This is a genomic window from Pseudomonas sp. SMV71 (assembly GCF_052042015.1).
Lineage (GTDB): Bacteria > Pseudomonadota > Gammaproteobacteria > Pseudomonadales > Pseudomonadaceae > Aquipseudomonas.
In genome coordinates, this window is record NZ_JBKGGU010000005.1 from 55,854 (window position 1) to 171,196 (window position 115,343).

Below are 115,343 nucleotides of genomic sequence, written 5' to 3' on the forward strand. Positions count from 1 at the left end.
TGGTCAACCATCGCGCCCTGGGTTTTGCCGCCAACGCGATGCTGGTGCTGGATGTGCCGGATGCGCTGGTGGACGAGGTCGGTCGACGCCTCGGCCAGGCTCCGGGAATCAGCCTTTGCTACCAGCGCCCACGGCGCTTACCCCAGTGGCAGTACAACCTGTTCTGCATGATCCATGGTCGCCAACGTGACCGCGTGGAAGCGCAAGTCCAGGCGCTGCTGGCACAGCATCTGCTGGACGACCTGCCCCACCAGCTACTGTTCAGCACTCACCTGTTCAAGCAATGCGGCGGACGCTTCGCCCCACCCGCGGGAGCCCGCGCCGATGGATGATCTGGACCGCCGCCTGATCAACCGCCTGCAACTGGGCCTGCCGCTGGTGCGTCAGCCGTGGCAGGTATTGGCCGCTGAACTCGGTTGCAGCAGCAGCGAAATGCTCGACCGCCTGCACGAGTTGCTCGTCGACGGCGTGCTCACCCGTTTCGGCCCGATGTTCGACCTCGACCGCCTGGGCGGCGCGTTCACCCTGGCCGCACTGGCAGTGCCCGAAGCGCGCTTCGAGACCGTCGCCGAGCTACTTGGGGATCTGCCCGAAGTGGCCCACAACTATCGCCGCGAGCACACCTGGAACATGTGGTTCGTGCTCGCCTGCGCCAGCGAACAGGCGATCAGCGAAACGTTGTTGCGCATCGAGCGACTGACCGGCCTGGTGCCGCTGAACCTGCCCAAAGAGGAGACCTACCATGTCGGCTTGTACTTCCCGGTCTGACCCGGCGCTGGAGCATCCATCCCTGACCCTGCGCCTGGTGGAGCTGACCCAGGCCGGCCTGCCCCTGCTGGAAGATCCCTGGGCCTGGCTGGCGGAACAACTGGGCTTGAGCGTGGAGTCGACCCTGGACCTGCTCAAGCGCTTGCAGGCCGAAGGCGCGATCCGCCGCATCGCCGCCGTGCCCAACCACTATCGCCTCGGCTACCGGCACAACGGCATGACCGTGTGGGACGTGGCCGACACAGAGATGCCGCGCCTCGGCGCCCTGCTCGGTGCGCAGCCCTTCGTCAGCCATTGCTACCGACGTCCACGCCGGCCCGGTTGGCGTTACAACCTGTTCGCCATGGTCCATGGTCGCAGCCGCGAAGAAATCGACAGTTACCGCGACCACCTGCGCTACCTGCTGGGCGACGCCTGCGTCGCCGACGACATGCTGGTGAGCAGTCGGATCCTGAAGAAAACCGGCCTGCGCCTGGCCACCGTGGGAGCGACGCTTGCTCGCGAAACAGGCGCCTCGGTTTCTGATGGACCGCATCAGCTTCATCGCGGGCAAGCCTTGCTCCTGCCACATGGGGATAAGCCGCGCTGAACCCACACGTCGATCGAAATCGAAGGAGCGTTTCATGTTAAGGATCAGCCATTACCTGCGCGCCCTGGCCGGTCAATGCCCGGCACCGCGCAGCGCACCGCCGGGCAGTAACCGCCCGCCCGTGGTGATCTGGAACCTGCTGCGGCGCTGCAACCTGACCTGCAAGCACTGCTACGCGACCTCGGCTGACAGTCAGTTTCGCGACGAACTGGACACCGACGCCGCGCTGCAAGTCATCGACGACCTGCATGACGCCGGTGTGCGCGTGCTGATCCTGTCCGGCGGCGAACCGTTGCTGCGCGCTGACGTGTTCGAGCTCAGCGCCTATGCCCGTGACAAAGGATTTTTCCTGGCCCTGTCCACCAACGGCACGCTGATCGACGAAGGCAACATCGAGCAGATCGCCGCCGCGCGCTTCGATTACGTGGGCATCAGCATCGATGGCCTGGAAGCGACCCACGATGCGTTCCGCCAGCTCAAGGGCAGTTTCGCCCGCTCCATGGCGGCGATCCGGCTGTGCCGCGAGCATGGAATCCGGGTCGGCTTGCGCACCACCCTCACCCAGCACAATCAAGCCCAGCTCCCACGCTTGCTGGAGCTGATGGATGAATACGACGTGCAGAAGTTCTACCTGTCGCACCTCAACTACAGCGGCCGAGGCAAGCGCAGTCGCAAGCTCGACGCTCGGCAACAGATGAGCCGCGAGGCCATGACCTTGATCTTCGAACGGGCCTGGCGCGATATCGAGCAGGGCCGCGACAGCGATTTCGTCAGTGGCAATAACGACGCCGATGCCATCTTGCTGCTGCAATGGGTCGCGGCCCGCCAACCCGTCCATTACGACGCCCTGGAACAGATGCTCCGGGCCTGGGGCGGCAACGCTTCGGGCAGCGGCATCGCCAACATCGACAACACCGGCGAGGTTCATCCCGATACCTACTGGTGGCAGCACTCGGTGGGCAACGTGCGCCGCACGCCGTTCAAGACCCTCTGGTGCGACCGTCCCGACGCCCTGCTTTTGCAACTGCGCGAACACCCACGCGCGGTCGGGGGCCGCTGCGGTCAATGCCGCTGGCTGGAGATCTGTAACGGCAACACCCGCACCCGCGCCTGGGCCGACGGCGACCTGTGGGGCCAAGACCCCGGCTGCCATCTGAGCGATGAGGAAATCGGCCTGGATTCGATCCCCAGCATTGCACTGCCCTGAACCGATACACCGTCGGCGAACCTGATACCGAACCAAGGAAGTCCCATGCCAGCCCCCTTCGTCTTACCCGCAGCCCTGCAATCGCCCTTCAGACCGGGGGAAGTCGCCCTGGTCGGCGCCGGCCCCGGTGATCCGGGCCTGCTGACCTTGCGTGCCTGGAGCTTGTTGTCGCAGGCCGACGCGGTGGTCTACGACCGTTTGATCAGCCCGCAACTGCTGGGCCTGATCCCGTTGTCCTGCGCCCGGCACTACGTAGGCAAGGCCGCCGGCTGTCACAGCCTGCCCCAGCCGCAGATCAACGAACTGCTGGCCGAATTGGCGGGCCAGGGTCAACGGGTGGTGCGGCTCAAGGGTGGCGACCCGTTCATTTTCGGCCGAGGTGCCGAAGAACTGGAATACCTGCTGGCGCGCGGCATCGATTGCCAGGTGGTGCCGGGGATTACTGCCGCAGCCGGTTGCAGCACCTACGCCGGCATTCCCCTGACGCATCGCGACCTGGTCAACTCCTGTCGCTTCATTACCGGTCACCTGCAACGCGATGGTGAGTTGAACCTGCCCTGGCAAAGCCTGGCAGATGACAGCCAGACCCTGGTGTTCTACATGGGCCTGTCGAACCTGGGCACCATCGCCACGCGGCTGATGCAAGCCGGCCTGGCACCAGACACCCCGGCCGCCCTGATCAGCAACGGCACGCGCCCGGACCAGCAGGTACTGCGTGGCACGCTCCAAGAGCTGCCGACGATGGCCCTGGCGTGCGCCGAAGGCCTGCCCACCTTGACGGTGATCGGCAAGGTGGTGGATTTATTCGCCCGGCAACCGCTGCAACATCCGGCGCGTCTTCTCCCTGCCCCGCAATCGAGCCTGCCGAAGGTGGCACTGTGAGGGGCTGGTGGCTGGTGCCGTTGCTGTGGCTCGGCAGTGCCCACGGCGTTGCCGCGCCCCCGGCGGACCAGGCGTTGGCCGAGCGCAACTACCAGCAACACTGCCAGCAGTGTCACGGGGTCAACCGCATCGGCGGCACCGGCCCCGCCCTGTTGCCCCAGAGCCTGAGCCGGATCAAACCCGACGAGATCCGTCAGGTGATTGAGCATGGGCGTCCAGCCAGTCAGATGGCGGCGTTCGGCGAGTTGCTCGATGCCGCGCAGATCGATGGCTTGACGCAATATCTCCAGCGTCCACCCGCCGTCGAACCCAGCTGGAGCGAGGATGACATTCGCCACAGCCATCGCGTGCTGGCGGATCTCGCCAGCCTGCCGGACAAACCCCAGCACCACGCCGACCCGCTGAACCTGTTCGTGGTGGTGGAAGCTGGCGATCATCACATCGATATCGTCGACGGCGACCGTTTCGAAGTGCTGGCGCGTTTCGCCTCGCACTTTGCCGTGCACGGCGGGCCGAAGTTTTCGCCGGATGGGCGCTTCGTCTACGTCGCCTCCCGGGACGGCTGGATAAGCCTGTATGACCTGCACAATCTCAAGCTGATCGCCGAAATACGGGCCGGGCTCAACACGCGCAACCTGGCAGTGAGCAAGGACGGACGCTGGGTACTGGTGGGTAACTACCTGCCCGGTAGCCTGACGGTGCTCGATGGGCGGGATCTGTCACTGGTCAAGACCATCGCCACCCTGGGTCGTGACGGCCAGGCCTCGCGGGTCAGCGCGGTCTATACCGCACCGCCGCGCAACAGTTTCATCGTCGCATTGAAGGACGTGAAAGAAGTCTGGGAATTGCCGACCGGCCCGAACCCGGACTTCGTGCCGAGGCGTATCGAGGCCGAGGACTATCTGGATGACTTTTCCTTTTCGCCCGATTACCGGCAACTGCTCGCCACCTCGCGCAAGGCCCAGGGTGGCCAGGTGATCGACCTCGACAATGGCCGAGTGGTAACCGACATCGCGTTGCCGGGCATGCCTCACCTGGGCTCGGGTACCTACTGGAAGCGCGACGGGCACTGGATATTCGCCACGCCGAATATCAGCAAGGGGCTGATCTCGGTCATTGATTTCGATAGCTGGAAAGTCATCAGGCAGATCCCGACCCTGGGGCCGGGGTTCTTCCTGCGCAGCCACGTCAACTCGCGCTACGCCTGGACCGATGTGTTCTTCGGCCCGGACAACGATGCGATTCACCTGATCGACAAGCAGACCCTGGAAATCGCCCACACCCTGCGCCCGATGCCCGGAAAAACCGCCGCCCATGTCGAATTCACCCGCGACGGTCGTTATCTGCTGCTGAGCATCTGGGCCACCGACGGTGCGCTGATCGTCTACGACAGCGACACCCTCCAGGAGATCAAGCGCTTGCCGATGAACAAGCCTTCGGGCAAGTACAACGTGGGGAACAAGATCGAGTTTGCCGAGGGGACTTCGCACTAACCGGCCGCTCTGGGGGGCCTGCTGCGCAGGCCAGCGGGAGCAAGCTCCCTCGCCACGGGTGTACTGCTGAGGGAGGCAGTACTTCGGGGCTAACGCTGACCACTGTGGGAGCGGGCTTGCTCGCGAATGCGGTAGATCAGTCTGCACAGATATTGGATGCAATGGCCCTTTCGCGAGCAAGCCCACTCCCACACGTTACGGATGCAACGAGGCTCTTGTGGCGAGGGAGCTTGCTCCCGCTGGGCTGCGCAGCAGCCCCCAAAACCAGGCGACCCGGTCGATCACCAGGTCAACACCGCCCCCACCGCAAAGGTATCGGTGTCTTCGTTCTGCGCACTGCTATCGTGGCCGTTGATTTCGAACTGGTTGTACTCCGCCACGAGCTTGAGGTTGTCGTTGATGTCATGGAACAGCGCAATGCCGCGGGTTTCGTAATCGGCGCCGCTGCCCACCACGCCGTTGCCGTCGTCGTCGGTCTTGCCGTAGGACAGCGCCAGGCGGTTCTTGCCCAGTTTGTAGGAACCCTGCAACAGGTAGCCCTTGCTGTCGACGTTGCGCAAAGTGGCCTCACCGGCATTGTTGGTGAAGAACGGATTGATGCCCTTGGCCTGGAAGCCCGAGCCTGTCAGCGACAAGCCGCCCATCTTGGCCTGTACACCGTAGCCCAGGCCTTTGGAGGTGACCGACTCGACCGTCGAGTCGGTGTTGTCCGAGGTCTGGTAGCTGCCGTTGAGCCAGCTGTAGATCTTCGCCCCGCCCAGGTCGAACTGGTAGGTGATCTCGCTCTCGGTGCGCGGATTCTCCTGGTAGGCCTTGCCGGTAGCGCTGTTATCGTTGGTGTCCACCGGGTCCATGATCCCCACCGCGACCCGTAGGCCATCCATCACCGGGGTGCGGTAGGTGATCTGCGAGGTCGGGAACGGGTACGGATAACCGCTGCCGATGTTGCCGAACGAAACCCCGCCACCGTCCACCAGGCCCAGGGAGTCACTGACCTGACCATAGCCGGCGAGCAGTTCGTCCAAAAGGATGTTGGAACGGGCGAACAGGCCGAAGTCCTTGCCGACCAGTACCTCGCCCCATTCCGGATTGGCAACGGTGCCGTAGAACTGCCGCACATCGATGGCGGTGTCGGTGCCGTTGGTCTCGCTGTCATTGATGGTGACCCAGAACGAGGCACGGGCACCGAGCTTGAGGTCGTCAACCTGCTTGCCCATGTTGAAACCCAGGTAATTGGGCAGGAACCCCATCTTGACCCGCGCCTGCCGCCGGTCGTACTGCTCCCCGGCCCGGTCCACGTCGCTGTTGACGTAGAAGGCGTTGACGTAGCCGTCGGTGGAAAAGGTGGTCTGGTCTTTGTCGTACAACATGATCTCCGCCTGGGCCCAAGGCGCCAGGCCGAGGGACGAAAGACTGGCGATGACCGCAGGCAACAGACGGTGGCGGGTATTTTTATTGTTGTGCATGGCGCGCTCCGCGACGTGGGACAGGATGTCGGAAGCGATTATCGAAAGGCGACGGGCAGCGCCATACGCTGCCTTTGAGGCAATTGGCGAGTGCTTTGGTGGCGCGGGTGTGGCGCGGCAGTTTGGGTGTAAGACTGCGGAATTCGCAGAAGCAATACTTCGGGCCCAACCCTATCCACAATCTGGGAAGTCCGGAGATGTGGGAGCGAGCCTGCTCGCGATTGCGGTGTGTCAGCTCATATCGATATGACTGTTCCACCGCAATCGCGAGCAGGCTCGCTCCCACAGGACTGATGTCCACCCGATAATCCGTGGCGAGGGAGCTTGCTCCCGCTATTGCGGTGTGTCAGCACATATCGATATGACTGTTCCACCGCAATCGCGAGCAAGCTCGCTCCCACAGGACTGATGTCCACCCGATAATCCGTGGCGAGGGAGCTTGCTCCCGCTATTGCGGTGTATCAGCACATATCAATATGACTGTTTCACCGCAATCGCGAGCAAGCTCGCTCCCACAGGACTGATGTCCACCCGATAATCCGTGGCGAGGGAGCTTGCTCCCGCTGGCCTGCGCAGCAGGCCCCGTCAACCCGGACTCAGAACCGCGGCTTGACGGTTTTCCACTCCGGTCGGTAACGCTGCATCTGCCGCACGTCATCGCGCTGGCGGATGCCGCAGCTGAGAAACTGGTCATGCAGCTTGCCCAGCTGATCGCGATCCAGCTCCAACCCGAGGCCCGGCGCCCGGGTGATCTTCACACAGCCCTCGACAATCGGCAGCTTGCCACCCTTGATCACTTCTTCATCCGGCTCCTGCCAGGGGTAGTGAGTGTCGCAGGCGTAATCCAGGTTCGGCACCGCCGCCGCCACGTGGGCCATGGCCATGAGGCTGATGCCCAGGTGCGAGTTCGAATGCATCGACACCCCCAGGCCGAACGTGCCGCACATTTTCGCCAGGGCCTGAGTGTCCCGAAGCCCGCCCCAGTAGTGGTGATCGGCCAAGACAATCTGCACACTGTCCAGCGCCACGCTACGACGGAACTCATCGAAATCGGTGACCACCATGTTGGTCGCCAACGGCAGGCCGGTGCGTTTGTGCAACTCGGCCATGCCTTCCAACCCCGGCGTCGGGTCTTCGTAATATTGCAGGTCATCGCCGAGCAACTCGGCCATGCGGATCGAGGTTTCCAGCGACCAGTTGGCATTCGGGTCGATGCGCAGCGGGTAGCCTGGGAATGCTTGTTTCAAGGCCTTGATGCAGGCGACTTCATGCTCGGGTTCAAGCGCACCGGCCTTGAGCTTGATGCTCTTGAAGCCGTAGTCGCGGATCATTCGCCGGGCCTGGGCAACGATCTGCTGTTCACTGAGCGCCTCGCCCCAGTTGTCCGCCGGGTACGGCGAATCGATGTGCTCTGCATATTTGAAAAACAGGTAGGCACTGAACGGAATCTCGTCACGAATCGCACCGCCCAGCAGGTCCACCAACGGCACGTTCAAGTAGTGGGCCTGAAGATCCAGGCACGCCACTTCAAATGCCGAATAGGCATTGCTCACCGCCTTGCTGGCATGGGAACCGGGCGCCAGTTCGGCCCCGGCGACACTGGCCGGGCGCTGTGCCGCGACCGTGGCCTGGACGATAGCGCGCAGTTGGTTGAGGTTGAACGGATCCAGGCCGATCAACCGTTCCTGAAGCTGCTGCTGGATCGCCAGGGCCGGCGCATCGCCATAGCTCTCCCCCAGGCCGATATAACCGTTGTCGCTCTCGATCTCGATGATCGAGCGCAGCGCGTACGGCTCATGAATGCCGCTGGCGTTGAGCAACGGTGGATCGCGAAAGGCGATGGGTGTGACAGTGACGCGTTTGATCTTCATACAGCGGCTCCCGATGGGCCAGGGTTCAAGGCTTGGGGTTTATCCTGTGGCTCGGCCTGGGCCACGGTGTCGGGCCGGCCGGACAGCGAATCCGGGGTGTCGCGCTTGGGTGTGGTGCGGGCGAAAAAGATCACCACGGCGGCGACCAGCGAGGTGAGGGCCAACCCATACAAGCCACCCTCGATGGATCCGGTGGTCTGCTCCAGGAAACCGAACGTCGTCGGCGCGACGAAGCCGCCAAGGTTGCCGATGGAGTTGATCAGCGCGATCACCGCCGCCGCGATCCGGGCATCCAGGTACGCCTGGGGAATCGGCCAGAACAACGCCGAGGCCGCCTTGAAGCCGATCGCCGCAAAACAGATCGCCACGAAGGCAAAGACCGGCCCGCCGGTGGTGGAGATGAACATGCCGAGCGCGGCAATGATCAGCGTCAGCGCGACCCAGGCCTGCTGGAACTTCCACTTGCCGGCCAACGCCGCGAAGCCATACATCGCCACGATGGAAATGATCCACGGAATGGAATTGAGCAAGCCGACCTGGAAGTCTCCCAGGTTGCCCATTTTCTTGATCATGCTCGGCAGCCAGAACGTGGCACCGTAGATGGTCAAGGCGATGGAAAAGTAGATGAAGCAGAACAGCACGATCTGTCGGTCGGCCAGTAACTTGAACACCGAGGGCTTGATCACCTGGGCGGCCTCCCGCGCCCGTTGTTCCTCGGCAATTGCGGCGATCAGGACGCTCTTCTCTTCGGTACTCAGCCATTTGGCCTGGCTGGGATGCGATTGCAGCCAGAACCAGACAAACCCACAGAGCACGATGGAGGCGAAGCCTTCGATCAGGAACATCCACTGCCAGCCGTGCAGCCCGGCCCCGCTGATGTGCAGCAAGGCGCCGGACACCGGACCGGAAATCACCGAGGCGATGGCCGAGCCACTCAGGAAGATCGCCATCGCCTTGCCGCGCTCGTTGGCCGGCAACCATTGGGTGAAGTAGTAGATGATCCCGGGAAAGAACCCCGCCTCCGCCGCGCCTAGGATAAAACGCAGCACATAAAAACTGGTTTCGCCGCGCACGAAGGCCATCGCCATCGCCGCCGCGCCCCAGGTGAACATGATCCGCGTCAGCCAGGCGCGGGCGCCATAGCGTTGCAACAGCATGTTGGACGGTACTTCGAACAGCGCGTAGCCGACGAAGAACAGCCCGGCGCCGAGCCCATAGGCCGCGGCGCCGATGCCCAGGTCGGTTTCCAGGTGGCTGCGCACGAAGCCGATGTTGACCCGGTCGATGTAGTTGACGATGAACATCACCACTACCAGTGGCAGTACATGACGTTTCACCTTGGCCGCCGCCAGTGCCAGGGTGCTGGCCTGCGTGGAGTCCGGTACGTTGTTCAAGGGTGCCTCCCGATCATTGTTTTTGTGGGGAACGGGACGATGATGGACGCGGTGGATTGTTCCCGTCTAATCTAACTTGGCACTTGATTGATACCTGGAATGAATCAATGTTTGAACTGGCCCAACTGCGCTGCTTTACCACGGTGGCGACCGAACTCAACTTCCGGCGCGCCGCCGAACGATTGAACATGACCCAGCCACCGCTGAGCCGACAGATCCAATTGCTGGAACATCACCTGGGCGTCGAACTGTTCACCCGCAGCACCCGCAGCGTCGCACTCACCGCCGCCGGCCGGGCGTTTTTCATCGAGGCGCAGAACCTGCTGCAACAGGCGCAACAAGCCGCCGTGGCCGCCCGGCGCTTCGCCCAGGGCGATATCGGCTCGGTCACCATCAGTTTTGTCGGCAGCGCGGTGTATGAATTCTTGCCCAAGGTGATTGCCGAGGCGCGGCTGAAGCAGCCGCAGGTCAAGATCGTCCTGGCGGAAATGAACACCTACCAGCAGCACGAAGCCTTGCGGGCCCGGCGTATCGACCTGGGGATCGTGCGCTCACCGCTGTTGGAAACCGGCTACGCCACCGAGTGCCTGGTGCGCGAGCCTTTCGTGCTGGCGGTCCCGGCCGGACATCCGCTGGCGACTGCCGACACGGTGAGCGTCCAGGACCTGGATGCCCAGCCGTTCCTGATGTATTCGCACTCTGCCTACCCACCCTTCAACGAACTGCTCACCGGCACGCTCCGCTCGGCCCGGGTCGCGCCGCAATACGTGCAGTGGCTGGGGTCCTCGCTGACGATCCTGGCGCTGGTCAACGCCGGCATGGGCTTGGCGTTGGTGCCCCGGTGCGCCACCAGCGTGGTGTTCAAGCAAGTGGTATTCCGCGAGATCGACCTGGGCGAAGGGGTCCAGAGCGAATTGCACCTGGTGTGGCGCGAGGACAACGATAACCCGGCGTTTACCATGTTGCTGGAGGGAATTCGGGGGGCGGTTCGGGAGGGACTGTGAGCCGACGCGGCCCCGTGGCGAGGGAGCTTGCTCCCGCTGGGCTGCGAAGTGGCCCCCAGAGTTTTCCTGACACACCGGGTCGCCTGGGCGTTGTTGGGGCTGCTATGCAGCCCAGCGGGAGCAAGCTCCCTCGCCACAGAGGCACCCTGCGTTTCTCCAATTGGGTTGCTTAGCAGGATTTAATTGGAGCATCAGATATTCCCGTTGTCCTCTTCTGGTTGTACGATGACCGACGAGCATGCAGCGCTCGCCCTTCTCCGATACCAACAAAAACAAGGATCCCCATGAAGAAGACTACACTCGCCATCAGCTTCCTGTGCCTGTTCAGCGGCTACGCAGCAGCGGCCGCTCCATCCGCCGAGCAAGAGGTGGCCCAGGCCGTCGATCATCTGACCCAGGCCATGCTGCACAAGGACATCCCCCAGCTCCAGGCTCTTGCCGCCGAGAACCTGACCTACGGGCACTCCAGCGGCAATATCCAGGACAAGAAGGCCTTCATCGCCGACATCGAGACCGGTAGGAGCGCGTTCAAGACCCTGGAGATGCAGAACCAGAAGATCACCTTGTCCGGGGACACAGCCCTAGTGCGCAATCATTTCTCGGCGCAGGCGCTTAAAGGCACAGAGGTGGTGCCGACGGAAATCGAGAACTTCCAGATCTGGCAGAAGCAGAAGGATGGGAAATGGTTGTTGATTGGGCGTCAGGCGTTTCGGTTCTAATATTAATACGGTTGTAGGAAACGCTTTGAAGAAAGTATGTAGGTCTATTACAGGTCTATATCGCGATTCAGGGTCACATCAGAGAGAGGCCAAGCTTGATTATAAGGTCATGACTTGGCCTACTCCGGCGGATAATGCGAACAATCAGGCAACATGAAGTCAATCCCAGATCTTCACTGAGCCGAGGGACGAAGCATAGCCAAACAGAATATCTAGCAATCCACTGCTGTCAAAAAACTATAAAAAACTGTCGACTCTTACAGTGCCCACCACGATGCAAACTGAAAACAATAGACTCTTCTATCCTTGGAGAGCGCGGTCATGAGCATCACTGCAGACACTTTTAAAAATCATAAATCCGGAGACAAAATATTAATTTATGTCAATGGCTCTAAGATCGAGGGCTACTTCGAATCGGTTTCTGAAGGGCGGATAAACTATGAGGATATGAACTTCAGGAAAAAATCACATGCTCTCTCGGAGCTTTCCGACCCTCCACCTGCATCCTCCTCTCCGTATCACCCTCTCAACCAATAAAAGCCTATCAAGAGCATACGAGCCTGACCGCGAGACCAGGCTCAACTACCTCAGAGATTTTTTTCATCTGGCCTCTTCCGTCAATCCCCGGCCCACTGTTCACGGTGCTGCAACAGGAAATCCACAAATGCCCGCACCCGTTGCGGCACATAGCGGCCGTGTGGATACAGCAATGTAAAAGGCCGTGAACGTCCGCCGAATGGCTGCAAGACTTCAACCAACCGACCGTCTGCCAGTTCCTGTTCGACGATGAATCGATAGGTCTGGAACAACCCTGCCCCATGCTTGGCCAGCGTCACCCCGCCCAGTACATCGTCCGAACAGCTGTAGTTGCCCTGGGCGAAAACCTCCCGTTCCTTGCCATCTACATTGAACAGCCAGGAAATCCGCCGCCCGCTGCTGGGCAATTCGAACTGGATGCATTCATGATCGCCGAGGTCTTCAACGGTCTGCGGCGTACCGGCTTTGCGCAGGTAATCCGCAGATGCGACCACGACCAGTCTGGCGTCCTCCAGCAGGCGGGCGATCATCGAAGAGTCCGGCTGTGCCCGCACACGAATCGCCAGGTCGTAGCCTTCTGCGACGAAATCGATGTTTCGGTTGCTCAAGTGGATATCCACGCTTACCTGCGGGTACAGCGCACGAAACGCCGGCAGCAATGGCAGGATCCGGTGATGACCGTAGGTGGTGGGCAAGCTGATGCGCAGTTGCCCCGACGGCACCGATTGCGCGCCCATCATTTCCTGTTGCGCCTCGACCAGTTGCGTCAGCGCCTGGCGGCACTGTTCGAAATAGGTCTTGCCGGCGTCCGTCAGGCGGATGCTGCGGGTGGTTCGCACAAACAACCGCGAGCCCAGGCGCTCTTCCAGGCGGAAGATCGAACGGCTCACTGCCGCCGGTGTGACACCCGCCACCTGCGCCGCTGCGGTGAAGCTGCCCGCCTCTGCTGCCAGGCAGAACAGTTCTATGCTGCCCAATTGCAAATCTTCGAAGTGCCGCTTCATGATTCGTTACACCGCGTATCAACTGAATATGCCCACCGCCTGTTTATCAGTCGGCGGCGTATAAATACAGTGGCCTTCGGTTGCGCAGGAATCTTCCTGCGCTCATCTCTCATCAGCAGGAGTGCAACATGCCATTCGTCAACGTGCGGATTACCCGCGACGGCGTCACCCGCGAACAGAAAGCCCAGGTAATCTCGGAGATCACCGAGACCCTCCAGCGCGTGCTGGGCAAGGATCCGCACCTGACCCATATCGTGATCGAGGAAGTCGATACCGATAACTGGGGCTATGCGGGAATGACGACCACGGAATATCGAAGTCTTCCCAAAGAGTGAGGGTGTTGCTTTCCAGGCCCGGTCCAGATGACCGGGCTTTTTTCTGCCTGGCGCAAGCCCTCTGTGGGAGCGACCCTGCTCGCGATAGCGGCACATCAGTCAATACAGCTTCGGCTGGCCCACCGTTATCGCGAGCAAGCTCGCTCCCACAGTTAAACAGCGTGTGGCTCATCGATTAATTACACCACGTATCAACTCAAGTACCAGAAGCTCCATTTATCAAATCCAGGCGCAGCAATAACCTGATCCCAACCAGCGCCTCTCCCGGCGCCGCGGTTCAACCAATGTGATCAGGAGTCGAATCATGAGCAAGAAAACCGTCATCATCACCGGCGCTTCCAGTGGCATCGGCCTGGGTCTGGTCAAGGCGTTCCTGGACCGGGGCTACAACGTGGTGGGCAACGCACGTTCCCAGTCCGGGCTGGACCAGACCGCGGCACAACTCGGTCATCCGGCCGGTTTCATCGGGGTGGCCGGCGATATTGCCGCACCGGCGACTTCCACCGCGCTCATCGGCAAAGCCATCGAGGCGTTCGGCTCGGTCGACGGGCTGGTGAACAATGCCGGGTTCTTCCTGCCCAAACCCTTCGTCGAATACAGCCCGCAGGACCTCGAGTCGTTGCTGGACACCAACCTCAAGGGGCTCGTCTATGCCAGCCAGGCGGCGGCCGCGCACATGATCAGTCGTCGTGAGGGTTTCATCATCAACATCTCCGCCTCGGTAGCATTGCAGCCGAACATCCAGGTGCCGGCAGCGCTGCCGGTGTTGATCAAGGGCGGCGTCAACCAGATGACCCGCGCTTTGGCCCTTGAACTGTCGCCGCATAACATCAAAGTCAACGCCGTGGCACCGGGCATCATTGATACGCCGATGCATGACCCAGCCCACCGCGAATTTCTCAACAACCTGGCCCCGGCCGGCCGCGTCGGCACCATCGCCGAAATCGCCGAGGCCGTGCTGTACCTCGCCGGCGCAGACTTCACCACCGGCGCGATCCTGCCGGTGGACGGCGGGATGAGCACCGGTAAGTGGTAGAAAAAGCTCTGGGAACGAGCCTGCTCGCGATGGGGTCCGGCCAGTCAGCCTCTTATTGACTGACCCGGCGCCATCGCGAGCAAGCTCGCTCCCACAGGATTGTGTTGCTTCAGAGGGTGTAGGAGATCCCGGCCTGTACGGTCCGTGGTGCGCCTGGGTAGGCGTAGACGTTGCCGAACGCGCCTTCTTCGTAGTCGGCATCGAACAGGTTTTTCAGGTCCAGGTTCAGGCGGATCCGCTCGTTGACCTTGTAGTAGCCGAGCAGGTCGACGACGGTGTAGCTGTCCATGGAGAACGCGTTCGCTGCTGTCTGGCCGGCGCGTTCGCCAACGTATTTGGCGCCCACGCCAAGCCCCAGGCCCTTGAGGCCGCCATCCTGGAATTCATAGACATTGAGCAGACTGAAGCTGTGCTCGGGGACGTTGAGCAGACGGGTGCCGGACGGGATGTTGGCGTCCTTGGTCACCTCGGCGTCGACATAGGCATAGCCGCCGATCATCCGCCATTCCGGCGTCAGGTTGCCCGCGACGTTCAAGTCGAAGCCACGGCTGCGCACTTCGCCAGCGGCCACGCTGAAGGTCGAGTCCACCGGGTCGGTGGTCAGTACGTTGCGTTTTTCGATCTGGTACACCGCGGCATCCACGCTCAGCTGACGGTCCAGCGCTTCCCACTTGACGCCCACCTCGTAGGACTTGCCCTCCTCCGGCTTGAACCCACCGCCTTGGCGACTCGCACCGTTGTTGGGCTTGAACGAGCGTGCGGTGTTGGCGTAGACCGCCACGGTATCGGTCAGGTCGTACAGCACACCCAGCCGAGGCGTGACGGCATGGTCGGTGACTTCCCAGTTGCGGCTACCGGGCGGGTTCTGCGGGACGAAACTCTCGTACTCATGCTCGAACCGCTCGAAGCGCGCACCCGCCAGCAATTTCAGGCGCTCGGTGAGTGCCACCTGGTCCTGGATGAACACGCCGAAGGTCTTGAGGTTTTCCTGATCGTCGGTCGGCGTGCGGGTCAACGCCGGGCGCGGCTGGCCGTACACCGGGTCGAAGATGTCGATCGGGTAGGCACCGGCGCCTGCGGCAGAGCGCCGGATGATGGACTGGTAGTCGTAGTCTTCATACTCGACGCCGGTCAGCAGCGTGTGTTCGAAGCCGCCCGTGGAAAAATGCCCGGTGAGGTTGAGCTGGTAGTCGCGGTCGGTCCATTCCAGTTTGCGGTAGTTGAAGTTGCGGCCCAGGGTCCGGCCATCGGCGCCGATGCCGTTGCCTTCGACGGCATTGCCCTGCAACGTGCCGTCGAGCCACTGGGTGCCGCCGGCCAGGGTCCAGTCGTCGTTGAGCATGTGCTCGAACCGCACCTGCAGCATGGTGTTGTCGTTGTGCAGCTTGCCAGCGTCTTTCTCGCCGAAGAATGTGTCGCGCGAGGCGGTCCCGCGCTGGCCGGCGTAATGGGTCAGGCCACGGTCCAGCGGCGCATTGTTGCGCATGAAATCGCCTTCGAAGGTCAGTCGCGTGGTGTCGTTGACCTGCCAGCTGACCACCGGTGCGATGCCGTAACGCTCAGTCTCGACATGGTCGCGGAAGGTATCGCCGCCCTCGCCCACCACGTTCAGCCGGTAAGCCAGGTTGCCTTGTTCATCCAGCGGGCCCGACGCATCCAGCGTGCCACGGCGCATACCCTGGTCGCTGAGCTGGCTGCCCAGGGTCACCATGCGCTCGGCCAAGGGTTGCTTGGACACCACATTGAATGTACCGCCCGGGTCGCCGCGGCCATACAGCATGGTTGCCGGGCCCCGCAGCACTTCCAGGCGCTCGATGGTGTTGGCGTCCGGCATGTTCGGGTAACCCCGGTTGATCGGGAAGCCGTTGCGATAGAACTCGCCGGTGGTGAACCCGCGCACGGTGAAGGTCGTCAGGCCCTGGCCGCCGAAGTTGTTTGCCCGGCCCACCCCACCGGCGTAGTCCAGGGCGTCCTGCAAGCGCGTGGCGCCGAGGTCTTCGACGACGTCGCGGGAGACCACGGAGATCGATTGCGGGGTCTCATGGATCGCGGTGTCCGTCCGGGTGGCGCTGGCAGAACGGGTCGCGTGATAACCCTTGACCGGGCCCTGTGCGTTTTCGTAGTCGGCGCTGCCAACAATGTCGGTGGCCTGCAGTTCGAGGGTCGCCGGGTGGGCGACGATAGGCTCGTCTGCCCAGGTGGAGATGGAATAAGCCTGAAGCACACACAGTGAAACGAGAATCCGACGCATCGACACACAATCCCGATCAAAAATGCCGCCATCGCTGGCAGCAGACAAAAATGTGTCGCGAAAGATACAGCAACTCATTCTTGTTTGATATGGATTCCCATTAACACAACGTAATGGATTCCTCCTCAATGCGCTGGAAGAACGTCTGCGCCCGCACATCCTGGGTGTAGGCTACGTTCAGCCGCAGCCAGTCGCAGGCCTCCCCCTCTGGCAGGAACGCCGACCCCTGTGAGAGCTGGATGTGCAGGTCGCGGGCGATCTGTTGCACCCGTTGCGAATCCAGCCATCGGGGCCTGGCCCATATGAACAGGCCGCCCACGGGCTCGGCAAACACTTCCCAGTACCTCGGATCAAGCTGACGCAGCGTGCTCGCCATCTGCTTGTTCACGCGTTGGCGCAGGCGCTGGAGCAGTTTGCGATAAGCACCGTTCGCCAGCAGCGTCGCCACCACATTTTCCGCGAGCAACGAGCAACCGATGCCGGTCACCATCTTCACTTCGGCCAACCGGTTGATGATCTCGGGCCGGGCAACCACATAGCCGATGCGCAGCGAACTGGACAGGGTCTTGGAAAAACTCGCCAGGTAGATCACCCGGTCCAAGGCATCCAGCGACGCCAGGCGGGCTGTCGGGCCGTTCTGGAAATCGGCGTAGATGTCGTCCTCGATAATGCGAAAGTCATGGGCGGTGGCCAGCTGCAGCAGACGATACGCCACGCTGGGCGCCAGGCTGGTGCCGGTGGGGTTCTGGTACATGCTGTTGATGAAGAAATACGCAGGCTTGTGTCGGCCCAGCAGCTGCTCCAGGTGGGCGATGTCCGGGCCTTGCGCAGTCCTTGGCACCGCCAGGGTCCTGACCCCGTGCAACTTCAGCAGATTGAACAGGTTGTAGTAACCGGGGCTTTCCACCAGCACCAGGTCACCGGGTTTGAGCAGCGTGCGCACCAGCAAATCCAGCCCGTGACTGGCGCCCTGGGTGGTGAGGATTTGTCCCGGGTCGACGTGAATGTCGATCAGGCCCAGGCGTTTCTGGATGTGCAGGCGCAACGGGGCTGAGCCCAACGGTGTGCTGTAGTTGAACAGCGCCTGGCTGTCGCTGCGCACGACCTGGCGGATCGCCTGGCCCAGGTCGGCATCGTCGCGCCACGCATCGGACAGCCAGCCACACCCCAGCTTGAGCTGCGTCGAGGCGCTGTCGAACAGTCGCCACGCCGGGTTATCCGCCTGGCTTTCAGGCTCTGTCAGCGCGCACGTCTGCCGGGCGACGAAGAAGCCCGCGCCGTGCCGGGATTCCAGCACGCCACTGGCAACCAGATGATCGTAAGCCTTGATCACGCTCGACAGGCTCAGATTGTTTTCCCGCGCCAACTGGCGGATCGAGGGCATCCGCGCACCGGGGCGAATGCCATGGGTGGTGATCCACTCCGAGAGTTGATTCACCAGTTGGTGGATCAGGGGTTCAGCCACGTTACGCTCAATCTTCAGATCCACGACAGGCTCGCAAGTGTTCTCGAATTTCGAGCGAACAGTTAAGCATAAAAGGCCCGGTTCTGTTCCTTGTTTGCAAGACGCCCGCCAGAGATAGTCCGGGCACTTCACTTGACTCAAGGAACACCTTTGGACACCCAGCAAAAACACTCGTGGGGACTGGCTTTCGGCCTGTGCCTGATCACCCTGGCGGTCAACCTGCAAGCGCCGCTCTACACCACCTACGCGCAATTGTCCGGCTACGGTGCCGGAGCCACGGCGGTGGCGTTTTCCGGGTATGTGCTCGGTGTGCTGCCAGTACTGCTGGCCTTCGGCGGGCTGGCTGATCGGGTCGGACGCAAGCCGCTGATCCTGGTGGCGCTCGCACTCTCGATGCTGGCGACCGTCGTTACGCTGCTCTGGCCCGGCCTGGAAGCACTGGGCCTGGCGCGGCTGATGATGGGCGTCGGGACCGGGCTGGCCTCGGCGACCTCGACCGCGTACATGACGGAACTCATGGCCAGCGGCGACACGCGCTCGCCGGCCAACCGGGTAACCGCCAGTACATCCTTGGGATTTGGCCTCGGCGCGGCGTTGACCAGCCTGTTCCTGTCCGTTCATCACAGCGTTACGCCCGGCAGTTTCTGGCTGCAACTGGTGCTGGCGGCCACGGCGATGATCGTGGTCTGGCGGTTGCCGGATCCTGCCATGAAAATCCGCCATGCGCCGCTGTTGCGCTTGCCGCTGTTTCCGACAGGCAGCCTGCCCTACAGTTTTTCCATGCTGCTGGCCTGGGCCACTTCGGGGCTGGTGATCGCCATCCTGCCGTCGGTGCTGGCGACGCACGGTTTGCAGGGTTGGTCCGGCCTGTCGACCTTCACCGTGATCAGTTGCGGATTGCTGTTCCAGCCGTGGGTACGTCGCCTGCATCCGGCTCGGGCCACCGTCCTGGGGTTGCTGGTCCTGCCGCTGAGCTACGCGCTACTGGCCTGGGGCGCCAGCGTCGGCTCACTGGCCGCCGTACTGCTCGGTGCCCTGGGAGCCAGCAGCGCCTGTTACGGCTTTCTTTACCTGGGCGGGTTATCGGCGATCACCGCCATGGCCGGCACGGAAAAGGCCCGGGTCAGCGCCGGATTCTTCCTGTTCGCGTATGTCGGGTTCAGTATTCCGGTAGTGGTGACCGGCGTGTTGGCGGACCGTTTCGGCGCCGATGTGGCGCTGGTCCTGTTCGGTCTGGCGTTGGCGGTTGGGGCGTGCATCACCGGGTTGCGCATCGTTCGCACGCAAGCCTATGGGGCTCAGCTTTCCCAAGGCTGAACGAAAATCCCGTCAGAGTACGGTGTCCACCCGTGGCGAGGGAGCTTGCTCCCGCTCGATTGCACAGCAATCGCAAAAATCTCCGGTCTGCTGCGCAGCCCAGCGGGAGCAAGCTCCCTCGCCACAGCAAAGCGTGCCAGCGGCAGACTTGGAGGGCTCGACCCGGCCGTCGCAAAGTCGTATACCATATCCCCACCTCAACCGAACGACCCCGCCGCCGTGACTTTATCCAAGTTCAACCTACCTGACCTAGGCAACACTCCGTCCACTTCGGAAATCATCACCCGCCACCTGCGCGACGCGATCGTCGCCGGGCATTTTGCCGAGGATGAGCCGATTCGCCAGGACGACATTGCCCGTCAGTTCAACGTCAGCAAGATTCCCGTGCGCGAAGCCCTCAAGCGGCTGGAGGCCGAGGGCCTGGTGATGTTCCAGCGCAATCGGGGGGCCATGGTCACGCGGATCTCCGAAGCGGAGCTGGCGCAGATGTTCGAAGTGCGGATGCTGCTGGAAGACAAAGTGCTGCGCCTGGCAATCCCCAACATGACCGAAGCGACCTTCACCCGCGCCGAAAGCATCTGCCGGGAATTCATCGGTGAGGACGACGTGGGACGCTGGGCCGAGCTCAACTGGCAACTGCATGCGTGCCTGTACGAACCGGCGCAGCGGCCGTTCATGGTCAGCCTGATTCGCTCGGTCCACGACAAACTGGAGCGCTACCTGCGCATGCAGATGAGCCTGTCGGCGGGCAAGGAACGCGCCGATCACGAACACCGGGAAATCGTCGACGCCTGCCGCGCCGGGGATGTGGAGCGGGCGGTGAAACTGCTGGACGAACACATCGCCGGCGTCTGCCAGACACTGTTCGAGTTCTTGCCGGCCAGCCATTGAAAGCCACCGGTTTGCTCCCACAGTTTGTTTTGAGGCGGACACTGGTCCCGAGTACAAGCGTCACCCCTTGTGGGAGCGAGCCTGCTCGCGATAGCGGTGGGTCAGGCGACATCTGCGCTGAATGTTAAGCCCCCATCGCGAGCAGGCTCGCTCCCACAAGGGATCTTTGTTAATTCGAATCCTCATCTATGCCGATTTCGTCATCCGCGCCGGGTAAAACCATCAAGCCGCCGCCCCCTGATGCGCGCCACGCTTGCCCTCATCTCCCCTGAACGGAAGCGCCCCACATGAAACGCATCACCGTGATCGATTCCCACACCGGCGGTGAACCGACCCGCCTGGTCATCGACGGTTTTCCGGACCTGGGCCGAGGCAGCATGGCCGAGCGCAAGCGCCGGTTGGCCGAGGAGCACGATGCCTGGCGCACCGCCTGTGTCCTGGAGCCTCGGGGCAGCGATGTGCTGGTGGGCGCGCTGCTGTGTGAGCCGGTGGACCCGAGTGCCTGTGCCGGGGTGATCTTTTTCAACAACAGCGGCTACCTGGGCATGTGCGGCCACGGCACCATCGGCCTGGTGGCGTCGCTGGCCCATCTGGGCAGGATCGGCCCTGGGGTGCACAGCATCGAGACGCCGGTAGGCACCGTTCAGGCCACCTTGCATGAGGATCATTCGGTCAGCGTGCGCAACGTGCCGGCCTACCGTTACCGCCAGGCCCTGAGCCTGGAAGTGCCCGGCATCGGCCCGGTGGTGGGCGACGTGGCCTGGGGCGGCAACTGGTTCTTCCTGATTGCCGAACACCGCCAGCGCGTGGCCGGCGACAATCTCGATGCGTTGACCGCCTACACCTACGCCGTCCAGCAGGCCTTGGAAGAGCAAGGCTTTCGCGGCGAGGATGGCGGGCTGATCGACCACATCGAACTGTTCGCCGACGACCCGCAGGCCGACAGCCGCAACTTCGTGCTCTGCCCCGGCAAGGCTTATGACCGCTCCCCTTGCGGCACCGGCACCAGTGCCAAACTGGCCTGCCTGGCGGCCGACGGGAAACTGCGACCCGGACAGATCTGGCGCCAGGCCAGCGTGATCGGCAGCGAATTCGAAGGCTCTTACGAACAAGCCGGCGAACGCATCATTCCGACCATTCGCGGCCGTGCCTTCATCAGCGCCGAAGCCTCACTGATCATCGAAGCGGACGACCCGTTCGCCTGGGGCATTCGTTCGTGAGCGAGGGGCCTGTCGCCGACATCATCGTCATCGGCGCCGGAATCATCGGCGCCGCCTGCGCCCGGACATTGGCCCGACGCGGCTTGAAGGTGCTGGTGCTTGACGCCGGTTGGCACGGCGCCACAGCCGCCGGTATGGGCCACTTGCTGGTGCTCGATGACAACCCGGCGGAACTGGCCCTCAGTCAATACTCCCTGCAACGCTGGCGTGAACTGGCCCCGGCCCTGCCCGACGGCTGCGCCTGGCGCAACAACGGCACCTTGTGGCTGGCGGCCAACGCCGAGGAAATGGCGGTGGCCGATAGTAAATATCTGAACCTGCTGGCCCATGGCGAAGACTGCGAACTGATCGGTCGTGCTGCGCTGCATCAACGCCAACCCGGCTTGCGCCCTGATCTGGAGGGTGGATTGCTGATCAAGGGCGACGGCATCCTCTATGCTCCGGCGGCCGCTCGTTGGATGCTGGACACGGCCAACATTCTCCAGCAACGGGCCCAGGTGACAGAAGTCGATGGCCGTCGCGTACGCCTGGACGACGGGCGATGGTTGAGCGCCGAAGCGGTGGTCCTCGCCAATGGCATCCAGGCTACCGAGCTCTGCCCCGAACTGCCCATCGAACCGAAAAAGGGCCACCTGCTGATCACCGACCGTTACCCCGCCACGGTCACTCACACCCTGGTGGAACTGGGCTATGTCACCAGCGCCCACAACGCCAGCGGCCCGTCGGTGGCATGCAATATCCAGCCACGCCCGACCGGACAATTATTCATCGGCGCCTCGCGGCAGTTCGGCACCGTCGATCCGCAAGTGGACAGCTGGATGCTGGCGAAGATGCTCAGGCGCGCGGTCGATTATTTGCCGGGACTGGCAGCGCTCAATGGCATTCGCGCCTGGACCGGTTTCCGCGCCGCCAGCCCCGATGGCCTGCCGCTGGTGGGACAGCATCCGCAGCGCGAAGGCCTGTGGCTGGCGGTGGGTCACGAAGGGCTGGGCGTCACGACGGCCCCGGCGACCGCCGACCTGCTGGCCGCGCAGCTGTTCAACGAAACCGCGCCGCTGGCCCCGGAACCCTACCTGCCTCAACGCTTCCTCGGGGAACCGGCCCATGCCTGAAGCCCGACACCGTCCCCTGTGGCGAGGGAGCTTGCTCCCGCTCGATTGCGCAGCAATCGCCACATTCCGCTGGCCCCGGCACCCTACCTGCCTCAACGCTTCCTCGGGGAACCGGCCCATGCCTGAAGCCCGACACCGTCCCCTGTGGCGAGGGAGCTTGCTCCCGCTCGATTGCGCAGCAATCGCCACAATCTCGGGTCTGCTGCGCAGCCCAGCGGGAGCAAGCTCCCTTGCCACGGGAGGTGAGTTTCCCCCTGACATCCGTTTAACCAAGGACGGGACCTATGCCTGACTTATTCCTCGACGGCCGCCCGCTGCAAGTAGCCGACGGCACCAGCGTCGCCGCAGCCCTGGCGCTGGGCTCCGACGGCTCCAGTCGCACCTCGGTCAGCGGCCAGCGCCGTGCGCCCTTGTGCGGCATGGGCATCTGCCAGGAATGTCGGGTAACCATCGACGGCCGTCGGCGCCTGGCGTGCCAGACCCTGTGCCGTGACGGCATGCATGTGCAGACCCGACCATGAACGAAACCACTGAACTGCTGATCATCGGCGCCGGCCCCGCCGGCATGGCCGCCGCCCTGGCCGCTGCAAGCAGCGGTGCACGCATCGTGCTGCTGGATGACAACCCGATGCCCGGCGGCCAGATCTGGCGCGACGGTCCCCAGGCCGAGTTGCCCGGCCAGGCGCGACGCCTGCGCGCACGGTTACAGGCGTGCAGCAACGTCCGTTGCTACGCCGGCGCTCGGGTCATCGCCCAAGCCGCCGACAAAATCCTGCTGATCGAGGATGCCGAGCGCGGTTGGCTGATCACTTACGAACGCCTGATCCTCTGCACCGGCGCCCGCGAATTGCTGCTGCCCTTCCCCGGCTGGACCTTGCCCGGCGTGACCGGGGCCGGTGGCTTGCAGGCGTTGATCAAGGGTGGCTTGCCGGTGCGTGGCGAACGATTGGTGATCGCCGGCAGCGGCCCGTTGCTGTTAGCCAGCGCCGCCACCGCGAAACACCAAGGCGCCCAGGTACTGCGAATCGCCGAGCAAGCCAGGCGCGCCGCCGTGGCCGGATTCGCCGCGCAACTGCCGCGCTGGCCAGGCAAACTTTTTCAATCGTTCGGTTTGTACGACGCCGGGTATCGCACCGATACCCATGTACTGGAGGCGCTGGGGCGCGAGCGGCTCGAAGGCGTGCGCCTGTCGCAGCGAGGCCGGACGATTGAACTGGCCTGCGACCGACTGGCCTGCGGATTCGGCCTGGTCGCCAACACCCAGCTCGGCCAGGCCCTGGGCTGCGCCTTGCAAGGCCACGGCCTCGCGGTCGATACCTGGCAAGCCACCACCCGCGCAGACCATTACGCCGCGGGCGAATGCACCGGTTTCGGTGGCAGCGAACTGTCTCTGGTAGAAGGCGCCATCGCCGGCCATGCCGCAGTCGGTAACACCACGGCTGCACAACGCCTGTGGCCGCGTCGGGCACGCTGGCAGGGTTTCGCCCAAGCCTTGAACAAAGCCTTCGCCCTTGATCCACGCCTCAAGACCCTGGCGCGTGACGACACGCTGGTGTGCCGCTGCGAGGACGTGCCCTACGCCGAATTGTCCAGCCATGAACACTGGCGTGAAGCCAAACTCGCCAGCCGCTGCGGCATGGGCGCCTGCCAAGGCCGAGTCTGCGGCGCGGCGCTGCAGCACTTGTTCGGCTGGCCCCCACCAACACCGCGCCCACCCTTCAACCCGGCGCGGATCGAAACCTTGCTGGACCTGGACCAAACCCCATCCCCCTAAACCTGCACAGCTGCACCTAAGTACAGCCTGGAGAACCAGAACCGCCGTCAAGCCGCCTCGCTTTTGCTTTTGCTTTTGCTTCGCTTTGCTTTGCTTTGCTTTGCTTTGCTTCGCTTTTGATCTTAGACGCCCCATCAACCACAAGGGCCGAACGCAGGCATTGCGCAGTGGGCATCCCGGCATGGATGCCGGGATAGCCGCGCAGGGCCATGGATGGCCCATCGCGGCGGGCCCACGGAGCAATGCCGGAGTGAGGGAACACCGAGCCTCGGCGAGGTGCCCAGTGGTGGGGCAAAAGCGTTTTGCTTACTTTTGCGCTTCTCAAAAGTAAGCCGCCGTAAGGGCGGAACCACCAGCAGCCGTTACCGCAGCAACGGATATGTAATCGACCGCAACAACGAACACCCACTCAATCACCAAACCAACGAACCAAGTGAACCCAAACAACTTTCCCCCTATGATCCCAACGTCCCCCTCCAGAACCGAGCCCCCATGTACCCCTCGCTCACCACCCTGCCCCCCTGCGATCTGGACACCCTGCTAAGCAGCCTGCAACCCATCGCACCACTGCTCGACACCCTGGCCGACGTCGTATTCTTCATCAAGGACAGCCAGGCTCGCTACGCCTTCGTCAACCAGACCCTGGCCCGGCGCTGTGGCTTCAAGCACAGCGCCGACCTGCTGGGCCTGACCGCCGAACAAGTCTTCCCCGAACGCTTCGGCCCGCTCTACACCGAACAGGACCGCCGCGTTCTATCCAGCGGCCGCGAACTGGCCGACCAGCTCGAACTGCACCTGTACTACGGCAACCAACCGGTGTGGTGCCTGACCCACAAACTGGCGCTGCACGACCCCGAAGGCCAGACCGTCGGCCTGGCCGGGATCTCCCGCGACCTGCAACTGCCGCAATCGAGCCATCCGGCCTTCCAGAAACTGGCAGCGGTCGACGCTCACATCAAACAGCACTTCGCCCAGCCCATCAGCCTCGCCGAACTGACCGCCATCGCCGGGTTGTCGGTGGCGCAGCTGGAGCGGCACTGCAAGCGGATCTTTCAGCTCACACCGCGGCAGATGATTCACAAGGCGCGCCTGGAAGAGGCGTCACGGTTGCTGCTGGACAAGGATCTGCCGATCACCGAAATCGCCCTGCGCTGCGGTTACACCGACCACAGCGCTTTCAGCCGTCAATTTCGTGCCCTGACCAGCCTGTCGCCCAGCCAATATCGTGAAAACCGACGCTGAGCGTGTTCCCTGATGGGGCGACGGCTCTCGGATTGCTCCCATCTGTAACACTCCACACACCTCGCGCGTCGCCCAACTGATCCCTCTTCTTTCATGACAAGCCTCTGAATCAAGGCTGCGAGGCGATTCGGTGGGTTTCCGTCAAACAGGCACGCCGCTTGCTTATCTAATATCGTATACGAAATCCTCAATACGATATCTCACCGCATTTATTCGACAGCGAGGCATTTATGAAGAACCCAGTACTGGTCGTAGCCCTCAGCGTTGTCCTCACCCCGCTTTTCATTGCCCCGGCCCAGGCCGACAAACTCGACGACATCATCGGCTCCGGCAAGCTGCGTTGCGCCGTGACCCTGGACTTCCCGCCCATGGGCTTTCGTGACGAAAGCAACAAGCCGGCAGGCTTCGATGTCGATTACTGCCATGATCTGGCGAAAGTCCTCGGCGTAGACGCCGAAATAGTGGAAACACCGTTCCCTGACCGGATCCCGGCGCTGATCTCCGGTCGCGCCGATGTGATCGTCGCGTCCACTTCGGACACCCTGGAGCGGGCCAAGACCGTCGGCCTGACCGTGCCCTACTTCGCCTTCCAGATGGTAGTGCTGACCCGCGACAACACCGGCATCAACAGTTACGCCGATCTCAAGGGCAAGGCCTTGGGCAATACCAGCGGCACCTATGAAGCCATCGCCCTGGAAAAAGACCAGAAGAGCTGGGGCAGCGGCAGTTTCCGCGCCTACCAGTCGCAGAACGACACGCTGCTGGCCGTCGCCCAGGGACACATCGACGCGACAGTGGTGACCAACACCGTCGCCGCCGCCACGATCAAATCCGGCAAATACAAGAACCTGAAAATCGCCGGCGACGCGCCCTACGTCATCGATTATGTGTCCCTCGGCGCCAAGCGCAGCGAGTACGGCCTGATCAACTACCTCAACCTGTTCGTCAACCAGCAAGTGCGCACCGGCCGTTACAAGGAGTTGTTCGTCAAATGGGTCGGCACCGAGATTCCGCCGACCAACCTGACCGTGCCCCAGGTCTACTACTGAGGATCGCGGCATGCCGAGCAAGCCTGTCCGCGTCAGCGGTCGCAGCCTGGTGGAGGGTGCCGCCGAGGGCGCCCTGCTGTTCGCCGATGTGGGCCTGAGTTTCTGGGGCGGCGTCGATCCGGTCAGTGGCGAAGTCATCGACCGGCACCATCCGCTGAGCGGCGAACGCCTGGCCGGGCGGGTGCTGGCGATTCCCAGCGGACGCGGTTCGTGCACCGGCAGCAGCGTGCTGATGGAGCTGATCAGCAACGGCCACGCGCCGGCCGCCCTGGTGCTGGCCGAAGCCGATGAGATCCTGACGCTGGGGGTGCTGGTGGCCCAGGTGATTTTCCAGCGTTCACTGCCGGTGTTGTGCGTGGGCCACGCAGCGTTCGGCAAACTGCGCGGCCAGGGCTTTGTGCGCCTGGAGGGCGAGCGCCTGACATTGTCCGGGCGGCGTCCCAGTGACCATTGGCAAGCCGCCGATGTGCCGTTGCAGACGCCCTCACCCTCAACCCTTTGCTTATCCGAACAGGACCGGGCGCTGCTCGACGGCGCCCATGGCAAGGCCGCCCAGGTGGCGATGCAGATCGTGCTGCGCATGGCCGATATCCAGGGCGCCACGCAATTGTTGGACGTGACCCAGGCCCATATCGACGGCTGCATCTACACCGGTCCGGCCAGCCTGCGCTTCGCCGAACAACTGGTGCAATGGGGCGCGAAGGTGCGCGTGCCGACCACCCTCAATGCCATCTCCGTGGACCAGCGGCGCTGGCGGAAGCTGGGCGTCGATCCGGCCCTGGGCGAACCGGCCAGCGCCCTGGGCGATGCCTACATGGCGATGGGTGCGCAGCTGAGTTTCACCTGCGCGCCGTATTTGCTGGACAGCGCGCCCAAGGCCGGCGAGCAGATCGTCTGGGCCGAATCCAACGCAGTGGTTTACGCCAACAGCGTGCTCGGTGCACGCACGCAGAAGTACCCGGACTTCCTCGACATCTGCATTGCCCTGTGCGGACGCGCCCCCCTGACCGGCTGCCACCTCGACGAACAGCGCAAGGCCGAGCTGATCATCGAAATGCCGACGCTGGGGCGCGTGGACGACAGTTTCTACCCGCTGCTGGGCTACCACATCGGTAGCCTGACGGGCCGGCGCATCCCACTGATCCGCGGCCTGGAACACGCCGCCCCGACCCTGGATGACCTGAAAGCCTTCGGCGCCGCCTTCGCCACCACCAGCGCCGCGCCGTTGTTCCACATCGCCGGGGTCACACCGGAAGCCCTCGCTCCGGCCAGCGTAATGGACGCGGGCACCCCGCTGACAGCGCAAACGGTCGACGTCGCAGGCCTACTTGCCAGCTGGCGCGAGCTCAACAGCGCCCGGGACAAGCGAGTGGACGTGGTCTCCCTGGGCAACCCGCATTTTTCCGTCAGTGAGTTTGCCAACCTGGCGACGCTGTGCGCAGGCCGGACCAAGCATCCGGACGTGGTGCTGGCGATCACCTGCGGTCGCGCTGTGCTGGAACAGGCGCGCCAGGCCGGCCACCTGAGTGCCATCGAAACGTTCGGTGCGATCCTGGTGACCGACACCTGCTGGTGCATGGTGGGTGAACCGGTGATCCCGCCCCAAGCCACGACGCTGATGACCAATTCCGGCAAATACGCCCATTACGCGCCGGGCCTGGTCGGGCGCGGCGTGCACTTCGCCAGCCTGGCCGACTGCGTCGAGGCCGCGTGCACCGCCCAGGCCAGCGGCCAGCCGCCGGCCTGGCTCCAACCGAGGACGCCCGCCCATGTTTGACTACAGTTTCCAGTGGCGCCCAGCCCTGCGCGCCCTGCCGGACATGCTCGCCGGCGCCTGGGTGACGTTCGAGACGGCCGCGCTGTCGATGATCTTCGGCGTGCTGATCGCCCTGGTATTGACGGTGATGCGCCAGGCGCGCAACCCGTTGCTGCGCGGCGTGGGCAATGGCTGGGTGTCGATCGCCCGCAACACGCCTTCGCTGTTCCAGATCTACATCCTCTACTTCGGCCTCGGTTCCCTCGGTCTGCACGTCAGTTCATGGCTCGCGTTGCTGGCGGGGATAACCTTCAACAACGCCGGTTACCTGGCGGAAAACTTTCGCGGCGGCCTCAAGGCCGTGCCCGGCACGCAGATGCGCGCCGCCCGCTCCCTGGGCATGAGCGCGTTCCAGGCGTACCGGATGATCATCGTCCCGCAGTTGTTGCGCATCGTCTTCTACCCGCTGACCAACCAGATGGTCTGGGCGGTGCTGATGACGTCATTGGGGGTGGTGGTCGGCCTGAACAACGACCTCACCGGCGTCACCCAGGAATACAACGTCAAGACCTTCCGCACTTTCGAATACTTCGCCCTCGCGGCGGCGCTGTACTACCTGATCGCCAAGCTGATCGTCGGGCTGGCCCGACTGTTGTCCTGGCGGCTCTTTCGTTACTGAAAGCATCGTTATTGAGGGCGCGTCATGTTTGCCACAAGCCTCACCGTCAACGACCTGCTGTTCCTGCTCGAAGGGGCCTGGGTCACGCTGCAACTGACCGCGTGGTCGATCCTGCTGGGGACCCTGGCCGGGTTGCTGTTCGGCCTGGTGCGGGCGCTGCTGCCACGGGCCAGCCTGCCGCTGGCCTGGGTACTGGACGTGTTTCGCAGCGTGCCGCTGCTGATCCAGTTCGTGCTGTTCAATTCCTTGAAGAGCATCGCCGGTCTGAACATCAGCGCCTTCGCCGTCGGTTGCATCGTGCTGGGGGTTTATGCCGCCGCGTACTTCACCGAAATCGTCCGCGGCGGTGTGCTCGCGGTGCCGTTGAGTACCCGACGGGCCAGCCGTTCCCTAGGCCTGAGCTACCTGCAGGACCTGCGTTTCATCGTCCTGCCGATTGCCACGCGGGTGGCCTTTCCCGGCTGGCTGAACCTGGTGCTGGGGGTGATGAAAGACACGGCGCTGGTGATGTGGATCGGCATCGTCGAGTTGCTGCGCGCTTCGCAAACCATCGTGACCCGCATCCAGGAACCGCTCCTGGTGCTGTGCATCGCGGGCCTCATCTACTACGTCATGAGCCTGGTGGTCGCCCGCCTCGGCGCACGCCTGGAAACAAGGTGGCAGGAAAATGATTGAGATCGAAAACGTGCATAAATCCTTCGGCGACCTGGAAGTGGTCAAGGGCGTGAGCCTGACCGTGGACAAAGGCGAAGTGGTGTCGATCATCGGCGGCTCCGGCTCCGGCAAATCGACGCTGCTGATGTGCATCAACGGCCTGGAGCCGATCCAGCAAGGCAGTATTCGGGTGGACGGTGTCGAGGTCCACGACCGGGCCACCGACCTCAACCATTTGCGGCAGAAAATCGGCATCGTCTTCCAGCAGTGGAATGCCTTCCCGCACCTGACCGTGCTGGAAAACGTGATGCTGGCGCCCCGCAAGGTGCTGGGCAAAAGCAAGCAGGACGCCGAAGCCCTCGCGGTGCGCCAGCTCGAACACGTCGGCCTTGGGGACAAGCTCAAGGCCTTTCCCAGCAAGCTTTCCGGCGGCCAGCAGCAGCGCATGGCGATTGCCCGGGCGCTGGCGATGTCGCCGGACTACATGCTGTTCGACGAAGCCACCTCGGCCCTCGACCCGCAGTTGGTGGGCGAAGTACTGGACACCATGCGCATGCTCGCCGAAGACGGCATGACCATGGTGCTGGTGACCCACGAAATCCGCTTCGCCCGCGACGTGTCCGACCGCGTGGCGTTCTTCTGCAATGGCCGGGTGCATGAGATCGGACCGCCGGACCAGGTGATTGGCAATCCAGTGCAGCCGGAGACGGCGGCGTTTCTCAGGTCGGTGAAATAACTGATGGCCCTATCGCGAGCAGGCTCGCTCCCACAGGGGACGGTGCCGCACGCAAATCCCATGTGGGAGCGAGCCTGCTCGCGATGAGGCCCGAACAGACAACCCAAGGACCCACCCCATGCGCTCATCCAAGATCATCCACATCATCAGCTGCCACGCCGAAGGCGAAGTCGGCGATGTGATCGTCGGCGGCATCGCCCCTCCCCCTGGCGCCACCGTGTGGGAACAATCGCGCTGGATCGCCCGCGACCAGACCCTGCGCAACTTCGTACTCAACGAACCCCGTGGCGGGGTGTTCCGTCACGTCAACCTGCTGGTGCCGGCCAAGGACCCGCGGGCGCAGATGGCCTGGATCATCATGGAGCCGGCCGACACGCCGCCGATGTCCGGTTCCAACTCGCTGTGCGTGGCGACCGTGCTGCTGGACAGCGGCATCCTGCCGATGACCGAACCCCAGACCCGCCTGGTGCTGGAGGCGCCGGGCGGACTGATCGAAGCCGTGGCCGACTGCCGCGACGGCAAGGTGCAACGGGTGGAGATCAAGAACGTGCCGTCCTTCGCCGACCGCCTCGACGCCTGGGTCGAAGTCGAAGGTCTGGGCTCGTTGCAGGTGGACACGGCCTACGGCGGTGACAGTTTTGTCATCGCCGACGCCCAGCGCCTGGGGTTTTCCATCTGTCCCGACGAAGCCGCCGACCTGGTGGCCGTCGGGCTCAGAATCACCCGGGCAGCCAATGAACAGCTGGGCTTCGTCCATCCGCTGAACCCCGACTGGTCGCACATTTCGTTCTGCCAGATTGCCGCGCCCATCGTCCAGGAGAACGGCATCGCCACCGGCGCCAACGCCGTGGTGATACAGCCCGGCAAGATCGACCGCTCCCCCACCGGCACCGGTTGCTCGGCGCGCATGGCCGTGTTGCAGGCCAAGGGGCGGATGCAGGTGGGCGACCGCTTCATCGGGCGCTCGATCATCGGCTCCGAATTTCATTGCCGCATCGACTCGCTGACCGACCTGGCCGGACGCCCGGCGATCTATCCGTGCATTGCCGGACGAGCCTGGATCACCGGCACCCATCAATTGCTGCTGGACCCAGCCGATCCCTGGCCGCAGGGCTACCGGCTCTCGGATACCTGGCCCGGCGCATGACGCTTGAAATCACACAGCCCCCGTGGCGAGGGAGCTTGCTCCCGCTGGGTCGCGAAGCGGCCCCCAACCGGGTATGTCAGGCGAATCCATGGGGGGCTGCTGCGCAGCCCAGCGGGAGCAAGCTCCCTCGCCACAGGGTGCTGCAATTTTTCATAAACATTTTCGTATACGAAATAACATCCACCGGAGACAACCATGAGCAAACGCATCAACTGGAGCGGCGTATTCCCCGCCGTCACCACCCAATTCAACGATGACTTTTCCATCAACCTGGAAAAAACCCACCAGGTGATTTCCAACGTGATCCGTGACGGTGTATCGGGCCTGGTGGTCTGCGGTTCGGTGGGGGAAAACACTTCCCTGAGCGCCGAAGAGAAAATCGCCGTGACCGAAGTCGCGGTGGACGCTTCCCGTGGCCGGGTGCCGGTGATCTGCGGGGTGGCCGAATTCACCAGCGTGCAAGCGGCCAAGGTTGCCAACGCTGTGCGCAAGGTCGGCGTCGATGGAGTGATGCTGATGCCGGCGCTGGTATACGGCTCCAAGCCGTTCGAAACCGCTGAGCACTTCCGCTACGTGGCCCGGCATGCCGACGTGCCGCTGATGGTTTACAACAACCCGCCGATCTACAAGAACGACGTGACCCCGGACATCCTGATTTCCCTGGCCGATTGCGACAACGTGGTGTGTTTCAAGGATTCGTCCGGCGACACCCGACGCTTCATCGACGTGCGCAATGAAGTGGATGATCGCTTCGTGCTGTTCGCCGGGCTTGACGACGTGGTGCTGGAGAGCCTTGCCGTCGGCGCCGAAGGCTGGGTGTCGGGCATGTCCAACGTGTTCCCCAAAGAAGGCGAGACCATCTTCCGCCTGGCCCGCGCCGGGCGCTTTGCCGAAGCGATGCCGATCTACGAATGGCTGATGCCGATCCTGCACCTGGACGCCCGCGCCGACCTGGTGCAATGCATCAAACTGTGCGAAGCCATCGCCGGCCGCGGCAGCGCCCTCACCCGCCCACCGCGCCTGGCCTTGCCGGAGGCGGATCGGGTGTATGTGGAGCAGATCATGGCCAAGGCGATGGCGAACCGGCCGGCGTTGCCGGATGTGGGGCTTTAGGCGTTACCCGAAGTCATTGGCTGACACGGCCCCCTGTGGGAGCGAGCCTGCTCGCGATAGTGATCTATCAGTCGACTCTGCGGTGGCTGACACACCGCCATCGCGAGCAGGCTCGCTCCCACAAGGGAATCTGTCCTGGCTGCGATTGCTCGGCACACCCCGGCCAATGTGGGAGCGAGCCTGCTCGCGATAGCGGTCCACCCGGGACCGGCTATGCTGAGTGCACCGGCTCGCTTTCACACATTTGCAACACAGGCTCCCCATGAACTATTTCCTGGCGCAGGCCCTGAACAACCAATGGGCCAATCATAGGCTGCTCAACGCCTGCGCGCAGTTGAGCGAGGCCCAATACCTGGCCCCTCGCACAGGCTTCTTCCCTTCGATCCAGGGTACGCTCTGCCACATCCTCGAAGTGGACCGCTATTACCTGACTGCCCTGGAAGGCGATCGTGAAGGCCAGGACCAGGATTTTTCCCAGGCCCTGGCCTTTGCCTCGCTCATGCAGCACCAGACCCGAACCGATCGGCGCCTGGTGACGTTCTGTCAATCGCTACGGGAGCAAGACCTCGCCCGGAAGGTGGACCTGGTACGGGTCGACGGCGTAGTACAGGAACGTATCGACCGGCTCCTGCTGCACTTGTTCGAACACCAGATTCATCACCGCGGCCAGGTCCATGGCATGCTCAGCGGCACGGATGTCCCGCCACCCCAGCTCGACGAGTTTTTCCTCGACTGTGATCGGCGGTTTCGTGAGAAAGAAGAACAGGCATTACAGCTCAGCGCCCCGTACGTCTGGCGCGGTTTTCTATTGGATTGAAGCGATAGCGCTTGGAAAAAATGCGATGACCGCTACCGGTCATCGCCAATCGCCCACGTCGGGCGCCCTCAGATTCGTGCGGGGGACACGATGATTTTCACGTTGTGTTCCTTGTTATTGACCAGTTCCTCGAACCCCTGCCCGACGATTTCCTCCAGCTGGATACGCCCGGTCACCAGCGGCGAGATATCCAGGCGCCCGTCGGCGATGAAGGCGATCACGTCGGCGAATTCGCCGTTGTAGGCCAGCGCGCCGAGTACCTGCTTCTCGGTGGATACCAGCTCGAAGAAGTTGAACTGGCTGGCCTCCTCGAAAATACCCACCAGCACGCACTTGCCAGCCTTGCGGATCAGGTCGATGGCCAGTTTGGCGGTGTGTTTGTTGCCGATGCACTCGAAGCTGACATCGGCTCCCAGGCCGCCGGTCAGGCGCCGTACTTCGGCCAGCGCGTCGCAGTCGTTCGGATCGATCACATGGCTGGCGCCGACTTCCAGGGCCTTGGCCTTGCGCGCGCCGGACATTTCCAGCGCGATCACCTGGGCCGCGCCGGCGGCCTTGGCGCACATGATGGTGCACAGGCCAATCGTACCGGCGCCGACCACCACCACGTTCTGGCCCAGCAGGCTGCCGGCCTTTTTCACCGCGTGCATGCCCACCGCCAACGGTTCGATCAGCGCACCGGCCTCCGCCGGGAAACCGGCCGGCAACTTGTAGAGCAGGTTGGCCGGGACGTTGACCAGTTCGGCAAACGCGCCGTTGTTCATCAACCCGGTGAACGCCAGGTTTTCGCAGATGTTGTACAAGCCATGGGTGCAGTAGTAACAGGTGCCGCAGTGTTGGCAAGCGTCGGCCGCCACCGGCTCGCCGACACTGAACCCCTCGACACCGGCGCCCAGCTCGACGATTTCGCCGCAGAACTCATGACCGAGGATGCACTGGCCCTTGATCCCGGTCAGCGGGTGCGGTGCGTCTACCGGAATGAACACCGGCCCGGCCACGTATTCATGCAGGTCGGAGCCGCAGATGCCGCACCACTGCACGCGGATCTGCACCCAACCGGCGGGCGGCGTAACGGGCAGCGGTACGTCTTCGACGCGGATGTCGTTGCGGCCGTGCCAGACAGCGGCCCGCATGCTGCGGGTGGGCTTGATTGAAACGTTCATGACGTTGCCTCCAAATTTATGTAGGGGCGCCGAGCCTGCTCGCCGCCCACTCGATCAGTGCTGTTGGATGAATTCAAGGATCAGCCGGTTGACCTGCTCGGCCGCTTCCATCTGGACCATGTGCCCCTGGCCGGGAAGCACCTCGACCCGCGCCGCCAACCCATCGCTGTGGGCCGCCGGAATGATCGCGTCGTCGCTGCCCCAGATCACCAAGGCCGGAGCCTGGCCGGCCTGCACCACCTCGCGCAGGTCAGTCTGCTGGCGACCGTCGGCAAACAACGTCGCCGCCAACTGCTGGAGCGCCGCGTCCACGCCTTCCAGGCGCTTGTACTTGAGCATGTCGTCAAGCATCTGCCGGGTGACTAGCTCGGCGTTGGAGAACAGTTGCACCAGTTGCGGCTTGAGGGCATTACGGCTGGCGGCTTCGACGAAGCCTTGCAGATAACCGCCGTTGATCTCGGAGCCCAGGCCGGCACTGCCGATCAGCGTCAGGGAGCGCACCCGCTCGGGCGCCAGCCGTGCAGCATTCAATGAAACGGCGCCGCCCATGGAATGCCCGACCCAATGCGCGCCGTTGATATCCAGATGGTCGAGCAGGCCCAGCACCACCGTACTCAACTCATCCAGGTCACCGCGCTGCAAGGTCTTGCCGGATTCGCCGTGCCCCGGCAAGTCCAAGGCAACGACCCGCCGCCCGGCCGCCAGCGCCTCGTGGTTGAACAGCCAGTTATTCAGGTCGCCACCAAACCCATGCACCAGCACCAACGGTGTGCCGCCTTCGCCGCGCTCGAAGTAGCGAATCACCCGGCCGTCCAGCTCGATTTTCTGTGGTTTGGGGCCGCTGTCTTCGTCGGCGCTATCGCCGGGCACGAAGCAGGACTGGAACTGCTCGATCACCGCATCGATCTCGGCGTCGCTGGCCTCGCCTTCCACGACGATCCCAAGCAAGGCACCGACCGCCAGGGTTTCGTCCTGACGGGCGATCTGCCGGCGCAACACCCCGGAGAACGGCGCTTCGACACTGCTGGAGATCTTGTCGGTCTCCACGTCCATCACTTCGTCGCCCTTGGCAATGGCCTGGCCTTCTTCCTTGAGCCAGGCATCGACCCGGCCTTCGGTCATCGACAGGCCCCACTTGGGCATGGTCAGGGTATGAATCTGGCTCATCAGCGCTTGCTCCACTCAATCACGTCGAGCACGGCTTGTTCGATCTTCGCCGCGTCAGGGATGTACAGGTCTTCCAGAGAGTCGGAGAACGGCACCGGGGTATGGGGCGCGGTGACCATTTCAATCGGCGCCTTGAGTGCGCCAAAAGCTTTTTGCGCCACCAGCGCCGAAACGTCGGTGGCCATGGAGCAGCGCGGGTTGGCTTCGTCGATCACCACCAGGCGCCCGGTCTTTTCCACGCTTTCGAGGATGCTGTCCTCGTCCATCGGGCTGGTGGTGCGCAGGTCGATCACTTCACAATCGATGCCGCGCCCGGCCAGGCTGCGCGCCGCCTCCAGCGCGATATTGACCAGCCGCCCGTACGACACGAGGGTCACGTCCTTGCCGTCGCGCAGGAAGTTGGCCTCGCCGAAGGGGATGGTATAGAGCTCCTCAGGCACCTCGCCCTGCATGCTGTAGAGCAACTTGTGCTCGCAGAAAATCACCGGGTCGTTATCGCGGATCGCCTGGATCAGCAGGCCCTTGGCGTCGTAAGGCGAGGATGGACAAACCACCTTGAGCCCGGGAATGTGCGTCCACAGCGACGTGAGCATCTGGGAGTGCTGAGCCGCTGCCCGCAGGCCGGCGCCGACCATGGTGCGGATCACCAGCGGCGTGACGGCCTTGCCGCCGAACATGTAGCGAAACTTCGCCGCCTGGTTGAGGATCTGGTCCAGGCAGCAACCGGCGAAGTCGACGAACATCAGTTCGCACACCGGGCGCACGCCACAGGTCGCCGCACCGACTGCGGCACCGACGTAGCCGATTTCCGACAACGGCGTATCCAATACGCGCCCTGGAAACTGATCGTAAAGCCCCTTGGTGACGCCGAGCACACCGCCCCAGGCGTCGTTTTCGCCGGGCGCACCGGCTCCGCCCGCCACGTCTTCGCCCATGATGAACACGCTGGAGTCGCGGCGCATTTCCTGGGCCAAGGCCTCGTTGATTGCCTGCTGGTAGCTGATTTTTCTCGCCATGATGAAGTTCTCTTTTCTTGTTTTAGGAGGGCGTTCAGGGATAGGAGACGTAGACGTCGGTCAGCAGGTCCGCCGCCGTGGGCTTGGGGTCGGCCTTGGCCTTGTACACCGCGTTTTCGATCAGCAGCTCCACCTCCTTGTCGATCTGGTCCAGCTGCTCGACCGAGAGCAGTCCGGCCCGGGTGGTGCGCTCGCGGAACTGCATCAGGCAGTCCTGGTGTTCGCGGAAATGCTTGACCTCATCCGGTGCCCGGTAGGTCTGGGCGTCGCCCTCGAAGTGGCCGTAGTAACGAGTCAGCTTGACCTCGATCAGCGACGGCCCCTCCCCCGCCCGAGCGCGCTCGACCGCCGCCCCGGCGGCTTCGTGGACGGCGAAGAAATCGAAACCGTCCACCGTGACGCCCGGCATGCCGAACCCGGCGGCGCGGTCGGCGATGTGGTCGCAGGCCACCGACCAGTTGGACGCGGTGGCTTCGGCATAACCATTGTTCTCGGCGACGAAAAGGCATGGCAGGTTCCACACCGAGGCCATGTTCATCGCTTCGAACACCGCACCCTCGTTGGAGCCGCCGTCGCCGAAGAACACCACCGCGACGCTGTCGGTGCCCTTGAGCCGGGCCGCCAACGCGGCGCCTACCACCAGGGGCGCACCGGCCCCGACGATGCCGTTGGCACCGAGCATGCCTTTCTCAAGATCAGCGATGTGCATCGAACCGCCCTTGCCCTGGCAGACGCCGGTTTTCTTGCCGTAGATCTCGGCCATCATTCCGTAGACGTCCACGCCCTTGGCGATACAGTGCCCGTGGCCACGGTGGTTGGAGGCGATGCAATCGTCATCCCCCAGGTGGGCCATGACGCCAGCGGCTGAGGCTTCTTCACCGGCATACAAGTGGACGAAGCCGGGAATCTCGCCGGTGGCGAACTCCACGTGCAGGCGCTCTTCGAAGGCGCGGATGGTGCGCATCACCTGATAGGCGTGCAGCAGTTGATCGTGGGTCAGGGTTGTCGACATTTTTTATTCTCCAGGGGTGTCTTGAAGATTGAGAGGGTGTTGCGGGTGTTCACGGCCGATGGCCAGCAAACGCTGTTGCGCGGCGTAGGCCAGCACGGCGTTGACATCGATGCTCAGCGGGCCGCCGGCATCGAGGGTGACCGTGGGGCGGTCATGGACGTTGAATTCGATTTCCCGCTCGCCATCCAGCGCCAACGTGCCGCAAGGCAGCGACAGGTCATGGGCGACACCCGGCTCAAGGGGGCCGGCGGCGAGCACGCCACAGCCTTGCAACAGGCCGGGGGCCAGCGGGACCAGCAGCGCTTCGGGGGATTGCGGGTCCAGGCGCATCCAGGCCCCGCCCGGTGCCTGGCGCGGCACCGGGAACCACAGGCCGCACAGCGCCGACAAGCCAATGGATTGCGGCTCGGCGAAGGTCACGAACACCTCGGCCAGGTCCCGTGCCCGGCTGATCGCCCGGGCGCCGACGAAGCGCAGCGGTGAGACGGCAACGTCCACCAGGGCCACTTCGCGCATGCCGCGGGCGGCATCGCAAATCAGCAGCCGCTTGTTGCGCCGCAAACCGATCTGCGCCGGGATCCGACCACTGGCATACAAGCCGCCGGCCAACCCGGCGCTGGTGGCCTCGCGCAGTTCCGGGAAGGCGTTATTGGTGCCGGTGGACAGCGTCAGCAACGGGATGTCGCCGACTTCAGCGGCCACCGCTTTGTGGGTGCCATCACCGCCGAGCACCGCGATCAGCGCCACCTCGCGCTCGGCCATCAAGCGTGCGGCGCTGCGGGTGTCTTCCACGGTCTGGCGCAGGGTCAGGTCAAGAAACTCCAAAGTCGGCCAGTGGCTGCTGCGGGCCTGACGGCTGTGGCTGTTCTTCAGCACGGCGGCGGCCATGCCGATCATGTCGGTGGGCAACAAAACGTGTTCGATGCCGGTGGCACCGAAGGCCGCCAGCAAGCGCTGGATCACCGAGACCTTGTCAGTGCTGGAAAACAGCCCGGCATGGGCGGTCAGGCGTCGAACGTCACGCCCCGACGCGGGATTGGCGATGATGCCCACGGTCAGTGGTCGGCGGCTCATGGCAGCACCGTGGATAACGGGGGAAACCCCGGGTGAGCATTCATAAGGACCTCGTTTTTATTATTGGATGGCCCGTCGGGCGGGTTGAGGGGGATAGAGCAAGGGCAGTGCCAGAAGCTTCTGGAACCGCTGTAAGACCCAGGCCAGAGCGCTCGCAACGAAACGGAGGTGAGAGCAGAACTCGTCCCAGTGAGACGCGGCATGTCAGCCTGCACGAGCATCCGGCGAGACGCTGAGACGTGGCGTCTCACGATGGCTTGCCACCGCGCCAGACTTGTCTGCACCCGGCGGACGGCGCTTAATGAGCGCACAACGACAAGAAGCTGAACCGGAGGCCCCTATGCTTTCCGCCCACTCCCGAGCCCATGTGGATTGCGTCAGTCGCGTGGTGAAAAACGCCGACCAGTTGCCACAGCTACCGGTGCCGGACCTGATCCTCGATTCCTGGCGCCGCTCCATGGAGCAGCACCACCTCGATCCGGGCTCGTTGCAGGGCCCGCGGATCCTGTCCGAGGACGTGCTCAAGCAATGCCGCGAGCGCTCCGAGCTGTTCCTCAATATCGCCAGCGAAGAAGTCGCCCGCCTTCATGGTCGGGTGCGCGATGCCGATTACTGCGTGCTGCTGACCGATGCCCAGGGCCAGACCATCGACTATCGGGTGGAAAGCGCCATTCGCAATGACTGCCGCAAGGCCGGACTGTACCTGGGCACTTGCTGGTCGGAGGGTGAAGAAGGCACCTGCGGGGTGGCGGCCGTGCTGACGGCCAAGGCGCCGGTAACGGTGCACAAGCGCGACCATTTCCGTGCGGCGTTCATCGGCCTGACCTGCTCTGCCGCGCCGGTCTTCGACCCACAAGGGCAATTGCTCGGAGTCCTGGACGTGTCGGCGGTGCGCTCGCCGGATGAACGCCGTTCGCAGCATCTGATCCGCCAGATGGTGGTGCAGAGCGCCCGGGAGATCGAACAGGCGTTCTTCATGAGCAGTGCCCAGGGCTACTGGGTGCTGCGCGCTCATCGCAATGCCGGCTACGTCGACAGCCAGCCGGACTTCCTGCTGGCCTGGGATGACGACGGCTGCCTGCAAGCGTTGAACCCGGCCGCCCGGCAGTTCCTGTTGCGGCACTACGGCCAGTTGCCGCAACACATCAGCCATGTGTTCGACCAGCAACTGCTGCACCGGGCCCGGGACGAGCGCCTTTATCCCCTCGATCACGCCCTGCACGGCCGCTTGAGCGCGCCGCGCCAGCGAGCCACCCCGCGCCCTCGGGCGGCCATGGCCCCGGCGGAGCTGGACCCGCGTCTGGCCGACAGCCTGCGCCTGGCGGTGCGGGTCAAGGACCGCAACCTGCCGGTGCTGATCCAGGGCGAAACCGGCGCCGGCAAGGAAGTCTTTGCCCGTCAGTTGCACCAGGCCAGCCAGCGCCGTGACCGCCCCTTCGTCGCGCTGAACTGCGCGGCCATCCCGGAGAGCCTGATCGAGAGCGAGTTGTTCGGCTATGTCGCCGGGGCGTTCACCGGGGCTTCGGCCAAGGGCATGCAAGGCTTGTTGCAGCAGGCCGATGGCGGGACGCTGTTCCTGGATGAAATCGGTGATATGCCGCTGGCCTTGCAGACCCGGCTGTTGCGGGTGCTGGCCGAGGGCGAGGTCGCGCCGCTGGGGGCTTCACGGCGCAAGGCGGTGGACATCCAGGTGATCTGCGCCACCCACCGCGACCTGGAGACCCTGGTGGCCGCCGGCGAGTTTCGCGAGGACTTGTACTTCCGCCTGGGCGGTGCGCGCTTTCAACTGCCCCCGCTGCGTGAGCGCACGGACCGATTGGCGTTGATCAATCGCATTCTGGCAGAAGAGTCGGCGCTGTGCGGCGCCGCGATACAACTGAGCGGCGCGGCCCTGGAATGCCTGCTCGGTTATTCCTGGCCGGGCAATGTGCGGCAACTGCGTCATGTGTTGCGCTACGCCTGCGCAGTGTGCGAAGCCAGCGTGATCCAGCTCAGCCACCTGCCCGAGTCGCTGCACAGTGCTGACGCAGCCGCTCAGTCGCCCGAACCGAGCGCCAGCCCGGAGCGCCAGGCACTGCTCGATGCCCTGGTGCGCCATCGCTGGAAGCCCACCGCCACGGCCCGGGCCCTGGGCATCTCCCGGGCGACCCTGTACCGACGGGTGCACCAGCATGGAATTCAGATGCCGGGCCGAAGCCCGGCTTGAAACCACGCTCTAGCGTTGCGCCAGCTCATGGCGCACGCACTGTTCGTAGTAGGTCTGCTTGACCGCCGCCGGCTTGAGGCGCGAGGCGCTGTTGTAGGTCTGCTCGGTGATGCCCAGGGCCGTCATGCGCATCCAGGGCCGGGGGAACTTGCGCACTTGTAGCTTCTTCCGGGCGCCGTAAAGGCTGATCCCGCCCAGCTTCGACGCCTGGGCACCCGCCGCGATGTCCGAACCCCAGCGGCAGATGGATTGCTGGTTCTGCGTCAGCGCCTTGGCCTGGGCCTCAAGCGCCACGCTGGTCAACAGAACTGTCGCCACGACCCACATAGAAACACGCATAGGTTTATCGCCCAACTTTCTGAAATAAAACAAGTTTGACGAGGTTCACAAAAGCAAGGGGCCAGCACGTTCCAGAAACAAACTGTGGCGAGGGAGCTTGCTCCCGCTGGGCTGCGCAGCAGCCCCATGGATTCACCTGACACACCCCATTGAGGGCCGCTTCGCGGCCCAGCGGGAGCAAGCTCCCTCGCCACAGGGTTATGGGTTTGCCTTTGCCTCCTGCAACAACTGCTGGATCACCTGCTCCTGCTCACCATAGCGACCTTCGCCAAAGTGGCTGTAGCGCACCTGCCCCTTGGCATCGATGAAGTAATGGGCCGGCCAGTACTGGTTGTCGAAGGCGCACCAGATTGCGTATTGGTTGTCGATGGCCACCGGGTAGTGAATATCCAGCTTGCGCACCTGTTCGCGGACGTTGTCGATGATCTTCTCGAAGCCGTATTCCGGGGTGTGGACGCCGATCACCACCAGCCCGTCCTTCTCGTATTTCTTCGCCCAATCGTTCACATAGGGCAGCGTGTGCTGGCAGTTGATGCAGTCATAGGTCCAGAAATCCACCAGCACCACCTTGCCCCGCAGTGACTCACTGCTCAGCGGCGGCGAGTTCAGCCACTGCACCGCGCCGTCCAGCGAGGGCATGGTGCCCTTGGATTCGAGGGTCGGCATCGAAGCCGCGCTGGCCTTGCTGACCACGTAGTCGATGGCTTTCGGTACTTTCTCCAGCAGGCTTTTTTCCAGGGTCGCCGAGCCTTGGGACGAGGTACTTGCCAGCAGACGATCATCGGCGCCCGTGCCGATGGCCACGGCGGCCAGCAGTACGACGGCGCCGCTGCCACGGCGCAACCAGGTAGTGACCGGCAGCGAGAGCTTCAGACGCCCGACCAGACCGCGTCCGGCAAAGATCAGCGTGCCCAGGGACAAGGCGCTGCCCAGCCCGTAGGCCAGCAACAACAGGCTAGTGCCGGCGTTGGCGCCTTGCAGCATGGCACCGGTCAGGATCACCCCGAGGATCGGCCCGGCGCACGGCGCCCAGAGCAGCCCGGTGGCCACGCCGATCAGCAGCGAGCCCAGCGGCCCGGCCATCTTCCCTGCGCCGGCATCGATACGGTTGCCCAGGCTGACCAGCGGCCGCGCCAGCCAGATCCCGACCTGACTGAACATCAGCGACAGGGCAAACAACACCATCACCACCAGCGCGACTTGCCGGCCGACACTGCTGGCACGCAACACCCACTCGCTGCTCACCACCGCCAGGCTCGAGACCAGGGCAAAGGTCAGCACCATGCCGACCAGAGTCAGCAACACCGACCGGCGCGAGCGGTCGGCGCGGGCGAACAGGAACGGTACAACCGGGAGAATACAGGGGCTGAGGATCGTCAGGATCCCGCCGAGGAAAGCGATGAGAAGCATGGCAACACCTCAATGATTGATGGATTCGTGAACCCGCGAAGGCTTGCGTGGCGAGGGAGCTTGCTCCCGCTGGGCTGCTTAGCAGCCCCAACAGCAGTCAACCAGGCATACCGAGGCGGCTGGCTTTGGGGTCGCTGCGCAACCCAGCGGGAGCAAGCTCCCTCGCCACGGCCCTGACACCTTGGTCTCAGTTACCTTCATTGCAATTGTCGGCAAACTTGCGGTAGTCCAGCTTCTGCTGGTGGCCTGCCGAGTCCAGGTAGGTCATGTGGGCGTTGACCACGCCGCAGGCCGGCTCCGGGTCTTCGGAAAGCGACAGCACCTTCTGGATATCCAGGTGGGTGCCGTAGCGGTAGGTTTGCGCCTGGACGTTGCTCTCGGCCCGGGCCGACAGGGTGCAGATGTTCAGCGCGGCGAAAAGGCAAGCGGCGTAGATGGCTTTGGTGTTCATGGCGGAGTCCTCGTTCAATGGATGGTTTTCTGCCGAGGTCTGCCGTGGCGCCTCGATGGAAGCCATTGAACGTCCTTGAGGTATCGCGCCTGTATCGAGCCCGCTGGCTTTTTGCATCGCTGTGTATCCGCTACGCCCCAGATACACTGCAATACAAACCGTCGCGAGCCGGGCCGGACGGGGCCTGTAGACTGACCACAACGAAACGCCAAGAGGGCTGGACACCATGGATCATGTCGATCACGTGCTGATAGTGGATGACGATCGCGAGATCAGAGAACTGGTGGGCAACTACCTGAAGAAGAACGGCCTGCGCACCACCGTTGTCGCCGATGGCCGGCAGATGCGTGCGTTCCTGGAAACCACTCCGGTGGACCTGATCGTGCTGGACATCATGATGCCGGGGGACGACGGCCTGGTACTCTGCCGGGAACTGCGCGCCGGCAAGCACAAGGCCACCCCGGTGCTGATGCTCACCGCTCGCAACGACGAGACCGACCGCATCATCGGCCTGGAAATGGGCGCCGACGATTACCTGGTCAAGCCGTTCGCCGCCCGGGAACTGCTGGCGCGTATCAACGCGGTACTGCGCCGCACGCGCATGCTGCCGCCCAACCTGGTGGTTACCGAAAGCGGACGCCTGCTGGCGTTCGGCCGCTGGCGCCTGGACACCACCGCCCGCCACCTGCTGGACACCGACGGCACCATGGTTGCCCTGAGCGGCGCCGAGTACCGTTTGCTGCGAGTGTTCCTCGACCATCCGCAGCGAGTGCTCAACCGCGACCAACTGCTCAACCTGACCCAAGGCCGCGATGCTGACCTGTTCGATCGTTCCATCGACCTGCTGGTCAGTCGCTTGCGCCAGCGCCTGCTGGACGATGCGCGGGAGCCGGCCTACATCAAGACCGTGCGCAGCGAAGGCTATGTGTTCTCACTGCCGGTGGAAATCCTCGAGGCTTCGGTATGAACCTTTCACTGCGCTGGCCGCGCACGCTCGCGTCGAGGCTGTCGCTGATCTTCCTGATCGGCCTGATCCTGGCCCAGGGTCTGTCCTTTGGGGCCCAGTATTACGAGCGCTACCAGACGGCAAAGACCACCATGCTCGGCAACCTGGAGACCGATGTCGCCACCTCCGTCGCGATCCTCGACCGCTTGCCCGCCGCCGAGCGCCAGGCCTGGCTGCCGAAACTGACCCGGCGCAACTACGGTTATCTGCTCGATGCAGGCCAGCCCGGCCAACCGATGCTCCCGGACGATGCGCCGGTGTCAGTGAGTTCGATCCAGGAGGCCCTCGGCCAGGCCTACGCCCTGACATTCACCGATATTCCCGGGCCGCAGAAACATTATCAGGCGCACTTGCGCCTGGCGGACGGCAACCCCCTGACCATCGACGTCCGTCCGGCGATGATGCCCCTCTCCCCCTGGTTGCCAGTGGTATTGCTGGGCCAGTTGGCGCTGTTGATCGGCTGCACCTGGCTGGCCGTCCGCATCGCCGTCAGTCCTCTGACCCGATTGGCCCAGGCGGTGGAAACCCTCGACCCGAACGCCCACAGCGTACGCCTGGAGGAACAGGGCCCGACCGAAGTGGTGCACGCCGCCAAGGCTTTCAACGCCATGCAGGACCGCATCGCCGCCTACCTCAAGGAGCGCATGCAGCTGCTGGCGGCGATTTCCCACGACCTGCAGACGCCCATCACACGCATGAAACTGCGCGCCGAATTCATGGACGAAGGTCTGGAGAAGGACAAGCTGTTCAGCGATCTGGGCGAAATGGAGCACCTGGTGCGTGAAGGCGTGGCTTATGCCCGCAGTATCCATGGTGCCACCGAGGCCAGCTGCCGTCTGAACCTGGATGCCTTTCTCGACAGCCTGGTATTCGACTATCAGGACACCGGCAAGGACGTGCAGTTGAGCGGGAAAAACGCGGCGGTCATCGACACCCGCCCCCATGCCTTGCGGCGGGTGCTGGTCAATCTGGTGGATAACGCTCTGAAGTTCGCCGGCGCGGCGCAGATCCAGGTGCAACTCGCCGACAACGGCCAACTGAGCATCCAGGTGCTGGACCGTGGCCCGGGCATCAACGACCAGGAACTGGCCGAAGTGTTAAAGCCGTTTTACCGGGTGGAAAGCTCCCGCAACCGCGAAACCGGCGGCACCGGGCTGGGCCTGGCAATCGCCCAGCAACTGGCACTTGCCATGGGCGCCTCCCTGACCCTGAGCAACCGCGAAGGCGGCGGACTGTGTGCCGAACTGCGCCTGAACCGCGAAGCTCCTCACGCCCACTGAACACCCTCTTTTGTGGGAGCGAGCCTGCTCGCGATGGCGATCTATCTACCGGCACAGATGCTGACTGGCCGGGCGCCATCGCGAGCAGGCTCGCTCCCACAGGGGAATGGCGCTGTACTTTCCTTCTGCAGACCACACAACACACTGCGGGAACTGTTGGTGGCTTTTGTATAAGTATGTGTCTGCCGGTACCCGGCTTACACAAGCTTGCGATAAGGCCCCGTTGAAGACACACCCTGCCTACACCCGCTTGAAAGACTCCCTGGTGTTCCCGGCGCAGAACGCCGGTTCCCAAGGAGATTCAACATGTACCCCACCGTCACCAATACCGTCAAAGCACTACACACCCCGCTCGATCACGCCGGTCCATGGCTCGCGCCCCTGGGCCTGCGGCTGTTCCTGGCCTGGGAGTTTTTCGAGTCCGGGCTGGAGAAATGGAACGGCAGCAACTGGTTCGCCGAGATCCAGTCGGCCTTCCCCTTCCCGTTCAATCATCTGCCGGCCAGTTGGAACTGGGAGCTGTCGATGTGGGCAGAGCTGGTCTGCGCCATTGCTCTGTTGATCGGCCTGGGAACGCGATTGTCGGCTCTGGTACTGGTCATCGTCACCGTGGTCGCCACCGCAGCGGTGCACTGGCCGGCAGACTGGTCGACCTTGAGCGAACTGGCGCAAGGGTATGCGATCAGCAATAAAGGCCATGGCAACTTCAAACTGCCACTGATCTACCTGGTGGCGCTGTTGCCGCTGCTGTTGCAGGGGGCTGGGAAATTGAGTGTGGATGCGCTGATAAAGAAAGGCCTGCACCGCCAATAACACGGCCAGACACAACCCCTGAGAAAAACACAACCCCCTGTGGGAGCGAGCCTGCTCGCGATAGCGGTGGGTCAGCAATATTATGATTGACTGACACTCCGCTATCGCGAGCAAGCTCGCTCCCACAGGTTGGGCGTTTCAGTTGGAGGATTGGGTGGAGATGCCAACCACCCCTTCTCCGTGCATCTTGCGCACCAGCGCCATCGCATCCTCCATGAATCCGAACGAGCTGACCCCGGCCTCCCGCGCCAACACCACCAGTTGCTCGCGCCCATCCAGCTCGGGAAACGCTTCGATGCGCTGCAACAACCGCCAGGCCAACGGGCTCAGTTCGGAAAAACGTACCTGGAACTGCGCGGTTCGCCGCACCAGTAGCAACGTTGGTTCGGACGGCGGCGTCGCCGGTTGATAGTGCGGCGCCAGCCGATGCACCGGCCATTGATAAGCCAGCGGCCAGGCCAGGGGCGAGAGGCGCAAGGGCTGGTCGAGCAACGACGCTTCGTCACCGGCAGGCAGCGATTCGGCGTCCGATTGCAGCAGCGCCATCTCAACCCACTCATAGTGCGCCAGCTCCGCCATGAACGGCGGCCAGTCCGGTGCCTGTACCGTGGCGAGATACCCGACGAATTCCTGGGAAATTTCACCGAACCTGGGCGTGGTACAGCGATGATCGCGCAGGAAGCCGCGCACGCAAGCGCGCCATTGGTCCTGCCCGAGCTGGCTGATCAATACCGGGAAAGTGCCGCTGAGCAGCGAGCGCATGTTCTCGAAGATCAGCTCGCGATACACCGCCGCTCGCGCCGGGTCCATATCGGCCGGGGCCGGGCAATGCTCAGGGTCACGCAAATAGCGGGTCAACGCCTGTTGCTGCTGATGCAGCGTCCGCGACGGCTCAACCATGGGCCACCGCCCGCCGCGGCTCGGCCTGCTGTTGTAACTGGCGGATGGTCTGCAGTTCGGCCACCAGGGCGGCATAGGGCGGGAAGTTGAAATCCCGTTCGAGCAAGGTCGGCTGGACGCCGAAACGCTCATAGGCGTGTGCGAGCAACGACCAGACCACCGGTTTGACCGGAGCGCCATGACTGTCGATTTTCAACGTCTCAGACTCGTCGTAGTGCCCGGCCACGTGCATCGCCACTACCCGGCCAGGCTCCAGGCCGTCGAGGAAGGCCTGGGGATCGAAGCCATGATTGATCGCGTTGACGTAAACGTTGTTGACGTCCAACAACAGGTCGCAATCGGCTTCGCGCAGGACCGCGCGGGTGAATTCCAGCTCGCTCATGTCCTGGCGAGGCGCCGCGTAGTAGGAAACGTTCTCCACCGCCAGGCGCCGGCCCAACACGTCCTGAGCCTGGCGAATACGGGCCGCCACGTGGTGCACCGCCTCTTCGGTAAAGGGCAACGGCAGCAGGTCGTACAGATGCCCCTCGTCACCGCAGTAACTCAAGTGTTCGCTGTACAACGGAACGTCAAAGCGCTCCAGAAAGCCGCGCACCTGCTTCAGGAATCCCTGGTCCAGCGGCGCCGGCCCGCCCAGGGACAGTGACAGGCCGTGGCACGACAACGGGTAGCGTTCGGCCAGGGAGCGCAAAGCGGCGCCGTGGGGGCCGCCGATCCCGATCCAGTTTTCCGGAGCGACCTCCAGGAAATCGAAGTCCCCGACCGGCGCCTGGCGCAGCTCGTCGAGCAAGGCCCGGCGCAGCCCAAGCCCGGCGGATGAAGGGAAAAGGGTATTTGACATGGCACATCTCCTTGAAATGGCGATGTGGGGAGCCCTGCTCCGGCTTCCAAATACGCATCAAACCCCGTGGCGAGGGAGCTTGCTCCCGCTTGAGTGCGCAGCACTCACAACAATGGGACTGCCTCACAGCCCAGCGGGAACGAGCTCCCTCGCCACAGGGTTTGCTTAACGGCGTACATTCAGGCCGGTATAGATGATCATCTCCCCACGGGAGGAATCAGGACTCGATAGCCGCCCCGCACTTACCCTCGCCACACTTGCCTTCAGCGGTTTTCGCCTGGGCGGACAGGTACTGCTTGGCTTCCGGCAGCGAGATACCGCCGTCGTGGTTGGCGTCGATCTTGTCGAATTCAGCCGCACGCTCCGGTGCGGCGGCGATGAACTCATCGCGCGACACCTTGCCGTCGTGGTTGGTATCGGTCTTGGCGAACTTGTCTTCGCCGCACTTGCCTTCGGCGGGCTTCTTCACGGTGTCCGCCGCGGCCAGGGTGTAACCCTGCGCCAGGTCGTTCATGGTCAGGGCCGACGCGCTGGCGGACAGTCCGAGGCCACCGACCAGGGCCAGGCCAAGTGCAAGAGAAGAGGTGCGAGAGAAGTTGAGCATGGAGTATTCCTCGATTGATCAATTGCGCCAGTCACCCACATCGCAGGGTCGATGTCGGCTGGCTGGCGTAGTTAATCGTCGGTGTGTATCCGCGCTGTGTCGCAGGCACCGGCCTTCGTCAAGCAGGTGTATCCACGGCGCCCCGGTACACACTGCGATACAAGCCCGGCACCGCTGCGTGAAAAAATCGAAACCTTGAGCGGCGTGCGTCGGTCAAGTCCTTAAGCACGTCAACCGCGCAGGCCGCTCGACGCGGCGGCGCCGTCAAACGAGGGACAGACATGAGCATGACCGTCGGTGATTTTCTGGTGGAGCGCCTTTATGAATGGGGGGTGCGCCGCATCTATGGCTATCCGGGCGATGGCATCAACGGCGTGTTCGGCGCCTTGAACCGGGCCAATGGCAAGATCCGCTTCATTCAGGCCCGGCACGAGGAAATGGCCGCTTTCATGGCCAGCGCCCACGCCAAATTCACAGGTGAACTGGGCGTGTGCATCGCCACCTCGGGGCCTGGCGCGTCTCACTTGGTGACCGGGCTGTACGATGCGCGGCTGGACCACATGCCGGTGCTGGCGATCTGTGGCCAGCAGGCCCGCACCGCCCTGGGCGGCCATTACCAACAGGAACTGGACCTGGTCAGCCTGCTCAAGGACGTGGCCGGGGCATTTGTGCAGCAGGCCAGCGCGCCCTCCCAGGTGCGTCATCTGCTGGACCGTGCGGTGCGCACGGCGGTGGGCGAGCGCCGGGTCACGGCGCTGATCCTGCCCAACGATCTCCAGGAGTTGGCCTACACCGAGCCGCCGCGCCAGCACGGCACGGTGCATTCCGGCGTCGGCTATCGCAAACCCAAGGTGGTGCCCTACGAAGAAGACCTGCGCAAGGCCGCCGAGGTGTTGAACGCCGGCAAGAAAGTCGCGATCCTGGTCGGCGCCGGCGCGCTGCATGCCACTGACGAAGTGATCGCCATCGCCGACAAGCTCGGGGCCGGCGTGGCCAAGGCCCTGCTCGGCAAAGCCGCCGTGCCGGACGATCTGCCCTGGGTCACCGGCTCCATCGGCTTGCTGGGCACCGAACCCAGCGACAAGCTGATGGCCGGCTGCGACACGCTGCTAATGATCGGTTCCGGTTTCCCCTACGCCGAGTTCCTGCCCCCCGAAGGTCAGGCCCGTGGGGTGCAGATCGACATCCAGCCGGACATGCTCAGCCTGCGCTACCCCATGGAAGTCAGCCTGCACGGCGACAGCGTCGACACCCTGCGCGCCCTGCTGCCGCTGATCGAAGAAAAACCCGACCGCGCCTGGCGCAAGAAAATCGAGCAGTGGCGCGAGCGCTGGGACAAGACCCTGGAAAAACGCGCCCTGGTGTCGGCCAAGCCGATCAATCCGCAAAGGGTCACGTTCGAACTGTCGCCCCGCCTGCCCGATCGCGCCATCATCACCTGCGACTCCGGTTCCTGCGCCAACTGGTACGCCCGGGATATCCAGATCCGGCGCGGCATGATGTGCTCGTTGTCCGGTGGCCTGGCGTCCATGGGCGCCGCCGTGCCCTATGCCATTGCCGCCAAGTTCTGCCATCCGGACCGTCCGGTGGTCGCCCTGGTGGGCGATGGCGCCATGCAGATGAATAGCATGGCCGAGTTGATCACCGTCGCCAAATACTGGCGCACCTGGGCCAATGGCAGCTGGATCTGCGCGGTGTTCAACAACCGCGACCTGAATCAGGTGACCTGGGAACAACGGGTCATGGAGGGCGACCCGAAATTTTCCGCTTCCCAGGACATTCCCGACGTGCCTTACCACCTGTTCGCCGAGTCCATCGGCCTGAAGGGCATCCTGGTGCTGCACGAAGACGATGTCGCCGGCGCCTGGGAGCAAGCGCTGGCAGCGGATCGTCCGGTGCTGATCGAATTTCGCACAGACCCCGACGTACCGCCCCTGCCACCGCACATCAAGCTGGAACAGGCGAAAAAATTCGCCTCGACCCTGCTCCAGGGCGACCCGAACGAGCGCGGCATCGTGGTGGAAACCGCCAAGCAGGTGCTCAGCAGCCTCCTGCCTGGCCAGCGCAAAGACAAGGACTGAAGCTGCAAACCCACCCCGTGGCGAGGGAGCTTGCTCGCGCTGGCCTGCAAAGCAGGCCCCCTTCTTGAGAAAGCTTCTTGAGAAAGCTTCGCACTCAAGCCAGGACAAGCCCCCTGCCACAGAATGATTTCGCCATCATGACTAAGTTAATCACCCCACCCGCCGATACAGGACATGTGCGGGTGAAATCGCTTTTTGCTGATGACTTATTTTTATGACTGACGATGCGGGCAACGATCCAACCGAGCTGCCTCCGGGCTCGCCAAGCCGAAGCTTCACCCGTCGGACCTTCCCGGCCATCATGTTGCTGCTGTTCGTCATGTCCGCACTGGCGATTGCCGTACTGCTCAACATCACCGAAGTCCAGGACCGCCGCGCCCGCGAGCAGAGCCTGTTCTTTGCCCAACGGGCGATCGACGGTATCCGTACCGGCATCGGTCGGGACCTGAGCGACTACTCCAAGTGGAGCGACGCCTACCGGCACCTGCACATCAAGATGGACAAAGACTGGGCCTACGATCAGGAAAACGTCGGCAGCAGCGTGTTTTCGCTCTACGGCTACCAGGCAGTGTTTGTCATTTCCCCCACCGGCAAAACCGTCTATTCGGTCATCGACGGCGAGATGAGCGAAGTCGCTGCCCAGACCTGGCTGGCGGGTGATCTGCGGGCGCTGATGAAGAAGGCCCGCGCCCCGGAAAACCGCGACGAAGTGATTGTCGAGATGGCTCATCACAACGGCGCACCGGCATTCGTTGCCACCGCTGCCATCACCACCGGTACTGACAATAGCGTGCCCGAGATTCCCGGTCCGCCGAGTCTGTTGCTGTTCGTGAAAGTGCTCGATACCCCATCGCTGCAAAACCTGGCCCGCGACTTCGCCCTGCCCGATGCCCATATCGCCTGGTCCCCGGGCCCACCCGATACTGCCCAGGTGCTGCTGGACAATCTGACCCGGGAGGCGCTGACCTGGCGTCCGGCGACACCCGGCAATGACCTGCGCAAAGTCCTCTTGCCGTTGCTGGCCGTCGCTTTGCTGGTGCTGGCAGTCCTGGCTCTGGCCGTGTTGCGCCATGCGCTGGTCATGCTCCGCGCTCAGGAGCGTCAGTACGCCAGCCTGCTGGCGCACCGCAAGGCGTTGGAGCGCAGCGAAGAACGCTTCCGGGATATCGCCGAAGTATCGTCTGACTGGTTATGGGAGGTCGATTCGAACGGGACGCTGACTTATCTGTCGGAACGTTTCGAGCAGGTCACCGGTTTCAATCCTGCCGATTGGCTGGGCAAGCCCCTGCACCGGTTGCTACATCCCCATGGCGGTTCGATCTCGATTGCCCAGTGGCTGCTCGGCGGAGCCAACAGCGCGTCCTCGACCCCACTGCTCTGCGAATACACGGCGCGCAACCAACGCATCCGCACTTGCAAGCTTTCGGTGCGGGCCATCGAGGCCGGCACCCTGGGCTTTCGCGGCACCGCCACCGATATCACCGAGGAGCTTCGGGCGCTGGCGCAGATCAAGCACCTTTCCCTGCACGACCCGCTGACCGGGCTGGCGAACCGCAATCGCTTGTTCGATTGCCTGAGCGAACACCTCGATCCGGCCAATGGCGTGCCGTTGGCGGTGCTGAACCTGGACATGGACCGCTTCAAGCCGGTCAACGACTCCCTTGGGCATGCCGTGGGGGACAAGGTGCTCAAGGAGGTGGCGCATATCCTTCAGCAGAATGTACGCAGCACCGACCTGGTGGCGCGCCTGGGCGGTGATGAGTTCGTCATCGTCATGCCCAACCCTGGCAAGGCACAGGATCTGGACCAGCTGTGCCAGCGCTTGATCGATTGCATGCAGCGGCCCATGCACCTGGGCGACAACACCTTGTACCTGGGCGTGAGCATCGGGGTGGCCTGGGCGCAGCCCGGTGACGAGCGCGCCGATGAACTGCTGCGCCATGCCGACATCGCCTTGTATGCGGCCAAGGCAGCTGGTCGCAACACCTGGCGGGTGTACGTCGAGGCCATGGGCAACGTCGCGCGCGACCGTCGGCGCTACGAACAGCAACTGCGCGATGCGATGCACCGGGACCAACTGGAACTGCGCTACCTGCCTCGTTTCGACATGAACGCCGAACAATTGCACGGCTTCGAAGCGCAGACGTTCTGGCACCACCCTGAAAAAGGCGAGCTGGGCGGGGCCGACTTCATCCCGATCGCCGAAGCGTCCGGGCAGTTGCAAGACCTGGGCACGTGGATGCTGATCAACGTGTGCGAAGAGGCGGCAACCTGGCCGGACACGGTGAATGTCTCCCTGGCGGTTTCCCCGAAGTGGTTCAGCAGCAGCTTTCTGCTCGAACAAGTGCAAACAGCCCTGGATGCGAGCAGCCTGGATCCGCACCGCCTGACACTGGAAGTGGCCGAGGGGATTCTGCTGACCGATCACAAGACCGTCGCCAATACCCTGCACGCCCTGAAAAAACTGGGCGTGCGGATCAACATCGACAAGTTCGGTACCAACATCGCATCCTTGCGTGAAGTCTTGAACCAGCCGTTCGACGGTATCCGCTTCGATCGCAACATCCTCGCGCAACTGGGCCTGGAGCAAGACCAGGAAGGCGTGCTGGCGATGATCCGGTTGAGTCGTAGCGTAGGGCTGACGGTCACCGCCGAAGGCATCGAGAACGCCCGCCAATACGGCCAGCTGCGCAGCGTCGCCTGCGACCATGTGCAAGGCCCCTACTTCGGCTCGGCCCTGGCCCGCTCGGAAATGGCCTCGTTCTTTACCACTCCGCGGTGGTTGTAAGGCACACTCGAAGTATTCACAAACCGATAGACCGCCATCGCGAGCAGGCTCGCTCCTACAGGGAATTGGGGTTGGATTCGGGTTCCGTGACCGCCAGGAAATCCCATTTGAGAACGGGCTTGCTCGCGAACGCGCTCTGGCAGCCCACATCTTTGGCGGCTGAACCATCGCCTTCGCGGGCAAGCCTGCTTCCACGGAATCTTCGGCATGCCTGCAAATCCTGCGTACCCCACAGATCCACTGTGGGAGCGAGCCTGCTCGCGATGGCGCCGGCACAGTCACCACCGCACGCATCCCCTGCCTCACAAACTCAACCGCCCCCGCTCCTCCTCGGTCAACCGCTGTCGGGTCTGCTCATCCAAGGGCCCGGCACCGAGCACCTGCACGGGGCTGGCGGGGTCATAGGTTCTCGGCGCTTCGCGGCTGGCGCCGTCCCGGGACGGAGCCAGTTGTTCGGTGCCGAAGCTCACCACCTGCACGGTGAACACCGACGCCTGGTTCTGCCGCGCCGCCGACTGCTGTTGGCGCGCCACATCCTCAGCCGCCTGGGTCGCCGAAGAGGCCGCCGAACTGGCGGAGGTAATCGCCCCGGTGTTGACCGTGGCCGCCAGCGGCACGCCGGTGGATTTGCCCTGGGTCTGGATGTTCGCCGCATTCACGACGGTCAATGCCGCGATGTTCACATTACCCGAGACCCGGATCCCCGCCTCGCCCGCATCGATGGTGCCCAGCGGCGCGATCAGGTCGATGTCGCCGGGCGCCACCTCGGCAATCGGATTGAGGGTGGCGATACCGGCACCGGTGCTTGGCACCGACGGCGACAGGCTCACATTGCCCCAGGTGTCGTACAGTCGTTTTGGCGGCGTGTAGACCACCGTGGTCTTCGAACCGCGCCCGGCGTTGATGTCGCCCTGGGCCGACCAGCCGAGGATCGAACCGCCAAAGGTGGTCATGATCCGGCTCTGCCCCAGCAGGATGCTGTTGTGTGCGTACAGTTGGATATTACCCTCGCCCTGGGTGATGACCCCCGCGGTGGATGGCGGTGCATTACCCTCGATGCCGAAGGTCTGGCCACCGCCCGGGGTAAGCATCTGGATGCTGCCGCCGAAATCGGTGTGCACGCCTGCCCCACCGAACATCGTGATGTCGCCCTTGTACGTGATCGCATTGCCCGCCACATCTTTGTCCGGGAACAACAGCGCGATGGCCTCCCGACCGCGCAGATAGCTTCCCTGGCGCACACCACCGGCTTCGTTGTACTCACGCCCACCGGCCTTGAGCTCGGCAAAGTACACCTCGCGGGCAAACACCCGCTGCTGTTCGGCCGGCAGCGCCGCGAAATAGGCACGGGCCTGCTCGCTGTCGCCGCTGAAGCCGAAGCGCCGCTGCAGCCAGTCCACCAGTTGCGCTTCATAAGTCTTGGCGACCTTACCGTCCTGGCTCGCCAGGGGCACGCCGGCCAGTGCCTGGTTCGCCGGGTCCAGGTACGCCTTGATAAAGCGCTGGTAATCCGCGCCGTCGAGACCCGCGCCGGCTTGCAGCACCAGACTCGCGCCAGGGCGCGAATCGCCCGGCACCACGGCGCCGAGGCTGGTGATGCTGACCTTGTCGTCCATCAGGATGTTGCGCCCGGCAGTGATCTCCAGCAGGCCGGGACCGGCGACGTTGAAGTTGCTGTAGAGGATGTCGCGCCCGGCCGAGACGATGGAGATATCGGTGGGGTTGTTGTGGATGAAGAGGTTGCCGGCGACGGTGTAGTTCCCCGCTTCATTGTTGTCATCACTGCGCGATCCGGCCAGCGGTACCCCGCTGCTGACGATGTCTCGTCCAGCCATCATCCGGACAGTTCCGGCGCCTTCGTATGCAATTCGCCCAGGCCATCTGGCCGTGGAAGCGGATGTCATGGATCGACCGGTGGTCACCGCCAGCAAGTCGCCTTCAAGCGCATAGAAGCGAACAGGATCGGCATTGAGGGCCCATTCGTTGGAAGCGCTGCTGGTGTCGAAGGCAAACAGCGGCAGCATGTTCGAACTAAGGCGCACGGGATTGCCATCAGCCGAGAGATTGCTGACCTTGATACTGATGCCGCTATCGACGGAAGCGGCATACGCTGGCCGCAATGGCGTCGCCAAAGCGGTCGACGCGGCGCCGGAACGACTGACCGACATGTCGCCGCCATAAATGGAATCGCCGGCCATGAATTGCAACTCGCTGTTGATGCCGGGAGCGAGCAGCAGGGCTGGACGATTATCGCCGCTGTAGCCTGCGTCATAGACGGCCGAAGATTTTCCGTAATAGAGGCTGCCACTGGCCGCCACCGCTCTGAGAATCGATGGGTAGACCACCGCCAGGTCCGTTGCGGTACTGGAGGTGAAAGGCGTCAGGTTACCTCCGGACGACCACAAGTCGATCGCAGTATTAGCCGTCCATAGCGTGAACCAGCTCAGTCCGGATCCGTTACTGTCGGCGTCCTTGAAGCGAGAGGCGCTCATCATCGGCGCCCGTCCCGGGTCGGCGACGTCCATCACGACAAGGTCGCCCGAGGTTGTCAGATCGAAAGTGGCATCGCCCGGCATGAGGGTCAGGCCACCGGTAGCAAATCCTCGCGTGGACTTGAAGGAGTCGTAGGCTCGCGTTTCTCCGGGGGACTGCGCCGAGGCAGCGTTACCGTATTGAAGGTCGATACGGCCGATGGCGCCACTATCGATCTGTGCGTGGCCGCGCAGGTTGGTGACCGCACCGTTGAGATGCCCGGCCACGAACGGGCTCCCGGGATTCAAGGCACCGCCTACATGCAGATTGAGATCACCACCGCCGGTCAGCTGCAGACTGCCATCGGAGCCTACGCGACCCGTGCTGCCCACCGCGAGCACTAAACCCTGGCTACGGCTGCTGCTGCCGAACTGAAGAAGACTACCCGTCAGTTGATCGATTACCCCGGCATCGCCGGCGACCTGAACATTCAGGTCGCCGCCGCCCAGCGTACCGAAACCGGTAAATCCAACCATCAGATCGGCCTTGCTGGGATCCTGGGCAGCGGTGTAGCTACCAAAATTGATCCACCAGGCGGACGGCTGTGCCCCGCTACCCGTAGCGACAGAACCGTTGCCTTGACGCCACAACCAGTTACCGACATTGACCGTGTCGTAGCCGGTGTCGAGTAGATTGGGCCGCCCATAACTGCTGCTGGAAACATCCATGGCATTGCCGACCAGGTTACCACCGACCTTCAAGGTCAAGTTGCCACCCGCATCGGGGTACCAAGCGCGATAGACACTGTTGACGCCGCCGTCCACGAATTGCTCATTTTCGCCTGTTGCGTCATTGAGCACTGTATTTCCTGCCCCCAACGCCTTGGGCTGGTTGTACGGGTCGCCAGCGTAGGTTGCGTTGGCCGAGCTGCCGGCGGTGTAGACCCCATAAAGGGAATCCATTTTCAAATCACCGGCCGACAGCAACTCAAGGTCCGCCGTGCCAGTACGAATGACACTCCAGCGTTGGCTGCCCGGCTTATATCCGGGGGGACCACCCTCTTCACAACGAGACGGGTCGTCGATACACAGATTAGGATCGCCGAACCCAACGAAGTCCACGGGCTGCCCTACCATGCTGGTATCACCAAAAAACTCCAGCGATCCGGCTTCGGTCCAGACCATACTCGGCACACCAAATACGCCGTAATGACTGTCAGCCAGGTGAAGATCGCCACTGGCCGATGCCGGCTGCACGACCCGACTGTCCGCCGCCTGCGTATCGGCGCCGGCCACCAACCGTAGGGACCAGGACTGCGAGCCCTCGGCCAGCATTGGCGCAATGGCCCAGTTGCTGCCCGCCACTTCCGGACGCAGTTGCACCGACTCGACACCCGCCGGCAGCTTGATGTCGGTACCTGAAGGAATTTTCGAACCCACATTCAATGCCAGGGGACCGCTGAGACGCACGACGTTGGTCAAGCCATGGGTCGCGTCCGCAATGCCTGGCAGTGCAACGCCTTTGGGCCAGGTCAGGCCGCCAATGGTTGCGCTGCTGCCCAGCAGGCTCCCAGCCCCCAGCACTGTGCCCGCATCAAGGGTCTGAGTCGAAGCCAACAAAGTGCCGGCGGCGAACAACAGATTACCCGAGGCGTCATGCACCGCCGCGGCGAGCACCGTGCCCGCCGGCAGTACCAAAGGTTGTTCAAGCGTCGCGGCTACCGGCAGCCGCGTCCCCGCCGCCAGAGTGGCGCCCTTGAGCGGCACGTCGAAATTGAGCACCGAGCCGGCCGGAAACGCCGTGTCCTCCGCCAGGGTTACGCCGGGACCGGGCACGACGATATCGCCCGCCGCAAAATCAATACCCGGCAACAGCACCCAGCCCTTGTCATCGTTGCTGGCCGGCGGCTGGGCGAAACCGTCGGTAATGCTGCCATAGATATTCAGATCGCCCCCGGCGCGCAACGTCAGGCTCGCGGATTCGCCGGAGCCATAGACGTTCTCGTCCAGTGGGTTATGCCGATTGAGGCTCTCATAGCGATAGCGCGACAGGTCCAGATCGCCCTGGACCACCAGGTCGCCATCGGCCGTCGCGCTCACCACCTCCACGCCAGGGCGCAGATGGAACACATCGCGATAGCGGCTGTTGTGCAGTCCGGCGAGTTTGCGCTGCAACAGATCGTCGTTGGCGTGGGCCTGAGTGATGAACGCGGTGTTGTCATCGTGCACAGCGTCCAACCACGCTTGATCGATGACCTGATAAGGCTTGCCGCTGGCCGCCGGTACGTTGATCAGCGGTGCATCGTCGTATTGCCACATAGCCACCAGCGCGATCGAGCGGGCGCCTTGGACATCCACGGCGCCGCTGGCATCGATCGCTACGTCGCCGCCTGAAACACCGCCCAGTCGTGGTGCGTTGAGCTGCAATGTTCCGCGAGCGCGACCGTCATTCATACCCGGCTTACTGCCCAGCGTTACCTCGGTGCCATGGCGCAGGTCGATACGGGCACCATTGCCCAGGGTCAGCAGCCCTTGTCGTGCGGTCAGGTCCACAATGGCACGGTTCGGCGAGTCGATGATCTTGCCGTAGCTGTCCACCCGCAGGCGGCGGCCATGGGCATCGAGCACCGCTGCGCTGCCCAGGGTCAGGGCATTGCCGGCGGCCAGATAAATACTGCCGACGCGCTCACCGCTGGCGTCCACCTTACCGTTGACCAGCAGGCTGCCGTTGTCCACCGACACGTTGATCGACGAGGCCTTGAGCCCGTCGCCGATCACCAGGCTGCCCTGTTTGAGCTGGAACCCCCGGGCGCCGAACACCTGCCCATCGTTCAAACGCTGGTTCAACGCCGCGAACTGCTCGCTGAGGCTGCCGCTGTGGCCCAGGCGCTGGGCCTGGATCTCCACGCTGCCGGCCAGGTACGGCATGGCGGTGCCACCGGCGTCGTATTCGCCCGTGCTGCTACCCAGAATCCGCCCTTGCAGGTCCACCACGCCCGCCGCCCCGTCCACGGCCACGGCGCTGAGCCGACCGGCCTGGTTGTTGCGAGCCGAGACGTCGATGGTCGAGCCACCGGCCTGACGGATGTCGCCGTTCTGGCTTTGCAGAATCACCTCGCCGCCAGCGCTGTAACGCGTCACATCGTTGAAGGTCAGCGTGCGACCCGCCACGTCGATCTGCGCCTCATCGGCCAGGGTCAGGTCGCGGGTCGCGCTCAGAGTCAGCTTGCCACTGGGTAGCACCACCGCGCTGGCCAGGTTGACGGTCGCGCCCTTGAGGGATAGCTCGCCGCCAAGCCCGGAGACAGCGCCCGGCTTGGTGCCCGCACCCGCTACGTTGATCGCCCCACCCGCAGTGATGCGGTTGATCGAACCGGCTTCACCGGTCAACAACGGAGTAAGGATATTCAGGTTGCCGCCGCTGTAGGCGAAACCTGTTTTCGGGTCGTATGCACCCTGGGTCTGATACACCGCCAGGCTGCCCTTGTGGTTGGCGGTCAGACGCTCGCTGGCGCTGAGGTTGACGTTGGCAAAGCCCAGGGCCAGACGGTCCAGGGTAGTGACCGAGCTCGGCTGGGCGAATTCACCATAGCCGAACTCGATGCGCTGGGCCTGGATGTCCAGGCGACCGGCGCCGGTCCCGGCCCCGCCGGCGATGACCGAACCCGGCGCGCCGACGGCGCCGTTCCAGATCAAGTTGGCGGTGCGGATGGTCGCTACGTCATTGGCGTTGCCGGCGCCATAAATCGCCGGGGTGCTGAGCATCAGGTTGTTCAGGCGCGACTTACCAGTGGCCGAATCATAGGTGTCGAGGCTGACGGTGCCATAGAAATTCAGCGCCTGACTGGCCGACAGTTCGAGGGTCTCCAGGGCCGGAGCACCATATTGGGTGTCCCCGCGCAACAGGCGATCCAGGACGGTCTGGCTCAGGGTCAGACCGGCAGGCAGTACATTGCGCCCCGACGCATCGCTCAATGCCTGGGCGGTGCCGACGTTGATGTTGCTCAGGGCCAGGGTCAGGTGACGGGTGCCGTAACGTACCTGGTCGTCCAGTTCCAGGCTGCCAGCGGTGCCTGCAACGATACTGCCTTCGGAGTGAATGCGTGTGACGCCACTGCAAGGCGTCAGGCGGCAGCCACCGATATTGATGGAGCCTGCGCCGCCCGATGGAGGGGCCAGTACGCTGAGCAAACCATTGGAGGCGGCCAGCATATTGGCGTCGTTGTTGAGACTGTAAATAAAGCCATTTCGGGCGTCGTAAGCAGCCGCGCCACGACCGATGGTGTTGATGACAGCGCCCTGTTCCATCGATAGCTCGCCGCCATTGGCCAACAGGAAAACCTCAGGTGCTGCTAAAGCCGCCCCTTCACGCAATGTCACGCTACGCGACATCTCAAACACCGGAGTCACGTAATTTCCGCTTTGACCGTAACTAACCGAAAACAGGCCGCCTATGACCTGACGCGTAGCGTTCAATGCATTCAGGCTTTGGGCAGTGAGGGTCACGCCCTCGAAACCAGCCGTGGCCCCACGCCCATCCGCAACCACTTCCAGCGCGCTCCGGGCGTAACCAACCACTGAGACGGAACCGCCGAAGCCTCCCACCTGAGGCGCGAACTTGCCGATGCCCTTGAAGGAGAAGGCTTGATCCCCTGCTCCAGGGGCCAGGTTCAGTTTCAAGGTCTTGGCGTCTACCGGCAGCATTGCCCGGGGTACGCCCAGACGAGCGGCGTCGGCCACGGCGAATTGCGCGTAGCTCGTTTCGTTGTATTGCGAATAACGGCGCAGCACATCCCCCGACGTCAGAATGACCTGACTGGACAAACTGTTGCGCTGCCCGGTATTGGCCACCGACAGCACCCCGCCGGTCGCCCAGGAACCGTTGCGCATCTGCTGCGCGCCCGTTGTGGCGACTTGCCCCGCCAAGCCATTGATCTCAACCCGGAACGCACCCGGCAGCAAGGCGTAGGTGGACGGCATCAACGTATAGGTGCCTGCGGCCAGCCCCGCAACGCCAGCACCGATGGTGATTTGCTGCCCCACCCTCGGATCCACAGCGCCGCCCTCGGGGGCGACCGGCGCGTACTGGCTCTGGTTGCCCGGCACAATGGCGTAGACCGGGTTGCTGGAAAGACCAGGCAAGGTGAAACCGCCATTGACACCCATTTGTACCAGCGGATTGAAACGCGCGTCAGTAGAACCACCACGGCCTGAGATAAAGCCAGCGCCGAGCAGATCACCGCCACCAGACAGGTCAAGCACCGAACCTTCCTGTGCCTTCACCGACCGCCCGCCCAGAATGACGCCGATGTTAATGTCGGCGCTTAGGCCGGGTACTGCACCCTGTCCGGACAACACCACCTTCTTGCCAGCGTACTCGTAACTTTGACCGTCGACCGTGCCGCCATAGGGCAATCGCAGGCCCAAGCCGCTGACCGACGTCAGGCTGCCCGGCAACAGACTTACCCGATCGCTGATGGCATACCCCCCTACGCCGCCGTTAGTGCCGACCTCAATCAACCCCAATGGCGCCCGAACCACGCCCCCCTGTTCGATGGTCGCGCTACCCAGTTGCAAGCGCCCGAATGCCGAATAGGGTATCTGGGGCGTTATCTGGGTTGTGCGCCCGATAACCAGGCTGCGTGCCGGGTCGTAGAGAGGGGTACCATTATCCGATGTCCCCCAACCAGACCCCGCCAACACCCGAGCCCCGACCCCCGTCGCCGGATACAGCTGGGCCGCTTGCAACAGCATGTCCGAAGGGGTCAGCAACTGCGTGGTAAAACCCGTAGGCATATCGGCGCTTGAGAACCCGGCCAGGAATCGCAGATCACCCCGGCTGCGTAGCCGGACCTGATCGAAACCTGCGCGCTCAAGCTCCAGCGTGCTGCCGTCGGCTTGCCTCACTGTGCCTTTGCTGCTGAACGTCACATTGCCTTGCACATCCAGCAGATCCGCGTTGACGGATAACACCGCCTTGTTCGCCAATAGAGACACCCCGCCACCCTCGATCACTGGCCGGGTGTAAGGCTCAAAACTCGGTCGAGTGGTCGCCAGCCCTGTCGCCGTAGACAGCAACACATGGGGTGCATTGAACTCGACCCGGGTATCGGCTGGCGCGGTTGCACTCAATCCAAAGCTGCGGGCGTACAGGCTCAGGCTTTGTCCGAGGGACATCGACAGGCTGCCATCGACGCTCATCAGTCCGTTGCTCAACAAGGACACATTGTCGAAACCACCGGCCTGGACCTGATCGACGCCTAGCCGACCGTGACCGTAAACCAGCGAACCCGCCGATGCTTCAGCCGTGTCGCCAAGCCGATGTGCCTGAGCCACCTGTTCCAACACCAGCTCGCGCACGTTCAACACCCGGCCATCGACTGCGCTTTTCAGGTAGTAGGGCGTTTCCAGCGCCACCGACAGGCTCCCCCCCGCCGCCCCGGCGCCTCCCGAACGGGCGCTTAATGCGCCGTCCAGATACAAGCCATTGGCCGACGCCAGGGAAATGCTGCCGCCGTTGCTCGCCACCAGCGTGCGTCCCTGACCAGCGACATCCAGCACGGCCTGGCTGCCATCCGCTTGCAGACGGGCACCGTCGCGCACCACCACAAACAGCTCGGAGGCAGACGTCGATCCTTTCGCGCCATCAATCCGGCCACCGATGACAATCTGCCCGCCGTCGCGCACCAGGCCATAGGTCTGGCCGCGCATATCCTGAGCTGTCATCGCCCGGCTCGATACATCGATCAGCGCCTGCTCGCCCAGCCAGATGGAACGACCGTGGCCCTGGGCATTGACCTGATCGCGAACCGCATCATCGACGCTCAACTCGGTAAGGCTGACCCGCCCGCCCCAGGCGTTAAGCGTGCCGTTGGCGGTCAATTGCCCGCTGCTCCGGACATCGATGCCCTGGCCTGGATCAACGGTAATGACACTGCCCTTGCCCAAGCTCAATACGGTGCTCGCCATGTCGACGGCGCTGGAATCCGCGGTACCGGCGGTCAGGCTCAGACTCGCACCACGACGCTGGGTCAGGACACCTTTGACCGCATCTTCCTGATACAGCGCCGGCGTCCAGCGCTGCAAGGCAGCGGCCGGCTCCACGTCGCTGCCGGTGACCAACGCCTGTTCACCAACACGGTACACCGGCATGGTCACATCGACCCGGGTTCCGTCGGCCACGCTCAGGCCTTCGTTGCCGGTGATGTCATAGGCCGAGAAACCCTTGTCGAAGAAATCGCCGGCCAGTTGCAAAGTGCCAGGTTCGAGGGAGGTGCCGCTGTTACCGATCAGCACTTTGCTGGCCGCCAGCTTCAAGGTCCCGCCGCCACTCACGCCGGTACCGCGCAGTTCACCTTCGAGGTTCAAGTCGCCGTTCCCGGACGATGCACCGGTACTCGCGGTCAAGGTCAAATCCCCGCCCTTGCCGCCGCGAGTCTTGCCATCGGCCATCACGGCAGCGCCGGAACTGACGTCAATCAGGCTGCCCTGCTGCACATCAATATCGCCACTGCTACGCACGGACACGCTGCCGCCGTTGATGAACGGCAGGCCTTGGCGGTCGTTGCCGTCGAGCAGCAGATTGCTCCAGCGCCCGGCGGTGTCGAGCTTGACGCCCTCGCCCAATGTGACCGTCGCCCGTTGTCCCGTGGCGGGTGAAAGTGTGACGTCTGCCATCTGGAAGTTATCGGCCCTGACCTGTTTGAGCACGTTACCCAAGGCAATGCGACCGCTGCGGGCCGTCAAGTCGGCGTTCACCTCGACCTGCGGCGCATATAGCGTAATGTCGCCGCCGTCGGCGACCTTCAGTGCCCCATCGACCTTGATGCCCTCACCCGCCGCCACCTTGACCGCGCCGAGCTGGAAGCCACTGAGCAGCGCATTGTCCAGCACCAGTTTGCCTTGCCGGTCAGCACCGACCACCGAGGTCAGGTCGAGCCCCGCAGCGAGCTTGTCGGTCACTTTGCCGAGCGTGACCTGATCGAAGGTGGGGTTGAGGCCACTGTTGATCACGCCACTGGCCTTGTCATGGATCGGCGTGTAGCTGCCGACCCATAATTGCGCACGTCGGGCCACGGCGTTTTGCGATTGCTGGTAGCCGTCGAGGCTAAGGTTCGGCGCCTGAGTCTGGCGTTCACCCTGGTAGACCTCGCCGACGATCTGCCCTTCCAGCACGGCGTTGCGGGTCGACACCACCAGCTTGCCGGCATCGCGGCCGACGGTGTAGCCGGCCTCGAAACGCTCGCGAGGGGCGATCAGCGGGTTGTAGTAGTAATCGGTCTGTCCCCAACGTTGGCTGTGGTCTTCGTAGCCCTTGTAAATGCCGGTGTAAAGGATGTCGCCCGGGGCCTTGGACAGCTCATACAAGCGACCATTGGCACCCTTGAGCCAGGATTGGCGCAGGTAGCCGCTCTGCACATCCAGGGTGCCGCCGGACAGATTCAACTGGGCGGTCTGCTGGGTCACTACGTCGTTGCCGGTGAACGTCAGGGTACCGCCCTGGGCCGCCCACTCACCGACGCTATGCCCACGGGTGCCGAGATAACCGCCAACCTCCAACAGGCCACCCGCCGTGTACCAGCGGTCGGTGGCGTAACCGTTGGTACCCGCCGGGACGTAGACCAGATCACGCACGTCCACCCACACATCGCTGTTGGTCAGCTTGCCGCCTTCGCGGTTGATCGGCGCATCCCGTTGTTCGTTACCTTGGACGTTGACCTTGATGGAATTGGACTCCATCGCCACCTTGACGCCGATGGCGCCGGACACATCGATCACCGCGCCATCGCGCACCAGGCTGCGTCCCGCGGCGCTGACCGCAACCTGCCCGCCGGTGGCCAAGGTGATAGAGCCGTTCTGGAAGTCGACGCTGCCACCGCTGACGATCCCGATCCGCGACTGGTCGCTACGGTCGACCACGCTGCTGAGGTTGTTGAACTGTCCGCTGATCAGGTTGTTCGGCGTGCCATCCAGGCCGGCGGGCCCGGCATTGCGCTGGCTGTCCAGCGCGCTGCCGCCGGCGGCGTCGAGCAGCACGGCGGTGGTGCTGCCCTGCCCCAGGGTCACGCTGCCGCCGGTGTCGCTGATGGCGTTGAGCAAATGCACGGTGCCGCGGGTGTCCACCGAACTGCTGGCCACCGCCACGCCGTTTTGCTGCACAGTGTGGCCGGTGAGGGTGATGTCCCCGGTGCTGGCCTGGATCAGACCGCTGTTGATCACCGTGCCGGCGCTGCTGCCCGGTTTGAGCGACGTCGCCACCTCATTGCCACGGGTGGTGGAGCGCAGGTTGCCGCTGGTGCCCTGCCCACGACGGATATAGAAACTGTCGCCCGCCGCGAGGGTGGTCTGGCCCTTGGCGGTGATGATGGAACCGGCGTTCTCCACTTCCGAGCCCAACAGCAAGGCATAGCCACCGCCGGCGGTGGAAGTGGCGGCGCGGTGGGTTTCAATCTGTGCGCCGCGTTGCACTTCAACCTTGCCGGCGGCATCGGTGAAGGTTGGCTGGGTGCCGGTGGCGTCGACGTACAACCCGCGCTGGCTGAACTGCTCGTCGCTGATATTGGCCGCCACCGCCGCCAGGTTGCGTACGTTGACCTGGCTGCTGCCGCTGAAAATGATGCCGTTGCGATTGACCAGCATCACCGTGCCATTGCCCTTGATCTGGCCCTGGATCTGGCTCGGTCGCGCTTGAGGGTCATTGACCCGGTTGAGCACGGCCCAGTCCGCTTGCTGCTGGAAATCCACCGTGGTGTTGCGCCCGACGTTGAACGTTTCCCAGTTGAGAATCGCCTTGTCGGCGGTCTGCTCGATCTTCACCGTGGTCTTGCCACCGGCCTGGGTCTGCTGCGGCCCCTTGGCGTTGAGCCAGCCCTGGGTCAGGCTGTTGTCGACCTTGAGTCCGCCCTCGCCCAAGCCGTCGGGCACGGTCTGGATCTGCCCGAACGCGGCTTGCCGCCCGGCGGCCTGTGCCGCCTGCTGAGCCGCGATGGCGGCCACGGTGTTGTTGAGGTTGGTCAGCGAACGCTGCAACTGGGCATTGGCCCGTTGTTGCTGCGCCAAGGGTGGCGGCATGCCGGGCAACGCTGTGGTGGGCCGTGCCGCACCACCGGCCGGGGATGCGCCTTTGGCGGCAAACCAGGCCGAACTGAACGCCGTCGCCGCCTGGGCATTGCCGGCCACCATCAGCAAGGCAATGGCCTGGGCCAACGGCTTGAGCCGCCATACCGATAATTCGCCATTGCGACGGGAAGCATTCAAGTTCATCCGGGGTTTGCAGCGCAGCATCCTACTCATCCTTTCGGGTTCGCTCTAAGGGGCGCAACGCAGTGCCATCAAGCTGCCAGCGTTGGTTATAGGGGTTAGGCGGTTGCAGCCGTTCGGGACCGAACGGATGTCATGAAAATTTCATGTGGCTGTGTTGGTTCAGGCATTACGCGAAAAATCAGCAACGGCCTTCGCCGTTGCTGATCGGTACTGCGTTTCGCTCAGGCGTGGTGTTACAGCGGACGACCGATGCCGTTGCAGACGTTGCTGTTGCCGATGCTCAGGGCATTGGTTGCAGTCACGAAGCTGCTACGAATGGCGGTTTTCCAGGTCGCTGGCAGAGGCACAAAGCGGTTGGCGGTGATAGCGGCGTCGTTGCTGTTGGCCGCAGTTGCGTTGTAGTGACGGGTGAAGAAGTCGCGCACCTGAGTGGTTTGCGCAGCGTCGGCGTAGCACTGGCTGAAGATCAGGTTAGTGAAGCCCAGGATCGGGTAGCCGGTGGCTGGGTAAGCCACGACGCTTGGATCGTTAGGGTTGGTGGTTGCGGCGAACACGGGTACCCAGGCGTTCGGGTTGGCACGGTTGGCGGCGGCCGGTACCGGAACAGCAGCGATGGCAGTCGATACGTTGGCGGGGGCAGGAGAAACACCGGCAACGCGAGCAACTTTGGTGGCGTCATCCAGGCCGGCCAGGGTGGTAGCGGCGTAGTCCGGACTCATGTAGGTGATGCGGCCCTGGGCAGCGTTCACGGCAGTCATCACGGCTTGGCTACCCGTGGCGGCCACGGCACCGGCCGGCAGGCCACCGCTGTAGCTGGAAGCGAAGTTGGTGGTGATGGAGAAGGTGCCTGGGACACTTGTACCGCACTTGGCGTTCAGGAAACGGGTGAACAGTTCGGTGGTACCGCTGCTCTCTGCACGGTAAGCCACAGTGATCGCGCCAGTACGGCCCGAACCGGTGATCTGGCTCCAGTCAGTCAGTGTGCCGGCGAACACGCCGCACAACTGAGCGACGCTGAGGTTAACGTTGGCAGTGCCAGTCTTGTTGAACGGAATGGCTACCGAGGTGGCAACCGAAGGCACCTGGATCAGTGGGCCCCAGGCAGCGCCGTGAGCGGTGTTGTAGGTGCTCAGTTCAGTGGCGGAAAGCTTGGAGTCGCTGCCAGCCCAGTGCACGTTCTTGCTGGTGTTGCCGGCCACGAACTTGGTGTAGTCGTTGTTCAGGAAAGCAGCCTTGCCAGCACCACTGCCCACGCCGATGTAGGGGGCAAAACCGGCAGTCAGTACGCCGGAAGTCTGATAGAGCGGCTGAGGCAAGGTAGCGCCACCACCATTGACATCAGCCAGGGCGGCCTGGGCGGCGCAGAGGCCGGCGAGGGTCAGGGATACCGCGAGAACGTTGCGCTTAAACATGAAGAATCTCCTTTCATCGTGTTCGTACGTAGGTTGGATGACGCGTTCTTGCCGTCATGGCGCTCGGTCCTGTGCCGATGGCGGTGGGGTGAGGCCATGGGTTAGAAATTCGCAGTTTCCGGTGACAGATAAAGGAAAAAACCTCGGGAGCCGAGGGCTGTTTTTCGGGTTTTTTCCTCGGGTGTTCGAGGGCTCTGCGCCATGGGTTCAGGCGGTTTCTTCAGGGGGGACGGCAAGGGCTGGCCGTGGAGGTGGCGGCGGATGGTTGCCGGGCGACAGAAGATGACAGAACGAGGAACCCGAGTTTGGCGAGGGTGAGGCTCGGGAGATGTTGACAGCGTCAACATCTATTTTGCTCGGTGTGCTTTTGTGGCGAGGGAGCTTGCTCCCGCTGGGCTGCGCAGCAGACCCAAAACCTGAACTTCCGGTACAACAGACAGATCGCAATCAGCCTGTTTGGGGTCGCTTCGCAACCCAGCGGGAGCAAGCTCCCTCGCCACGTTTTTATTGCGTGGTGGGCTATTGAACCAACTGGTTGATCTCGATGATCGGCAGCAGCACTGCCATGACGATCACCAGGACCACGCCGCCCATGATCACGATCATCAGCGGTTCGAGCAGCGCGGTCATGCCCATGGCGCGGCGTTCGATATCGCGGGACAGGGTTTGCGCGGCGCGTTCGAGCATCGGTGGCAGGCAGCCGGTTTTTTCGCCGCTGGCGATCAGGTGGATCAGCACGGGCGGGAAGACATTTTCAACCCGTAGCGCCGCGGCCAGGTTGACGCCTTCGCGGACCTTGGCCGTGGCATCGCTGACGCTCAGGCTCAAGCGGTCGTTGGATAGGGTCTGGCGCGCTGCCTCCAGCGCGCGCAGCAGCGGCACCCCCGCACCACCGAGGATCGCCAGGGTCGAGGCAAAGCGTGCGGTGTTGAGCCCGAGCACGAAGCGTCCGAACAGGGGCAGGCGCAGCACCCGTGCATGCCAGTTCAATCGCGCCGCCGGCTTGCGCAGGTACAGGCGCCAACTCCAGAACCCGCCAGCCAGCACGCCGAAACACAGCCAACCCCACGCACGGATGAAGTCACTGGCGGTGAGCATCGCCAGGGTCAGCCCCGGCAAATCCTGGCGGGCCTGGGAGAACGCGCTGACCACCTGGGGCACCACGTAACTGAGCAGGAAAATCACGATGGCGATCGACACCAGCCCCACCACACCGGGGTAGATGAACGCCGTGAGGATCTTGCCCCTAAGGTTGTTGCGCTCCTCGATATAGTCCGCCAGCCGTTCCATGACCTGGGCCAGGTCGCCGGACTCTTCGCCGGCAGCGATCAATGCCCGGTAGATTTCCGGAAAGTCCCGCGGCCTGGCCGCCAACGCCTCGGCCAGGCGCATGCCGCTGCGCACGTCGGCCCGCACCGCACTCAGGGTCTGGGCGATGTGCTTGCGCTCGGCCTGTTCCACCGTGGCACTCAATGCCGCTTCCAGCGGCAGGCTCGCCCCCAGCAGACTCGCCAGCTGCCGGGTGGCCCAAGCCAGGTCGTTGTCCGAAAGCCTGGCACTGAACAGTCCGCCGCCGTTGCCTTGAGAGGTGTTGCGTTCCAGCTGCACCTGCAACGCCGTCAGCCCGCGGCTGCGCAACAGGCTGAAAGCAGCGCCCTGGCTATCGGCTTCCAGATGCCCGGATTCGATCTTGCCCTGGGCATCGGCGGCCTCGAAACGGTAGCGGTTCATCAGGCGTCCCGTGTCACGCGCAGGATTTCTTCTGGCGCGGTGGCCCCGCCGCGCACCCAGCGCTCGCCGTCCTCGCGCATGCTGAACATCCCGGCCTGGCGGGCAGCGGCGCGCAGTGCCTGCTCCCCTGCCCCCTGGTGAATCAAGGTGCGAATGTCATCGTCGATGCAGAACAACTCATGGATACCCGTGCGCCCGCTGTAGCCGGTCTGATTGCAGGCGGCACACCCCACCGGGCGCCAGGTGCCGGGCGCTGCCGGATCGGCCTGCTTGCACTGTGGGCACAGCCGGCGCACCAACCGCTGGGCCAGTACGCCGAGCATCGACGACGCCAGCAGGAAGGGCTCGACGCCCATGTCGATCAGCCGGTTGATGGCCGACACCGCATCGTTGGTGTGCAGCGTCGCCAGTACCAGGTGACCGGTGAGCGACGCTTGCACGGCGATCTGCGCGGTCTCCAGGTCGCGGATTTCGCCGATCATGATGATGTCCGGGTCCTGACGCAGGATCGCCCGCAACGCCAGGGCGAAGGTCATGTCGATCTTGGCGTTGACCTGGATCTGGCTGATGCCCGGCAGGTCGTATTCCACCGGGTCCTCCACGGTGAGGATGTTGTGGACGCTGGCATCGAGCCGAGCCAGGGCGGCGTAAAGGCTGGTGGTCTTGCCGCTGCCGGTGGGGCCGGTGACCAGTACGATGCCGTGGGGCTGGCGGATCAGATGGTCGAGCTTGCCCAGCACGCCAGGGTCCATCCCCAGGGTCTCCAGTTGCAGGCGCCCGGCCTGCTTGTCCAACAGCCGCATCACCACCCGTTCGCCGTGGCCGGTGGGCACCGTGGACACCCGGATGTCGATCGGCCGGCCGGCGACCCGCAGGGCAATCCGGCCGTCCTGGGGCAAACGTTTCTCGGCGATGTCGAGCTGGGCCATGATCTTGATCCGCGACACCAGCGCACCGTGCAACGCCTTGCGCGGCGACACCACGTCGCGCAGGGTGCCGTCGACCCGGTAGCGCACCACCGAATGGCTTTCGTAGGGTTCGATGTGGATGTCGCTGGCCCCGTCCCGCGCCGCCTGGGTCAACAAGGCGTTGATCATGCGGATCACCGGTGCGCCGTCCTGGGTGTCCAGCAGGTCGGTGATCTCCGGGATGTCCTGCATCAGCCGGTCGAGGTCCACCTCGTTTTCCGCCGCCCCCACCACCGCCGCGGCGCTGCCGGTGTCGGCGTAAACGCTGTTGAGCAGCCCGTCGAGCTCCTCGTCGCGCACCCGCTCCAACCGCACCTCGCCGAACTGTCGGCGCACCTCACTGATGGACCAGCCCGGCGTCGAAGGGCAGACCATCAACACCGCCCCGGCCTCGGACTGGCGAAGCACCAGGCGCTGGGCCTTGGCCCAGGCGTATGGGAGCGTGTTCATGGGCACACTTCCTCTATTACTGCCCTATCCCCTGTGGCGAGGGAGCTTGCTCCCGCTGGGCTGCGCAGCAGCCCCAAAGCCAGGCGCCTCGGTGTGCCAGGCAGACCGCATGCAATTTTTTTGGGGTCGCTTCGCCCGAGGCGTCGGATCGTCCCAGCGGGAGCAAGCTCCCTCGCCACAGGTTGGAGGCTCATTGTCCGACAGACTCCGTTAACGGCACCGCTTTGATCGCCGCCCTGGGCGTCTGCAAACCTGCAGGCGCAGCGCCCGGAATCGCCCTGGCCGAGGCCGGCAGTTGCGGGGCCTGCATGTCCGGCAACGCCCAACTGCGCTCCGGTTGCAACAAACCCTGGGCGCGGCGCATGAAGTCGTAGCGATTGAGAGTGATGCCACGCCCGGCCGCGGTGTCGCGGATGATGTAAGGCCGCAGGAACACCATCAGGTTGGTCTTGGTGATCTGCCGCCGCTCGTTGCGAAACAGCGCACCGATGCCGGGGATGGTCGACAGCCACGGCACCGCGTCGTTGCTCTGGCTATAGCCGTCCTGCAACAGCCCGCCCAGCACCATGATCTGCCCGTCGTCCAGCAGAATGCTGGTGTCGATCGCCCGTTTGTTGGTGACGATCCCGGTGGTGCTCGAGGCGCGATTGTCGACGCTGCTGACCTCCTGGTAGATGTCGAGCTTGACCGTACCGCCCTCGGAAATCTGCGGCCGGACGTTGAGCTTCAGGCCGACCTCTTCCCGGGTCACGGTCTGGAACGGGTTGTTGCTGTTGCCGCCACCGCCGGTAACGTAGCTACCGCTGACAAACGGAATGGTCTGGCCGACAAAAATGCTCGCCGCCTCGTTGTCCAGGGTCAACAGGTTCGGCGTCGACAACACGTTGGTGCCGCCCTTGCTCTTCAAGGCGCGGGCCAGGACCTTGAGATCGAGGATCTTGCCGATTCCCGGAACGTCCACGGTGCCGTTGACCACGCCGAGGTTCAAGCCCTGGGGCAACACGTCGATGCTGTTCTTGCCGTTGAGGTTGAGCCCGGTGCCACCCAGATTGACCCCGCCAATCACACCGCTGCCGCCCAGGTTGCCGCTTTGCCATTGCACGCCGAATTCGCTGGCGTCGTCCTCGCCGACTTCGACGATCAGACTCTCGATCACCACTTGGGCACGGCGTTGGTCCAGCAGGTCGATGACCTCCCGCAGGTTGCGGTACAACGGGTCCGGCGCGGAGATCAGCAGGGTGTTGGTGGTGGCGTCGGCCTGGATGGTCACCCCGCCCGCGCTGAAGGCCGTGCCCTGCTCGCTGGTTGCGGAGGTGGAAGTCTGCCCGCTGCCGCCATGACCGTAACCGTTGCTGCTGGTCGAGGTGCTGCTACTGGTGGTTGTGCTGCTGCCATCGCTGCTACTGCCTTGCCCGCTCTGGCCGTTGGTGCTGGCGCCCATGCCGCTGAGCACCGAGCGCGAGTTGCCCTCGCCCTCGCCTTCGCTCTCCCCAGTGAGCAAGCCGCGCAGGGCCTGGGCCAGTTTGCCGGCCTGGGCGTTGCGCAGGTAGACCACATGCAAGTTGCTCGGGTTGTTCTGCGCGTTGTCGAGTTTGTAGATCAGGTTGCGCGCCAGCTCCGTGCGCTCGGGGCTGCCGGCGCGGATGATGATCGAGTTGGAGCGCGGGTCGCCGACGACGTTGATCTTCTGGGTCTGGTCGCCGCCCTGGGTCTCCAGCAGGTCGGACACCATCTGCGCGATATCGACGGCGATGCCGTTCTGGATCGGCACCACATCAGTGTCGATGGCGCTGGGGGTGTCGATGCCTTCGATCAGTTGCGCCACACGCGACAGGTTCTCGGCGTAGTCGGTGACCACAATGGTGTTGTTGCCCGGGTAGGCATTGATCGGGTTGTTCGGCGACACGATGGGGCGCAATACCGGGATCAGGTTCACCGCATTCTCGTATTGCAGGCGGAAGGTGCGGGTCAGCATGCCATTGCCGGCCGGTTTGTCGGCGCTGTAGATCGGCCCGCCCAACAGCTTGGCGTCGGCCTCCGGCACCACCTGGGCCACGCCGCCGACGTCAACCACGCTGAAGCCCTGCATGCGCAACGCGGCCAGCAGCATCTCGTAGGCCTGTCTCGCCGGCACCTGACCTTCGGAAACCAGGGTCAGGTTGCCCTTGACCCGCGGGTCCACCAGAAACTGCTGACCGGTGGAACGGGACAACGCCCGGACCACGGCCTGGATATCGGCTTCGACGAAGTTCAGCGTCACCGGTTGATCGCCCAGCGGACTGCGCACCGCAGCACTGCTGCGCGGTTCCCGGGCACGAGTGGTGAGATCGACCTGGTGCCGGACCGCCGGCTTTTGCTCGCGCAACACCTGGGCCCGCTGGCGATCAAGCAACACGTCGCCGCTGCCTTGAGTACTGCCCAATGGAATGCCCAGTTCGCTGTCCACCAGCAACGCAGGCTTTGACGCAGGTGGCGTGCTGTTGCACGCGCTCAAGGCCAGCAACAGCAACGGCGCGGCCTTGCGCCAGTGATGCGGGTATCGAGACCCCTTCATGAAGCTTCCTTAGCGCCTTGCGCCTGATCCATGCGAACGGTTCCGGACAACGTGCCGGGGGTGTTGTCAGAAGTGGCCGGGGCCGTGCGCTGCAAGCGAGCCTCGATCACTTCCAGGGAAAATTGCCGTGGATTACCCAGCAGCCAGCCAATCGCTGCATCCGCCGGCGCATCATTGAACGTCAGTTGCCAGGCACTTGCACCGTCGGCGCCAGACGCCTGCAACTGGTAATGCTCGCTCAAACCACTGGCATCGAGCGTCTGACGCAACGCCGCTTCGACAGGTTGGCCCTGGGCGCCGCCGCTGATATCGCGCAGCAGCACTTCGAGGGCTTCGGTCTGCGAACGCAGCTTGGGGGTTTCGGCCTGCCAGTAAGCAATGGTTTTCAGTGGCGGCTCGATCAACGCCAGCCACACCACGAATCCACCCAGCACCAGTGCGGCCAGGGCCACGGCCCGCTGCTCGCGCACGGCCAAGCCCTGCCAGAAGGTCCGGCAGCGCACGCGCAGGGTCTGCCAGCGCGCCCGCAGCAGCACCATCGATGGCTTATTCATCGTCGTCTTCCGAGGTTTCGGCGGGAACTTGCGGCGCGTCCTGGCCGGCCGGGGCCACGCGCAGACGCCAACCCTGGTCGATGCTGGCGACATCGATGCCGGCTTCGGTCAGGGGAATTTTCCAAGCGTCTTCGCCTGTGGCTTTGCGCACTTCATCGGCAACCGTCAGGCGCAGCTCACCGTTCTCGAACAGCAATTGCTGGACGCTGCCGCTCATGAACGGCATCGCGCTGCCGGCCTGCTGCACCAGGCTGGCAAAGCGTTGTGCCGGGTCCGTCGCGGAACCGTCCTGGCGTGCGGCGAGTTGCTGTCGAGCCTGTTGCAGCGGGTTGAGGATCACCGGCAACTCGGGAAAGGCCTGTTTTACCCGTTGGCTCATCTGCGCCTTCAGCCGCTGGCCCTGGGCCGCTTCACGGCCGGCATACAGATTCAGGCCGACCACCCACACCGCCAACGCCAGGGCGCAGATCCCCGCCGCCCGCCCCCAACCACCCTGCTGCGCGGCGCCGTGGCTGAGACCGGCATGCAAGCCCCAGCCCGGCGCGGGGCCGGTCCAGCGCTGGCTGTCGGCCAGGACCGTCACCGAAGCCTGCGGCGGCTCGCCGACCCAGTGCAAGCCGGTACCGGCTTCAATCAGCCACTCGTTCAGCGCCTCGTCCAGCAGCGGCTGCACCTCGGCGTGCTGCGGGCCATGGCGTATCAGCAGGTGCCCGTCGTCGAGACAGGCCACCGGCCCGGACGCCACGGGCAGCGCATACGCCGCTGGATAGAGACCGCGCAATTTCAGGCCGGCCTGGTCCAGGAGCTTGCCAAGGTTGAGCAGCGACTCACGGTCCAACCAGGCGATCTGCACCTGCCCTTCGGCACCTCGCGGGCTGTGAGCCAGTTGCATGTGCTCGCTACTGCTGAGCATCAGAGCCTGGGCCGCGCAAGTCACCGCCGCGGTGACTTTGGCCGACGGCAACGGGGGCAGCTCAAGACGGGTCAGCAAGCTGTCGCGGGGATGAAGGAAACATTCGACCGCGAGATTTTTTCCGCCCTGGCCCAGCGCCCTGAGGCTGCTTTGCCCTTGCTCGCGCACCTGGCCCTGGCGATCCAGCCAGGCAAACGCCACCGGGCTGTCGAGGTCGAGGCTGCCCAGGGGCGCCAGGCCAATGCGCAGACCCGTCATACGCCCACCCTCGACCAGACCACCTGAGGCAAGCGGTCCTGGGTACGTTGCAGCAAGGCGTCCAGCTCGACCCGCCGCTGGCCGCTGCGCGCCTGCCCGCGCAGCCGGAACCAGTCGCTGGTGATGCCGACCTTAACGGAGGCCACCTGCAGTTGCGGCATGCGCAGGCGATTGACGAAATCGCCGCGGTTGATAAACCAACGGCCGCCGTCGCGCTCTCGGACCAGCGCCTCAGCCCGTTGCAGCGAGAGACCCGGCACGTAGGCGGCCAGCACCGGGGCGCTGGCGGTGTTGCCATTGAGCCAGGTATTGGCCGGGAGGATCGTGACATGAGGCGCCAGCGTTTCCAGCAACCGTGGGGAAACGCCCTTGACGCGGCGCAGGTCCTGCACCGTGCGCAACATCGGCCGGGTCGGTGCCAGCGGGTTGCTGGCCGCATCCGGCGAAGTGTCCCGGCCGCTGTCGAATGTATTGCTCGCCGGGGCCCGGTCCGCGAGCTCGGGATTCAGCAGCCGCGGATAAGCCTCGATGACCCGTTCGACAATGCGCTCGCGCACTGCTGGCGCGACGCCCAGTTGCTGGCACAGCCGTTCGAATGTGCGTAGCTGTTCTTCGTCTACCCGCTCATTGGCGACGAGGTTGCGCAGGTTGAACTTGCCTTGTTCGTCTTCCAGCTGTCCTTCAAACGGCACATCCATCTGGCCTGAACCGATCATCACGATGGGCTGTGCCCAGGGTTGGCCGAAGCGTGTCAGCGGATCACGCTGCCGGGCATCCCACAGCAACTGGCGGCTCAATTGCAGGCCACCTTGCAGCCGCGCCGTGCCCTGCACGCGCCGTTGCTCGGCTTCCAGGCTGCGGGTGAACAAGCTCTGACGGGTGAGCATGCCGCCGGCGATCACCGCCACCACCGCCGCGATCAGCAGGGCACTGATGACCGCCATGCCGCGCTGCTTCGCCGCGAGGGGCGAATCGGTTCGCATCACGATCCTCAGAGCTGCCAGGAGCCAATGTCGGCATTCACGCCGTCGCCGTCTGGCTGGCCGTCGGCCCCCAGGGAGAAGATGTCGACTTCGCCGTTGGCACCGGGGTTGAGGTAGTTGTAGGGACGGCCCCAGGGGTCGTTGGGCAGGCGCTCCAGGTAGGATTTCCAGGTACCGTTTTTCGCATCGGCGGGTTTTTCCACCAACACCTTGAGGCCCTGGTTCATGCTCGGGTAGCTGCCATGGTCCAGGCGATACAGCTTCAGGGCCTGCATCAGGCCGCCAATGTCCTGTCTGGCCGCCGTCGCCCGCGCCTGATCGGGACGGTCAAGCACCTTGGGCACCACCATCGCCGCCAGGATGCCGAGGATGACCACCACGACCATGATCTCGATCAGGGTGAAACCCCGTTGCCCGCGGGGGCCTTGGGGACGGGCGTTGTAACGGGCGATCTGCATCTCGACGGTCCTTCGCTGGATTCGATTCGAGCCGCAGTGTTGCAAGAAAATATGTCAGTGATATTGAAATTGCTCGCGAACATGCGTCGTCAATCGGTCACGAATGCGCGCTAGCATCGGAGGCTGTCTGTGCCCATCGAGCCCGTGCCATGCAACGCCCAGCTCCACAAACCGGCTTCACCCTGATTGAAGTGCTGGTGGCCCTGGCAATCATCGCCGTGGCCATGTCGGCCGCTGTGCGCGTGGCGACGGTGATGACCCAGAGCAACGGTTTGCTGCGTGACAAATCCATCGCCTTGCTGACGGCCCGCAGTCAGTTGGCGCAGTTGCGTCTGGAGGGTCGCTTCGCACCGGGCTCGAAAACCTTTGAATGCGATCAGGGACGATTGCAGTTGCGTTGCGAACAGACCCTGCGCCCGGCGCAGAACGGCCGGATGTTGCGGGTCGAACTGAGCGTGTCGGACCGCAGCCATGACGGCCCGCCGCTGGCGCGGTTGGAGACGTTGGTCAACCGGGAAAAGTAAGGCACACACGATCCTCTGTGGCGAGGGAGCTTGCTCCCGCTCGGTTGCGCAGCGACCGTAGGTTTTTTGGGGCTGATGCGCCCGAGGCGTCGGGCCGTCCCAGCGGGAGCAAGCTCCCTCGCCACAGGGATCACTGCGCTCCGGTCAATGACGGCAGACTCACGGAGTCCGGCAACCTGGCAAGCTCCAACCGAGTCTGCTCGCCACCCCGCTCGATGACCACCGCCTGCGCTTCGATCGACACCAGCCGCACGCCTTGGGCCACCCGCTCTCCCGCCAGGAAACTGCGCGGCGGTCCGTCGTTGAGGCTGAGGATCGCCACCGCGCCACGGGCCCCGGCCATCACGCCGCTGACGGTGATCTGCACCGGCGCCGGCTGGTTGGCGAACCACTGCAAAGCCGGGTTATCGGAACGCTCGGCCAGGCGCTGCGGGGCGACGTCCGGAGTGCGCGACTCGGCGGGCGTCAGCAGCAACGAAGACCAGATCGCCACTCCGCCCAGCGCCGTCAGCAGGCCCAGCGCCTGGACGATGTGCGCTGCGGATACGCGTTCGATGAAAGCCATGGCCTGAATCTCCTTTTCCTGGAACCCGCCACCAGCGTACGTGGCAATTCTCTCCGTTTTATTTCACATCCTTATCATCTTCGCCGTGCAGGATGATCGGCACGCAAAGGAGCGCGCGATGAGCTGGGGCAAGCAACAGGGTTTCACCCTGATCGAATTGATGGTGGTGCTGGTGATCATCGGCATCGCCAGCGCCGCCGTGAGCCTGAGTATCAAGCCGGATCCGTCGAAGTTGCTGCGTGAGGACGCCGATCGGCTGGCGCAGCTGCTGCAACTGGCCCAGGCCGAAGCCCGCAGCGACGGACGGCCGATCACCTGGTGCGGGGACGCCAAGGGCTTTGCTTTCACCCGGCGCTCGGAGCGCGGCGTCGGGCTGGATCGTTTCAAGGAGGATCCACAACTGCGTCCCCGTCGCTGGCAGAGCCCGTCGATAGAGATTCGGATAGAGCCCAGGCAACGGGTCGTACTGAACGCGGAGTGGCTCGGCGAGCCCTTGCAGATCCGGCTGTCGGACGGTCAGAACAGCCTGACCGTGCAGCGCAGTGCCGCCGGGCGGGTGCAAGTCCAATGAACGGCCGCCAGACGGGGTTCACCTTGCTTGAAGTCATGGTGGCGATTCTGTTGATGGCTGTGGTCAGCCTGATTGCCTGGCGCGGGCTGGACAGCGTCACCCGCGCCGACAGCCATTTGCAGGCCAGTACCGAGCAGACCGAAGCCTTGTTGCGAGCACTGAACCAACTGGAGCGCGACGTCGAATTGCGCGCCAGCATCGAATTGAGCGAGCCGATGAAACCCGGCGTCGATGATCCACCCTCCACCGCCCCGCCCGCCATCACCGTGCGCAGCACCGAAGGCAAGGGGTTCCGAATGGATGTGATACGCGTGGCCGCGACCCAGGAAGGCCAGCTGCAACGGGTGCGCTGGTGGCTCAAGGGCGACACGCTCTACCGCGCCCAAGGTCAGGCCCGCGACCACTATCCCCTGCCCGCTCCCGGCACCGCAGTCGCCGTGCTCAGCGATGTCAGCGACGCCGGCCTACGCTACTGGGACCCGGAAAAAGGCTGGCGCAAACTCAGCGGCAACCGCGAGGAAAACCCGCCAGGCATAGAAATCAGCCTGACCCGCCGGACACCCCAAGGGGTGGAGCAGTATCGGCAGGTGCTGGGGCCGTTGGAATAACCGGATCCCCTGTGGGAGCGAGCCTGCTCGCGATGGGGACGTCCAGGCGTCGCGGGGCTCAGCTGAGCACCACCACCCCACCCGGCAGCTCGGTGCATCTGGCGCCGTAGGCATCGCGGATCAGCAGCGCCACGCCTGCCAGTTGATCGAGGCGAAACCGGGCCTGGACCTTACGTTGGCCCAGTTCGCGGTTGAGCAACAGCAACATGCCCGGGCGGTAGCGGTTGATCTCATCGATGACGCTGGCCAGGGTTGCATCATTGAACACCAGCACCTGGTCGCGCCAGGCGATGGCGGCCTGCACATCGGCCGTGCGCGGCGTGCCGACGCGGCTCGGGTCGTAGGTCAACTGCATACCCGGTTCCAGGCGAAAACGCTGGCCTTGCACATCGACCTGCACCACGCCTTCAAGGCAGGTCGCGCAGACACTCTGGTCGATGTAGCGCAGATTGAACCGCGCCTGGGCCGCGCTGATCCAACCGCTGCCGGCCTGGATGCCGATCGCCCGGACGCCGCGTCCCTGCACGTCGATCTCGCCACTGAGCAGTTCCAACCCCTCACCGCCATCGCTCGATGGACGTCGACTGAGACGGGTCTGGGTATTGAGCTCCAGGCTGACGCCATCGGCCAGGTCCACCCGGCGCTGTTCACCGACCTCGGTGACGTAGTCGGCGCCGAGCCCGGAGAACCCGCCTGGCACCGTGGCCCGGACCAACAGGAAACCGGCCGAGGCCGCAATCGCCCCACCCAGCAACGCCCGGCGACTGAAATGCCGCGGCGCCTGCAACGCCGCCGCAGCCGGTTGTACCTGATGCCACAACGCCTTGGCCTGCTCGAATGCATGCGCATGCTCGGGACTCTGCCCGCACCACTGACGCAAGGCCCGGGCATCGGCCACGGTGGCACGCCCCGACGTCAGCAGGATCAGCCAGTCTCGGGCCTCACCGGCCAAGCGGGCCTGAGGCGTGGCATCAGGGGAAGCGATGCTGAAGATGTTCAAGCGCACACACACTCGTGAAAATGGTCGGGGCTCAATTGTCGAGGCTCTACGTTCAAGACGGTTTTCCCGCGCCGGGACCGAACCGCTGAATGACTTTTCTTTCCAGGCGCAGGGCGCAATGGCCCAGCGCCGCCTTGATTTCCTTCTCCACCATGCGCGTGGAAATGCCGAAGCGCTGCGAGATTTCCAGGTGCGGGGCCTCCTCCAGCCGCGCCGCGATGAAGATCCGCCGGCGCCGCGCCGGCAGCTCATACAAGGCCTTGAGCAACGTCTGCAACTCCTTCTGCCCACCCACCACCCGCGCCGGATCCAGCGCCTCATCAGAGACCTGCAGCAACTCGTCGATTTCCTCGCCGGTGAGCAGGCGCGCATCGGCTTGCCGACGGTCGGCGGCGATGTTCAGCGCCATGCGGTACAAGTAAGCATTGGGCTGGGCAATGTCCGGCGTGTCGACCATGCGATCGACCCGCAGATAGGTTTCATGCAGCACGTCGTTGGCCAGTTCCTCAGATCCCAAACGCCGACGCAGGCGCACCTTGAAATCCTCGTACGAGGTCAGGAACAACTTCACCAATGGGCTGCGACCGATGTCTTTCATTGCCCGGGCTCCCCGTCCCCTGCTATGCATTCCATGCGTCTTCCTGATGAATCGGGTAACAAAAGCAGGGTCACCGGCTGGCGCAACGAGCTGGGCGCCGGACGGTCGATCCTGAGGTTTTGCAAGCTGTTGACCAGCGCCCTGTCGCGTACCGAATCGCCGGTGGAACTGACCAGGCGGCTATGCTGAACCACGCCGTCACGGCCGATCCACACTTGCAGCAACGCCCGGTAACCGCCCGGACGCGTCAACGCAGAGCGGCACAGGTTGCGCTGGATGCCCGCCTGGATCGCCGCCGCATAATTGCTGCCGCTCAAACCCGGTGCGCCGCCTGCGGGCAACGGCACCTCACGGACCTGTACCGGCTGCAAGGTAAACGCATCCGTCCTGGCGTAATGCGCCACCAGACCGGTGCCGTTGAGCAGCACGTTCAAGCCTTGAGCGGGAGTGAAGCGTCCCTGGACCCCCAGCGTGTGGCGCCGGCTGGACAACCCGTGATCCACCAGCACGGCCATGCCTGTCGCCCGGCTGAATTGCTCCAGCGCGGTGGTCAGTTCCTGCGGCGCGATGTCCAGGTCCACCGGGCCGACCGCCGAGACCGGCCCGGCCAGCAGGCATAACACCGCCAAAAGCCACCTCAAGGGCGACCCAGCCCATTCACGCCTGCGCCCGGCTCTGCCCTGCTGCACGACTGACGTATCCGTTGAAAACCGTCATCCTGAGGGGTGTTTATGAATGTGATATGACAACTGATACAAATCGCCACGGCCGCACTAGACTGGACCCTGACAACGCACCGTCCGTGTGACGGGCCAGGAGGTCGGTGATGAAACAGTGGATGCGTGTGACGGCGGGCCTTGCCCTGTCAATGGCCCTGCCCTGGGCTTGGGGCGAGGAAGCACCGGCCTGTATCGAGGTGACCGTCGGTGGCTACAAGACGCCGGATTACACCTGCCTGAGCCGGCAGATGGGCAACGACCCCCAAGCCGCGACCGCGGCGAAACAGGCGCACGAGGCGTTGAACGTACCGGTCAACGAACGCGCGCCGAACAACATCGGCCTGGCGACCCCGGCCGCCACTGGTGTGCGCATGGGCAATACCTTTGGGACTTCGGTCAAGCCGCAGCGGCCGGCGGTGTCAGCTGGCAGCTCGCCGCTGCTCAATGGTCGATGACATCACACCGCGTTATCGTTCATCGCGAGCCTGCTCCGGGCGGCGATCCGACGGTAGCGCCCTGCCAGACGCCACTGAAGCCTGCTGCTCCACGCCCCCCCGTGGCGAGGGAGCTTGCTCCCGCTCGGTTGCGCAGCGACCGCAAAAAGCCAGGGCCGCTGCGCGCTGGAGCGCCAGCCCGGCCCAGCGGGAGCAAGCTCCCTCGCCACAGGATCGCGGTCAGCCAAGAGAATGTGCAATCACCCCCCCGGACTCTGGCGAAAACTCACCGCCAGCCGGTTCCAACTGTTGATGGTGCTGATCGCCAGAGTCAGGTCCACCAGCTCTTCATCGCTGAAGCTGGCGTGGGCCAGGTCGTAGACGTCGTCGGGCACCTGGCTTTGCGCCAACAGCGTGACCGCTTCGGTCCAGGCCAGCGCGGCGCATTCGCGGGCGGTGAAGAACCCGCTGTCGCGCCAGACCGCCACCGCATAGAGACGCCGTTCAGTCTCGCCCTGACGTCGGGCATCCACCGAATGCATGTCGGTGCAAAAGGCGCAGCCGTTGAGCTGCGAGGCACGGATCTTGATCAGGTGCAGCAGCGCCGGCTCGATGCTCAGACGGCTGGTCAGGGCTTCCAGGCCGATCATGGCTTTCATCGCCCCGGGGGACGCACTGTAGTAATCCAGGCGTGGGCTCATCGCAGGCTCCGAGGGTGGTTGGTGCCTCCACGGTAGGCCTTGCAGGCGCAGGGCGACAGATCCAATTCGGCGAAAAACCGGGAGTCCTCTGCACCAGACCAATGGCCGGGATTTTCTCCACACAACTTCTACGCGCACGCACAATGCGGGTAATCTTGCGCCTTTGACGCTTGCCGCCACCCCATCGTCCAGGAGCCTGCGGGTATGGAACTTCATGTTGTCATCAACGGCCGCAAGGACCTGGCGGGCCAGTTGTATCAACAATTGCGCAGCGCCATCGAAAGCGGCCGTCTGGCCGCCGGCACACAACTGCCGCCCAGCCGCCTGCTGGCCGAGCAACTGGGCATCTCGCGCAAGACCGTTTCCGACACCTACGCGCAGCTGACCTACGAAAACTTTCTCACCGGCATCATCGGCAAAGGCACCTACGTCAATGCACGACCGGCCAGGATCGTGCACAAGCAAAGCCACCGCGAGCTGGCCGGCGCGGAGGTGGTCGAGGCATGGCGCAACATGCCGGACCTGATGCGCCATCCCACCCTTGAAGGCGCATTGCGTTATGACTTCATCGGCGGCGCGACCGGCAAGGGCCAGTTTCCGTTGGACGACTGGCGGCGCTGCACCGCCCACGCGCTGCGCCAGATCGCCAGTGCCAAGGGTTTCTACAGCCAACCCGAAGGGTTGGCTGCATTGCGCAATGCGATTGCCCGGCACATCGCGTTCTCCCGTGGGGTCAATTGCCAGGACGGGGACGTGGTGGTGTGCAACGGCGCGCAACAGGCCCTGGACCTGATCTCCCGGGTACTGACCCGTCCGGGCAGCCTGGTGGCGATGGAAGACCCGGGTTACCCCCCGGCGCGGCTGCTATTCGGCTCCCAAGGGGCGACGGTGGTCGGCGTGCCGGTGGACGACCAAGGCATACAGGTGGATCTGATCCCCGACGGCACACGGCTGATCTACGTGACGCCGTCCCACCAGTTTCCCCTGGGCATGCCCATGAGCCAGGCGCGCCGCGAGGCGTTGCTGGCGCGGGCCTATGAATTGGGGGCGATCATCATTGAAGACGATTACGACAGCGAGTTCCGCTACGAAGGCCGTCCGGCCGATTCGTTGCAGAGCATGGACGAGCGCGGGATCGTCGCCTACGTCGGCACCTTCTCCAAGACCTTGCTGCCCGAGCTGCGGCTCGGTTACGCGATCCTGCCACCGGCGATTCTCGAAGCGGTGATCCTGGCCAAGCGGCTCACCGACCAGCACACCTCCACCCTGCCCCAATGGGCCCTCGCCAAGTTCATCGCCGAGGGTTGCCTGCTCAAGCATATTCGCCGCTGTCACGCCCTGTATGCCGGTCGCCGTGAGCGGATCCTGGCCCGCATGGCCGGGGACCTGTCGCCGTGGTTCGAGGCCGTCCCCACGACCGCGGGCTTTCACATGGCGGTGCTGTGCAAGGTGCCCATCGACCTGGCGCTGCTGATCGAGCTGGCGAAAAAAGCTGAAGTCGCGCTGTACAGTCTCGAAGGCTTTTTCAATGACACGCCGGTGCGACCGGGCCTGTTCTTTGGTTTCGGGGCCATCGAGACCCTGGACATCGACATCGCCCTGGACCGTGTGCGGGATATCTTGCAGCAGGTGTCGTGACCTGGAGCCCGACGAATTGGCCTGGGGATTTATCCGCCCATTGGCTGTTTGAGGAGCGCAACTACAGGCTTATCCTGCATCGGTGTCATCGGATGTTGAGCTAATCCCGTTCGACTTGATTCAGGAGCCCGGACAATGTCTCGCCAAGTGATCAATACCGTACAGGTGCATGCCGCCCCCGGACGTTCGGAAGAACTGGGACGACAGTTGCAGCAAATCGTCGAGACCCTGCGCGCAATGCCGGGCTGCGATGCCTACCTGGTGGACCGTTGCCCTGACAATGGCGACCGCTGGAACGTCAGCGCCCACTGGCAGTCGGAAGCGGCCATGCAAGCCCATTTCAACTGCCCCGAAGTGCAGGGTTTCATCAGCCTGATCGACAACCGCCTGGCGCGGAGTGTGGACTTCAATAGTTTTCCGGTTGTTTGATGCCGCGTCGTGTACACAAATCCGTGGCGAGGGAGCTTGCTCCCGCTGGGGCGGTCCGACGTCTCGGGCGCAGCGACCCCATGCAGGTTCTACGCGCTCTGCCTGATGCATCGAGGCGCCTGGATTTAGGGCTGCTGCGCAGCCCAGCGGGAGCAAGCTCCCTCGCCACAGGGTTTGGTGCTCGTCAGTAGATCTCGATTGGTCTACCCACCTTCCGAAAGATTGGACGTTTGTTTGCCGTGACATGGGGCTTAGGGTGGGTTCATCGCGAACCACTCAACCAAAAGGTCCTACCGCCATGAAAGCCCTCTACCTGATCGCCGCCCTCAGCTTGCTGCCCGTGACCCAAGTGTTGGCCCACGACGCCGCCCCTGAGAACGTCAAGGTGCTGCAAGAGAAAATGCTGAAAAACATCCCGGGCAAGAAAACCCTGATGCTGACCGTGGACTACGCGCCGGGCCAGTCATCCATCGCTCACAAGCACGAGGGTACGGCGATGGCCTATGTACTCGAAGGCGCCATTACCTCTCAGGTCAAAGGCGAGCCGGCGATCACTTACAAGGCGGGAGAGTTCTGGTACGAAGCGGCAGGTTCCGAACACCTGGTGTCGAAGAATGCCAGCACCACCGAACCAGCGAAGCTGTTGGTGTTCATGGTGTTGGGGGAAAAAGAAGCGGTGTTGATCCCACTGAAAAACTGACAGACACACCACCAATCCCTGTGTGAAAAAGCAAACAGTTCATTCGAGGAAGTCACTGGACCCGTGGCGAGGGAGCTTGCTCCCGCTTGAGTGCGCAGCACTCACAATAAAAGAGGGGCCGCTTCGCAGCCCAGCGGGAGCAAGCTCCCTCGCCACAGGGGCTCAAACAATCTCAAATGAACGGTATCGCCTGCGGGAATACTAATTCGAAAAAAAACCCGCATCTCTCGATGCGGGTTTTTTCATTCAACGCCGGATCAGTTAGCCGTCACGACCGCCTGACCGCTCAACGCCAGGTCCAGCAGTTCGCGGTTGGCGACCGCGTACATGGCGTAGTCGGTGCCGCTGGCGGCACGGATGTCCACCAGCATGGCGCGCCAGCGCTCGACCATGCCGTGGTGCTGCTCCAGCCACAGCGCCAGGCGGGTTTCCACGTCCTGGGTGCCGTCGCCTTCCTGCAGGACCGAGATGGTGATCGCCCGCTGTTGCCAGTCGACGTCATCACGGAACGCTTCACGGGCCAGGGCCTGCCAGTTGTTTTCCACCGGCAGCGCGCTGATCTGTTGCAGGTACCAGGTGATGTCCAGGGCGCTGCCCACGGCGAAGTAGGCCTTGGCCACATCGGCGGCGTTCTGGCCAGTGACGTCGGACGCCTCGATGATCGGCAGCAAGGTGTACAGGTGCGTGGTGCCTGCGACCATGCGTGCCAGCAGTTCCGGCACACCGGCGGCCACGTAGGCCTGGTAGCGGGTCTGCCAGCCTTCGCGGGTCGGACCTTCCAGCAGTTCGTCGAGCTTGAGGCCCAACGCGGCCAGGTGCGGACCGAAGTGCGCGACGTCACGGGCAGCGTTCTGCTCGTTGCGCCGGCTGCGCAGGAACCAGCGCGTGGCGCGACGGCCCAGGCGCATCAGCTCGTCCATCAGCTCCAGTTGCACGTCGGCCGAGACCTGGTGGTCCAGGGCTTCGATCTGACGGAACCAGTGCGGGAGGTGGAAGATATCCCGAACGATCACATACGCACCCGCCACATTCGCCGGGCTCATGCCCGTCGACTCCTTGAGCCTTTGAACGAACGTGATGCCCATGTGGTTGACCAGGTCGTTGGCGATCTGGGTGCTGACGATCTCGCGCTTCAGGCGATGGCGACGCATGGCTTCGGAGAACTTGCTCACCAGCGACGGCGGGAACGCCGTTTCCATGTCACGGGTCAGGTAGTCATCGTCCGGAACCAGGGAGTTGAGCAGCGCTTCCTTGAGGTCGATCTTGCTGTAGGAGATCAGTACCGACAGCTCGGCGCGGGTCAGGCCATGGCCCGCCGCGACACGCTCGGCCAACTGTTCTTCGGTCGGCAGGAACTCGATGGCGCGGTCCAGCTTGCCGCGGGCTTCGAGGTCGTTCATCAGGCGCTTGTATTCGGCGATCCGCACGAAAGCACGGCGTGCCGCCAGGGACAAGGCCTGGGTCTGCTTGTAGTTGTTGCCCAACACCAGGCCGCCGACTTCGTCGGTCATGCTCGCCAGCAACTGGTTGCGCTGCTTGTCGGTCATGTCGCCGGCCTGCACCACTTCGTTGAGCAGGATCTTGATGTTCACTTCGTGGTCGGAGCAGTCCACGCCACCGGCGTTGTCGATGAAGTCGGTGTTGGTGGCGCCGCCATGCAGGCCGAACTCGACGCGACCCAGTTGGGTCATGCCCAGGTTACCGCCCTCGCCCACGACCTTGCAGCGCAGCTCGTTACCGTTCACGCGCAATGCATCGTTGGCCTTGTCGCCGACGTCGGCGTGGCTCTCGGTGCTGGCCTTGACGTAGGTGCCGATACCGCCGTTCCACAACAGGTCCACCGGCGCCTTGAGCAAGGCGTTCAGCAGTTCGGTCGGGGTCAGCTTGTCGGCCTTGATATCGAAGCGTTCCTGCATCTGCGGCGTGATGGCGATGCTCTTCGCGCTGCGCGAGAAGATGCCGCCGCCTTCGGACATGATGCTGGTGTCGTAGTCGGTCCAGGCCGAACGCGGCAGGTCGAACAGACGCTTGCGTTCGGCGAAGCTGCTGGCCGGCTCCGGGTTCGGGTCGATGAAGATGTGCAGGTGGTTGAAGGCCGCGACCAGTTGCAGCTTGTCGGACATCAACAGACCGTTGCCGAACACGTCACCGGCCATGTCGCCGACGCCCACCACGGTGATGCTGTCTTCCTGGACGTTGATGCCGCGCTCACGGAAGTGACGCTGCACGCCAACCCAGGCGCCTTTGGCGGTGATGCCCATTTTTTTGTGGTCGTAGCCGGCCGAACCGCCGGACGCGAACGCATCGCCCAGCCAGAAGCCGTAGTCGATGGCAATGCCGTTGGCGATGTCGGAGAAGGTCGCTGTGCCTTTGTCCGCCGCCACCACCAGGTACGGGTCATCGTCGTCATGACGCACGACGTTGGCCGGTGGCACCAGCGCGCCATCCTTCAGATTGTCGGTGATGTCCAGCAGGCCCGAAATGAAGATGCGGTAGCAGGCGATGCCCTCGGCCGCGATCTCGTCCCGGCTGCCGCCCAGCGGCAGGCGACGCGGCAGGAAGCCGCCCTTGGCGCCCACCGGCACGATTACCGAGTTCTTCACTTGCTGGGCTTTTACCAGGCCGAGCACTTCAGTGCGGTAGTCTTCTTCACGGTCGGACCAGCGCAGGCCACCGCGGGCAACGTTGCCGAAGCGCAGGTGCACGCCTTCGACCCGTGGCGAGTAGACGAAGATCTCGAACTTGGGCACCGGCTTGGGCAGTTCCGGGATCAGGTGCGGGTTGAACTTGAAGCTGAAGTAGGACTTGTTCTGGCCGTTGGCGTCGGTCTGGTAGAAGTTGGTCCGCAGGGTGGCCTTGATCAGGTCCAGGTAGCGACGCAGGATGCGGTCTTCGTTGAGCACCTGGACGTTGTCCAATGCCGTGAGGATCGCCTGTTCCAGGCGCAGTTGCTTGTCTTCCAGGTCCTCGGCGCTGAGCTTGCGCGCCAGGTAGAAGCGGGTCTTGAACAACCGGGTCAACTCGCGGGCGATGTCGGTGTGGTTGGTCAGGGTGCTGGCGATGTAACCAAGGTCGAAGCCCAGGCGGATCTGCTTCAGGTAACGGGCGTAGGCACGCAGCAGCGCCACGTCGCGCCACGGCAGGCCGGCGGTCAGCACCAGGCGGTTGAACGCGTCGTTCTCGGCGTCACCGCTCACGATGTGGACGAAGGCGTCCTGCAAGGTGTCGTTGAGCTGCTGAATGTCCAGGTCCAGGCCTTCGGCGGCGGTGAAGGCAAAATCGTGGATCCAGAACTCGCGGCCATTGGTGTGGCGCAGGCGATACGGGAACTCACCCAACACGCGCAGGCCAAGGTTTTCCAGGATCGGCAACACGTCGGACAGCGCCAGCGGCGTGTCGGCGTGATACAGCTTGCAGTGCAGCTCGCGCTGGCCGGAAACCTGGCCCAGCGGCTGGTAGAAGCTCATGACCAGCGGATTTTTTTCATTCAGGCTCAGCAGGTGCTGCATGTCGACCACGGCCGAGTGCGCGGCAAAGCGCTCGCGGTAGCCGGCCGGGAAGCCTTTGGGGAAGTCGGCCAGCACGTTGGTGCCCTGGGCCTCGCCGAAGCTCTCGATCACCAGGCTGGCGTAGTCGTCTTTCCAGCTGCGGCAGGCCTGGACCACTTCCTTTTCCAGCAGCAGCGGGTCGATGTCGATGCGATTCTTCGGGTCCACCCGCAGGATCAACTGCACGCGAGCCAGCACCGACTCGGAGAAGAAGGTCCAGAACTCGCAGTCCGAGGCCTTCAGGCGATCCATCAGCACTTGCTGGATCTTCTGGCGCACTTCGGTGGAATAGATATCGCGTGGCACGTAGGCCAGGCAGTAGCAGAAACGGCCGTACGGATCCTTGCGCAGGAATACGCGGATCTTGTTGCGTTCCTGGATCTGCACAATGGACATCACCGTGCTGAACAGCTCGTCGACCGGGGTCTGGAACAGGTCGTCACGCGGCAGTACTTCGACCACCTGGGCCAGTTCCTTGCCCAGGTGCGCCTTGGCCTGAAAGCCCGAGCGACGCTCGATTTCCTCGACCTTGCGACGAATGTACGGAATCACCCGCACGCTCTCGCCATACACCGACGAGGTGTAAAGGCCCATGAAGCGGCGCTCCTTGATCACCTTGCCGCTGGCGTCGATTTCACGGATCGACACGTAGTCGGGATAGGCCGGACGGTGCACGCGGCTCGGGTGGGCGGCCTTGGCGAAGGACAGCAGGGTCGGTTCGCGCAGGTAGCTGACGGCGTAGTCTTCGATGCGCAGGTCTTCGGCAGTGAGACCGGCGCGCAGCAGCTTGGTCAGTCCGAGGAACGAATCGGGGTTGTATTCGATGTGGCCGCCATCGGCTTCATCGCGCACGACAAACTCTTCGTAGCCCAGGAAAGTGAAGTGGTTGCCCACCAGCCATTCCAGGAAGCTCTTGATCTCGCTCTTTTCGTCAGCATCGATGGCATAGGCGCTGTCGTCCAGACCCTCGAGGATCTCGCGGACCTTGGCTTTCATCGGCTCGAAATCGGCCACCGCCACGCGCACTTCGCCCAGCACTTGCTCAAGTTCCTTGCTCAGGACGTTGAGTTCAGCGGCGTTGGCGCAACGGTCGATTTCCAGGTACATCAACGACTCTTGCAGAATGCCGTCGCCCTGGGTGCCTTTGGGCAGGATTTCCAGCAACTCGCCCTTGCTGCCGCGACGCACGCTCAGCACGGTGGTTTGCAGGGTATGGATGCTGTAGCCACGACGGTTCAGCTCGGTACGCACCGAGTCCACCAGGAACGGCAGGTCGTGGTGCAGCACCTCCACTGCGGTGTGGGTCGACTGCCAGCCGTGGCGTTCGTAATCGGGGTTGTAGACACGCACCTGCGGTTGCGCGTGATCGAAATGCTCAAGCAGGCGCCAGGCGGACAGGGTGCAGCCGGCGAGGTCGGACAACCGGCGCTGGGTAAGCTCATCGAGGGAAATAATGCCGAAGAATTGTTCAGCGAACAGCGCCACTTGTGGCAGTGCCTGTTCACTGATGTGCTGCGCCAGTGCCGCTTGCAGTTGATGCTGGAAGTCGGCTTTGCTGGCTGCGGTGAAGAACGCCATCTGTGGTACTCCGCTTGGGCTTGTTATTGATGAAAGCGTCGCGTGCAACCCCCTGCGGGGCTGTCGGCCATCCCGTTCCTGATTCTCGGGCAGAGGAAACAGGATGACAGGTGGGTGAAGCTGGACGAGACCCGCAGGTCACATCCTTTTTCCATCTAATTTGCATGCAATGGACACCTGCAAAAAACACTCCGGGTGGCCTTTGCAGGTGCACATCCGTTGCGCAGCTTAACGAGTGCGGCAACCTGCCTGCTTGCAGCGCTGCGACATATTCGGTCATCGGCTAGCGTACGCCTCGAACAACCCTAGCAGCCCTCGATGGAAACGGCACCCCGGCGGGCGCAATCGCAGCCGATTTCCGGGCCGGCATGTGTCACCGGATATGAGTAATCCAGCAGAATTTTCTCCAGGCTGGCAAAATCCGGGCTTTCGCACCCGCAGGGCTCGTCGAGCCAGGAGCCACCCCCATGCAAATGACCACCGCCCTTCTGATCGCCAACCCGTGCGACGACGAAGAAGACAACATGGCCATGCTTTGCTGCCACAGCACCCAGGGCGAGATGTTCCTGATGACCCGCTACCCGGACGAAGACGAACTGGAGATCGCCCTCGATGGCGAGCCCTCGACCCTGGACGGGGTCAAGGTCACTCTGTCACCGACCTTGCTCAAGATCGAAGTCGCCGCAACGGACGCCGATGCCCTCGGAGGCGACGATGTGCTGGAGATCAGCCACGACACCGACGCGGCGGACCTGGCGGAGGTGGAATTGACGTTGCAGAACATTCTCAGGGGGACCGGGACTTATATAAGCCAGCTCTGAACCTGCCCACACCAAGAAGCAAGAACACTCCCCCTGTGGCGAGGGAGCAAGTTCCCTCGCCACAGGGGATCGCAGTGCCAAGCCTGTGGTTGGCACACCGTCGGTCGCCATCGCATCAAAGCGCCCTTGACGCCCCACCCAATTCTGATGTCTCCTGAAACCGGTTTCAGAACCTCGATAATTCCAATAAGCAGGTCTCAATCCGTGAATTCCTTCTCCGCCGCCCAGCGCAGCCGCGTGACCATGCTAGACGTCGCCGAACGCGCCGGGGTTTCCAAGGCCAGCGTCTCGCGTTTCATCGGCGAGGACCGCGCCCTGCTCTCCGAGGCCATCGCCCGGCGTATCGAGCAGGCGATCAGCGAACTGGGCTATCGCCCGAACCAGATGGCCCGCGGCCTCAAGCGCGGGCGCACCCGGCTGATCGGCATGCTGGTGGCCGACATCCGCAACCCCTATTCCATTGCCGTGATGCATGGTGTGGAAACCGCCTGCCGTCGCCATGGCTACAGCCTGGTGGTGTGCAACACCGACCGCGATGACGAACAGGAACGCCAGCATCTGGCCCTGTTGCGTGCCTACAACATCGAAGGGTTGATCGTGAACACCCTGGGCCATCACCGCGACGAACTGCTCGAACTGCGCAGTGAAATGCCGTTGGTATTGGTGGATCGCAAAGTCGATCGGCTCGAAAGCGACCTGGTGGGCCTGGATAACCCCGCTGCCGTCGGGATGGCGCTTGATCACCTCGAACAACGTGGCTACCGCGATCTGCTGCTGGTGACCGAACCGTTCGACGGCACCAGTTCACGGATCGAGCGGGTCGAGAGCTTCAAGACCGGCCTCCAGCAGCACCCGGCCCTGAACGGCGCCGTGCTGGAAATCGATGATCAATTGAGCGCACGCATCCAGGGCTTCCTCGCTCAACCGGACCGAGGCCCCAAGGCACTGTTCTGCGCCAACGGCATCGCGGCGTTGGCCGCCACTCAAGTGTTGCGGGAGCTGGGCTGCCATCTGTTCGATGATGTCGGTCTGATCGCCCTCGACGATCTGGATTGGTACCCCTTGGTGGGCAGCGGTATCACCGCCCTGGCGCAACCGACCGCCGAGATCGGCGCCAGCGCGTTCGAGTGTCTGCTCAAGCGTTTGCGCGGCGATAACGGGCCGGTTCGGACCCTGGATTTTGCGGCGCGGTTGATTGAGCGTGGGTCGACGCGGGGGAATCTTCGGTGACCGTGAGGGCCCTATCGCGAGCAGGCTCGCTCCCACACTGGGTCTGCGTCGCACACGAGTTCCTTGTGGGAGCGAGCCTGCTCGCAATGAGGCCCTAAAGCAAACCCCTTTTTTTGAACAAAACTGAAACCGGTTTCAGAAGGACAAGAACAATGACCAAACCACCCGTTTCCATCAGCCTCTCCAGCTACGGCGCCGATCTGGTCCGACAGACCGGCCAAGGGAATTTCATCCCTTTACTGGCCGCCGCCGGGGCCTCACGCATCGAATGGCGCGAAGAACTGCTCACCACCGAGCAACCCGCCGAGCTGGCAGCGGAGGCTCGGACCCAAGGCCTGCAAAGCATTTTTTCGTCACCTCTTGAACTGTGGCTCGCCGGCCAGACCAGGCCCAACCAAGCCCTGCAGCGGGCTTTACAACGCGCCGAAGCTTTCGGCTCGACCTGGCTGAAAGTCTCGCTCGGCTGTTTCACCGACTCCCATGATCTTCCGGCCCTATCGGCAATCCTCACCGCCAGCCCGGTGCAACTGTTGGTGGAAAACGACCAGACGCTGCAAGGCGGACGGATCGAACCCCTGCAACGCTTCTTCAGCGCTGCCGAGCACCACTCGCTGCCCGTTGGCATGACCTTCGACATCGGCAACTGGCAATGGCAGGACCAATCGGCTGCCGTGGCGGCCCGGCAGCTCGGACGGTACGTGAAATATGTGCATTGCAAGGCGGTGGCCCGGCGCGACGACGGCAAGTTGATTGCCGTGCCTCCGGCGCTGGCGGACCTGCACTTGTGGGAGCAACTGCTCAAGCACATGCCGGCCGGCGTGATGCGCGCTGCCGAGTACCCCCTGCAAGGCGATGACCTGCTGCAAGTGACCATTGAACATGTCGCTACCCTGGCCGACCTCGGCCAAATGCGCCGGGAACCTGCCCATGTCTGAGTTCGACGTTCTATCATTCGGTGAAACCATGGCGATGTTGGTGGCCGAGCAATGCGGCGACCTGGCAAGCGTCCAGCACTTTCACAAACGCATCGCCGGGGCCGACAGCAACGTCGCCATCGGCCTGTCGCGGCTGGGCTTCAAGGTCGGCTGGCTGAGCCGGGTCGGCGCCGACTCCCTGGGGCGCTTCGTGGTGCAGACGCTGGAAAAGGAAGGCCTGGATTGCCGCCACGTGGCGGTCGATCCGGCCCATCCCACCGGGTTCCAGTTCAAATCCCGCACCGACGATGGAAGCGACCCGCAAGTCGAGTATTTCCGTCGTGGTTCGGCAGCCAGTCACCTGTCGATCGATTCCATCGCCGCGCCGCTGCTGGGCGCCCGTCATCTGCATGCCACCGGCATCGTGCCGGCCCTGTCGGACACGGCTCGGGAAATGTCCTTCGAGCTGATGAATCGCATGCGCGAGGCCGGTCGCAGCCTGTCATTCGACCCGAACCTGCGACCCAGTCTTTGGTCCAGTGAGACAACGATGGTCTGCGAAATCAACCGCCTCGCCGCCCTCGCCCATTGGGTCTTGCCGGGGCTCAGCGAAGGCCGGCTGCTGACCGGCTTCGACGACCCGGCCGACATCGCTGCGTTCTACCTGGACCAAGGCGCCGAAGCGGTGGTGATCAAGCTCGGTGCGGAAGGCGCCTACTACCGCACGCCTCAGGACCAGGGCTTCGTGGCGGGCGTTCCGGTGGCGCGGGTGGTGGACACGGTAGGCGCCGGTGACGGGTTCGCCGTCGGTCTGGTCAGCGGGCTGCTGGAAAGCCTGGGCATCACCGAAGCCGTGCAGCGCGCCAACTGGATCGGCAGCCGCGCAGTGCAAAGCCGTGGCGACATGGAAGGCTTGCCGACCCGCGCCGAGTTATTGGCTGACCAACCCTGTGGGAGCGAGCCTGCTCGCGATATGGCCTGAAGCACACCGCAAACACACCTGCTGCAACAAAAACAACAAGCTCAGGAGTCAACGACATGCAAACGCTCAACCTCGCCACCCGCCGCTGGTGGTACATCATGCCCATCGTGTTCATCACCTACAGCCTGGCCTATCTGGACCGGGCCAACTATGGCTTTGCCGCTGCCTCGGGCATGGCCAAGGACCTGATGATCACTCCAGGGCTGTCGTCATTGCTCGGCGCGCTGTTTTTCCTCGGCTACTTTTTCTTCCAGGTGCCGGGCGCGATCTACGCGCAGAAACACAGCGTGAAGAAGCTGATCTTTGTCAGCCTGATCCTCTGGGGCTCGCTGGCGACATTGACCGGCGTCGTGTCCAACGCCTACTGGCTGATCGTGATCCGCTTCATGCTCGGCGTCGTCGAAGCCGCCGTGATGCCGGCCATGCTGGTGTACCTGTGCCACTGGTTCACCCGGGCCGAACGCTCGCGGGCCAATACCTTTTTGATCCTCGGCAACCCGGTGACCATGCTGTGGATGTCGGTGGTGTCGGGTTATCTGGTGCAACAGTTCGACTGGCGCTGGATGTTCATCATCGAAGGCCTGCCGGCGGTGCTCTGGGCTTTTGTCTGGTGGCGCCTGGCGGACGACCGGCCATCCCAGGCCAAGTGGCTCAGCGCCCAGGAAAAGCAGGATCTGGAAAGCGCACTGGCGGCCGAACAGGTGGGCATCAAGGCGGTGAAAAACTACGCCGAAGCCTTCCGTTCGCCGATGGTCATCATCCTGGCGCTGCAATTTTTCTGCTGGAGCATCGGGGTCTACGGGTTCGTGCTGTGGCTGCCGTCGATCCTCAAGGCCGGCCTGCAGATGAGCATGGTCGAGGCCGGCTGGCTGTCCTCATTGCCCTACCTGGCGGCGGTCGTCGGCATGCTCGTCGTGTCGTGGGGCTCGGACAAGGCACAAAAGCGCAAGCGTTTCGTCTGGCCGCCCCTGCTGGTCGCTTCCGTGGCGTTCTATGCCTCTTACCTGCTGGGGCCTGAACATTTCTGGTGGTCCTACAGCCTGCTGGTCATCGCCGGCGCCTGCATGTATGCGCCGTACGGGCCGTTTTTTGCCATCGTCCCGGAAATCCTGCCGGCCAATGTCGCCGGGGGCGCCATGGCGCTGATCAACAGCATGGGCGCGCTGGGCTCCTTCGGCGGCTCGTACCTGGTGGGCTACCTGAATGGCTCCACCGGCTCGCCGGGCATGTCATTCCTACTGATGAGCGGCGCATTGCTGTTGTCGGTGGTGCTGACCCTGGCCCTGAAACCCGGCGCCAGCGACCGTGCCCCCTCCCAACCCGCGCCACACCCGGCGCCCGCCCATTCCTGAATCGAGACCCTCTCATGAAAAAGCACGTGGTGTTGTACAAGGCGCTGTCGGCGCAATTGATGGCCCGTTTGCAAGCGCAGGCCGACGTCACCCTCATCGAACGCCTCGACGCCCAGGGCCTGGCGCAGCTGCGCGACGCCCTGCCCGGCGCCCATGGCCTGCTGGGCGCGAGCCTGAAGCTGGATGCATCGCTACTCGACCTGGCGCCGAACCTGCAAGCCATCGCCAGCGTCTCGGTGGGCGTCGACAACTACGACATCGACTACCTGACCAAACGCCGGATCCTGCTCAGCAATACCCCCGACGTGCTGACCGAGACCACCGCGGACACCGGCTTTGCCTTGATCCTCGCCACCGCCCGGCGCGTGGTGGAACTGGCCAACCTGGTCCGCACCGGCCAATGGCAAAAAAGCATCGGGCCCGAGCATTTCGGCAGCGATGTCTACGGCAAGACCCTGGGCATCATCGGCATGGGCCGCATCGGCGAAGCCCTGGCCCAGCGCGGCCATTTCGGCTTCGGCATGCCAGTGATCTACCACAGCCACTCGCCCAAACCGGCCGTCGAACAGCGTTTCAATGCGCGCTACTGCGATCTTGAAACGCTGTTGCGGCAGGCGGACTTCGTTTGTCTGACCTTGCCCCTGACGAAAGAGACCGAAGGGTTGATCGGCGCTCAAGCGTTTGCACAGATGCGTCCAGAGACCATTTTCATCAACATCTCCCGGGGCAAAGTGGTAGACGAGTCGGCACTGATCGACGCCCTGCGCAACGGCCAGATCCGTGGCGCAGGGCTGGATGTGTTCGAGCGCGAACCCTTGGGCGCGGATTCGCCGCTGCTTCAAATGGACAACGTGGTAGCGACCCCGCACATGGGCTCGGCCACCCATGAGACACGGGAAGCCATGGCCCGATGCGCGGTGGACAACCTGTTGGCGGCATTGGCGGGTGAGCGGCCGGCGAATCTTGTGAATGAGGGGGCTTGGCAAGGCTGAGGTCTTGCCGCCTTCAAATATGCCATCGCAAGCAGGATCGCGATGGCAACTGCGTTCATTTAGGTGCACGCAACACCACCCTCCGGGGCACACCCAGTTTTAGAACACCTCAGTAACGTTGCCACATTACCTTCTCGATCCCCCCCTAAAATATATAAACATATCAAACGACGAAAACAGTAGAGAAAAACGAAGCTTTCAACAAAGTAGCTCATTCCTACATCCGCCTCCTACTCAACGACAAGAACGGACCTACGTCATCGTCGGAAGTTGCGCAATAGCCTTCACATCATCCCAATGTTATTAATTAATCACTTGCGAATACACGCAAGTTGAGCGTTCGCATCGCGACACTCATTAATCACATTGGAGTAAATCGATATGGGTAGGAAACGTACTGAAATAAACAACACCTTTTATGGCCTGCCAGAAGCATTGGGCTTCTCTAAAGGACTTCTCGCAACGGAAGCCGATTTTTTTGCATCACTGACCAATTAATCCAGTGACCGATTAAATATCGGCAACAGATGCCGAAAGGTTCTCCTTTCGGCATCCATTAGCGGAGATCTATATGTCTGAACGCGAACTCTCACCCACCGAAGCGCTATTCAACATCATGTCCACGCTCCATAAACTTGGCCTCAGCGCAGTAACACGGTACACAACACCATCCAAGCTCGTAGCGACGGCTGAATTGTTTGATAGCAATAACAATCTAGTTGAATCGGGGGCTGGCAAGGGACCAGACTCACTAATAGGCGCACTGGCCGAAAGCATAGAGCACTTCAGCACATTTAAGCTTCTTGCTGATCCTCCCACACGATACTGCTCCGACAAGATAGCCACTCAAAAAGCCGTTACAGAAGATGGAATTTTTACCAAACTGCCTCGTACCGAAAAATCAATAGAATGTTTTAGACTCACGTCGCTCAACGACAATGAAGAGCTATTCGCCCCATGCGCCTTACTACGCCCTGAAACGACGCGAACCATCCACAATGATCCAAATTCCGAATTGCATTTCCTATCTCGCTACTCATCAAACTCTGGGATTGCTTTCGGTTGCACAGAAAACGAAGCACTCTTACATGGTACCCATGAGACAATCGAGAGGCATATTCTTTCTCTTTTCTATATGTCTGTATGTGGCCTCGGTCCGGCGATTGAACTGTATACCCCTTCAACCGAGTTACTTGAAACAGCGCTGACGAGCCACCCCTCAGCTCTGGCATCAGCGAGTAGACTGCAAGTGATTGTCATCAAGGACGTACTATCAGTTTATTTTGCAGTGGCGTTTCCCAAAATGGGGCCTGGAGCTCATCATCTTTCACTCATCGGCTCCGGATGCTCGCTTGAAATTGAAACTGCAATACAAAGGGCAGTTACTGAACAATTTCAGTCCGAGGATTTATATGATGAAATTGAAGAATCTATAGATAGAAAAACCGTTGATTTACTATCCCAGTCTAAGCACCTGAAACATCTAATCGACTTCGCACCCCTCATAAGAGCGACTCTCCCTATAATTGACACCCCAGCACATACTGACTCCGCTACAGTTTCCGCGCAGTTAGAAACGCTGCAAAAAAACCTATCAAACGCAGGAATGAAAATATTCCGCCGAACCGTAGCTCGCTTTTCAAGCAACAGCATTGTCACTCAAATTTATATTCCGGGACTTGAGCGCTTCAACATAATTCGGAATGGTCGCTTGGTGGTGCCCCAGTACGTGTTACGCCGATGAAGAAATTAGACAGAAGCAACCAGGAGCGGGTACATGCACAGCATTCAAACCATGATAAAAAACGCCTACAAAAAACACACCAAACTGCTAGCGATGACCATAGTTACCATCATTGCACTTAAACTCATCACACTCGCCCCGCCACTTTTACTTGGAACCATCATCGATACCCTGCAAGGTGACAGCCATCCAGCGTCTAATCTTTTACTCGCATTGACGTCAGGCCTGATTGCCGCGGGATGTATTCATGCTCTCATCACTCCGCTACAAATCCACGCACTGTCAAAGCTGGTACAGCGTATCATCCTAAACGCCTCTATTGAGTGGATTACTGAACTCATACGCAAGGAATTTTCGCTGTTCAATTCCTGGCGAATCGGCCACTTCATAAAATCGGTTGAGCGTGGAATTACTGCTCACGAACAACTTTTGACATTTATCGTGACCATTGCGCTTCCCGTGCTCTTGGAGTTCATGGTTGTTGGAGCTGCTTTTATTCACATAGGGGGCAGTGAGATTTTTTTGAGCATGACGGTGTTTGGAATTATATATCTGGCTGTCACACATAAAATCATCAGATGGAGGAGAAAGCACATCGATGCTGTCAATGAACAGGAAGATGAATTAGGTGCCCACCTCTACAACACCCTCAACGCGGGAAAAATCATAAAGCTGGAAAATGCCATTCCTACGGCACTGCAACCGTTGAACGCAGCACTCGAACGCTATGCCGAGGCTGCGGTGACAACGGCGTCGTCTGGCGGCCTGCTGAGTGCCGCCAAGGTTCTGTTCGTAAGCCTTTCCACTGGGGGATTGCTCTACTGGGGTGTCGTGGACCAATTGTCGGGGGAGCCAAGTATTAGTGTCGGGCAGCTGGTTGCCATTTTTTCAATCGCGGGGAGCTATATGCTCAATATTTCAACCCTGACGGAAGGGTATCGTGTGCTAGACCAGTTCCTCGCAGACCAGCGCCAATTTCAAAGTCTGCTATCACTTGGGAATTTCGATTGCAGCAGTCGAATGGCAACGGTTGATTTCCAACGCTCCTCAAAACTGGAGCTCACACCCTGTGAAGTGGCAGGAACGGCAGCGCCTCGCCTGTCAGTCAAGCGCTCCCTGGAATTTACTCAAGGGCAGTCAGTGGCCGTCACGGGCCCTAGCGGCGCAGGCAAATCCACTTTTATGGAAGTCCTCGCCGGGCTTGATGTATCAACGCGAGACCAACTGAGTATCGACTCGATACCGGTCTCACTGTTGACTGCGCAAGCTCACTTGAACGCCCTGAGGTATTGCCCCCAACAACCAAGGTTTCTAGAAGGCCCTTTTGAACAATCGGTCCTGTTCGGAGGCAACGCATCGCCGATCTTGTCCAGAGCCATACGGCAATTGGAACTGGATAAGATCGTGGCAATACGGCAGCTCAGCGAAAATGCCTCGAATATTTCCGGAGGCGAAGCCAAACGTTTGTCGCTTCTGCGCCTAATCAACAAGCCGGGAAAATTCAACATGTTCGACGAGCCCAGCGCATCCATCGAACCCAGGCTGACCGCGCCCCTTTGGGACCTGTTATTCAACGTTTTTTCCGGGCGGGGGTTAATATGCGTCACCCATGACATTGACCACCTGCATCGGTTTGACCGGGTCATCGTGATGCAAGGAGGAACAATCGTGGACGATGGTCCATGGAGGGAACTGGTCGGCAGGCCAGCGGTCAGGCTGCTGGTGGAGGAAATTCGGATGCAGAACTAGCGAAATATGATGCTGGAGCTGCCGCCGTCATCGCGAGCAGGGCTCGCTCCCACAGGTTCTGCAGTTCGCCTTGGACTTGAGGATTACCTCAGACCCAATGTGGGAGCGAGCCTGCTCGCGATAGCGGTTGTTCAGGTTACATCTAGGTTGAATGTACTGCCGCCATCGCGAGCAAGCTCGGCTCCCACAGGTTTTGCGGTGGGCCCAGGATTCAAGGACTGTCAAAAGTCCCTTGTGGCTAGGTCGGCTGGCGGGTTTCGATGGTATCCAGTGCGCGGTTGGCCAACAGGCTGCCCAGTTCGATCAGCTGTTGGATGCCCAGGAGCAAATGCCGGCGTGAACCGTTCAGGTCGAAGGCCAGGTCTTCAACCATGGCGTTGGCCGAGGCCAGGGTTTCGCTCAGGTTAGCGAGCAGGCTTTCGGTGTCGATGGCTTTGTTTACGGTGAAGAGCTGGCCTGGGGCTGGACCCGATTCGGGTCTGCCTGGTTTGGGATTCAGGTAATGGTCGAGGACTCGGTCGGTGACTTCGTCATGTTTTTGGGACCTGGTTTTTGGGCGCGGTGAGGACGGATCGGTGCCCGGGGGGTTGGGGGTAGCTTTGAACATAAGTGGAACCTCATGTGGGATGGAAGAACCACCACCTCGCTACCAAACGAGGGTGGCGGCCATACGAAGGTTGGTAGACCGGCCCACATGACTCCGGCGCGCCCGAGAGCGCCCTACGCATGGCCACCATCAATACAAATGCTCAGATGCACCTGTAAAAGGTGACGCTTGCGTCACGTAGAGAACCGGGCTACCAAACCCGATCGCTGATTCATCAGCGACCCGGAAACGATAGAACCTGCCTTCCGAGCACACAAGCCGGCGGATTCTGGCGCAGTCGTAGGCAATGGCGCAAGACAACGTAGCCCAATACAGAACACTCCTACATCGAGATAAACATCCCTTCACTTTGTGAGTGCTTCGTACTGGTGCGCCAGCCCGGTCAAGCGGGAGCAAGCTCCCTCGCCACGGGATCAGTGCGCTTGTCCGGGCGGTATTCATCGCAAACAAGCCCACCCCCAGAATGTTTCCAAGCCGATCACAATTGCACACAGTCAATCAAAATCCCGTTAGTCGCCAACCCCCGCCATGCATTAAAGTAACGCCCCCAGCCCCGGCGTTATCCGAACGCCTGGGCCCCCCCTTTCCAGGAACAGTCACCGATGGAACATCGTGAAGCGCTGCTGGCGCTGCGAACCTTTCTTTCTACGCAGATTCTCGGCCAGGAAAAACTCATCGAGCGCCTGCTCATCGCCTTGCTCGCCGACGGCCATATGCTGGTGGAAGGTGCGCCGGGTTTGGCGAAGACCAAGGCGATCAAAGAGCTCGCCGAAGGGATCGAAGCGCAGTTCCATCGCATCCAGTTCACCCCCGACCTGCTGCCCGCCGACATCACCGGCACGGAAATCTATCGGCCGGAAACCGGCAGCTTCGTGTTCCAGCAAGGCCCGATCTTCCACAACCTGGTGCTGGCGGACGAAATCAACCGTGCCCCGGCCAAGGTCCAGTCCGCGTTGCTTGAAGCCATGGCCGAACGGCAGGTCAGTGTCGGGCGCAGCACCTATGAACTGTCGCCGTTGTTCCTGGTGATGGCGACGCAGAACCCGATCGAGCAGGAAGGCACCTACCCGTTGCCGGAAGCGCAGCTCGACCGCTTCCTGATGCACGTCAAGATCGGTTTCCCGGACGCTGCGGTTGAGCGCCGGATCTTGCAGCAGGCCCGGGGCGAAGCGCTGAACGGCGAAGCCAAGCCCGAGCGCCGCGTGAGCCAGCAGGCGATTTTCTCCGCGCGCAAGGAAATCCTCGGCCTGTACATGGCCGACGCCGTGGAGGAGTACCTGGTGCAACTGATCATGGCGACTCGCAACCCGGCCAAGTTCGATCCGGAGCTGGCCGAATGGATCGCCTACGGCGCCAGCCCTCGCGGCTCGATCGCTCTGGACCGCTGCGCCCGGGCCCACGCCTGGCTGGCCGGGCGGGATTTCGTCAGCCCCGAAGACATCCAGGCCGTGCTGTTCGATGTGTTGCGCCACCGTATCATCCTGTCGTTTGAGGCCGAAGCCGCGGGCATCGATCAGGATCGGGTCGTGCAGCGGATTCTCGACGTGGTCGCTGTCGCTTGAGCATGAACCATGAATAACCCACTGGCGCCCGCACCGGGCATCCGCGTCAGCCTGTCGGAGCTGATCGAGATGCGCCATCGCGTGCGCGAGGTGCAGTTGTTCTCGACACCCGGCCAGCGCAGCCCGTTGATTGGCCTGCACCATTCCAAGCTGCGCGGGCGCGGGGTGGATTTCGATCAGGTGCGGGTCTATCAGGCCGGCGACGACGTGCGCACCATTGACTGGCGCGTCACCGCTCGCACTCAGGAGCCCCACACCAAACTGTTCCATGAAGAGCGCGAGCGGCCGATCTTCATCATGATCGAGCAGAGCCACCGGCTGTTCTTCGGCTCCGGCCAGATGTTCAAATCGGTACTGGCAGCCCAGGCCGCCAGCCTGATCGGCTGGGCCGCGCTGGGGCATAACGACCGGGTCGGCGGGCTGGTGTTCGGCAACAACACCCATTACGAAGTCAAGCCGAGGCGCAGCAAACAGAGTCTGTTGCAGTTGCTCAATCGGCTGGTGCGGGTCAATCAGTCGCTGCATCCCGAAGGCGAACCGGACCGCGACTCCTTCGGTATCGCCCTGCGCCGGGCCCGAGAAGTGCTGCGACCCGGCAGCCTGGCGATCATCATTTGCGACGAGCGCGCGCTGTCCGACAGTGCCGAACAGCAACTGAGCCTGCTGTCGCGTCATTGCGACCTGTTGCTGCTGCCCCTGTCCGATCCGCTGGATCATGCCCTGCCCGCCGCCGGCCTGCTGCGGTTTGCCCAACGCGGCGCGCAATTGGAGCTCGACACTCTGAATGTCGAATTGCGCCAGGCCTATCGCGCCCAGGCCGAAGTGCGCCTGGAGCGTTGGGAAATGCTTGCGCAAAAGCTGCGGATCCTGATGATGCCCTTGAGCACCCAGGGCGACATGGTCGAACAACTGCGCGAGTACCTGAACCCCAAGCGGGCCGGGAACAGCCGATGAGCAGCCTCGATCAATTGCAGCCGTTGATGGCGCCGCCGCCGATTGGTTTCTGGCCCCCTGCGCCAGGCTGGTGGCTGCTGCTGGTGTTGATCCCCTTGCTGGGCCTGGGCCTGTGGCAGTTGCGTCGGTTCATCCCCGCCAAACGCCCCGAAACCCGTGCAGAACAACCGCTGGATCCGGTGCGCCTGGCGGCCCTGGCCGAACTCGCCCTGTTGCCCAAGCCCTACGACGGCGCGCCGGCCGGCGCCTGGTTGCAGCAACTCAACGGGCTGCTCAAGCGCCTGTGCCGCAACCATTACCCCTATAGCCAGAGCCACACCCTTAACGGTCGTAAATGGCTGGCATTCCTGGATAACCGCTGCCCGGCCGCCGGTCTCACCCGTTGGATGGTGCTGGTGGAAGGCGCCTACAAACCCGAGTGCAAACTGGATGACAAAGCCATCGCCGGGCTGACCCAGGCGGTCGAAATCTGGATTCGCAAACATGTTTGAATTTGCCTGGCCGTGGGTGTTCGCCCTGTTGCCACTGCCGTGGCTGATGCGTCTGGTGCTGCCGCCGGCCGACAGCGGCGAGCCGGCGCTCAAGGTCAGTTTCCTCGGCGACCTCGAAGGCCTCGTCGGGCGCCGGGCCCGGGCCAACCTGCCGACCTGGCGCCAGCAGGCGCCCTTCATGCTGATCTGGCTGCTGTTGCTGATCGCCGCTGCCCGTCCGCAATGGCTCGGGGAACCGCTGCCCATTGCCGCCAGCGGTCGGGATCTGTTGGTGGCCGTGGATGTCTCAGGATCGATGGACTTTCCCGACATGCAATGGAAGGACGAAGAAGTCAGTCGCCTGTCGCTGGTCCAGCACATGCTCGGGGATTTTCTCGAAGGCCGCGAAGGCGACCGGGTCGGGCTGATCCTGTTCGGCAGCCAGGCTTACCTGCAAGCGCCGCTGACCTTCGACCGCCGCACCGTCCGGCGCTGGCTCGACGAAGCACGGATCGGCATCGCCGGCAAGAACACCGCCATCGGCGATGCCATCGGCCTGGCCCTCAAACGCCTGCGCCAGCGTCCGGCCCACAGCCGCGTGCTGATCCTGGTCACCGACGGCGCCAACAATGGCGGTGAAATCGACCCGCTGACCGCCGCCCGTCTGGCCGCCGACGAGGGTGTGAAAATCTATCCGATCGGCATTGGCGCCGACCCCGAGCAAAGCGGCTCCACCGGTTTTCTTGGCGTCAACCCAAGCCTGGACCTCGACGAACCGACCTTGAAAGGCATTGCCCAGGTCACGGGTGGTCGGTATTTCCGTGCTCAGGACGGCGAGCAGTTGCTGGCGATCAAGGCCACCCTCGACCAACTCGAACCGGTGACCCAGCAACCGACCCAGGCCCGACCTGCCCTGGCGCTTTATCATTGGCCCCTGACCGTGGCGCTGCTGCTGAGCGTGTTGCTGGTGGCCCGGGTGCGCTGGCCGGACAATCCGTTGCAGCGCCTGTTCACCCAGCCGCTGTTCCAACCGACCCAACATACCGAGTGGCGCCAGCGCCTCAAGCGGCTGCGCTTGCGGAGGCGCCGATGATCGCGCTCTGGCCGCATTGGCTGCGCCCTTGGTTCGTATTGCTGCTGCCCTTGCTGGGCTGGCTGCTCTGGCAACTGTGGCACCGGCAGAAACGCGTAGGCCGCTGGCAGATGATTCTGCCCCCGGCCTTCCATAGCGTGCTGCTCAGTGGCGGCAGTGGCCGCGAAAGCCGGTTACCGTGGATTGCCTTGGGCCTGGCCTGGTTGTTGATCGTGCTGGCCTTGCTGGGGCCGAGCTGGGCGCGCGTCGAACAGACCAGCCAACGCCCCGCCGACCCACTGGTGGTGCTGCTGGAACTGACCCCGGAGATGCTCGCCACCGACGCTCCACCTACGCGCCTGGAACAGGCCCGGCGCAAAGTGCTGGACCTGCTGCACAATCGCAGCGACGCGCAGACCGCGATCATCGTCTACGCCGGCAGTGCCCACACGCTGGTGCCGCTGTCCGACGATCTCGCCACCAGCGCCAACCTGCTCGAAGCCCTCAAGCCTTCGATCATGCCGCAAAGTGGTCATCGGGCCGATCTGGCGGTCAACAAAGCGCTGGCCTTGCTGGACCAGGGTGAACTCGGCCATGGCCGGATCCTGCTGATCGGTTCGTCATTGAGTGAACAGGAACGCCACGGCATCCGCCAGTCCCTGGAAGGTTCCGCCACCCGATGGCTGATGCTCGGCATCGGTACCCGCGAAGGCGCGCCCGTGGCCCAGGAGGATGGCAGCTATCTGAAGGATGCCCAGGGCGCGATCCTGGTGCCACGCCTGGACAATCCGGGCCTCAAGTCCTTCGCCAGCGAGCTGGACGGCCGCTATCGTCAGGCGCGACTGGATGACAGCGATCTGCGGGGCCTGGGCCTGCTGGACGGTCCGCGCCATCTGCGCAGCGACGGCCAGACCCTGCGCCTGGACACTTGGGCCGACCAGGGATACTGGTTGCTGCTGCCACTGTTGTTGCTGGCTGCCTGCGCCGGGCGTCGCGGCTGGCTGTTCTGCCTGCCGTTGTTGCTGGCGTTGCCGCAGACCGGCCACGCTTTTGAATTCGAGGATTTGTGGTTGCGCCCCGATCAGCAAGGCCAGCATCTGCTCAAGCAGAAGCGCCCGGCCGAGGCCGCCAAGCACTTCGAGGACAGCCAGTGGCAAGGTGTCGCCCTGTATGAAGCTGGCGACTACAGTGCAGCCGCTCAGCGCTTCGCCGAGGGCAACGATGCCCGGGCCCATTACAATCGGGGTAACGCCCTGGCCCGCAGCGGTGAACTGGAAGCGGCGCTCGATGCCTACGAACAAGCCCTGGAGCTGCAACCCGACCTGCGCCCCGCCCAGACCAACAAGGCGCTGGTGCAAAGCCTGTTGAACGAACAGACACCGCCGACGGACGAACCCAAACCGGCCGACCAGCAAGAGCCGGGGCCCGCCGAACAGGCGCCGAATGCCGACGCTCAAGCGCAGTCGTCTGAGCAGGGCCAGCCGTCCGCCGAAACGCCTGCACCGCCGGACGAGGCCCAGCCATCCCACGCCGCCCCGCCCGGTGCCCAGGATGTGCCGGGCAGCGAACTGCCGGACGAGCAGACCACCACCCCGCCGCTGCGCCCCGCCGGCGACCAGCGCAACGAAGAAGAACAACGTCAGGCAATGGAACAATGGCTGCGCCAGATCCCGGATAATCCGGGCGAACTGCTCAGACGTAAGTTCTGGTATGAACAGCAAAGCCATCAGGCCCAGGGAAAAACCCCATGACCCGCGTCACCGTCTACTTCCTCGCGTTGTTGTTCTGGGCCTTTGGCGCCCAGGCTGCACAGCTGACTGCCAGCGTGGACCGCGGCCGCGTGAACTCCGGGGAAACGGTGGAACTGACCCTGGAATCCAACGACGCCACGCTGTTCGGCAAACCCGACCTGAGCCCGCTCCAGGCGCTGTTCGATGTACGCGGCACCCGCCAGGTCAACCAGCTGACTACCCTAGACGGCGAGAACCGCGCCACCACGCGCTGGATCGTGACGCTGCTGCCGCGCCAGAGTGGCACCGTGGTCATCCCCGCGCTGCAACTGGGCGAAGCCACCAGCCAGCCGATCACCCTGCAAGTGATCGAAAGCGAGACCCGCAACGCGTCCGGCACACTTGCGCCGATATTCATCGAAGCCAGCCTCGACCAGCACCAGGTGTACGTGCAGGCGCAGGCGATCCTGACCCTGCGCATCTACCATTCAGTGTCGCTGTACGACGACAGCAGCCTGACACCGCTGCACATCCCCGATGCACGCACCGAGCAGCTGGGCGAATCGCGCACCTACGAAAAGGTCATCAACGATGTGCGCCACGGCGTGATCGAGTTGCGGTATGGCATCTATCCCCAGCGCAGCGGTGAGCTGACCGTTCCGGCCCAGACCTTCAGCGCCACGCTGGTCGAACCGGTCGCCCAAGGCGCGGTGCCGTCGGGGCCCAAACCGGGGCAACTGATGCGCGTCAGTTCCGAACCGCTGCACCTGAACGTCAAGCCCAAGCCTGCCAGCTACCCGGCCGACGTGCCCTGGCTGCCGGCACGCAGCCTTTCCCTGAGCGAAAGCTGGAGCCCGGAACCGACCCACAGCCAGGTCGGCGACTCCCTCACCCGCAGCCTGACCCTGGAAGCCGAAGGCCTGGCCAGCGCCCAACTGCCGCCCTTGCCCGCCACCGAAATCAACGGTTTGCGGCGTTACCCGGACCAACCGGTCCTGAGCAGCCGCAGCAGCGAGCGCGGTCTGGTGGGCAGCCGTGAAGACCGTGAAGCCCTGGTGCCGAACCGCAGCGGCACCATCGAGCTGCCGCCGGTAGAGGTGGTCTGGTGGAACACCCTGGAAGACCACCTGGACCGCACCAGCCTGCCGGCGCGGACCCTGCAAGTAGCGAACAATCCGAGCCTGATGGTGGATGCGCCAGCGGGCCCGGCGCAAATCGTCACCACCGTGGACAGCGACGCCTTGTGGTACTGGCAGTTGACCAGCTTCATCCTGTTCTGCACCACCCTGCTCGGCCTCGGCTTATGGTGGCGGGCACGCTCGCAGCCGGCGGTGCTGCGCGCGACCCAGGCCGGACCGAGCCCACGCACCCTGCTCGACGACCTCAAGCGCGCCTGCCTGGCCAACGACCCCCACGCGACCCGCCAGGCCCTGGACGCCTGGGCCCGCCAACAGCCGGAAACCCTGGCCGACATGGCAGCCCGCTTCGTCCCCCTGTCCGACGCGCTGGACGGCCTCAACGGCGCACTCTACAGCGAGACCGGCCAGCACTGGCAAGGCGAAGACCTGTGGCGGGCAATTCGCACCATCCCCACCGCCGACCACTCCAGGGACCCGCTGGGCGAGAGTGGGTTGCCGCCGCTTTATCCCAAGTAACCCGCCGGGCGGGTGCTCCGATGAAAACCTTCGTGACGACCCCGAGTGGACAAAGCATGCTAGCGAAGCCGATCCATCGTGGGAGCGAGCCTGCTCGCGATGGCGGTGGGTCAGCCAGGCAGATATTGAATGGACCGGCGCCTTCGCGGGTAAACCCGCTCCCACAGGGTTTTGTGGCGGGTGCAGAGTTTGTAGGCACACCAAGATCACTGTGGGAGCGAGCCTGCTCGCGATAGCGGTGGGTCAGCCAAGCAGATATCGAATGGTCCGCCGCCTTTGCGGGTAAACCCGCTCTCACAGGGGTTTTGTGGCGGGTGCAGAGTTTGTAGGCACACCAAGATCACTGTGGGAGCGAGCCTGCTCGCGATAGCGGTGAGTCAGCCAGGCAGATATTGAATGGACCCCCGCCTTCGCGGGTAAACCCGCTCCCACAGGGTTTTGTGGTGGACACAAAATCTGTATGCACGCCCTTCGCTTTTGTGGCGAGGGAGCTTGCTCCCGCTGGGGCGGTCCGACGCATCGGGCGAAGCGGCCCTTTTTTTGCGATTGCTGCGCAATCGGGCGGGAGCAGGCTCTCTCGTCACGGGGATCGGTGCTATGGCGAGTGCAACGAAGTAGCACGGGTCCTCTGCGCTGTTTCCCAGTAAACTCCGCTTTTTTCAGCCGCTTTTCTTCACGCGGCCATTACCGTTTTCTGGAGCTTGCCTTGCGTCTGTTTCACACCTCCGACTGGCACCTGGGGCAAAACCTGCACGGCCAGGAGCGCGATTTCGAGCACGGGTGTTTCCTCGAATGGCTGCTGCGCCAGCTGGCCAGCGAAAAACCTGATGTGCTGTTGATCGCCGGCGATATCTTCGACACCGTCAATCCGCCGGTCAAAGCCCAGGAGCGGCTGTACGATTTCATCGTCAGTGCCCACGAACAGAATGCCAACCTGACCATCGTGATGATCGCCGGCAACCACGACTCCGGCTCGCGCATCGAGTTGCCGGCGCCGTTGATGCGGCGCTTGCGCACTCACGCCCTGGGCCGGGTGTTGTGGCTGGACGATGGGCAACTGGATGTCGAGCGCCTGCTGTTGCCGTTGCCCGATGCCAAGGGCAAGGTCAAGGCCTGGTGCCTGGCATTGCCGTTTCTGCGCCCGGCCGAGGTCACCGGCGCGCAGTTGGGCGACGATTACCTGCGGGGCATCGGCCAGGTGCATGAGTGGCTGATCACCGCCGCCAACAGCAAGCGCAAGAAAGGCCAGGCACTGATCGCCGTCAGCCATGCGCACATGGCCGGTGGCTCGGTCTCCGAGGATTCCGAACGCAGCCTGATCATCGGCAATGCCGAAGCCCTGCCCGCCAGCCTGTTCGGCCCGACCATCAGCTACGTCGCCCTCGGTCATTTGCATAAACCACAGAAGGTCAACGGTGAAGAGCGCATCCGCTACAGCGGCTCGCCAATTCCGCTGTCGTTCTCGGAAATCGGCTATCAACACCAGATCCTCGACATCACCCTGGACGGCGAGACCCTCGTCAAGGTCGAACCACGGCTGATTCCCCGGGCCGTCAACCTGCAACGCCTGGGCCCGGCGCCTCTGGCCGAGATCCTGGTACAGCTCAAGGACCTGCCGGACATCGACCTGCTGGCCGACATCCAGCGCCAGCCCTGGCTGGAAGTGCGGGTGCGCCTCGACGAGCCGCAGCCGGACCTGCGTCATCAGGTGGAAACCGCGCTGCAAGGCAAGGCCGTGCGGCTGGTGCGGATTGCCGCCGAATATGCCGGCAATGGTGGCAACGCCAGCGCCGATGACGCCGCCAGCCTGATCGAATTGGATCAACTCAGTCCGCAGGAGCTGTTCAGCCGCGCCTGGCAGGACACCTACGGCAGCGAAGTGGACGAACAGACCCTTAAGGATTTCGCCGTACTGTTGCAAGACGTGCAGATGGAGGACGAGCAAGCATGAAAATCCTCGCGATCCGTCTGAAGAACCTCGCGTCCCTGGCCGGGCCGTTCGAGATCGATTTCACGGCCGAACCCTTGGCCAGTGCTGGCCTGTTCGCCATCACCGGCCCTACCGGCGCCGGCAAGAGCACCCTGCTCGATGCCTTGTGCCTGGCGCTGTTCGGTGCCGTGCCGCGCCTGAGCAACACCGGGCGCGACGCCAAGGTGCCGGACGCCGACGGTGAAATCGCCACCGGCGATCCGCGTACGCTGTTGCGCCGCGGCACGGGTGATGGCTATGCGGAAGTAGATTTTCGTGGCGTCGACGGGCGGCGCTACCGGGCCCGCTGGGAAGCCAATCGCGCCCGGGAAAAGGCCGGCGGCAAGTTGCAAGCCAGCCGCCAGAGCCTGCGCGACCTGGACAACGATCAACTGCTGGCAAGCCAGAAAGGCGAGTACAAGGCCCAGCTCGAAGCGGCCCTGGGCCTGAATTTCGAACAGTTCACCCGCGCCGTGCTGTTGGCCCAAAGTGAGTTCAGCGCGTTCCTCAAGGCCGACGACAACGACCGCAGCGAACTGCTGGAAAAGCTCACCGACACCGCTCTGTACACCCGCCTCGGCCGACGCGCCTTCGACAAGGCCAAGCAAGCCAAGGAAGCTCACAAACAGTTGCAGGACCAGGCCAGCGGCATCACCCCGCTGTCCGTCGAAGCCCGGGCCGAGCTGGACCAGCACTTCAACGAAGCCCAGCAGCAACTCAAGGCCCAACAGGCGCAACTCAAACAACTGGAGCAGCAGCACAGTTGGCTTAAAGACCTGCGTCAATTGCAGGACGAACAGGCCAGCGCGGCAGAACAACTGCAACAGGCCCAGGCCGATTGGAACGCCCTGGCGGACGAGCGCATGAAACTGACGCGCCTGGAACAACTCGCGCCCCAGCGTCACCAGTTCATTCGTCAGGCGCAGTTGAGCCATCAGCTTGAGCCCCTGGCGATTCAGATCCAGCAGCTCACCCAACAGCAGATCGACTTGCAGGCTCAACAGGCCGAACGGGAGCAAGCCCTCGGTGCCGCGCAACAAGCGATGGCAACCGCGCAACAGCAAAGCACGGACAGTGCGCCGCTGCTGCGCCAGGCTTTCGACGAGCAAAGCACGCTGGCCCGCCTCACTGCCGACGCCAGCCAAGGTGCGCAGCGCCAGGAACAGGCGCAACAGGCCTGCACCGAGGGGCAGCGCACGATCGAGACCCTGTTCGAGCAGCAAAGACAGGTGGCCGAGCGCTTGCAGCGGATCGCCGCCGAACTGGAACAAAGCACGCCTCTGGCACCGCTGAGCGAGGCCTGGAACGCCTATCGTGATCGCCTTCAGCAACTGGTGCTGATCAGCAACCGGCTGAACCAGGGCCAGGCCGAGCTCGCCTCGCTGGAAGACAATGCCAAGCGCGCTGCCGAGGATCTTGCGAGCCAGCGCCAGAACCTTGAAGTGCTCTATAAGGAAGCCGGTGCCGAACCGGAAGCGGTGGCCGAACAGATCCAGTTGCTGGGCAACCTGCTGCAAGACAATCGCAAGCAACAGCGGGCCTTTGAGGAGCTGACCCGCCTCTGGGCCAGCCAGCAAGAGCTGGACAAACGCGGCGCCGAATTGGGACAGCGCCAGCAACAGGCCTTGCAGGAACGTGACCGACTGGTGCGCGAGGGCGGCGAAGCCAAGGCCGAACTGACGGTCGCCGAACAGACCCTGAGCGTGACCCGTGAACTGCTGGAGCGCCAGCGCCTGGCCCGCAGCGAAAGCGTGGAGCAACTGCGCGCCCAGTTGCAGGACGAGCAGCCCTGCCCGGTGTGCGGCAGCGTCGAGCATCCCTATCATCAGCCCGAAGCGCTGCTGCAAAGCCTGGGGCGCCACGATGAAACCGAAGAGGCCAATGCCCGTAAGGCCGTGGATCTGCTCAACGAAAAAGTCATCGAACTGCGCGCCCAGTACAGTGGCGTCATCGCCCAACTGAAAGAGCTCAAGCAGCAGCAGGAACAGCTCGCGCAACAGCAACAGAGTCTCGCGCCCAGCCTCGAAGCCCATCCGCTGTCGGCGCAGTTGCTGGCCCAGGACCCCGACAAGCGGGATACCTGGCTGGCGCACCAGAACAGCCAACTGCACCAGCACATCGAGCAGGACGAACAGCGACAAACCGCCCTGCTCACCTTGCAGCAGGACGCCGCGCGCCTGGCGCAGCAACTGCGCAACGCCGAAACGGCCAGCCAGCAGGCGGCCCAATACCTGAGCAATCAACAGCAGGAACTGGCCCGTGACCGCCAGCGCCTGGAGGAGGAACTGGGACATTTCAGCAACCTGTTGCCGGCGGACACCCTGCAAGCCCTTCGCAGCGAACCCGCGGCGACCTTCATGCAACTCGACCAGCAAATCGCCCAGCGTCTCGAACAACGGGAGCAGCAACGCGACGAACTCGGCGAACAGCTCCAGCGCCAGCAGACCCTGGAGAAGGAACAGGACCGCCAGCAGATTCGGGTGCAGCAGCTGGAAGCGGCCCAGCAACAGTTCAAGGCGCTGACCGAGCAGCAGCAAGCCTGCCAGCAAACCCTCGCGCAACTGCTGGGCGAACACAGCAGCGCCGAGCAGTGGCAACAGCAGCTCGATCAGACCCTGGAACAGGCACGCTCCGCAGAAGCAGCGGCTACCCGGCAATTGCAAGAGCTGCGCAATGCCCTGGTGCAATTGGCCGCCGAGCTCAAGGCGCGCCAGGAACAAGCCCAAGCCCTCGACGCCGAACTTCAGGCGCTCGCGACCGGCATCAGCCAGTGGCGCAACACTCATCCCGAACTGGACGACGCCGCCCTCGATGCCTTGCTCGGCCTCGACGAGCCACATGTCGGCCAACTGCGCCAGCGCCTGCTCAACAGTGAGAAAGCCATCGAGCAGGCCCGCGTGCTACTGACTGAACGCGAACAACGCCTGCGCAACCACCAGGCCCAGCACAACGGCAACCTGGAGCCCGAACAGCTGGCCGAAGCCCTCGCCGAACTGCAAAACCAATTCGCCGCCAGTGAGCAACAATGCGCCGAGTTGCGCGCTCAGCAAGCGGAGGACCAGCGCCGACAGAACGCTAACCAGGCCTTGGGCCAGCAGATCGAACAGGCCTACGCCGAGTATCAGCGCTGGGCGCGCCTGGACGCCCTGATCGGCTCGGCCACCGGCGACCGTTTCCGCAAACTCGCCCAGGCCTACAACCTCGACCTGCTGGTGCACCATGCCAACGCCCAACTGCGCCAACTGGTGCGCCGCTACCGTCTCAAGCGCGGCGGCAGCATGCTCGGGCTGCTGGTGCTGGATACGGAAATGGGCGATGAACTGCGCTCGGTGCATTCGTTGTCCGGCGGTGAAACCTTCCTGGTGTCCCTGGCCCTGGCATTGGGGTTGGCCTCGATGGCGTCGAGCACGCTGCGGATCGAGTCGCTGTTCATCGACGAAGGCTTCGGCAGCCTCGATCCGGAGTCGCTGCAACTGGCGATGGACGCCCTCGATGGCTTGCAGGCCCAGGGTCGTAAGGTCGCGGTGATTTCCCACGTGCAGGAAATGCACGAGCGGATTCCGGTGCAGATCCAGGTGCGGCGCCAAGGCAACGGCTTGAGTACGGTGGAAGTGAAATGAACCGCGCCGTGCTCTATTCCTTCCGCCGCTGCCCCTACGCCATGCGGGCGCGCATGGCGCTGCGCTACAGCGCGGTGGAGCTGGAGATTATTGAAGTCAGCCTGAAGGCCAAGCCGGCCGAGATGCTCGCGCTGTCCAGCAAAGGCACGGTGCCGGTGCTGTGGGCCGATGGCCGGGTGATCGATGAAAGCCTGGAGATCATGGACTGGGCCTTGGCCCGGCATGATCCGCAGGACTGGCGATTGCTGGGCGATCCCGCCGGCCAAGCGCTGACGACGGCGCTGATTCGTGAAAACGACCAGGTGTTCAAGCAGCACTTGAACCGCTACAAGTACCCCGAGCGTCATCCGGAGCATCCGGTGGAACACTATCGAGCCGAGGGTGAGGGTTTTCTACGCCAGTTGGAAGCGTTGCTCGAAACCCGGCCATTTCTGGCGGCGCAGCACCAGAGCCTGGCGGACGTGGCGCTGATGCCCTTCGTGCGCCAGTTCGCCCATGTCGACCGCCAATGGTTTGCCCAAGCGCCCTACCCGAACCTGCAGCGCTGGTTGCAGCGGTTTCTCGATTCGGAGCTGTTCGTGGCGATCATGGCCAAGTAACTACCTGACCACACGTCACCCCTGTGGCGAGGGAGCTTGCTCCCGCTGGGCTGCGCAGCAGACCCCTTTTTGCGATTGCTGCGCAATCGAGCGGGAGCAAGCTCCCTCGCCACAAAAGCAATCGAATTCAATCACTGAGCAAACTGAGTAATCGCTCCCTCGCCACTTCCAACTCACCGGGCACCGGCTGGGCAGCAGAAACAATCGGGGTGGAGTAGAGAAACAGCAGCATCACGGCCAGGCGCATCACCATGGGTCGATCCTTATCGGCAAGGAGTCAATTTATCAGCGTCAAATTTAAACACATGGCCATGTGATATTACAGCAGGAATTACTGCGAACCTTGGAAACGACGAAGCCTGCGATCTTTTCTCTTGTTGAAAGATGAAAAGATCGCAGGCTTCAGTTGTCGCGTGTCGCTCAGTGTTGGGTCTTGTGATCCAGCGCTGCGTAGAAGTTGGCGCTCTGTTGCAGGTATTTCTCGGTGTAGCTCTGGGTGTGGTTTTTCCGGTTGTTGATCTCAATGCTCGCGCTGGCTGGCAAAGCCACGGTGGCGGAGATAGCGGAAGCGGCGATTACGGAGAAGAGATTGAGATTCATGGCGGTAGTCCTCGGATTCAGTTGGCGGTCATGCCCGGTTGGGCCGTGAAGCAAACTTACGCGCCGAGGCGTCTCGTCTTGAAATGCTTTGCACTGCTAGCGAATATCAGCCTCATTGATACAACGGCGCAGGCCCCGAACCACGGGGCCTGCGATCTATTGACGCACCACGAACTTCAAGTCGCTCGGCGCATCCATCGGCAGTTTCTGCACGGTCTTACCCAGCAGGCCGGTCTTCGAATCGCGCTCGAGCACCACGATCTGGTTGCTCTTCTGGTTGGCGATCAAAAGGAATCGGCCGCTCGGGTCGAGGCTGAATTCCCGGGGATGATCGCCTTCCACGGAGCGCCGTTGCAGCTCTTTCAGCGTGCCGGACGCCGGGTCGATGGCAAACACCAGCAGCTCGTTGGTGGT

Annotated in this window: 90 protein-coding genes and 1 pseudogene (2 of these 91 cut by a window edge); 55 read left to right on the top strand and 36 right to left on the bottom strand. The window is 63.2% G+C overall.

Annotated features, from left to right (window positions below):
- From ahbB (ACLEJQ_RS06305) to ACLEJQ_RS06330, 6 genes and pseudogenes are all read left to right on the top strand, one after another.
- Window positions 1-332: the 3' portion of a siroheme decarboxylase subunit beta gene (gene ahbB / locus ACLEJQ_RS06305; protein ID WP_440793199.1), read on the top strand. 181 nt of this gene lie to the left of the window's left edge; the window shows 332 of its 513 coding nt (coding positions 182-513); its start codon lies beyond the left edge, outside the window; it ends in the stop codon at window positions 330-332.
- On the top strand, window positions 325-768 hold the full coding sequence (locus tag ACLEJQ_RS06310; RefSeq protein ID WP_440793201.1) for an Lrp/AsnC family transcriptional regulator: 444 nt from the start codon (window positions 325-327) through the stop codon (window positions 766-768). The genes ahbB (ACLEJQ_RS06305) and ACLEJQ_RS06310 overlap by 8 nt, the downstream gene beginning before the upstream one ends.
- A pseudogene (ahbB, locus tag ACLEJQ_RS06315) lies at window positions 743-1,246 on the top strand (siroheme decarboxylase subunit beta); the annotation flags it as partial. The gene ACLEJQ_RS06310 and the pseudogene ahbB (ACLEJQ_RS06315), both read left to right, overlap by 26 nt.
- Before the next feature lie 145 nt (window positions 1,247-1,391).
- A complete protein-coding gene (nirJ, locus tag ACLEJQ_RS06320) occupies window positions 1,392-2,564 on the top strand; it encodes a heme d1 biosynthesis radical SAM protein NirJ (RefSeq protein ID WP_440793203.1) in 1,173 nt (390 codons plus the stop codon).
- 45 nt (window positions 2,565-2,609) lie between these two features.
- A complete protein-coding gene (gene cobA, locus ACLEJQ_RS06325; RefSeq protein ID WP_440793205.1) occupies window positions 2,610-3,446 on the top strand; it encodes a uroporphyrinogen-III C-methyltransferase in 837 nt (278 codons plus the stop codon).
- A complete protein-coding gene (locus ACLEJQ_RS06330; RefSeq protein ID WP_440793207.1) occupies window positions 3,443-4,939 on the top strand; it encodes a cytochrome D1 domain-containing protein in 1,497 nt (498 codons plus the stop codon). The genes cobA and ACLEJQ_RS06330 overlap by 4 nt, the downstream gene beginning before the upstream one ends.
- Before the next feature lie 281 nt (window positions 4,940-5,220).
- Here ACLEJQ_RS06330 and ACLEJQ_RS06335 read toward each other — a convergent pair whose 3' ends face one another.
- From ACLEJQ_RS06335 to ACLEJQ_RS06345, 3 genes are all read right to left on the bottom strand, one after another.
- Window positions 5,221-6,405 (bottom strand): porin, encoded by a 1,185-nt coding sequence (locus tag ACLEJQ_RS06335; protein ID WP_440793208.1) that lies wholly within the window; start codon window positions 6,403-6,405, stop codon window positions 5,221-5,223.
- Window positions 6,406-7,001: 596 nt separating this feature from the next.
- Complete coding sequence (locus ACLEJQ_RS06340; RefSeq protein WP_440793210.1) at window positions 7,002-8,276, bottom strand: glucarate dehydratase family protein; 1,275 nt, start codon at window positions 8,274-8,276, stop codon at window positions 7,002-7,004.
- On the bottom strand, window positions 8,273-9,670 hold the full coding sequence (locus ACLEJQ_RS06345; protein ID WP_440793212.1) for an MFS transporter: 1,398 nt from the start codon (window positions 9,668-9,670) through the stop codon (window positions 8,273-8,275). The genes ACLEJQ_RS06340 and ACLEJQ_RS06345 overlap by 4 nt, the downstream gene beginning before the upstream one ends.
- Window positions 9,671-9,777: 107 nt before the next feature.
- Here ACLEJQ_RS06345 and ACLEJQ_RS06350 point away from each other — a divergent pair, with 107 nt between their 5' ends.
- Both ACLEJQ_RS06350 and ACLEJQ_RS06355 read left to right on the top strand, forming a co-directional pair.
- Entirely contained in the window at window positions 9,778-10,674 is an 897-nt protein-coding gene (locus tag ACLEJQ_RS06350) for a LysR substrate-binding domain-containing protein (protein ID WP_440793214.1), read from the top strand.
- 284 nt (window positions 10,675-10,958) lie between these two features.
- On the top strand, window positions 10,959-11,393 hold the full coding sequence (locus tag ACLEJQ_RS06355; protein ID WP_440793216.1) for a nuclear transport factor 2 family protein: 435 nt from the start codon (window positions 10,959-10,961) through the stop codon (window positions 11,391-11,393).
- A gap of 617 nt (window positions 11,394-12,010) precedes the next feature.
- Here ACLEJQ_RS06355 and ACLEJQ_RS06360 read toward each other — a convergent pair.
- Complete coding sequence (locus ACLEJQ_RS06360; RefSeq protein ID WP_440793218.1) at window positions 12,011-12,934, bottom strand: LysR substrate-binding domain-containing protein; 924 nt, start codon at window positions 12,932-12,934, stop codon at window positions 12,011-12,013.
- Between the two features lie 128 nt (window positions 12,935-13,062).
- Here ACLEJQ_RS06360 and ACLEJQ_RS06365 point away from each other — a divergent pair, with 128 nt between their 5' ends.
- Both ACLEJQ_RS06365 and ACLEJQ_RS06370 read left to right on the top strand, forming a co-directional pair.
- Entirely contained in the window at window positions 13,063-13,269 is a 207-nt protein-coding gene (locus tag ACLEJQ_RS06365; protein ID WP_025213530.1) for a tautomerase family protein, read from the top strand.
- A 301-nt stretch (window positions 13,270-13,570) separates the two neighbouring features.
- Complete coding sequence (locus tag ACLEJQ_RS06370; protein ID WP_440793540.1) at window positions 13,571-14,305, top strand: SDR family NAD(P)-dependent oxidoreductase; 735 nt, start codon at window positions 13,571-13,573, stop codon at window positions 14,303-14,305.
- Between the two features lie 109 nt (window positions 14,306-14,414).
- On the opposite strand, the gene ACLEJQ_RS06375 is transcribed toward ACLEJQ_RS06370, so the two are convergent.
- Both ACLEJQ_RS06375 and ACLEJQ_RS06380 read right to left on the bottom strand, forming a co-directional pair.
- A complete protein-coding gene (locus ACLEJQ_RS06375; RefSeq protein ID WP_440793220.1) occupies window positions 14,415-16,556 on the bottom strand; it encodes a TonB-dependent siderophore receptor in 2,142 nt (713 codons plus the stop codon).
- Between the two features lie 100 nt (window positions 16,557-16,656).
- The gene (locus tag ACLEJQ_RS06380) at window positions 16,657-18,045 is read right to left on the bottom strand and encodes a PLP-dependent aminotransferase family protein (RefSeq protein WP_440793222.1); all 1,389 of its coding nucleotides are present in this window, start codon (window positions 18,043-18,045) and stop codon (window positions 16,657-16,659) included.
- Between the two features lie 126 nt (window positions 18,046-18,171).
- Here ACLEJQ_RS06380 and ACLEJQ_RS06385 point away from each other — a divergent pair, with 126 nt between their 5' ends.
- The 15 genes from ACLEJQ_RS06385 (at window position 18,172) to ACLEJQ_RS06455 (ending at window position 33,528) form a co-directional block, all read left to right on the top strand.
- The gene (locus tag ACLEJQ_RS06385) at window positions 18,172-19,338 is read left to right on the top strand and encodes an MFS transporter (RefSeq protein ID WP_440793224.1); all 1,167 of its coding nucleotides are present in this window, start codon (window positions 18,172-18,174) and stop codon (window positions 19,336-19,338) included.
- Between the two features lie 219 nt (window positions 19,339-19,557).
- Window positions 19,558-20,229 carry a GntR family transcriptional regulator gene (locus ACLEJQ_RS06390; RefSeq protein WP_440793226.1) on the top strand — a complete coding sequence of 224 codons (672 nt, stop codon included), beginning with the start codon at window positions 19,558-19,560 and terminating at the stop codon, window positions 20,227-20,229.
- A gap of 287 nt (window positions 20,230-20,516) precedes the next feature.
- Window positions 20,517-21,449, top strand: a complete 933-nt coding sequence (locus ACLEJQ_RS06395; RefSeq protein WP_440793228.1) for a 4-hydroxyproline epimerase — start codon at window positions 20,517-20,519, stop codon at window positions 21,447-21,449.
- Entirely contained in the window at window positions 21,446-22,561 is a 1,116-nt protein-coding gene (locus tag ACLEJQ_RS06400) for an NAD(P)/FAD-dependent oxidoreductase (RefSeq protein WP_440793230.1), read from the top strand. The genes ACLEJQ_RS06395 and ACLEJQ_RS06400 overlap by 4 nt, the downstream gene beginning before the upstream one ends.
- Before the next feature lie 284 nt (window positions 22,562-22,845).
- Window positions 22,846-23,082: a (2Fe-2S)-binding protein gene (locus ACLEJQ_RS06405; RefSeq protein ID WP_440793232.1), complete on the top strand. Its 237-nt coding sequence runs from the start codon at window positions 22,846-22,848 to the stop codon at window positions 23,080-23,082.
- Window positions 23,079-24,335, top strand: a complete 1,257-nt coding sequence (locus ACLEJQ_RS06410; RefSeq protein WP_440793233.1) for an FAD-dependent oxidoreductase — start codon at window positions 23,079-23,081, stop codon at window positions 24,333-24,335. The genes ACLEJQ_RS06405 and ACLEJQ_RS06410 overlap by 4 nt, the downstream gene beginning before the upstream one ends.
- Before the next feature lie 492 nt (window positions 24,336-24,827).
- Complete coding sequence (locus ACLEJQ_RS06415) at window positions 24,828-25,577, top strand: helix-turn-helix domain-containing protein (protein ID WP_440793235.1); 750 nt, start codon at window positions 24,828-24,830, stop codon at window positions 25,575-25,577.
- 230 nt (window positions 25,578-25,807) lie between these two features.
- Window positions 25,808-26,626, top strand: a complete 819-nt coding sequence (locus tag ACLEJQ_RS06420; RefSeq protein ID WP_440793237.1) for an ABC transporter substrate-binding protein — start codon at window positions 25,808-25,810, stop codon at window positions 26,624-26,626.
- 10 nt (window positions 26,627-26,636) lie between these two features.
- The gene (gene lhpI / locus ACLEJQ_RS06425) at window positions 26,637-28,403 is read left to right on the top strand and encodes a cis-3-hydroxy-L-proline dehydratase (protein ID WP_440793239.1); all 1,767 of its coding nucleotides are present in this window, start codon (window positions 26,637-26,639) and stop codon (window positions 28,401-28,403) included.
- On the top strand, window positions 28,396-29,061 hold the full coding sequence (locus tag ACLEJQ_RS06430) for an amino acid ABC transporter permease (protein ID WP_440793241.1): 666 nt from the start codon (window positions 28,396-28,398) through the stop codon (window positions 29,059-29,061). Before lhpI ends, ACLEJQ_RS06430 begins: the two co-directional genes overlap by 8 nt.
- Before the next feature lie 24 nt (window positions 29,062-29,085).
- Complete coding sequence (locus tag ACLEJQ_RS06435) at window positions 29,086-29,736, top strand: amino acid ABC transporter permease (protein WP_440793243.1); 651 nt, start codon at window positions 29,086-29,088, stop codon at window positions 29,734-29,736.
- Window positions 29,729-30,451, top strand: a complete 723-nt coding sequence (locus tag ACLEJQ_RS06440) for an amino acid ABC transporter ATP-binding protein (protein WP_440793245.1) — start codon at window positions 29,729-29,731, stop codon at window positions 30,449-30,451. Before ACLEJQ_RS06435 ends, ACLEJQ_RS06440 begins: the two co-directional genes overlap by 8 nt.
- A gap of 118 nt (window positions 30,452-30,569) precedes the next feature.
- On the top strand, window positions 30,570-31,598 hold the full coding sequence (locus tag ACLEJQ_RS06445; protein WP_440793247.1) for a trans-3-hydroxy-L-proline dehydratase: 1,029 nt from the start codon (window positions 30,570-30,572) through the stop codon (window positions 31,596-31,598).
- Between the two features lie 195 nt (window positions 31,599-31,793).
- The gene (locus ACLEJQ_RS06450) at window positions 31,794-32,711 is read left to right on the top strand and encodes a dihydrodipicolinate synthase family protein (RefSeq protein ID WP_440793249.1); all 918 of its coding nucleotides are present in this window, start codon (window positions 31,794-31,796) and stop codon (window positions 32,709-32,711) included.
- 262 nt (window positions 32,712-32,973) lie between these two features.
- Window positions 32,974-33,528 carry a DinB family protein gene (locus ACLEJQ_RS06455; RefSeq protein WP_440793251.1) on the top strand — a complete coding sequence of 185 codons (555 nt, stop codon included), beginning with the start codon at window positions 32,974-32,976 and terminating at the stop codon, window positions 33,526-33,528.
- A gap of 68 nt (window positions 33,529-33,596) precedes the next feature.
- Here ACLEJQ_RS06455 and ACLEJQ_RS06460 read toward each other — a convergent pair whose 3' ends face one another.
- The 5 genes from ACLEJQ_RS06460 to ACLEJQ_RS06480 all read right to left on the bottom strand — a co-directional run bounded on the left by ACLEJQ_RS06460 (window position 33,597) and on the right by ACLEJQ_RS06480 (window position 38,960).
- The gene (locus ACLEJQ_RS06460; RefSeq protein ID WP_440793542.1) at window positions 33,597-34,661 is read right to left on the bottom strand and encodes a 2,3-butanediol dehydrogenase; all 1,065 of its coding nucleotides are present in this window, start codon (window positions 34,659-34,661) and stop codon (window positions 33,597-33,599) included.
- An 84-nt stretch (window positions 34,662-34,745) separates the two neighbouring features.
- Window positions 34,746-35,858: an acetoin dehydrogenase dihydrolipoyllysine-residue acetyltransferase subunit gene (locus ACLEJQ_RS06465; protein WP_440793253.1), complete on the bottom strand. Its 1,113-nt coding sequence runs from the start codon at window positions 35,856-35,858 to the stop codon at window positions 34,746-34,748.
- On the bottom strand, window positions 35,858-36,874 hold the full coding sequence (locus ACLEJQ_RS06470) for an alpha-ketoacid dehydrogenase subunit beta (protein WP_440793254.1): 1,017 nt from the start codon (window positions 36,872-36,874) through the stop codon (window positions 35,858-35,860). Before ACLEJQ_RS06470 ends, ACLEJQ_RS06465 begins: the two co-directional genes overlap by 1 nt.
- A 34-nt stretch (window positions 36,875-36,908) precedes the next feature.
- Complete coding sequence (locus ACLEJQ_RS06475) at window positions 36,909-37,886, bottom strand: thiamine pyrophosphate-dependent dehydrogenase E1 component subunit alpha (protein ID WP_440793256.1); 978 nt, start codon at window positions 37,884-37,886, stop codon at window positions 36,909-36,911.
- Between the two features lie 3 nt (window positions 37,887-37,889).
- Window positions 37,890-38,960 (bottom strand): ATP-NAD kinase family protein, encoded by a 1,071-nt coding sequence (locus ACLEJQ_RS06480; protein ID WP_440793258.1) that lies wholly within the window; start codon window positions 38,958-38,960, stop codon window positions 37,890-37,892.
- A 340-nt stretch (window positions 38,961-39,300) separates the two neighbouring features.
- Here ACLEJQ_RS06480 and ACLEJQ_RS06485 point away from each other — a divergent pair, with 340 nt between their 5' ends.
- On the top strand, window positions 39,301-41,166 hold the full coding sequence (locus ACLEJQ_RS06485) for a sigma-54-dependent Fis family transcriptional regulator (RefSeq protein ID WP_440793260.1): 1,866 nt from the start codon (window positions 39,301-39,303) through the stop codon (window positions 41,164-41,166).
- A gap of 9 nt (window positions 41,167-41,175) precedes the next feature.
- On the opposite strand, the gene ACLEJQ_RS06490 is transcribed toward ACLEJQ_RS06485, so the two are convergent.
- The 3 genes from ACLEJQ_RS06490 to ACLEJQ_RS06500 form a co-directional block, all read right to left on the bottom strand.
- A complete protein-coding gene (locus tag ACLEJQ_RS06490) occupies window positions 41,176-41,505 on the bottom strand; it encodes a hypothetical protein (RefSeq protein ID WP_440793262.1) in 330 nt (109 codons plus the stop codon).
- A gap of 198 nt (window positions 41,506-41,703) precedes the next feature.
- Window positions 41,704-42,915, bottom strand: coding sequence for a cytochrome c biogenesis protein DipZ (locus ACLEJQ_RS06495; protein WP_440793264.1), 1,212 nt, complete (start codon window positions 42,913-42,915; stop codon window positions 41,704-41,706).
- Between the two features lie 187 nt (window positions 42,916-43,102).
- Window positions 43,103-43,366: a DUF2790 domain-containing protein gene (locus ACLEJQ_RS06500; RefSeq protein ID WP_440793266.1), complete on the bottom strand. Its 264-nt coding sequence runs from the start codon at window positions 43,364-43,366 to the stop codon at window positions 43,103-43,105.
- A 226-nt stretch (window positions 43,367-43,592) separates the two neighbouring features.
- On the opposite strand from ACLEJQ_RS06500, the gene ACLEJQ_RS06505 reads away from it, so the two are divergent.
- The 3 genes from ACLEJQ_RS06505 (at window position 43,593) to ACLEJQ_RS06515 (ending at window position 46,465) form a co-directional block, all read left to right on the top strand.
- Complete coding sequence (locus tag ACLEJQ_RS06505) at window positions 43,593-44,333, top strand: response regulator (RefSeq protein ID WP_003202589.1); 741 nt, start codon at window positions 43,593-43,595, stop codon at window positions 44,331-44,333.
- Entirely contained in the window at window positions 44,330-45,652 is a 1,323-nt protein-coding gene (locus tag ACLEJQ_RS06510) for an ATP-binding protein (protein ID WP_440793269.1), read from the top strand. Before ACLEJQ_RS06505 ends, ACLEJQ_RS06510 begins: the two co-directional genes overlap by 4 nt.
- A gap of 306 nt (window positions 45,653-45,958) precedes the next feature.
- Window positions 45,959-46,465, top strand: a complete 507-nt coding sequence (locus ACLEJQ_RS06515) for an HvfX family Cu-binding RiPP maturation protein (RefSeq protein ID WP_440793271.1) — start codon at window positions 45,959-45,961, stop codon at window positions 46,463-46,465.
- A gap of 138 nt (window positions 46,466-46,603) precedes the next feature.
- Here ACLEJQ_RS06515 and ACLEJQ_RS06520 read toward each other — a convergent pair whose 3' ends face one another.
- From ACLEJQ_RS06520 to ACLEJQ_RS06530, 3 genes are all read right to left on the bottom strand, one after another.
- Window positions 46,604-47,365 carry an HvfC family RiPP maturation protein gene (locus ACLEJQ_RS06520; protein WP_440793273.1) on the bottom strand — a complete coding sequence of 254 codons (762 nt, stop codon included), beginning with the start codon at window positions 47,363-47,365 and terminating at the stop codon, window positions 46,604-46,606.
- A complete protein-coding gene (locus tag ACLEJQ_RS06525) occupies window positions 47,358-48,206 on the bottom strand; it encodes an HvfB family MNIO-type RiPP peptide maturase (RefSeq protein WP_440793275.1) in 849 nt (282 codons plus the stop codon). Before ACLEJQ_RS06525 ends, ACLEJQ_RS06520 begins: the two co-directional genes overlap by 8 nt.
- 217 nt (window positions 48,207-48,423) lie before the next feature.
- The gene (locus tag ACLEJQ_RS06530) at window positions 48,424-48,810 is read right to left on the bottom strand and encodes an HvfA family oxazolone/thioamide-modified RiPP metallophore (RefSeq protein WP_440793277.1); all 387 of its coding nucleotides are present in this window, start codon (window positions 48,808-48,810) and stop codon (window positions 48,424-48,426) included.
- 281 nt (window positions 48,811-49,091) lie between these two features.
- Here ACLEJQ_RS06530 and ACLEJQ_RS06535 point away from each other — a divergent pair, with 281 nt between their 5' ends.
- Together ACLEJQ_RS06535 and ACLEJQ_RS06540 are read left to right on the top strand one after the other, a co-directional pair.
- A complete protein-coding gene (locus tag ACLEJQ_RS06535; protein WP_440793279.1) occupies window positions 49,092-50,891 on the top strand; it encodes a thiamine pyrophosphate-requiring protein in 1,800 nt (599 codons plus the stop codon).
- A 214-nt stretch (window positions 50,892-51,105) separates the two neighbouring features.
- A complete protein-coding gene (locus ACLEJQ_RS06540) occupies window positions 51,106-53,679 on the top strand; it encodes a bifunctional diguanylate cyclase/phosphodiesterase (protein WP_440793281.1) in 2,574 nt (857 codons plus the stop codon).
- Between the two features lie 302 nt (window positions 53,680-53,981).
- Here the strand turns inward: ACLEJQ_RS06540 and ACLEJQ_RS06545 are convergent, their stop codons facing one another.
- From ACLEJQ_RS06545 to gspG, 9 genes are all read right to left on the bottom strand, one after another.
- The gene (locus ACLEJQ_RS06545; protein ID WP_440793283.1) at window positions 53,982-66,434 is read right to left on the bottom strand and encodes a filamentous haemagglutinin family protein; all 12,453 of its coding nucleotides are present in this window, start codon (window positions 66,432-66,434) and stop codon (window positions 53,982-53,984) included.
- A 212-nt stretch (window positions 66,435-66,646) separates the two neighbouring features.
- Window positions 66,647-67,825, bottom strand: a complete 1,179-nt coding sequence (locus ACLEJQ_RS06550) for a substrate-binding domain-containing protein (RefSeq protein ID WP_440793285.1) — start codon at window positions 67,823-67,825, stop codon at window positions 66,647-66,649.
- A 519-nt stretch (window positions 67,826-68,344) separates the two neighbouring features.
- Complete coding sequence (gene gspF, locus ACLEJQ_RS06555) at window positions 68,345-69,556, bottom strand: type II secretion system inner membrane protein GspF (protein WP_440793287.1); 1,212 nt, start codon at window positions 69,554-69,556, stop codon at window positions 68,345-68,347.
- Window positions 69,556-70,974, bottom strand: coding sequence for a type II secretion system ATPase GspE (gene gspE / locus ACLEJQ_RS06560; RefSeq protein WP_440793289.1), 1,419 nt, complete (start codon window positions 70,972-70,974; stop codon window positions 69,556-69,558). The genes gspF and gspE overlap by 1 nt, the downstream gene beginning before the upstream one ends.
- Window positions 70,975-71,164: 190 nt before the next feature.
- Window positions 71,165-73,528 carry a type II secretion system secretin GspD gene (gene gspD / locus ACLEJQ_RS06565; protein WP_440793291.1) on the bottom strand — a complete coding sequence of 788 codons (2,364 nt, stop codon included), beginning with the start codon at window positions 73,526-73,528 and terminating at the stop codon, window positions 71,165-71,167.
- Window positions 73,525-74,082: a type II secretion system protein GspM gene (gene gspM, locus ACLEJQ_RS06570; RefSeq protein ID WP_440793293.1), complete on the bottom strand. Its 558-nt coding sequence runs from the start codon at window positions 74,080-74,082 to the stop codon at window positions 73,525-73,527. The genes gspD and gspM overlap by 4 nt, the downstream gene beginning before the upstream one ends.
- Window positions 74,075-75,253 carry a type II secretion system protein GspL gene (gspL, locus tag ACLEJQ_RS06575; protein ID WP_440793295.1) on the bottom strand — a complete coding sequence of 393 codons (1,179 nt, stop codon included), beginning with the start codon at window positions 75,251-75,253 and terminating at the stop codon, window positions 74,075-74,077. Before gspL ends, gspM begins: the two co-directional genes overlap by 8 nt.
- Window positions 75,250-76,236, bottom strand: a complete 987-nt coding sequence (gene gspK / locus ACLEJQ_RS06580) for a type II secretion system minor pseudopilin GspK (protein ID WP_440793297.1) — start codon at window positions 76,234-76,236, stop codon at window positions 75,250-75,252. Before gspK ends, gspL begins: the two co-directional genes overlap by 4 nt.
- 8 nt (window positions 76,237-76,244) lie before the next feature.
- Window positions 76,245-76,694 carry a type II secretion system major pseudopilin GspG gene (gene gspG, locus ACLEJQ_RS06585; RefSeq protein WP_440793299.1) on the bottom strand — a complete coding sequence of 150 codons (450 nt, stop codon included), beginning with the start codon at window positions 76,692-76,694 and terminating at the stop codon, window positions 76,245-76,247.
- A 149-nt stretch (window positions 76,695-76,843) separates the two neighbouring features.
- On the opposite strand from gspG, the gene gspI reads away from it, so the two are divergent.
- Entirely contained in the window at window positions 76,844-77,218 is a 375-nt protein-coding gene (gene gspI, locus ACLEJQ_RS06590; RefSeq protein ID WP_440793301.1) for a type II secretion system minor pseudopilin GspI, read from the top strand.
- 130 nt (window positions 77,219-77,348) lie between these two features.
- Here the strand turns inward: gspI and ACLEJQ_RS06595 are convergent, their stop codons facing one another.
- Entirely contained in the window at window positions 77,349-77,783 is a 435-nt protein-coding gene (locus tag ACLEJQ_RS06595) for a type II secretion system protein N (RefSeq protein ID WP_440793303.1), read from the bottom strand.
- A 118-nt stretch (window positions 77,784-77,901) separates the two neighbouring features.
- Here ACLEJQ_RS06595 and gspH point away from each other — a divergent pair, with 118 nt between their 5' ends.
- Window positions 77,902-78,354: a type II secretion system minor pseudopilin GspH gene (gspH, locus tag ACLEJQ_RS06600; protein WP_440793305.1), complete on the top strand. Its 453-nt coding sequence runs from the start codon at window positions 77,902-77,904 to the stop codon at window positions 78,352-78,354.
- Entirely contained in the window at window positions 78,351-78,962 is a 612-nt protein-coding gene (locus tag ACLEJQ_RS06605; RefSeq protein WP_440793307.1) for a type II secretion system protein GspJ, read from the top strand. Before gspH ends, ACLEJQ_RS06605 begins: the two co-directional genes overlap by 4 nt.
- 58 nt (window positions 78,963-79,020) lie before the next feature.
- Here the strand turns inward: ACLEJQ_RS06605 and ACLEJQ_RS06610 are convergent, their stop codons facing one another.
- The 3 genes from ACLEJQ_RS06610 to ACLEJQ_RS06620 are packed head-to-tail and all read right to left on the bottom strand — an operon-like array spanning window position 79,021 to window position 81,189.
- Window positions 79,021-79,962: a FecR family protein gene (locus ACLEJQ_RS06610; RefSeq protein ID WP_440793544.1), complete on the bottom strand. Its 942-nt coding sequence runs from the start codon at window positions 79,960-79,962 to the stop codon at window positions 79,021-79,023.
- Between the two features lie 52 nt (window positions 79,963-80,014).
- On the bottom strand, window positions 80,015-80,560 hold the full coding sequence (locus ACLEJQ_RS06615; protein WP_440793309.1) for a sigma-70 family RNA polymerase sigma factor: 546 nt from the start codon (window positions 80,558-80,560) through the stop codon (window positions 80,015-80,017).
- Window positions 80,557-81,189 (bottom strand): TonB C-terminal domain-containing protein, encoded by a 633-nt coding sequence (locus ACLEJQ_RS06620; protein WP_440793311.1) that lies wholly within the window; start codon window positions 81,187-81,189, stop codon window positions 80,557-80,559. The genes ACLEJQ_RS06615 and ACLEJQ_RS06620 overlap by 4 nt, the downstream gene beginning before the upstream one ends.
- Window positions 81,190-81,386: 197 nt before the next feature.
- Here ACLEJQ_RS06620 and ACLEJQ_RS06625 point away from each other — a divergent pair, with 197 nt between their 5' ends.
- On the top strand, window positions 81,387-81,734 hold the full coding sequence (locus tag ACLEJQ_RS06625; RefSeq protein ID WP_440793313.1) for a hypothetical protein: 348 nt from the start codon (window positions 81,387-81,389) through the stop codon (window positions 81,732-81,734).
- 239 nt (window positions 81,735-81,973) lie between these two features.
- On the opposite strand, the gene ACLEJQ_RS06630 is transcribed toward ACLEJQ_RS06625, so the two are convergent.
- Window positions 81,974-82,414, bottom strand: coding sequence for a carboxymuconolactone decarboxylase family protein (locus tag ACLEJQ_RS06630; protein ID WP_440793315.1), 441 nt, complete (start codon window positions 82,412-82,414; stop codon window positions 81,974-81,976).
- Between the two features lie 204 nt (window positions 82,415-82,618).
- Here ACLEJQ_RS06630 and pdxR point away from each other — a divergent pair, with 204 nt between their 5' ends.
- The 3 genes from pdxR (at window position 82,619) to ACLEJQ_RS06645 (ending at window position 85,181) form a co-directional block, all read left to right on the top strand.
- On the top strand, window positions 82,619-84,052 hold the full coding sequence (gene pdxR / locus ACLEJQ_RS06635; RefSeq protein WP_440793317.1) for a MocR-like pyridoxine biosynthesis transcription factor PdxR: 1,434 nt from the start codon (window positions 82,619-82,621) through the stop codon (window positions 84,050-84,052).
- Between the two features lie 135 nt (window positions 84,053-84,187).
- Window positions 84,188-84,481: an antibiotic biosynthesis monooxygenase family protein gene (locus ACLEJQ_RS06640; protein ID WP_440793319.1), complete on the top strand. Its 294-nt coding sequence runs from the start codon at window positions 84,188-84,190 to the stop codon at window positions 84,479-84,481.
- A 298-nt stretch (window positions 84,482-84,779) separates the two neighbouring features.
- Window positions 84,780-85,181, top strand: coding sequence for a cupin domain-containing protein (locus ACLEJQ_RS06645; protein WP_440793320.1), 402 nt, complete (start codon window positions 84,780-84,782; stop codon window positions 85,179-85,181).
- Between the two features lie 257 nt (window positions 85,182-85,438).
- On the opposite strand, the gene ACLEJQ_RS06650 is transcribed toward ACLEJQ_RS06645, so the two are convergent.
- The gene (locus tag ACLEJQ_RS06650) at window positions 85,439-90,307 is read right to left on the bottom strand and encodes an NAD-glutamate dehydrogenase (protein WP_440793322.1); all 4,869 of its coding nucleotides are present in this window, start codon (window positions 90,305-90,307) and stop codon (window positions 85,439-85,441) included.
- A gap of 467 nt (window positions 90,308-90,774) precedes the next feature.
- Here ACLEJQ_RS06650 and ACLEJQ_RS06655 point away from each other — a divergent pair, with 467 nt between their 5' ends.
- The 8 genes from ACLEJQ_RS06655 to ACLEJQ_RS06690 all read left to right on the top strand — a co-directional run bounded on the left by ACLEJQ_RS06655 (window position 90,775) and on the right by ACLEJQ_RS06690 (window position 100,091).
- Entirely contained in the window at window positions 90,775-91,128 is a 354-nt protein-coding gene (locus ACLEJQ_RS06655) for a hypothetical protein (RefSeq protein WP_440793324.1), read from the top strand.
- A 204-nt stretch (window positions 91,129-91,332) separates the two neighbouring features.
- Window positions 91,333-92,358, top strand: a complete 1,026-nt coding sequence (locus ACLEJQ_RS06660) for a LacI family DNA-binding transcriptional regulator (protein WP_440793326.1) — start codon at window positions 91,333-91,335, stop codon at window positions 92,356-92,358.
- A 152-nt stretch (window positions 92,359-92,510) separates the two neighbouring features.
- On the top strand, window positions 92,511-93,293 hold the full coding sequence (locus tag ACLEJQ_RS06665) for a sugar phosphate isomerase/epimerase family protein (protein WP_440793328.1): 783 nt from the start codon (window positions 92,511-92,513) through the stop codon (window positions 93,291-93,293).
- Window positions 93,286-94,254 (top strand): sugar kinase, encoded by a 969-nt coding sequence (locus tag ACLEJQ_RS06670; protein ID WP_440793330.1) that lies wholly within the window; start codon window positions 93,286-93,288, stop codon window positions 94,252-94,254. Before ACLEJQ_RS06665 ends, ACLEJQ_RS06670 begins: the two co-directional genes overlap by 8 nt.
- A 56-nt stretch (window positions 94,255-94,310) precedes the next feature.
- Window positions 94,311-95,606 carry an MFS transporter gene (locus ACLEJQ_RS06675; RefSeq protein ID WP_440793332.1) on the top strand — a complete coding sequence of 432 codons (1,296 nt, stop codon included), beginning with the start codon at window positions 94,311-94,313 and terminating at the stop codon, window positions 95,604-95,606.
- A gap of 14 nt (window positions 95,607-95,620) precedes the next feature.
- Complete coding sequence (locus ACLEJQ_RS06680; protein ID WP_440793334.1) at window positions 95,621-96,598, top strand: 2-hydroxyacid dehydrogenase; 978 nt, start codon at window positions 95,621-95,623, stop codon at window positions 96,596-96,598.
- 571 nt (window positions 96,599-97,169) lie between these two features.
- The gene (locus ACLEJQ_RS06685) at window positions 97,170-98,342 is read left to right on the top strand and encodes a YcaO-like family protein (RefSeq protein ID WP_440793336.1); all 1,173 of its coding nucleotides are present in this window, start codon (window positions 97,170-97,172) and stop codon (window positions 98,340-98,342) included.
- 33 nt (window positions 98,343-98,375) lie between these two features.
- The gene (locus tag ACLEJQ_RS06690) at window positions 98,376-100,091 is read left to right on the top strand and encodes an ATP-binding cassette domain-containing protein (RefSeq protein ID WP_440793338.1); all 1,716 of its coding nucleotides are present in this window, start codon (window positions 98,376-98,378) and stop codon (window positions 100,089-100,091) included.
- A gap of 238 nt (window positions 100,092-100,329) precedes the next feature.
- Here the strand turns inward: ACLEJQ_RS06690 and ACLEJQ_RS06695 are convergent, their stop codons facing one another.
- Window positions 100,330-100,698 (bottom strand): DUF6124 family protein, encoded by a 369-nt coding sequence (locus tag ACLEJQ_RS06695; protein WP_440793340.1) that lies wholly within the window; start codon window positions 100,696-100,698, stop codon window positions 100,330-100,332.
- 602 nt (window positions 100,699-101,300) lie between these two features.
- On the opposite strand from ACLEJQ_RS06695, the gene ACLEJQ_RS06700 reads away from it, so the two are divergent.
- The 9 genes from ACLEJQ_RS06700 to ACLEJQ_RS06740 all read left to right on the top strand — a co-directional run bounded on the left by ACLEJQ_RS06700 (window position 101,301) and on the right by ACLEJQ_RS06740 (window position 114,329).
- Entirely contained in the window at window positions 101,301-102,260 is a 960-nt protein-coding gene (locus ACLEJQ_RS06700; protein WP_440793342.1) for an AAA family ATPase, read from the top strand.
- Window positions 102,261-102,269: 9 nt separating this feature from the next.
- Entirely contained in the window at window positions 102,270-103,214 is a 945-nt protein-coding gene (locus ACLEJQ_RS06705) for a DUF58 domain-containing protein (RefSeq protein WP_440793344.1), read from the top strand.
- Entirely contained in the window at window positions 103,211-103,705 is a 495-nt protein-coding gene (locus ACLEJQ_RS06710) for a DUF4381 domain-containing protein (RefSeq protein WP_440793346.1), read from the top strand. Before ACLEJQ_RS06705 ends, ACLEJQ_RS06710 begins: the two co-directional genes overlap by 4 nt.
- Window positions 103,698-104,777, top strand: coding sequence for a vWA domain-containing protein (locus tag ACLEJQ_RS06715; protein WP_440793348.1), 1,080 nt, complete (start codon window positions 103,698-103,700; stop codon window positions 104,775-104,777). The genes ACLEJQ_RS06710 and ACLEJQ_RS06715 overlap by 8 nt, the downstream gene beginning before the upstream one ends.
- The gene (locus ACLEJQ_RS06720) at window positions 104,774-106,507 is read left to right on the top strand and encodes a tetratricopeptide repeat protein (protein ID WP_440793350.1); all 1,734 of its coding nucleotides are present in this window, start codon (window positions 104,774-104,776) and stop codon (window positions 106,505-106,507) included. The genes ACLEJQ_RS06715 and ACLEJQ_RS06720 overlap by 4 nt, the downstream gene beginning before the upstream one ends.
- A complete protein-coding gene (locus ACLEJQ_RS06725; RefSeq protein WP_440793352.1) occupies window positions 106,504-108,141 on the top strand; it encodes a BatD family protein in 1,638 nt (545 codons plus the stop codon). Before ACLEJQ_RS06720 ends, ACLEJQ_RS06725 begins: the two co-directional genes overlap by 4 nt.
- A 706-nt stretch (window positions 108,142-108,847) precedes the next feature.
- A complete protein-coding gene (locus ACLEJQ_RS06730; protein ID WP_440793354.1) occupies window positions 108,848-110,092 on the top strand; it encodes an exonuclease SbcCD subunit D C-terminal domain-containing protein in 1,245 nt (414 codons plus the stop codon).
- Window positions 110,089-113,730 carry an AAA family ATPase gene (locus ACLEJQ_RS06735; RefSeq protein ID WP_440793356.1) on the top strand — a complete coding sequence of 1,214 codons (3,642 nt, stop codon included), beginning with the start codon at window positions 110,089-110,091 and terminating at the stop codon, window positions 113,728-113,730. The genes ACLEJQ_RS06730 and ACLEJQ_RS06735 overlap by 4 nt, the downstream gene beginning before the upstream one ends.
- Window positions 113,727-114,329, top strand: a complete 603-nt coding sequence (locus ACLEJQ_RS06740; protein ID WP_440793358.1) for a glutathione S-transferase — start codon at window positions 113,727-113,729, stop codon at window positions 114,327-114,329. The genes ACLEJQ_RS06735 and ACLEJQ_RS06740 overlap by 4 nt, the downstream gene beginning before the upstream one ends.
- 127 nt (window positions 114,330-114,456) lie before the next feature.
- Here the strand turns inward: ACLEJQ_RS06740 and ACLEJQ_RS06745 are convergent, their stop codons facing one another.
- The 3 genes from ACLEJQ_RS06745 to ACLEJQ_RS06755 form a co-directional block, all read right to left on the bottom strand.
- Complete coding sequence (locus tag ACLEJQ_RS06745; protein WP_261978327.1) at window positions 114,457-114,582, bottom strand: hypothetical protein; 126 nt, start codon at window positions 114,580-114,582, stop codon at window positions 114,457-114,459.
- A gap of 167 nt (window positions 114,583-114,749) precedes the next feature.
- The gene (locus ACLEJQ_RS06750; protein ID WP_440793360.1) at window positions 114,750-114,929 is read right to left on the bottom strand and encodes a hypothetical protein; all 180 of its coding nucleotides are present in this window, start codon (window positions 114,927-114,929) and stop codon (window positions 114,750-114,752) included.
- Between the two features lie 156 nt (window positions 114,930-115,085).
- On the bottom strand, window positions 115,086-115,343 hold the final stretch of the coding sequence (locus tag ACLEJQ_RS06755; RefSeq protein ID WP_440793362.1) for a lactonase family protein. Its footprint extends 918 nt past the window's final position; 258 of the gene's 1,176 nt are visible here — the last part of the coding sequence; the start codon falls outside the window, past its right edge; its stop codon occupies window positions 115,086-115,088.

Bases quoted from the DNA above. Each gene is read 5' to 3' on its own strand.
- ACLEJQ_RS06310 (WP_440793201.1), top strand. From the start codon at position 325: ATGGATGATCTGGACCGCCGCCTGATCAACCGCCTGCAACTGGGCCTG.
- nirJ (WP_440793203.1), top strand. From the start codon at position 1,392: ATGTTAAGGATCAGCCATTACCTGCGCGCCCTGGCCGGTCAATGCCCG.
- cobA (WP_440793205.1), top strand. From the start codon at position 2,610: ATGCCAGCCCCCTTCGTCTTACCCGCAGCCCTGCAATCGCCCTTCAGA.
- ACLEJQ_RS06335 (WP_440793208.1), bottom strand. From the start codon at position 6,405: ATGCACAACAATAAAAATACCCGCCACCGTCTGTTGCCTGCGGTCATC.
- ACLEJQ_RS06340 (WP_440793210.1), bottom strand. From the start codon at position 8,276: ATGAAGATCAAACGCGTCACTGTCACACCCATCGCCTTTCGCGATCCA.
- ACLEJQ_RS06350 (WP_440793214.1), top strand. From the start codon at position 9,778: ATGTTTGAACTGGCCCAACTGCGCTGCTTTACCACGGTGGCGACCGAA.
- ACLEJQ_RS06355 (WP_440793216.1), top strand. From the start codon at position 10,959: ATGAAGAAGACTACACTCGCCATCAGCTTCCTGTGCCTGTTCAGCGGC.
- ACLEJQ_RS06360 (WP_440793218.1), bottom strand. From the start codon at position 12,934: ATGAAGCGGCACTTCGAAGATTTGCAATTGGGCAGCATAGAACTGTTC.
- ACLEJQ_RS06365 (WP_025213530.1), top strand. From the start codon at position 13,063: ATGCCATTCGTCAACGTGCGGATTACCCGCGACGGCGTCACCCGCGAA.
- ACLEJQ_RS06375 (WP_440793220.1), bottom strand. From the start codon at position 16,556: ATGCGTCGGATTCTCGTTTCACTGTGTGTGCTTCAGGCTTATTCCATC.
- ACLEJQ_RS06395 (WP_440793228.1), top strand. From the start codon at position 20,517: ATGAAACGCATCACCGTGATCGATTCCCACACCGGCGGTGAACCGACC.
- ACLEJQ_RS06405 (WP_440793232.1), top strand. From the start codon at position 22,846: ATGCCTGACTTATTCCTCGACGGCCGCCCGCTGCAAGTAGCCGACGGC.
- ACLEJQ_RS06410 (WP_440793233.1), top strand. From the start codon at position 23,079: ATGAACGAAACCACTGAACTGCTGATCATCGGCGCCGGCCCCGCCGGC.
- ACLEJQ_RS06415 (WP_440793235.1), top strand. From the start codon at position 24,828: ATGTACCCCTCGCTCACCACCCTGCCCCCCTGCGATCTGGACACCCTG.
- ACLEJQ_RS06420 (WP_440793237.1), top strand. From the start codon at position 25,808: ATGAAGAACCCAGTACTGGTCGTAGCCCTCAGCGTTGTCCTCACCCCG.
- lhpI (WP_440793239.1), top strand. From the start codon at position 26,637: ATGCCGAGCAAGCCTGTCCGCGTCAGCGGTCGCAGCCTGGTGGAGGGT.
- ACLEJQ_RS06430 (WP_440793241.1), top strand. From the start codon at position 28,396: ATGTTTGACTACAGTTTCCAGTGGCGCCCAGCCCTGCGCGCCCTGCCG.
- ACLEJQ_RS06435 (WP_440793243.1), top strand. From the start codon at position 29,086: ATGTTTGCCACAAGCCTCACCGTCAACGACCTGCTGTTCCTGCTCGAA.
- ACLEJQ_RS06440 (WP_440793245.1), top strand. From the start codon at position 29,729: ATGATTGAGATCGAAAACGTGCATAAATCCTTCGGCGACCTGGAAGTG.
- ACLEJQ_RS06445 (WP_440793247.1), top strand. From the start codon at position 30,570: ATGCGCTCATCCAAGATCATCCACATCATCAGCTGCCACGCCGAAGGC.
- ACLEJQ_RS06450 (WP_440793249.1), top strand. From the start codon at position 31,794: ATGAGCAAACGCATCAACTGGAGCGGCGTATTCCCCGCCGTCACCACC.
- ACLEJQ_RS06455 (WP_440793251.1), top strand. From the start codon at position 32,974: ATGAACTATTTCCTGGCGCAGGCCCTGAACAACCAATGGGCCAATCAT.
- ACLEJQ_RS06460 (WP_440793542.1), bottom strand. From the start codon at position 34,661: ATGCGGGCCGCTGTCTGGCACGGCCGCAACGACATCCGCGTCGAAGAC.
- ACLEJQ_RS06465 (WP_440793253.1), bottom strand. From the start codon at position 35,858: ATGAGCCAGATTCATACCCTGACCATGCCCAAGTGGGGCCTGTCGATG.
- ACLEJQ_RS06470 (WP_440793254.1), bottom strand. From the start codon at position 36,874: ATGGCGAGAAAAATCAGCTACCAGCAGGCAATCAACGAGGCCTTGGCC.
- ACLEJQ_RS06475 (WP_440793256.1), bottom strand. From the start codon at position 37,886: ATGTCGACAACCCTGACCCACGATCAACTGCTGCACGCCTATCAGGTG.
- ACLEJQ_RS06480 (WP_440793258.1), bottom strand. From the start codon at position 38,960: ATGAGCCGCCGACCACTGACCGTGGGCATCATCGCCAATCCCGCGTCG.
- ACLEJQ_RS06485 (WP_440793260.1), top strand. From the start codon at position 39,301: ATGCTTTCCGCCCACTCCCGAGCCCATGTGGATTGCGTCAGTCGCGTG.
- ACLEJQ_RS06490 (WP_440793262.1), bottom strand. From the start codon at position 41,505: ATGCGTGTTTCTATGTGGGTCGTGGCGACAGTTCTGTTGACCAGCGTG.
- ACLEJQ_RS06495 (WP_440793264.1), bottom strand. From the start codon at position 42,915: ATGCTTCTCATCGCTTTCCTCGGCGGGATCCTGACGATCCTCAGCCCC.
- ACLEJQ_RS06500 (WP_440793266.1), bottom strand. From the start codon at position 43,366: ATGAACACCAAAGCCATCTACGCCGCTTGCCTTTTCGCCGCGCTGAAC.
- ACLEJQ_RS06505 (WP_003202589.1), top strand. From the start codon at position 43,593: ATGGATCATGTCGATCACGTGCTGATAGTGGATGACGATCGCGAGATC.
- ACLEJQ_RS06510 (WP_440793269.1), top strand. From the start codon at position 44,330: ATGAACCTTTCACTGCGCTGGCCGCGCACGCTCGCGTCGAGGCTGTCG.
- ACLEJQ_RS06515 (WP_440793271.1), top strand. From the start codon at position 45,959: ATGTACCCCACCGTCACCAATACCGTCAAAGCACTACACACCCCGCTC.
- ACLEJQ_RS06520 (WP_440793273.1), bottom strand. From the start codon at position 47,365: ATGGTTGAGCCGTCGCGGACGCTGCATCAGCAGCAACAGGCGTTGACC.
- ACLEJQ_RS06525 (WP_440793275.1), bottom strand. From the start codon at position 48,206: ATGTCAAATACCCTTTTCCCTTCATCCGCCGGGCTTGGGCTGCGCCGG.
- ACLEJQ_RS06530 (WP_440793277.1), bottom strand. From the start codon at position 48,810: ATGCTCAACTTCTCTCGCACCTCTTCTCTTGCACTTGGCCTGGCCCTG.
- ACLEJQ_RS06535 (WP_440793279.1), top strand. From the start codon at position 49,092: ATGAGCATGACCGTCGGTGATTTTCTGGTGGAGCGCCTTTATGAATGG.
- ACLEJQ_RS06540 (WP_440793281.1), top strand. From the start codon at position 51,106: ATGACTGACGATGCGGGCAACGATCCAACCGAGCTGCCTCCGGGCTCG.
- ACLEJQ_RS06545 (WP_440793283.1), bottom strand. From the start codon at position 66,434: ATGCTGCGCTGCAAACCCCGGATGAACTTGAATGCTTCCCGTCGCAAT.
- ACLEJQ_RS06550 (WP_440793285.1), bottom strand. From the start codon at position 67,825: ATGTTTAAGCGCAACGTTCTCGCGGTATCCCTGACCCTCGCCGGCCTC.
- gspF (WP_440793287.1), bottom strand. From the start codon at position 69,556: ATGAACCGCTACCGTTTCGAGGCCGCCGATGCCCAGGGCAAGATCGAA.
- gspE (WP_440793289.1), bottom strand. From the start codon at position 70,974: ATGAACACGCTCCCATACGCCTGGGCCAAGGCCCAGCGCCTGGTGCTT.
- gspD (WP_440793291.1), bottom strand. From the start codon at position 73,528: ATGAAGGGGTCTCGATACCCGCATCACTGGCGCAAGGCCGCGCCGTTG.
- gspM (WP_440793293.1), bottom strand. From the start codon at position 74,082: ATGAATAAGCCATCGATGGTGCTGCTGCGGGCGCGCTGGCAGACCCTG.
- gspL (WP_440793295.1), bottom strand. From the start codon at position 75,253: ATGACGGGTCTGCGCATTGGCCTGGCGCCCCTGGGCAGCCTCGACCTC.
- gspK (WP_440793297.1), bottom strand. From the start codon at position 76,236: ATGCGAACCGATTCGCCCCTCGCGGCGAAGCAGCGCGGCATGGCGGTC.
- gspG (WP_440793299.1), bottom strand. From the start codon at position 76,694: ATGCAGATCGCCCGTTACAACGCCCGTCCCCAAGGCCCCCGCGGGCAA.
- gspI (WP_440793301.1), top strand. From the start codon at position 76,844: ATGCAACGCCCAGCTCCACAAACCGGCTTCACCCTGATTGAAGTGCTG.
- ACLEJQ_RS06595 (WP_440793303.1), bottom strand. From the start codon at position 77,783: ATGGCTTTCATCGAACGCGTATCCGCAGCGCACATCGTCCAGGCGCTG.
- gspH (WP_440793305.1), top strand. From the start codon at position 77,902: ATGAGCTGGGGCAAGCAACAGGGTTTCACCCTGATCGAATTGATGGTG.
- ACLEJQ_RS06605 (WP_440793307.1), top strand. From the start codon at position 78,351: ATGAACGGCCGCCAGACGGGGTTCACCTTGCTTGAAGTCATGGTGGCG.
- ACLEJQ_RS06615 (WP_440793309.1), bottom strand. From the start codon at position 80,560: ATGAAAGACATCGGTCGCAGCCCATTGGTGAAGTTGTTCCTGACCTCG.
- ACLEJQ_RS06625 (WP_440793313.1), top strand. From the start codon at position 81,387: ATGAAACAGTGGATGCGTGTGACGGCGGGCCTTGCCCTGTCAATGGCC.
- ACLEJQ_RS06630 (WP_440793315.1), bottom strand. From the start codon at position 82,414: ATGAGCCCACGCCTGGATTACTACAGTGCGTCCCCCGGGGCGATGAAA.
- pdxR (WP_440793317.1), top strand. From the start codon at position 82,619: ATGGAACTTCATGTTGTCATCAACGGCCGCAAGGACCTGGCGGGCCAG.
- ACLEJQ_RS06640 (WP_440793319.1), top strand. From the start codon at position 84,188: ATGTCTCGCCAAGTGATCAATACCGTACAGGTGCATGCCGCCCCCGGA.
- ACLEJQ_RS06645 (WP_440793320.1), top strand. From the start codon at position 84,780: ATGAAAGCCCTCTACCTGATCGCCGCCCTCAGCTTGCTGCCCGTGACC.
- ACLEJQ_RS06650 (WP_440793322.1), bottom strand. From the start codon at position 90,307: ATGGCGTTCTTCACCGCAGCCAGCAAAGCCGACTTCCAGCATCAACTG.
- ACLEJQ_RS06655 (WP_440793324.1), top strand. From the start codon at position 90,775: ATGCAAATGACCACCGCCCTTCTGATCGCCAACCCGTGCGACGACGAA.
- ACLEJQ_RS06665 (WP_440793328.1), top strand. From the start codon at position 92,511: ATGACCAAACCACCCGTTTCCATCAGCCTCTCCAGCTACGGCGCCGAT.
- ACLEJQ_RS06670 (WP_440793330.1), top strand. From the start codon at position 93,286: ATGTCTGAGTTCGACGTTCTATCATTCGGTGAAACCATGGCGATGTTG.
- ACLEJQ_RS06675 (WP_440793332.1), top strand. From the start codon at position 94,311: ATGCAAACGCTCAACCTCGCCACCCGCCGCTGGTGGTACATCATGCCC.
- ACLEJQ_RS06680 (WP_440793334.1), top strand. From the start codon at position 95,621: ATGAAAAAGCACGTGGTGTTGTACAAGGCGCTGTCGGCGCAATTGATG.
- ACLEJQ_RS06685 (WP_440793336.1), top strand. From the start codon at position 97,170: ATGTCTGAACGCGAACTCTCACCCACCGAAGCGCTATTCAACATCATG.
- ACLEJQ_RS06690 (WP_440793338.1), top strand. From the start codon at position 98,376: ATGCACAGCATTCAAACCATGATAAAAAACGCCTACAAAAAACACACC.
- ACLEJQ_RS06695 (WP_440793340.1), bottom strand. From the start codon at position 100,698: ATGTTCAAAGCTACCCCCAACCCCCCGGGCACCGATCCGTCCTCACCG.
- ACLEJQ_RS06700 (WP_440793342.1), top strand. From the start codon at position 101,301: ATGGAACATCGTGAAGCGCTGCTGGCGCTGCGAACCTTTCTTTCTACG.
- ACLEJQ_RS06705 (WP_440793344.1), top strand. From the start codon at position 102,270: ATGAATAACCCACTGGCGCCCGCACCGGGCATCCGCGTCAGCCTGTCG.
- ACLEJQ_RS06710 (WP_440793346.1), top strand. From the start codon at position 103,211: ATGAGCAGCCTCGATCAATTGCAGCCGTTGATGGCGCCGCCGCCGATT.
- ACLEJQ_RS06715 (WP_440793348.1), top strand. From the start codon at position 103,698: ATGTTTGAATTTGCCTGGCCGTGGGTGTTCGCCCTGTTGCCACTGCCG.
- ACLEJQ_RS06720 (WP_440793350.1), top strand. From the start codon at position 104,774: ATGATCGCGCTCTGGCCGCATTGGCTGCGCCCTTGGTTCGTATTGCTG.
- ACLEJQ_RS06725 (WP_440793352.1), top strand. From the start codon at position 106,504: ATGACCCGCGTCACCGTCTACTTCCTCGCGTTGTTGTTCTGGGCCTTT.
- ACLEJQ_RS06735 (WP_440793356.1), top strand. From the start codon at position 110,089: ATGAAAATCCTCGCGATCCGTCTGAAGAACCTCGCGTCCCTGGCCGGG.
- ACLEJQ_RS06740 (WP_440793358.1), top strand. From the start codon at position 113,727: ATGAACCGCGCCGTGCTCTATTCCTTCCGCCGCTGCCCCTACGCCATG.
- ACLEJQ_RS06745 (WP_261978327.1), bottom strand. From the start codon at position 114,582: ATGGTGATGCGCCTGGCCGTGATGCTGCTGTTTCTCTACTCCACCCCG.
- ACLEJQ_RS06750 (WP_440793360.1), bottom strand. From the start codon at position 114,929: ATGAATCTCAATCTCTTCTCCGTAATCGCCGCTTCCGCTATCTCCGCC.